This window comes from Streptacidiphilus sp. EB129 (genome assembly GCF_041262645.1).
In the GTDB taxonomy this organism is placed as follows: domain Bacteria; phylum Actinomycetota; class Actinomycetes; order Streptomycetales; family Streptomycetaceae; genus Streptacidiphilus.
Genome location: NZ_JBGCCS010000005.1, coordinates 230,385 through 345,727, shown reverse-complemented (window position 1 = coordinate 345,727; position 115,343 = coordinate 230,385). Strand labels below are relative to the sequence as shown.

The 115,343-nt window shown below is 72.2% G+C and carries 100 protein-coding genes and 5 tRNA genes (2 of these 105 cut by a window edge); 21 read left to right on the top strand and 84 right to left on the bottom strand.

The features are described from left to right. The 18 genes from ABH925_RS09345 to proS all read right to left on the bottom strand — a co-directional run. Positions 1–528: the 5' portion of a TetR/AcrR family transcriptional regulator gene (locus tag ABH925_RS09345; RefSeq protein ID WP_370146826.1), read on the bottom strand. Its footprint begins 57 nt before the window's first position; only the first 528 of its 585 coding nucleotides appear in the window; the start codon lies at positions 526–528; the stop codon falls past the left edge of the window. A 43-nt stretch (positions 529–571) separates the two neighbouring features. Beyond that, complete coding sequence (whiG, locus tag ABH925_RS09340; RefSeq protein ID WP_370146825.1) at positions 572–1,372, bottom strand: RNA polymerase sigma factor WhiG; 801 nt, start codon at positions 1,370–1,372, stop codon at positions 572–574. Between the two features lie 650 nt (positions 1,373–2,022). Continuing rightward, on the bottom strand, positions 2,023–3,162 hold the full coding sequence (gene dprA, locus ABH925_RS09335) for a DNA-processing protein DprA (protein ID WP_370146776.1): 1,140 nt from the start codon (positions 3,160–3,162) through the stop codon (positions 2,023–2,025). Between the two features lie 55 nt (positions 3,163–3,217). Further along, complete coding sequence (locus ABH925_RS09330) at positions 3,218–4,798, bottom strand: YifB family Mg chelatase-like AAA ATPase (protein ID WP_370146775.1); 1,581 nt, start codon at positions 4,796–4,798, stop codon at positions 3,218–3,220. A gap of 1 nt (position 4,799) precedes the next feature. Further along, the gene (locus ABH925_RS09325; protein WP_370146774.1) at positions 4,800–5,171 is read right to left on the bottom strand and encodes a YraN family protein; all 372 of its coding nucleotides are present in this window, start codon (positions 5,169–5,171) and stop codon (positions 4,800–4,802) included. Positions 5,172–5,343: 172 nt separating this feature from the next. Continuing rightward, complete coding sequence (locus ABH925_RS09320; protein ID WP_370146773.1) at positions 5,344–5,670, bottom strand: DUF2469 domain-containing protein; 327 nt, start codon at positions 5,668–5,670, stop codon at positions 5,344–5,346. A 13-nt stretch (positions 5,671–5,683) separates the two neighbouring features. Next, positions 5,684–6,214 (bottom strand): NUDIX hydrolase, encoded by a 531-nt coding sequence (locus ABH925_RS09315; RefSeq protein WP_370146772.1) that lies wholly within the window; start codon positions 6,212–6,214, stop codon positions 5,684–5,686. Further along, positions 6,211–6,924, bottom strand: a complete 714-nt coding sequence (lepB, locus tag ABH925_RS09310) for a signal peptidase I (protein ID WP_370146770.1) — start codon at positions 6,922–6,924, stop codon at positions 6,211–6,213. Before lepB (ABH925_RS09310) ends, ABH925_RS09315 begins: the two co-directional genes overlap by 4 nt. Positions 6,925–7,030: 106 nt before the next feature. Next, positions 7,031–8,074, bottom strand: coding sequence for a signal peptidase I (lepB, locus tag ABH925_RS09305; protein ID WP_370146769.1), 1,044 nt, complete (start codon positions 8,072–8,074; stop codon positions 7,031–7,033). Positions 8,075–8,084: 10 nt separating this feature from the next. Then, the gene (gene lepB, locus ABH925_RS09300) at positions 8,085–9,044 is read right to left on the bottom strand and encodes a signal peptidase I (protein ID WP_370146768.1); all 960 of its coding nucleotides are present in this window, start codon (positions 9,042–9,044) and stop codon (positions 8,085–8,087) included. Beyond that, entirely contained in the window at positions 9,028–9,831 is an 804-nt protein-coding gene (lepB, locus tag ABH925_RS09295; RefSeq protein WP_370146767.1) for a signal peptidase I, read from the bottom strand. Before lepB (ABH925_RS09295) ends, lepB (ABH925_RS09300) begins: the two co-directional genes overlap by 17 nt. 37 nt (positions 9,832–9,868) lie before the next feature. Next, positions 9,869–10,219, bottom strand: a complete 351-nt coding sequence (gene rplS, locus ABH925_RS09290; RefSeq protein ID WP_370146766.1) for a 50S ribosomal protein L19 — start codon at positions 10,217–10,219, stop codon at positions 9,869–9,871. A gap of 161 nt (positions 10,220–10,380) precedes the next feature. Further along, the gene (gene trmD / locus ABH925_RS09285) at positions 10,381–11,205 is read right to left on the bottom strand and encodes a tRNA (guanosine(37)-N1)-methyltransferase TrmD (RefSeq protein WP_370146765.1); all 825 of its coding nucleotides are present in this window, start codon (positions 11,203–11,205) and stop codon (positions 10,381–10,383) included. Positions 11,206–11,210: 5 nt separating this feature from the next. Beyond that, positions 11,211–11,786 carry a ribosome maturation factor RimM gene (rimM, locus tag ABH925_RS09280; protein WP_370146763.1) on the bottom strand — a complete coding sequence of 192 codons (576 nt, stop codon included), beginning with the start codon at positions 11,784–11,786 and terminating at the stop codon, positions 11,211–11,213. Positions 11,787–11,903: 117 nt separating this feature from the next. Then, positions 11,904–12,143 (bottom strand): RNA-binding protein, encoded by a 240-nt coding sequence (locus ABH925_RS09275; RefSeq protein WP_030263860.1) that lies wholly within the window; start codon positions 12,141–12,143, stop codon positions 11,904–11,906. 2 nt (positions 12,144–12,145) lie between these two features. After that, on the bottom strand, positions 12,146–12,586 hold the full coding sequence (gene rpsP / locus ABH925_RS09270; RefSeq protein WP_034090133.1) for a 30S ribosomal protein S16: 441 nt from the start codon (positions 12,584–12,586) through the stop codon (positions 12,146–12,148). 374 nt (positions 12,587–12,960) lie between these two features. Further along, on the bottom strand, positions 12,961–13,572 hold the full coding sequence (locus tag ABH925_RS09265) for a hypothetical protein (protein ID WP_370146761.1): 612 nt from the start codon (positions 13,570–13,572) through the stop codon (positions 12,961–12,963). Between the two features lie 268 nt (positions 13,573–13,840). Then, a complete protein-coding gene (gene proS, locus ABH925_RS09260; RefSeq protein WP_370146759.1) occupies positions 13,841–15,253 on the bottom strand; it encodes a proline--tRNA ligase in 1,413 nt (470 codons plus the stop codon). Between the two features lie 200 nt (positions 15,254–15,453). Here proS and ABH925_RS09255 point away from each other — a divergent pair, with 200 nt between their 5' ends. After that, on the top strand, positions 15,454–16,356 hold the full coding sequence (locus ABH925_RS09255; RefSeq protein ID WP_370146758.1) for a class I SAM-dependent methyltransferase: 903 nt from the start codon (positions 15,454–15,456) through the stop codon (positions 16,354–16,356). A 243-nt stretch (positions 16,357–16,599) separates the two neighbouring features. Next, entirely contained in the window at positions 16,600–18,927 is a 2,328-nt protein-coding gene (locus ABH925_RS09250; RefSeq protein ID WP_370146757.1) for a PQQ-binding-like beta-propeller repeat protein, read from the top strand. On the opposite strand, the gene ABH925_RS09245 is transcribed toward ABH925_RS09250, so the two are convergent. Both ABH925_RS09245 and ffh read right to left on the bottom strand, forming a co-directional pair. Beyond that, positions 18,906–19,490, bottom strand: coding sequence for a GNAT family N-acetyltransferase (locus tag ABH925_RS09245; RefSeq protein ID WP_370146756.1), 585 nt, complete (start codon positions 19,488–19,490; stop codon positions 18,906–18,908). The genes ABH925_RS09250 and ABH925_RS09245 overlap by 22 nt on opposite strands. Positions 19,491–19,554: 64 nt before the next feature. Continuing rightward, complete coding sequence (gene ffh / locus ABH925_RS09240) at positions 19,555–21,105, bottom strand: signal recognition particle protein (RefSeq protein ID WP_370146755.1); 1,551 nt, start codon at positions 21,103–21,105, stop codon at positions 19,555–19,557. Between the two features lie 172 nt (positions 21,106–21,277). Here ffh and ABH925_RS09235 point away from each other — a divergent pair, with 172 nt between their 5' ends. After that, on the top strand, positions 21,278–21,754 hold the full coding sequence (locus tag ABH925_RS09235; protein WP_370146754.1) for a hypothetical protein: 477 nt from the start codon (positions 21,278–21,280) through the stop codon (positions 21,752–21,754). Between the two features lie 28 nt (positions 21,755–21,782). Here the strand turns inward: ABH925_RS09235 and ABH925_RS09230 are convergent, their stop codons facing one another. The 8 genes from ABH925_RS09230 to ABH925_RS09195 form a co-directional block, all read right to left on the bottom strand. After that, the gene (locus ABH925_RS09230; RefSeq protein ID WP_370146824.1) at positions 21,783–24,227 is read right to left on the bottom strand and encodes a [protein-PII] uridylyltransferase; all 2,445 of its coding nucleotides are present in this window, start codon (positions 24,225–24,227) and stop codon (positions 21,783–21,785) included. A gap of 171 nt (positions 24,228–24,398) precedes the next feature. Continuing rightward, on the bottom strand, positions 24,399–24,737 hold the full coding sequence (locus tag ABH925_RS09225) for a P-II family nitrogen regulator (protein ID WP_370146752.1): 339 nt from the start codon (positions 24,735–24,737) through the stop codon (positions 24,399–24,401). Continuing rightward, complete coding sequence (locus ABH925_RS09220; RefSeq protein ID WP_370146751.1) at positions 24,734–26,089, bottom strand: ammonium transporter; 1,356 nt, start codon at positions 26,087–26,089, stop codon at positions 24,734–24,736. Before ABH925_RS09220 ends, ABH925_RS09225 begins: the two co-directional genes overlap by 4 nt. Positions 26,090–26,440: 351 nt before the next feature. Continuing rightward, positions 26,441–27,901, bottom strand: a complete 1,461-nt coding sequence (locus ABH925_RS09215; RefSeq protein WP_370146750.1) for a hypothetical protein — start codon at positions 27,899–27,901, stop codon at positions 26,441–26,443. Positions 27,902–28,855: 954 nt separating this feature from the next. After that, positions 28,856–30,082 (bottom strand): signal recognition particle-docking protein FtsY, encoded by a 1,227-nt coding sequence (ftsY, locus tag ABH925_RS09210; RefSeq protein WP_370146749.1) that lies wholly within the window; start codon positions 30,080–30,082, stop codon positions 28,856–28,858. Between the two features lie 91 nt (positions 30,083–30,173). Next, on the bottom strand, positions 30,174–34,025 hold the full coding sequence (locus tag ABH925_RS09205) for a chromosome segregation SMC family protein (protein ID WP_370146748.1): 3,852 nt from the start codon (positions 34,023–34,025) through the stop codon (positions 30,174–30,176). A gap of 315 nt (positions 34,026–34,340) precedes the next feature. Next, positions 34,341–34,544 carry a hypothetical protein gene (locus tag ABH925_RS09200; RefSeq protein ID WP_370146747.1) on the bottom strand — a complete coding sequence of 68 codons (204 nt, stop codon included), beginning with the start codon at positions 34,542–34,544 and terminating at the stop codon, positions 34,341–34,343. Between the two features lie 372 nt (positions 34,545–34,916). Beyond that, a complete protein-coding gene (locus ABH925_RS09195) occupies positions 34,917–35,195 on the bottom strand; it encodes an acylphosphatase (RefSeq protein WP_370146746.1) in 279 nt (92 codons plus the stop codon). A gap of 135 nt (positions 35,196–35,330) precedes the next feature. Between ABH925_RS09195 and ABH925_RS09190 the strand changes: the two genes are divergently transcribed. From ABH925_RS09190 to ABH925_RS09180, 3 genes are all read left to right on the top strand, one after another. Further along, positions 35,331–36,203, top strand: a complete 873-nt coding sequence (locus tag ABH925_RS09190; RefSeq protein WP_370146742.1) for a CAP domain-containing protein — start codon at positions 35,331–35,333, stop codon at positions 36,201–36,203. 164 nt (positions 36,204–36,367) lie between these two features. Then, positions 36,368–36,820, top strand: a complete 453-nt coding sequence (locus ABH925_RS09185; protein WP_370146739.1) for a hypothetical protein — start codon at positions 36,368–36,370, stop codon at positions 36,818–36,820. A gap of 30 nt (positions 36,821–36,850) precedes the next feature. Continuing rightward, positions 36,851–39,013 (top strand): bifunctional polysaccharide deacetylase/glycosyltransferase family 2 protein, encoded by a 2,163-nt coding sequence (locus tag ABH925_RS09180; RefSeq protein WP_370146737.1) that lies wholly within the window; start codon positions 36,851–36,853, stop codon positions 39,011–39,013. A gap of 114 nt (positions 39,014–39,127) precedes the next feature. On the opposite strand, the gene mutM is transcribed toward ABH925_RS09180, so the two are convergent. The 10 genes from mutM to ABH925_RS09130 all read right to left on the bottom strand — a co-directional run bounded on the left by mutM (position 39,128) and on the right by ABH925_RS09130 (position 48,776). Beyond that, positions 39,128–39,994: a bifunctional DNA-formamidopyrimidine glycosylase/DNA-(apurinic or apyrimidinic site) lyase gene (gene mutM, locus ABH925_RS09175; RefSeq protein WP_370146732.1), complete on the bottom strand. Its 867-nt coding sequence runs from the start codon at positions 39,992–39,994 to the stop codon at positions 39,128–39,130. Beyond that, the gene (gene rnc / locus ABH925_RS09170; protein ID WP_370146822.1) at positions 39,987–40,766 is read right to left on the bottom strand and encodes a ribonuclease III; all 780 of its coding nucleotides are present in this window, start codon (positions 40,764–40,766) and stop codon (positions 39,987–39,989) included. The genes mutM and rnc overlap by 8 nt, the downstream gene beginning before the upstream one ends. 19 nt (positions 40,767–40,785) lie before the next feature. Continuing rightward, positions 40,786–40,959 carry a 50S ribosomal protein L32 gene (gene rpmF / locus ABH925_RS09165; RefSeq protein ID WP_030263933.1) on the bottom strand — a complete coding sequence of 58 codons (174 nt, stop codon included), beginning with the start codon at positions 40,957–40,959 and terminating at the stop codon, positions 40,786–40,788. A 2-nt stretch (positions 40,960–40,961) separates the two neighbouring features. Then, positions 40,962–41,624 carry a DUF177 domain-containing protein gene (locus tag ABH925_RS09160; protein WP_370146731.1) on the bottom strand — a complete coding sequence of 221 codons (663 nt, stop codon included), beginning with the start codon at positions 41,622–41,624 and terminating at the stop codon, positions 40,962–40,964. Positions 41,625–41,782: 158 nt separating this feature from the next. Further along, positions 41,783–42,997, bottom strand: coding sequence for an ATP synthase F0 subunit B (locus ABH925_RS09155; RefSeq protein ID WP_370146728.1), 1,215 nt, complete (start codon positions 42,995–42,997; stop codon positions 41,783–41,785). 82 nt (positions 42,998–43,079) lie between these two features. Beyond that, positions 43,080–43,610, bottom strand: a complete 531-nt coding sequence (coaD, locus tag ABH925_RS09150; protein ID WP_370146726.1) for a pantetheine-phosphate adenylyltransferase — start codon at positions 43,608–43,610, stop codon at positions 43,080–43,082. 3 nt (positions 43,611–43,613) lie between these two features. Next, positions 43,614–44,198, bottom strand: coding sequence for a 16S rRNA (guanine(966)-N(2))-methyltransferase RsmD (rsmD, locus tag ABH925_RS09145; protein ID WP_370146725.1), 585 nt, complete (start codon positions 44,196–44,198; stop codon positions 43,614–43,616). Between the two features lie 84 nt (positions 44,199–44,282). Then, on the bottom strand, positions 44,283–44,801 hold the full coding sequence (locus tag ABH925_RS09140; protein WP_370146723.1) for a hypothetical protein: 519 nt from the start codon (positions 44,799–44,801) through the stop codon (positions 44,283–44,285). Between the two features lie 94 nt (positions 44,802–44,895). Further along, on the bottom strand, positions 44,896–47,061 hold the full coding sequence (recG, locus tag ABH925_RS09135) for an ATP-dependent DNA helicase RecG (protein ID WP_370146721.1): 2,166 nt from the start codon (positions 47,059–47,061) through the stop codon (positions 44,896–44,898). A gap of 74 nt (positions 47,062–47,135) precedes the next feature. Next, entirely contained in the window at positions 47,136–48,776 is a 1,641-nt protein-coding gene (locus tag ABH925_RS09130) for a DAK2 domain-containing protein (RefSeq protein WP_370146720.1), read from the bottom strand. Positions 48,777–49,056: 280 nt separating this feature from the next. Between ABH925_RS09130 and rpmB the strand changes: the two genes are divergently transcribed. Beyond that, complete coding sequence (gene rpmB, locus ABH925_RS09125) at positions 49,057–49,242, top strand: 50S ribosomal protein L28 (protein ID WP_035846000.1); 186 nt, start codon at positions 49,057–49,059, stop codon at positions 49,240–49,242. A gap of 102 nt (positions 49,243–49,344) precedes the next feature. On the opposite strand, the gene thiD is transcribed toward rpmB, so the two are convergent. The 3 genes from thiD to ABH925_RS09110 all read right to left on the bottom strand — a co-directional run bounded on the left by thiD (position 49,345) and on the right by ABH925_RS09110 (position 52,294). Beyond that, positions 49,345–50,163, bottom strand: a complete 819-nt coding sequence (thiD, locus tag ABH925_RS09120) for a bifunctional hydroxymethylpyrimidine kinase/phosphomethylpyrimidine kinase (protein WP_370146718.1) — start codon at positions 50,161–50,163, stop codon at positions 49,345–49,347. 55 nt (positions 50,164–50,218) lie between these two features. Further along, positions 50,219–51,244: an ATP-dependent 6-phosphofructokinase gene (locus ABH925_RS09115; protein WP_370146717.1), complete on the bottom strand. Its 1,026-nt coding sequence runs from the start codon at positions 51,242–51,244 to the stop codon at positions 50,219–50,221. Between the two features lie 87 nt (positions 51,245–51,331). Next, positions 51,332–52,294 carry a thiamine-phosphate kinase gene (locus tag ABH925_RS09110; RefSeq protein ID WP_370146716.1) on the bottom strand — a complete coding sequence of 321 codons (963 nt, stop codon included), beginning with the start codon at positions 52,292–52,294 and terminating at the stop codon, positions 51,332–51,334. A gap of 304 nt (positions 52,295–52,598) precedes the next feature. Between ABH925_RS09110 and ABH925_RS09105 the strand changes: the two genes are divergently transcribed. Beyond that, positions 52,599–52,832: an Lrp/AsnC family transcriptional regulator gene (locus ABH925_RS09105; protein ID WP_370146715.1), complete on the top strand. Its 234-nt coding sequence runs from the start codon at positions 52,599–52,601 to the stop codon at positions 52,830–52,832. 19 nt (positions 52,833–52,851) lie between these two features. Further along, on the top strand, positions 52,852–53,397 hold the full coding sequence (locus ABH925_RS09100; protein ID WP_370146714.1) for a DUF3515 family protein: 546 nt from the start codon (positions 52,852–52,854) through the stop codon (positions 53,395–53,397). A gap of 105 nt (positions 53,398–53,502) precedes the next feature. On the opposite strand, the gene ABH925_RS09095 is transcribed toward ABH925_RS09100, so the two are convergent. Genes ABH925_RS09095 through ABH925_RS09085 form a run of 3 tightly spaced genes read right to left on the bottom strand, consistent with a single transcriptional unit; the run spans position 53,503 to position 56,524 of the window. Further along, a complete protein-coding gene (locus tag ABH925_RS09095; protein ID WP_370146713.1) occupies positions 53,503–54,684 on the bottom strand; it encodes a D-alanine--D-alanine ligase family protein in 1,182 nt (393 codons plus the stop codon). A 59-nt stretch (positions 54,685–54,743) separates the two neighbouring features. Continuing rightward, positions 54,744–55,748 (bottom strand): NAD(P)H-dependent glycerol-3-phosphate dehydrogenase, encoded by a 1,005-nt coding sequence (locus ABH925_RS09090; RefSeq protein ID WP_370146711.1) that lies wholly within the window; start codon positions 55,746–55,748, stop codon positions 54,744–54,746. After that, positions 55,745–56,524: a lysophospholipid acyltransferase family protein gene (locus tag ABH925_RS09085; protein ID WP_370146709.1), complete on the bottom strand. Its 780-nt coding sequence runs from the start codon at positions 56,522–56,524 to the stop codon at positions 55,745–55,747. The genes ABH925_RS09090 and ABH925_RS09085 overlap by 4 nt, the downstream gene beginning before the upstream one ends. A 109-nt stretch (positions 56,525–56,633) precedes the next feature. On the opposite strand from ABH925_RS09085, the gene cofC reads away from it, so the two are divergent. Both cofC and ABH925_RS09075 read left to right on the top strand, forming a co-directional pair. Then, positions 56,634–57,299 carry a 2-phospho-L-lactate guanylyltransferase gene (cofC, locus tag ABH925_RS09080; protein WP_370146707.1) on the top strand — a complete coding sequence of 222 codons (666 nt, stop codon included), beginning with the start codon at positions 56,634–56,636 and terminating at the stop codon, positions 57,297–57,299. Positions 57,300–57,332: 33 nt separating this feature from the next. After that, complete coding sequence (locus ABH925_RS09075; protein WP_370146706.1) at positions 57,333–57,536, top strand: hypothetical protein; 204 nt, start codon at positions 57,333–57,335, stop codon at positions 57,534–57,536. Positions 57,537–57,639: 103 nt separating this feature from the next. On the opposite strand, the gene ABH925_RS09070 is transcribed toward ABH925_RS09075, so the two are convergent. From ABH925_RS09070 to leuC, 4 genes are all read right to left on the bottom strand, one after another. After that, positions 57,640–58,395: an HU family DNA-binding protein gene (locus ABH925_RS09070; RefSeq protein ID WP_370146705.1), complete on the bottom strand. Its 756-nt coding sequence runs from the start codon at positions 58,393–58,395 to the stop codon at positions 57,640–57,642. 131 nt (positions 58,396–58,526) lie between these two features. Further along, positions 58,527–58,805, bottom strand: coding sequence for a hypothetical protein (locus ABH925_RS09065; protein ID WP_370146704.1), 279 nt, complete (start codon positions 58,803–58,805; stop codon positions 58,527–58,529). Between the two features lie 146 nt (positions 58,806–58,951). Beyond that, positions 58,952–59,548, bottom strand: coding sequence for a 3-isopropylmalate dehydratase small subunit (leuD, locus tag ABH925_RS09060; protein WP_370146703.1), 597 nt, complete (start codon positions 59,546–59,548; stop codon positions 58,952–58,954). A 5-nt stretch (positions 59,549–59,553) separates the two neighbouring features. Further along, positions 59,554–60,993 carry a 3-isopropylmalate dehydratase large subunit gene (gene leuC / locus ABH925_RS09055; protein WP_370146702.1) on the bottom strand — a complete coding sequence of 480 codons (1,440 nt, stop codon included), beginning with the start codon at positions 60,991–60,993 and terminating at the stop codon, positions 59,554–59,556. Positions 60,994–61,150: 157 nt separating this feature from the next. Here leuC and ndgR point away from each other — a divergent pair, with 157 nt between their 5' ends. Continuing rightward, the gene (gene ndgR, locus ABH925_RS09050) at positions 61,151–61,864 is read left to right on the top strand and encodes an IclR family transcriptional regulator NdgR (RefSeq protein WP_030263993.1); all 714 of its coding nucleotides are present in this window, start codon (positions 61,151–61,153) and stop codon (positions 61,862–61,864) included. Between the two features lie 117 nt (positions 61,865–61,981). Here ndgR and ABH925_RS09045 read toward each other — a convergent pair whose 3' ends face one another. From ABH925_RS09045 to ABH925_RS08990, 12 genes are all read right to left on the bottom strand, one after another. Continuing rightward, the gene (locus ABH925_RS09045; RefSeq protein ID WP_370146701.1) at positions 61,982–63,211 is read right to left on the bottom strand and encodes a glycosyltransferase family 39 protein; all 1,230 of its coding nucleotides are present in this window, start codon (positions 63,209–63,211) and stop codon (positions 61,982–61,984) included. Positions 63,212–63,290: 79 nt separating this feature from the next. Next, positions 63,291–65,018 carry a hypothetical protein gene (locus ABH925_RS09040; RefSeq protein ID WP_370146699.1) on the bottom strand — a complete coding sequence of 576 codons (1,728 nt, stop codon included), beginning with the start codon at positions 65,016–65,018 and terminating at the stop codon, positions 63,291–63,293. Beyond that, on the bottom strand, positions 65,015–65,767 hold the full coding sequence (locus ABH925_RS09035) for an ABC transporter ATP-binding protein (RefSeq protein WP_370146696.1): 753 nt from the start codon (positions 65,765–65,767) through the stop codon (positions 65,015–65,017). The genes ABH925_RS09040 and ABH925_RS09035 overlap by 4 nt, the downstream gene beginning before the upstream one ends. A gap of 74 nt (positions 65,768–65,841) precedes the next feature. After that, positions 65,842–65,913, bottom strand: a tRNA-Gln gene (locus ABH925_RS09030). Positions 65,914–66,054: 141 nt separating this feature from the next. Next, positions 66,055–66,127: transfer RNA gene (locus tag ABH925_RS09025), tRNA-Glu, on the bottom strand. 65 nt (positions 66,128–66,192) lie between these two features. Next, a tRNA-Glu gene (locus tag ABH925_RS09020) sits at positions 66,193–66,268 on the bottom strand. 22 nt (positions 66,269–66,290) lie between these two features. After that, positions 66,291–66,363 (bottom strand) — tRNA-Glu (locus tag ABH925_RS09015). Positions 66,364–66,374: 11 nt separating this feature from the next. Further along, positions 66,375–66,446 (bottom strand) — tRNA-Gln (locus ABH925_RS09010). Positions 66,447–66,522: 76 nt separating this feature from the next. Continuing rightward, entirely contained in the window at positions 66,523–67,260 is a 738-nt protein-coding gene (locus tag ABH925_RS09005) for an HAD family hydrolase (RefSeq protein WP_370146693.1), read from the bottom strand. A 5-nt stretch (positions 67,261–67,265) separates the two neighbouring features. Beyond that, positions 67,266–68,777 carry a glutamate--tRNA ligase gene (gene gltX / locus ABH925_RS09000; RefSeq protein ID WP_370146691.1) on the bottom strand — a complete coding sequence of 504 codons (1,512 nt, stop codon included), beginning with the start codon at positions 68,775–68,777 and terminating at the stop codon, positions 67,266–67,268. Then, complete coding sequence (locus ABH925_RS08995; protein ID WP_370146689.1) at positions 68,770–69,552, bottom strand: fumarylacetoacetate hydrolase family protein; 783 nt, start codon at positions 69,550–69,552, stop codon at positions 68,770–68,772. Before ABH925_RS08995 ends, gltX begins: the two co-directional genes overlap by 8 nt. A gap of 158 nt (positions 69,553–69,710) precedes the next feature. Beyond that, positions 69,711–69,899, bottom strand: a complete 189-nt coding sequence (locus tag ABH925_RS08990) for a hypothetical protein (RefSeq protein ID WP_370146687.1) — start codon at positions 69,897–69,899, stop codon at positions 69,711–69,713. A gap of 554 nt (positions 69,900–70,453) precedes the next feature. Between ABH925_RS08990 and ABH925_RS08985 the strand changes: the two genes are divergently transcribed. The 8 genes from ABH925_RS08985 to ABH925_RS08950 all read left to right on the top strand — a co-directional run bounded on the left by ABH925_RS08985 (position 70,454) and on the right by ABH925_RS08950 (position 81,208). Then, positions 70,454–74,344, top strand: coding sequence for a nitrate- and nitrite sensing domain-containing protein (locus ABH925_RS08985; RefSeq protein ID WP_370146686.1), 3,891 nt, complete (start codon positions 70,454–70,456; stop codon positions 74,342–74,344). 5 nt (positions 74,345–74,349) lie between these two features. After that, positions 74,350–74,772 (top strand): roadblock/LC7 domain-containing protein, encoded by a 423-nt coding sequence (locus tag ABH925_RS08980; protein ID WP_370146685.1) that lies wholly within the window; start codon positions 74,350–74,352, stop codon positions 74,770–74,772. Between the two features lie 106 nt (positions 74,773–74,878). Further along, complete coding sequence (locus ABH925_RS08975) at positions 74,879–75,274, top strand: DUF742 domain-containing protein (protein ID WP_370146684.1); 396 nt, start codon at positions 74,879–74,881, stop codon at positions 75,272–75,274. Then, positions 75,255–75,863, top strand: coding sequence for an ATP/GTP-binding protein (locus ABH925_RS08970; RefSeq protein WP_370146681.1), 609 nt, complete (start codon positions 75,255–75,257; stop codon positions 75,861–75,863). Before ABH925_RS08975 ends, ABH925_RS08970 begins: the two co-directional genes overlap by 20 nt. A 279-nt stretch (positions 75,864–76,142) precedes the next feature. Further along, positions 76,143–79,466 carry a nitrate- and nitrite sensing domain-containing protein gene (locus ABH925_RS08965; RefSeq protein ID WP_370146680.1) on the top strand — a complete coding sequence of 1,108 codons (3,324 nt, stop codon included), beginning with the start codon at positions 76,143–76,145 and terminating at the stop codon, positions 79,464–79,466. 11 nt (positions 79,467–79,477) lie between these two features. After that, the gene (locus tag ABH925_RS08960; protein ID WP_370084116.1) at positions 79,478–79,891 is read left to right on the top strand and encodes a roadblock/LC7 domain-containing protein; all 414 of its coding nucleotides are present in this window, start codon (positions 79,478–79,480) and stop codon (positions 79,889–79,891) included. Between the two features lie 107 nt (positions 79,892–79,998). Then, positions 79,999–80,631 (top strand): DUF742 domain-containing protein, encoded by a 633-nt coding sequence (locus ABH925_RS08955; RefSeq protein WP_370146678.1) that lies wholly within the window; start codon positions 79,999–80,001, stop codon positions 80,629–80,631. Continuing rightward, complete coding sequence (locus tag ABH925_RS08950) at positions 80,612–81,208, top strand: ATP/GTP-binding protein (protein ID WP_370146677.1); 597 nt, start codon at positions 80,612–80,614, stop codon at positions 81,206–81,208. The genes ABH925_RS08955 and ABH925_RS08950 overlap by 20 nt, the downstream gene beginning before the upstream one ends. 106 nt (positions 81,209–81,314) lie before the next feature. Here ABH925_RS08950 and cimA read toward each other — a convergent pair whose 3' ends face one another. The 21 genes from cimA to ABH925_RS08845 form a co-directional block, all read right to left on the bottom strand. Continuing rightward, positions 81,315–82,904 carry a citramalate synthase gene (gene cimA / locus ABH925_RS08945; RefSeq protein WP_370146675.1) on the bottom strand — a complete coding sequence of 530 codons (1,590 nt, stop codon included), beginning with the start codon at positions 82,902–82,904 and terminating at the stop codon, positions 81,315–81,317. A gap of 496 nt (positions 82,905–83,400) precedes the next feature. After that, a complete protein-coding gene (locus ABH925_RS08940) occupies positions 83,401–84,507 on the bottom strand; it encodes a branched-chain amino acid aminotransferase (RefSeq protein WP_370146673.1) in 1,107 nt (368 codons plus the stop codon). 237 nt (positions 84,508–84,744) lie between these two features. Further along, positions 84,745–85,791 carry a 3-isopropylmalate dehydrogenase gene (locus ABH925_RS08935; RefSeq protein ID WP_370146671.1) on the bottom strand — a complete coding sequence of 349 codons (1,047 nt, stop codon included), beginning with the start codon at positions 85,789–85,791 and terminating at the stop codon, positions 84,745–84,747. Positions 85,792–85,908: 117 nt separating this feature from the next. Continuing rightward, the gene (locus tag ABH925_RS08930) at positions 85,909–86,034 is read right to left on the bottom strand and encodes a hypothetical protein (RefSeq protein WP_370146668.1); all 126 of its coding nucleotides are present in this window, start codon (positions 86,032–86,034) and stop codon (positions 85,909–85,911) included. Between the two features lie 289 nt (positions 86,035–86,323). Then, positions 86,324–87,928, bottom strand: a complete 1,605-nt coding sequence (gene serA / locus ABH925_RS08925) for a phosphoglycerate dehydrogenase (protein WP_370146667.1) — start codon at positions 87,926–87,928, stop codon at positions 86,324–86,326. A 260-nt stretch (positions 87,929–88,188) separates the two neighbouring features. Then, entirely contained in the window at positions 88,189–89,187 is a 999-nt protein-coding gene (ilvC, locus tag ABH925_RS08920; protein ID WP_370146664.1) for a ketol-acid reductoisomerase, read from the bottom strand. Positions 89,188–89,313: 126 nt separating this feature from the next. Continuing rightward, the gene (ilvN, locus tag ABH925_RS08915) at positions 89,314–89,838 is read right to left on the bottom strand and encodes an acetolactate synthase small subunit (RefSeq protein ID WP_370146663.1); all 525 of its coding nucleotides are present in this window, start codon (positions 89,836–89,838) and stop codon (positions 89,314–89,316) included. Between the two features lie 38 nt (positions 89,839–89,876). Next, positions 89,877–91,706, bottom strand: a complete 1,830-nt coding sequence (locus ABH925_RS08910; RefSeq protein ID WP_370146658.1) for an acetolactate synthase large subunit — start codon at positions 91,704–91,706, stop codon at positions 89,877–89,879. Between the two features lie 275 nt (positions 91,707–91,981). Beyond that, complete coding sequence (locus ABH925_RS08905; RefSeq protein ID WP_370146820.1) at positions 91,982–94,966, bottom strand: putative bifunctional diguanylate cyclase/phosphodiesterase; 2,985 nt, start codon at positions 94,964–94,966, stop codon at positions 91,982–91,984. A gap of 433 nt (positions 94,967–95,399) precedes the next feature. Next, complete coding sequence (locus ABH925_RS08900; RefSeq protein WP_370146657.1) at positions 95,400–96,290, bottom strand: 2-hydroxyacid dehydrogenase; 891 nt, start codon at positions 96,288–96,290, stop codon at positions 95,400–95,402. Between the two features lie 286 nt (positions 96,291–96,576). After that, positions 96,577–99,618: a helix-turn-helix transcriptional regulator gene (locus ABH925_RS08895; RefSeq protein WP_370146655.1), complete on the bottom strand. Its 3,042-nt coding sequence runs from the start codon at positions 99,616–99,618 to the stop codon at positions 96,577–96,579. A 27-nt stretch (positions 99,619–99,645) separates the two neighbouring features. Beyond that, positions 99,646–99,855 (bottom strand): hypothetical protein, encoded by a 210-nt coding sequence (locus ABH925_RS08890; protein ID WP_370146654.1) that lies wholly within the window; start codon positions 99,853–99,855, stop codon positions 99,646–99,648. A 197-nt stretch (positions 99,856–100,052) separates the two neighbouring features. Continuing rightward, positions 100,053–100,862, bottom strand: coding sequence for a DUF4232 domain-containing protein (locus tag ABH925_RS08885; RefSeq protein ID WP_370146652.1), 810 nt, complete (start codon positions 100,860–100,862; stop codon positions 100,053–100,055). Between the two features lie 240 nt (positions 100,863–101,102). After that, a complete protein-coding gene (gatB, locus tag ABH925_RS08880; RefSeq protein ID WP_370146650.1) occupies positions 101,103–102,602 on the bottom strand; it encodes an Asp-tRNA(Asn)/Glu-tRNA(Gln) amidotransferase subunit GatB in 1,500 nt (499 codons plus the stop codon). 32 nt (positions 102,603–102,634) lie between these two features. Continuing rightward, positions 102,635–102,904 carry a hypothetical protein gene (locus ABH925_RS08875; protein WP_370146649.1) on the bottom strand — a complete coding sequence of 90 codons (270 nt, stop codon included), beginning with the start codon at positions 102,902–102,904 and terminating at the stop codon, positions 102,635–102,637. Continuing rightward, positions 102,901–104,421: an Asp-tRNA(Asn)/Glu-tRNA(Gln) amidotransferase subunit GatA gene (gatA, locus tag ABH925_RS08870; protein ID WP_370146647.1), complete on the bottom strand. Its 1,521-nt coding sequence runs from the start codon at positions 104,419–104,421 to the stop codon at positions 102,901–102,903. The genes ABH925_RS08875 and gatA overlap by 4 nt, the downstream gene beginning before the upstream one ends. Before the next feature lie 7 nt (positions 104,422–104,428). Then, entirely contained in the window at positions 104,429–104,725 is a 297-nt protein-coding gene (gene gatC / locus ABH925_RS08865) for an Asp-tRNA(Asn)/Glu-tRNA(Gln) amidotransferase subunit GatC (protein WP_370146646.1), read from the bottom strand. A 175-nt stretch (positions 104,726–104,900) separates the two neighbouring features. Continuing rightward, positions 104,901–106,445 carry a putative bifunctional diguanylate cyclase/phosphodiesterase gene (locus ABH925_RS08860; RefSeq protein ID WP_370146645.1) on the bottom strand — a complete coding sequence of 515 codons (1,545 nt, stop codon included), beginning with the start codon at positions 106,443–106,445 and terminating at the stop codon, positions 104,901–104,903. A gap of 186 nt (positions 106,446–106,631) precedes the next feature. After that, positions 106,632–108,878, bottom strand: coding sequence for an NAD-dependent DNA ligase LigA (ligA, locus tag ABH925_RS08855; protein ID WP_370146644.1), 2,247 nt, complete (start codon positions 108,876–108,878; stop codon positions 106,632–106,634). An 18-nt stretch (positions 108,879–108,896) separates the two neighbouring features. After that, positions 108,897–109,910 (bottom strand): methionine synthase, encoded by a 1,014-nt coding sequence (locus tag ABH925_RS08850; protein ID WP_370146643.1) that lies wholly within the window; start codon positions 109,908–109,910, stop codon positions 108,897–108,899. Between the two features lie 80 nt (positions 109,911–109,990). After that, positions 109,991–110,680, bottom strand: a complete 690-nt coding sequence (locus ABH925_RS08845) for an SDR family oxidoreductase (protein ID WP_370146642.1) — start codon at positions 110,678–110,680, stop codon at positions 109,991–109,993. Between the two features lie 112 nt (positions 110,681–110,792). Between ABH925_RS08845 and ABH925_RS08840 the strand changes: the two genes are divergently transcribed. Beyond that, complete coding sequence (locus tag ABH925_RS08840; RefSeq protein ID WP_370146641.1) at positions 110,793–112,859, top strand: NAD-binding protein; 2,067 nt, start codon at positions 110,793–110,795, stop codon at positions 112,857–112,859. Here the strand turns inward: ABH925_RS08840 and ABH925_RS08835 are convergent. The 3 genes from ABH925_RS08835 to ABH925_RS08825 all read right to left on the bottom strand — a co-directional run. Beyond that, a complete protein-coding gene (locus ABH925_RS08835) occupies positions 112,835–113,368 on the bottom strand; it encodes a TIGR00730 family Rossman fold protein (RefSeq protein ID WP_370146640.1) in 534 nt (177 codons plus the stop codon). The two genes, ABH925_RS08840 and ABH925_RS08835, sit on opposite strands and share 25 nt — an antisense overlap. 94 nt (positions 113,369–113,462) lie before the next feature. Further along, positions 113,463–114,614 (bottom strand): tRNA 2-thiouridine(34) synthase MnmA, encoded by a 1,152-nt coding sequence (mnmA, locus tag ABH925_RS08830; RefSeq protein ID WP_370146638.1) that lies wholly within the window; start codon positions 114,612–114,614, stop codon positions 113,463–113,465. Positions 114,615–114,693: 79 nt separating this feature from the next. Beyond that, positions 114,694–115,343: the 3' portion of a cysteine desulfurase family protein gene (locus ABH925_RS08825; RefSeq protein ID WP_370146637.1), read on the bottom strand. 526 nt of this gene lie beyond the right edge of the window; only the last 650 of its 1,176 coding nucleotides appear in the window; its start codon lies off the right edge, out of view; the stop codon is at positions 114,694–114,696.

The window sequence follows — 115,343 nt, the reverse complement described above, 5'->3', positions numbered from 1 at the left end:
GACCGCGGCATCGACGATGGCCTCAGGCTCCTCGGCCGCGCCCAGTTCCAGGCGCTTGACCGCGGCCTGGACGATGCCCTGCAGCAGCGTGGCGGTCAGCCCCGGCTGCGGGTGGCCGAGTTCGGCCAGCGCGCTGACGACCAGTCCGACGAACTGGCCGTGCGCGGCCCGGATCCGCTCACGGGCGGAGTCGTCCAGCTCCCCTGCCGAGATCGTCGCCAGGGCACGGTGCCGGGAGTCGCCGGCCAGAGCCAGCTGCACCCTGACGTACGCCTCCACCCGTCCCTGCGGCGAGTCCGCCAGGGCGACCGCGCCGGCGACCTCGGCGGCCCAGGAGGGGAAGTCGACGGCACACAGTTCCTCCACCACCGCGGCGCGGGAACGGAAGTACTCGTACACCGAGGAGCGGGCCAGACCGGTGCGGCTCGCCAGGGCCGGGAAGGTCAGCGCCTCCATACCGCCTTCGGCGAGCAGCGCTCGGGCTGCCTCCAGGAGGGCGTCACGCTGCAGCTGACGGTGCTCGGCCAGGGTGGCAGCTCGGATTCGTGGCACGGGGAACAGCTTACGGGGGTCACCTGGCGTCGGAGAGCTTCGCCCGGAGCTGGATCACGGCCTTGGTGTGGATCTGGCTCACCCTGCTCTCGGTCACTCCGAGAACCTGTCCGATCTCGGCGAGCGTGAGGCCCTCGTAGTAGTACAGGCTGACCACGGTCTTCTCACGGTCGGGGAGGGTGTTGATGGCCCGGGCCAGCAGTCGCCTCAGCTCTCGGCTCTCGGCGACCTCCACCGGATTGTCGGCGGCGGTGTCCTCAAGGGTGTCGACCAGCCTGACCCCGTCGGCTGCTTCGCCGCCGGGGTGCAGCAGTTCGTCCAGGGCGACGACGTTGGCGAGGGAGAGCTGACTGAAGATCGCGTGCAGGTCCTCGATGGCGACCCCCATCTCGGCGGCCACCTCGGGATCGTTGGGGGTCCGACGCAGGCTCACCTCCAGCGTGGCGTATGCGCGTTCGACGGCCTTGGCCTTCTGCCGCACCGACCGCGGGATCCAGTCCAGAGCGCGGAGTTCGTCGATGATGGCACCACGGATCCGGCTGATGGCATAGGTCTCGAACTTGATCGCCCGCTCGGGGTCGAACTTCTCGATGGCGTCGATCAGCCCGAACACCCCGGAGGAGACGAAGTCGGCCTGCTCGACGTTGGCCGGGAGGCCCACCCCGACGCGGCCGGCGACATATTTCACCAGCGGCGAGTAGTGCAGGATCAGTTGCTCGCGCAGCCTCGGGTCCCCGCTGGACTTGTAGCCGCGCCACAGGTCGTCCAGCGGACGGCGCGGGGCCGGGGTGACGGCGGCCGCCCCGCGCTGCGGCGCCACGCCGGCGGAACAGACGGGAGCGGCGTAGCCCGGTGCGAAGGCGGGCGCGGTGACGGTGCCGTCGACCGGCGCGCGGCCGGGCGCGGGGGCCGGGCCGGGGACCGGTACGAGGTTCCGGTTGTCGGCGGGCCCGAGGTCGCGTCCGGCCACAGGTGCGAAGCCGGGGGCAGGGGCGGGCGCGAGGCCGAGCCCTGGGACGACGGCGCGCGCGGGGGCGGAGGCAGAGGCGGGCGCGGAGGCGGGGACGACGGCGCGCGCGGAGGCGGGGGCGGGCACAGGGGCGCCTGCGAGGTCCGGCACCGCCGGGGGTGTGGGCTCGGGAGGGAGGCCCGGCGCGGCGGGGGGCGCTGACCGGGCGCCGGGGGCCGGCGTTCGGGCGGACGGGACGGCGCCGGGGTTACTCCAGGTCTCGCCCTGGGTGGCCGCGCCTCGGGCAGGCGCGGAGCGGAGGCGCCTGGCGTCGGAGGCGCGGGGTTCGTCCCCGGGGAAGCCTGAGTACCTGAACATGCGTCGTCGTGTGCCGTTCTGCTGATCCACCTACTGCGTTCGGTCGAGCGGTTGTGAGCGTAGCGTGACCGAGTGCTCTCTGAGAGCTATGCACAACGGGCGCTCGCTCGATCAGGTGGGTCCACGCGGGGGCGCGCCCGGCCTCATGCGAGCCGCCAGTGCGCACCCGTCCGCGCCACCAGCCCGAGCGAGCCCAGCTCGTAGAGGCGTTGCAGCACCGTGTCGGCGGCCAGTCCCGAGCCCCGGACCAGCCGTTCCACCGGCGCGCCCTGCGCACCGGCCGGAACGGCTTCGAGGACCCGCAGCGCGTCCGCGCTCAGCTGGTCCCGTGCGAGGATCGGCCCCCGGCGCGTCGGGGCGAGATCAGTACCGATGTCGCCGACCTGTTCGATGATCTCGGCGGCCTCGGTGACCAGGGTCGCACCGGAGCGCAGCAGGGCGTGCACGCCCGTCGAGAGCTCGCTGGTGATCGGTCCGGGGATGCCCATGACCATCCGGTTCAGGTCCAGGGCGCGCCGGGCCGTGCTCAGCGCACCGCTGCGGCGCGCGGCCTCGACCACGACGGTGCCCCGGGTGAGAGCCGCGATGACCCGGTTGCGGAGCAGAAAGCGCGGTTTGGTCGGATGCGCCCCCAACGGCAGTTCGCTGACCAGCAGGCCCTGTTCGGCGATGCGTGCCAGCAAGGCGCTGTGCCCGCGCGGGTAGATCTCGTCGACGCCGCAGGCCAGCACCGCCATGGTGATCCCGGTGGCCGCCAGCGCCCCGCGATGCGCTGCGGCGTCGATGCCGTAGGCGCCCCCGGAGACCACGACCCAGGCGGCGTCGGCGAGCTCTGCGGCCAGCGCAGAGGCAGTGTGGGTGCCGTAGGCGGTGCAGGCACGAGCCCCGACCATGGCCACCGAACGCAGCGCGAGCAGCCGCAGCGAGACGCCCCCGCGCACCCACAGCGCCACCGGCCGGATCGGGCCGAGGTCGTCGAGCTGACTGGGCCAGTCCGCGTCGCCGGGGCAGACCAGGCGGGCACCGAGGCTCCGGGCCCGGTCGAGGTCGACGGCGGGGCGGGCCACGGCCGCCCGGGCGCGGTAGCCCTCGGCGTTGCGGGCGAGCGGCGCGGGCAGGTGGCGGCCGAGACTGAGCCGGTCCAGGGCCTCGATCGGGCCGTGCTCGGCCAGCAGCAGCCCTGCCGGCTCGTCTCCGGGCTCGATGATGCGGCTCAGCGCGGCCCGGGCGAGTCGCTCGGTGTCCGGAACGGTGCGCAGGTCCGCGAGGGTGTCGGTGAGCAAGCGGCCAGCCTCCTGGTGTCGGTCGCGGCGGTCGGTCGACGGGTACGGCGGCCGGTCAGAGGCCGCTGCGCAGGGCCAGGGCGGTGCGGACCTCGTCGCGGCCCGGGCGGTCCAGGCCGCCGAGGTCCGCGGCCGTCCAGGCCACCCGCAGCACCCGGTCCAGACCTCGCGCGGTGAGCAGGCCGCGCTCCATCTCGCGTTCGGCGTCGGAGCAGGCTCCGGGTTCCAGCCGCCAGCGGGTGCGCAGGGCGTGGCCGGGCACCTCCCCGTTGGTCCGCCACGGCGTGTCCCTGAGCCTGGCCGCGGCACGGTCCCGGGCGGCCAGCACCCGGGCGGCGACGGTCGCGGTGCTCTCGGCAGTGGTGTCGCGGTCCATCAGCTCCATCCGGGTCACCGCCTCCACCTGGACCCGCAGGTCGACCCGGTCCAGCAGCGGCCCGGAGAGCCTCGCCTGGTAGCGGGTGACCATGGTCGGACTGCACTCGCACCCCTCCCCGCGCCGGGACCAGCGCCCGCAGGGGCAGGGGTTGGCGGCCAGCAGCAGCAGGAACCTGGCGGGCAGCCGGAGTGATCCGGCCGAGCGGGCGATCACCACCTCGCCGCTCTCCAGCGGCTGGCGCAGGGCGTCCAGCACCCGGACCGGGAACTCGGGGGCCTCGTCCAGGAAGAGCACGCCGCGGTGGGCCAGCGACACCGCGCCCGGGCGCGGCAGGCCGCTCCCGCCGCCGACGATGGCGGGCATGGTGGTGGAGTGGTGCGGGGCGCAGTAGGGGGCGCGCTGCACCAGCGGGCGACCGGCGGGCAGCAGTCCGGCGACCGAGTGCACCGCGGTCACCTCCAGTGCTTCCTCCGGGGTGAGCGGTGGCAGGATCCCCGGCAGCCGCTCAGCCAGCATGGTCTTCCCGGCTCCCGGCGGGCCCTTCAGGAAGAGGTGGTGGCCTCCTGCGGCGGCGATCTCCAGCGCCCTGCGGGCCTCGTACTGGCCCGCCACGTCCGCGAGATCGCCGCAGCCGGCCTCGCCGACCGCCCGCCCCCGGACCCCGAGGCCGGGCAGCGAGAGACCGGCGAGGGCGCGGCCCGGCAGCGCGGGCTCCTCACTCTCCGGCTCCTCCTCGGGCGGGGCCTCGCCGCCGAGCAGGGCGAGGAGCTCGCGCAGCGACCGCACGCCGCTCACCACCATGCCCGGCACCAGCGCAGCCTCGGCAGCGGTCTCCCGGGGCACCACGACCTGCTGGTACCCGGCGTCCGAGGCGGCCAGGACGGCCGGCAGCACCCCGCGCACCGGCCGGACCCGGCCGTCCAGGCCGAGCTCGCCGATCAGCAGCAGCCGGGCGATGACGGCGGGATCGAGACGGTCGGCGGCGGCCAGCACGGCGCAGGCGATGGCCAGGTCGAAACCGCTGCCGCTCTTGGGCACCGAGGCGGGCGACAGACCGACGGTGAGCTTGCGCTGCGGCCACTTCTCGCCGGAGTTCACCACTGCCGCGCGCACCCGGTCCCTGGCCTCACTGAGGGCCTTGTCGGGCAGGCCGACGATGGTGAAGGCCGAGACGCCGGGTTCCAGGTCTGCCTGGACCTCCACCACCACGCCGTCGACGCCGACCAGCGCCACCGAGCCGGTATGGGCGAAGGCCATCTCAGCCCACCGCCCCTGGCAGGTGGTGGATCCTGGCCGCGCCCCGGCGGCCGTGCACGACGCAGAGCACGTCGATCCGCACCCCGCCGGGCGGCGGCGGGGCCTGCCAGCGCTCCGCCAGCCAGCGCTCGGCGAGTCGGACCAGCTGCTCGGCCTTGACCGGGTCGACCGCTTCCGCCGGGCTCTGGAAGCCGTGCTCGGAACGGGTCTTCACCTCGCAGACGGCGAGGGTGTCGCCGTCCAGGGCGACGATGTCCAGCTCACCGGCTCGGCAGCGCCAGTTGCGATCCAGCACGGTCAGCCCGGCGGCGGCCAGATGGCGGGCGGCGGCGTCCTCGCCGTAGCGGCCGAGGGCCTGTGTGCGTGCGGTCATCACGATCACCTCCGGGCAGCAATCTGCCGGGTACTGAGGGGCCGGACCAGCGGTCTGCGGCGGCCTGTGCACAGATCCGGGGGTGGGCAAAAAACCGCCGCCCGGAAGGGTGATCCGGGCGGCGGAATGTTGACGACGTCGACCGTCGTTCAGCGGCGGCTGTTCGGTACGGTCAGGGCCCGAAGCCGGGTTCGTCGGAGGGCAGCTCCAGATCGCTCTTGGCGAGCTCCTCCACATTGACGTCCTTGAAGGTCAGCACTCTGACCTTGCGAACGAATCGAGCCGGTCGGTACATGTCCCAGACCCAGGCGTCCGCCATCGACACCTCGAAGAACACCTCGCCCTGGACCGAGTGCACCTGCAGCTCGTAGTCGTTGGTGAGGTAGAAGCGGCGTTCGGTCTCGATCACGAACTTGAACAGCCCGACGACGTCGCGGTACTCCCGGTAGAGCTTGAGCTCCATCTCGGTCTCGTACTTTTCGAGGTCCTCGGCACTCATCCCCACGTTCCCCTCAGCTGTGCGTATGTTCGTCCATTGTGGACCACGGGGCAGTGCTGAGGAGCCTGACCGGGCGGTCCGGTGCCCCGTGGGCCTCCGGGTCCGCCAGCAGCGCGGCCAGCAGCGGGGCCAGGCCCTCCGGGTAGACCGTGTCCGGGGTGCCGGTCAGCGCGTCCACCGTCCACCAGCGCAGTTCGTCGACGGTGCGCTGCTCCAGCTCGGTCTGACCGGAGGCGTCCAGCGCGGTGGTACCGGTCCTGGCCAGGTAATACCACTCGTCCTGGTCGAAGCTGCGCCCGTCGAACGTGAACGCACTGGAGCGGCGGGCGACCAGCGGGCCGAGGGCGACATCCTTGATGCCGGTCTCCTCGGCCACCTCGCGCAGCGCCGCGTCGGTGAGGCTCTCCCCCGGCTCCACGCCCCCGCCCGGGGTGAACCACCAGTGCCGCCCCGGCACCAGCGGGTCGAAACCGTGCAGCAGCAGGATCCGGTCGGCCGGGTCGAGCAGCAGCACCCGGGCGGCCCGTCGCTTGGGCTCCGTCATCCGCGACTCCCTCGCCGTCTGGTCAGCAGTCCACCGACGGTACCCGCTGCCGCCGTCAGCAGCACCAGCGCGCCACCGCCGAGGGTGGCCGCGACGGCGAGGGCCAGCGGGCCGTGCGCGGTGGCGTCCTGTCCGGGCAGGGCGTCGAAGGCGGCGGTGCGCTGGATCGTACGGGCCGACCCGAGCGGCCAGACCGTGCCCTCGACCCTGCCCACCACGCCGGAGGCGGCCACGGTGCCGTCGTCGACGCCCAGGTGGGTCCGCGAGTCCAGCGACACCGCGCGGTTGTCGCCCAGCAGGAACAACCGCCCGGCCGGGACGGTGGCGCTGAACTTCGTGCTGCCCAGGCTGCTGCCGAGGCCGGTCGCCAGATAGGGCTCGGTCACCGGGACGCCGTTGACGGTGAGCCTGCCGGTCGCGTCGCAGCAGGCGACCCGGTCGCCGCCGAGGCCGACCACCCGCTTCACCTCGGGCACGTTGCCCCAGAGCGGATCGCGGAACACGACCACGTCACCGCGCCCGATGTCCTGCGGCTTCACCGGGTGCGCCAGGATGGTGTCACCCGGCTGCACGGTCGGGACCATCGAGGCGGTCGGCACGGAGTAGGGGCGGTACTGCACCGCCAGCAGCACGAAGCCGCCGATCAGTCCCAGCAGTCCGACGGCTATGCCGACCCCCTGCAGCACCCGTCCCAGTCCACGTACCGACATGTGCCCGCTCCCAAGCTCAGGTGTCCTGGCAGCGGAGAGGCCGCAGGACGTCCCAGCAGATTACTGGTCGGTACTGCGGCCTTCGCAAGGGTTGCCGGATGCCGGTTCAGTCGCGGTTCTTCGCACCGCCCCGCTCGGAGCGGTCCGCACGGCGGATGCGGTACCGGCGCTGCAGGTAGGTGAGCGGCACGGCGCCGATCAGTCCGGCCACCGCGGGATCGTTCACCAGCAGCGCGCCCACCGGGCCCGCCGCCTGCGTGTTGATACCCGCCTGGCTGAAGGTGGACGGGATCGGCAGGGTGGCCCAGTGCGAGAGCGGCCAGGCCACCACGATGGCGCGGCCGACCACGAACTTGTCCGCCACCGCGCCGCCGCCCGGCTCGTCCATGTGGTACCGGGAGTCGAGCGAGTCGTTGCGGTGGTCGCCCATCACCCAGATGGAGTCGGCGGGCACCTTGAAGGGGCCGAAGTTCTTGTCCCCGCACGGGGTGGCCCCCGGGTAGATGTACGGCTCGACCAGGGCCTTGCCGTTGACGATCACCGGGCCGGTGCCACTGCAGCTGATGGTGTCGCCACCGACCGCGATGACCCGCTTGATCAGGTCCTTCTCGTTGGCGGCGGGCATCAGCCCGATCCAGCTGAAGACGTCCTGCACGCCCCGGACGAAGGAGTTGCTGCTCTGCTGCTGCGGAGCCTCGTCGGAGAGCCAGTTGCCCGGGTCGTGGAAGACCACGACCTGCCCGCGCGACGGCTTGTCACCGAAGGTCGGGGTCAGCTTGTCCACCAGCACCCGGTCACCGATCTGCAGGGTGTTCTCCATCGACCCCGAGGGGATGGAGAAGGCCTGGACCAGGAAGGTCTTGATCACCAGTGCCAGCACCAGCGCCACCACGATCAGAATCGGCAGCTCCTTCCAGAAGGAGCGTTGCTTCTTCTGCTTCCGCCCCTTTCCGGAACCGTCCGACTCCTCGTCGTCCTCCCCCGCGAGCACCTCGTCGGTACTGTCCCGCTGGGGGTCCGCGGCATGGTCCGCCGTCGGATCGTTGCCGGCCTGCCCGGGCTCTCTCTCGTCCACGGGCTCCACGGTACGGCCCGTAGAGCCGTCGGGCTCTCCGACACCGGATTGGCCACCGAGCACCAGATCCCCCACATCGTCTCCTTCAGCTGCTGTGCGGCCAGCGGCCCGCACGCGTTCGTTGTGTCGTCCGGCGCCGACGGATCCACGTTGCGGACGCGGTCGCAGTCGCAGCCACACCCATAACGAGCGGAGGTTCCCCAGGAACCGGCCCGGGGCCTGCCCCGGACGATACTTGACGAACTCTTTGATCTGCGCGCACCGGGCCGCCGGTGTCGGCCGCCGTCGCGTCGATCGACTGCACCGGCAGCGTGCGCCAGTGGGACAACGGCCAGATCACCGCGACCGCCCGGCCGACCACGTCCTTCTCCGGGACGAAGCCACCGGTGGCACTGTTCAGGTGGAACCGGGAGTCCGCCGAGATGTCACGGTGGTCGCCCATCACCCACAGATCACCCGGCGGCACGGTGACCTTGAAGCTGATCCGGGACGGCGGGTTCCCCGGGTAGATGTACGGCTCGGTCAGCGGCTTGCCGTTGACGGTCACCCGGCCCTGGCTGTCGCAGCAGGCCACCACGTCGCCGGGGACGCCGATCACCCGTTTGATCAGGTCCCGGTCGGACGGCAGCAGGCCGACGAAGGTGAAGGCGCCCTTGATCGCGCCCAGCACCGCCCCGTCCTGCGGGACCGGGTCGTCCTTGAGCCAGTTGTCCGGGTCGTTGAAGACCACCACCTCGCCGCGCTGCGGCTGCTCGCCGAACCAGGGCGACAGCTTGTCCACGGCCACCCGGTCGCCGATGGCGATGGTGTTCTCCATCGACCCCGAGGGGATCGAGAACACCTGGACCAGGAAGGTCTGCAGCAGCAGGGTGATGCCCAGGGCGACCACGATGATCAGCGGGATCTCCCGCAGCAGCGACCGCTGACGGCGCCGGCCGGCGCGTCTGGCGGCGCGGCGGCGCTCCGCCCGCCCCCGGTCCGCGCGGGTGCCCCCCTCGCCGCCGGGCCGGGCCTCCGGCCTCCGGGTCCTACCCCTGGTGCCCATGGCCGCCACCGCCCTTCGCCGCCAGCTCGGCCGCGAGCACGGCGAAGGCGGCCGGGCGGTCCACCGAACGCCAGTGGCCGACCGGGAAGACCACCCACTCCACCCGTCCGGTCACCTTGTCGACCGGGACGTAGCCGCCGCCGGGGTCGCCGAGGTGGGCGCGGGAGTCGAGCGAGTCGGAACGGTGGTCGCCCAGGACGAAGAGCCGTCCCGACGGGACCTTGATCGAGAACGGCACCGCGGAAGGGACGTCACCGGGGTAGAGGTACCCGCTCTCGTCCACCGGCACGCCGTCCACCGAGATCCGGCCGCCGCTGTCGCAACAGGTGACGGTGTCCCCGGCGACGCCGATCACCCGTTTGACGAAATCGTCCACGGAGGCGTCGACCGGCTTCGCCGCACCGTCGTCGACGAAGGACCCGCGCCCGTCGAAGACGATCACGTCGCCGCGCTGCGGAGTGCCGCCGAAACGGTACGCCAGCAGGTTCACCACGACCCGGTCGCCGATCTGCAGCGTGCCCTCCATGGAGCCGCTGGGAATGCCGTACGGCCGGGCCACGAAGCCGGCCACCAGGCTCAGCACCAGCGCGCAGACCCCGCCCAGCAGCAATACGTCCCGGAGCAGCCCGCCGCGCCCCGGCCGGCCCGGCCGCAGCCGGCGCAGCGCCGCGCGCAGCAGCCGGGCGAACGGCACCCCGGACACGGCAGAGGACCGCGGGTCCGCAGGCCGTCCCTCGTCGGGGTCGGCCGCGGACTCGCGGTCCTCGGGTGCTGTGTGGGTCTCCATCGCCGCAGCAGCCTAAGGCACTGCGGTGAGAGAGGACTCAGCGGTCGCGCTTCTCCTTGATCTTCGCGGCCTTGCCGCGCAGGTCACGGAGGTAGTACAGCTTGGCGCGACGGACGGCGCCACGGGTCACGACCTCGATCTTCTCGACGATCGGGGTGTGCACCGGGAAGGTGCGCTCCACGCCGACGTTGAAGCTGACCTTGCGGACCGTGAAGGTCTCGCGGATGCCGTCGCCCTGGCGGCGGATGACGACGCCCTTGAACTGCTGGACACGGGAGCGGTTGCCCTCGATGACGCGGACGTGCACGTTGACGGTGTCACCGGCGCGGAACGCGGGGATGTCGGTACGCAGCGAGGCCGCGTCGACAGCACTGAGCAGGTTGCTCATGGTTGTCTCCATCGTGAGCGCCACGGGCCACCCACGGAACGTCGTGAGAAATGGATTGCGCTGTGTGCCGCTCGGTTGGCGATGTCTCCCCCGTGGCAGGGGCACCGGGCCGGCCGTCCGGGTCGGGACCCGGTCAGCGGCCGAGGACAGGCAGCAATCGCCTATTGTTCCACATCGACCGGCGTGTGCAGAAATCGTCCGGCTTCCTCGTCCCACCACACGCCCAGGGCGCCCAGCGCGGCCAGGTCGTGCTTGTCCATGCCGTCACGGTCCCAGCGTTCGACCAGATCGGGGCGGTTGGCCAGGGTACGGGCGAAGGCCTGGTCCCGGCGCCAGCGGGCGATCTTCCCGTGGTTGCCGCTGACCAGGACCTCGGGCACGCCGCGGCCGCGCCAGTCGGCGGGCTTGGTGTAGACCGGGCCCTCCAGCAGGTCGGCCATCCGGCCCGGCGCGAAGGAGTCGTCCCGGTGCGACTCGGCGTTGCCGAGCACCCCGGGCAGCAGCCGGGCCACCGCCTCGACGATCACCAGCACCGCGACCTCGCCGCCGGCCAGCACGTAGTCGCCGATGGAGACCTCGACCACCGGCATCCGCTCGGCGGCCTCCTCGATGACCCGCCGGTCGATGCCCTCGTAGCGGGCCGGGGCGAAGGCCAGCCAGGGGCGTCCGGCCAGTTCCTGGGCCAGCTCCTGGGTGAACAGCCGTCCGCTGGGGGTGGGCACCACCAGCGTGGGCACCGCACCGTCCCCGGGCCCGGCGGAGGCCACCACCTGGTCCAGCGCGGCGGCCCAGGGCTCGGGCTTCATCACCATGCCCGGGCCGCCCCCGTACGGGGAGTCGTCCACGGTGCGGTGCACGTCGGTGGTGTGCTCGCGCAGTTCGTGCAGCCGCACGTCGAGCTGGCCGCGGGCGCGGGCCTTGCCGACGAGGGAGACGTTCAGCGGCTCCAGGTACTCGGGAAAGATCGTGACGACATCGATGCGCACCGCCGTCACTCCGCGACGTCGGCGGCGTTGTCGGCAGCGGCCACGTCGTCGGCGGAGTCGATGACGGCGGCCTCCGGGTCGATCAGGCCCGGCGGCGGGGTGAGTACGACCCGCTGCAGCTTCAGGTCGACCTCGGGGACGATCTCGGTGACGAACGGGACCAGCACCTCGCCCCCGTCCGGACGGGTCACCGTGAGCAGGTCCTGCGAGGGCAGGTGCGCGATGCCGGTGAGCTCGCCGACCGGGCTGCCGTCGGCCAGGACCACGGCCAGGCCGATGAGCTGGTGGTCGTAGAACTCCTCCGGATCCTCCGGGGTCTCCTCGGGGTCGACCTCGGCGATCAGCATGGTGCCGCGCAGCGCCTCGGCGCCGGTGCGGTCACCGACGCCCTCGAAGCGGAGCAGCAGCCTGCCGCTGTGGAACCGCCCCTCGGCGATGGTCAGCGGGCCCGCCGAGGCGGGGTCGGTGGCCAGCACGGCGCCCGGGGCGAGCCGCAGTTCCGGCTCGTCGGTGCGTACCTCCACCGAGACCTGGCCCTTGATGCCGTGGGCGCGACCGATCCGGGCGACGACGAGCTGCACGGTGATGCTCTCCTACAGAGTGGGAAGACCCGGGGAGTGGAGACCCAGGGGGTGAAGAAAAGCCTCGGGGCCGGTCAGGACGCTAGTCCTGACCGGCCCCGAGTGGTGCCTCATGGCTTATCGCACGCCGTCCACGTCGACCAGGTCGACCCGGACGCTGCGACCGCCGAGGGCGGTGACCACGGTGCGCAGAGCGCGCGCGGTGCGGCCGCCCCGGCCGATGACCTTGCCGAGGTCCTCGGGGTGCACGCGCACCTCAAGGATGCGGCCCCGGCGCAGCTCTCGCGAACGCACCTGGACCTCGTCCGGGTTCTCGACGATGCCCTTCACCAGGTGCTCGAGGGCTTCCTCGAGCATGATCAGGCCTCGGTGGCCGGAGCGTCGGACTCGGCCGCGGCCTCGTCCTTCTTGTCCGACTTCTTGGCCTTCGGGGTGATGGCCACACCGGTGGTGGAGTCCTCGAAGCCGGCGACGGCCTTCGCGAACAGGTGCGAGAAGTCCGTGACCTTGGGCTCGGCGACCTTGAGCGGCGCCGGGGCCGGGAGGCCCTTGAACTGCTGCCAGTCACCGGTGAGCTTGAGAATGGCGAGCACGGCCTCGGTCGGCTGGGCGCCGACGCTCAGCCAGTACTGGGCGCGCTCGTTGTCGACCTTGATGATCGAGGGGTCGTAGGTCGGCTGGTAGATGCCGATCTCCTCGATCGCGCGACCGTCACGCTTGGTGCGGGCGTCGGCGACGACGATGCGGTAGTGCGGGGAGCGAATCTTGCCGAGACGCTTCAGCTTGATCTTGACTGCCACGGGAGTGGTTCTCCTGGATTTGACGTGGGTGAGCAGCCGCGCATTCCACGTGGGGTTGCGGCTGCAGGCTGCTCGACGGACACGTCAGCCGGAGGAGAGAGGGGTCCTGCTCGGCTGCCGAGTACTCAGCTGTCCATTGTGCCATAGCCCGGGCAGGGGGAATTCCACCCGGTGACAGCCCTGCGCACCGGACGGCGGCGCTCTCTCGCTGCGGCGTCCGGGTAGGGCGGGTGCCCGGGCATGGCACAACCGGGCATGGCAAAGCTGACCTGCCGACCCCCGCGCCGGCAGCCCGAGCCCGCGGCCTTCAGGCACCGCGGTCCTTCAGCGCCGCAGCCTTCGGCCTCCGCGGGGCGGCGGCCCCGCGGCGGCGATCAGCTGCGGGAAGCCGCCGGGCCGTCGGCGATGCGGAAGGGCTGCCCGCAGGCGCCGCAGACGATGGCCGCCTGCGAGAGCACCGAGGGCACCACCCGGACGTTGCGCCCGCAGTCGCAGACCGCCTTGACCCGGACGCCGCCCCCGGAGGAGCCGTGTCGGGTCGCCGGGCCGCGGAAGCTGCCCGAGCGGTCGCCGGCGGCACCACTGGTCGCGGCCGCGTGCGCGCCCAGGGCGCGCTGCAGTCGCTCGATGGTGTCGCCGTAGCGTTCGCGGGTCTCCGGCCGCATGGTGACCAGCGAGAATCCGCTGCTCGGGTGCGGGTCGGCGGTGTGGTCCAGGCCGAGCTCGTCGGCGAGGGCCAGGAATCGGCGGTTGTGGTAGCGACCTGCTCGTGAGGTGTCACGGATGCCGCGCGCGGCGGCGAGACCGTGGGCTGCCTCGTGCAGCAGTCGCTCGAAGCCCAACTCGGTGCCGCAGGCCGAGGAGGACTCCCCGATCAGCGATTCCGGTGCCGCGAGATTGGGCAGGTCGGAGTGGTGGCGCTGGATGTCGCCCCAGGCGAGGGCCAGCTCGGCTGCAAGGACCAGTGGTTGTTGTGTCGTGCTCACGCTACGCCAACGACGGAGAGTTCCGCAGTGTTCCGACAAGTCGGCGCTTTCGTTGAGCGCTGAACATGCGAGCGCCCCCGGAAGGGTTCCCTCCGGGGGCTGAGATTTTCCTGACTCGTCGTCATCTTGCTGATCAGGCAAGGGTCTTCGAATACGAAGCAGGGAAGGCAAGAACCGGCCCACCGCTTCCGGGAGGCAGCGGTGAACCGGTTCTGCTACGTAGATCGTCTAGTCGGTTTCACGAGCCGACGAGAGGAATGACGTAGTCCTAGTACGCACGCGCGACGATGGCGACGTTGCCCTCCTGGTCGTCCGTCGCCGGGACCGAACCGTCGGCGGCGACGATGCAGCGCACCGAGACGCCCTGCTCGGCCAGCTTGCGCTCGCCCTCGGGGCCCAGCTCGGCCCAGGAGATCCGGCCCCAGCCGGTGGCCGCCGCCTCGACCGCCTCGTTGAGGTCGGCCACGTCCACGGTGCGGGCCTCGCGGCGCTCTCGGGACTGGCGCAGCAGCAGCGCCTGGTCCTCCTCCAGGATGCCGGGGACCAGCGACGCCAGGGCGTCCACCGAGACCGGCTCCTTGCCGCCCGGGATCCTTCGGGCCAGCATCGCGGTGCCGTTCTCCAGGTCGCGCGGGCCCACCTCGATGCGCAGCGGGACGCCCTTGAGCTCCCAGTCCACGGCGCGGCGGCCGAACGGGGTGTCGGTGCGGTCGTCCACGACCACGCGTACACCCGCCGCCTCCAGCGCGGCACCGATCTCGCGGACCTTGGTCACCACGGCGTCGTCACCCTTGATCGCGAGCACCACGACCTGGGTGGCCGCCAGCCGCGGCGGCACCCGCAGGCCGTTGTCGTCGCCGTGCGACATGATCAGGCCGCCGACCATGCGGGTGGACACGCCCCAGGAGGTCTGCCAGACGTACTCGCGCTCGGAGCCGTTGGAGAGGTACTGGGTGTTGAAGGCCTTGGCGAAGTTCTGGCCCAGCTCGTGGCTGGTGCCCATCTGCAGCGCCTTGCCGTCGCCCATCATCGCCTCAAGGGTGAGGGTGTTGATGGCGCCGGCGAAGCGCTCCTTGGCGGTCTTCCGGCCCAGCACCACGTCGATGCCGAGGATGTTGGTCATGAAGTCGCCGTAGACCTGGGTGTGGATCCGCGAGGCGTAGTCGCGGGCGTCCTCGTAGCTGGCGTGGGCGGTGTGCCCCTCCTGCCAGAGGAACTCGGTGGTGCGCAGGAAGATGCGCGGACGCAGCTCCCAGCGGACCACGTTGGCCCACTGGTTGATCAGCAGCGGCAGGTCGCGGTGGCTCTGCACCCACTTGGAGAAGTACTCGTTGATGATCGTCTCGGAGGTCGGCCGGACCACGATCGGCTCGTCCAGTTCCTTGCCGCCGCCGTGGGTGACCACGGCCAGCTCGGGAGCGAAGCCCTCCACGTGCTCGGCCTCGCGGGTGAGGTAGGACTGCGGGATGAACATCGGGAAGTAGGCGTTCTGCGCGCCTGCCTTCTTGATGCGGGCGTCCATCTCCTGCTGCATCCGCTCCCACAGCGCGTAGCCGTACGGTCGGATGACCATGGTGCCGCGCACCGGACCGTTGTCGGCCAGTTCGGCCTTGTTGATCAGATCCTGGTACCAGCGCGGAAAATCGTCCGCCTGGGGGGTGAGAACGGGAGCCTTTGCCATGCGCTGATGGTACGGGGCGCATGGGTGCGACCCGTAATCAATACCTCCGCGCTCTGGACTCGGGGGCGCGGGCGGAGTTGTCTGGAGGCGGAGGCGCCCCCGTTGCTCCCGCACGATCCGGTGGGGCCTCCGTGTTCGTGGTGACAGCGCGGGGTGTCCCTCACGCCCCGCGGCAGGCCCGGATCGAAGGAGCCGACGTGATGGCTTCCACGGCAACGGCGAACGGCGTGCTGACGCACGGACCGGCGTCGTCGTCCGGTACGACGGAGCGTGCGCGGGCGCGCCAACGGGCGCGGGACTGGGCGGAAATCCAGGAACGCATGCTGGTCCCGCTCTACCAGGCGGTGTACGACCGGCTTGAGGTCGGCCCGGCCACCAGCGTGCTGGGGCTCGGCTGCCGCTCCGGGCTGGCCCTGCTGCTGGCCATGGGCCGGGGCGCGGAGGTGGTCGGCCTCGAACCGGAGGCGGAGCTCCGCTCGCTGGCCCAGGACCGGTCGCTGCGGGTGCTCGGTGACATCTACCGGGAGCTGGGCCCCGGGGGGAGCGCGGGGGCGCAGCCGGCGGCGCATTCGCTGGTCACCGCTTTCGAACATCTCACCTGTACGGCGGATCCGCAGGCCCTGGTACGGGACGCGGCGGGGCTCACGGTGCCCGGGGGGCATGTCGCGCTGGCGACCTGGGGACCGCCGGAGCGCTGCGAGAGCGCGACGGTGCTGCAGGTCGCGCGGCGGCTGGCGGACCCGCTGCGGCGCGCGCCGTACGCGCCGTTCGCGCTGAGCGCGCCCGGCGCGGTGGAGCGCATGGTGGCGCGGGCCGGCCTGCGACTGGGCGGCGGCGGACTGGCGCTCTGCCCGTTCGCCTATCCGGACCTGGACACCGCGGTGCGCGGGCTGCTGTCCACCGGGGTGTTCGACGCCGCCGCCGAGTACTCCGGCGCGCGGCAGGTGGAGAAGGAGGTCACCGAAGCCTTGCACCCGTACCTGCGCAGGGACGGCTCGGTGCGGATGCGCAACGTCTTCCGCTACACCCTCGCCGAACGGCCGCACGGAACGCACAGGCCGCAGAATCCCCACGGCCGGCGCGGCGTTCCGGGGACGGCGTAGGCGTCACGCCCGTCGGGAGTCTCCGGCTCCGACTGCCGTATCCGCGGAAGCGTCCAGCCGGGTCCAGCCAGTCACTTTGGCGTCATTGCGGACAATACGGATGTCATTCCTGTGTCCCCTTCGCGCGTCTACACTGTCGGCCGTTGCCGAAGAGCGGCACGTGACAGGCGGTACGGGGGACGGGGACAGGCCATGGAGCCTCTTGAGCGTGACGATCCATCATCGATAGGTCCATACCGGCTCGTGGCGCGGCTGGGCGCGGGTGGGATGGGCCGGGTCTACCTGGCCCGCTCGGCGGGCGGGCGCACCGTGGCGGTCAAGGTGGTGCGGGCGGAGCTGGCCGGCGACCCGGACTTCCGGGCCCGGTTCCGGCGCGAGGTCTCCGCCGCGCAGTCGGTGGACGGCGCCTACACCGCACCGGTGGTCGACGCCGACCGCGACTCGGACAGCCCCTGGCTGGCCACCGCGTATGTGCTCGGCCCCTCGCTGACCGACGCGGTGGTCGAGTACGGGCCGCTGCCGGAGGCCACCGTACGGGCGCTGGGGGCGGTGCTGGCCGAGGCGCTCGGCGCGATCCACGGCACCGGCCTGATCCACCGCGACCTCAAGCCCTCCAATGTGCTGCTGGCCGCGGACGGCCCCCGGGTGATCGACTTCGGCATCGCCCGCGCCCTCGACGGCGGCAACCTGACCAGCACCGGTGTGATCGTCGGCTCCCCCGGCTTCATGTCCCCGGAGCAGGCCTCGGGTCGCCCGGTCGGCCCGCCCGGGGACGTCTTCTCGCTGGGCTCGGTACTGGCCTTCGCCGCGACCGGCTACGGACCGTTCGGGCAGGACTCGGCCGCGTCCATGCTCTACCGGGTGGTGCACGACGCCCCCGAACTCGGCGCACTTCCGGAGGGGCTGCGGGAGGCGGTCGGCGCCTGCCTGGCCAAGGACCCGGCGGACCGGCCCACCCCGGCGCAGTTGGTCGCCATGCTGGCACCGGACGGCACCGAGGAACTGCTGCGCGGCGGCTGGCTGCCGACGGCGGTGGCGAGCGGGATCGCGCAGCACGCGGCCCGGGTGATGGAGCTGGAGACCCCCGCGCCACGACCCACCCCGGTCGACCCCAGGACCGGCGCGGCCGGCGCGGCCGCCCCGGCATCCGGCGCGCAGGGTGCCCCGGCAGGCCAGAGCACCCCCGCCGGCCAGGGGATGCCGGCCGAGGGGACGGTGACACTCGGCCAGGGCGACGCCCCGGGCGGCCCGGAGCACGGCACGGTGCTGCTCGGCGGCGGCACCGCGGCGACGCCCGCCGGCCCGCCCACCGTCGTCACGGCCGCGGCCGGCGCGACCGGCGGCGCTGACGCGCCGTCACGGCGCAGGCTGCTGTTCGGCGCCCTGGGCGCGCTCGGCGTCGCCGTGGTCGGCGGCGGTACCGCCCTGGCCCTGTCGTCCCACTCGTCCGCCACCACCCACAAGAACGCCGGGCCCACCTCCAACGGCTCCGCCTCCCCCTCCGCTTCGCCCAGCTCCTTCCCGACCCGTGCGGCCGGTGTGCCGCCGCAGCCGCTGTGGACCTTCCCCGGCAGCAGCCTGCAGATGGCACCGGCGCTGGCCGGGCACGGCAAGGTCTTCGTCTTCAGCGACGGCCCCACCACCGCACTGGACTCCGCCACCGGGAAGGTGGCCTGGACCGGACCGCAGCTGAATCCCCGCTACCCCTTCCCGGCCGGCACGCTGGCCGGCGGCGTCCTGGTCGGGCTGACCGGACCCAACCAGACGCTGACCGGTCTGGACCCGTCGTCGGGCGGGCAGCTCTGGACCCTGCAGAGCGCCGGAGGTTACGGCTTCGGCCTGCTGCTCGCGACCGACGACAGCAGCGCCTACCTGATCGGCATGGACCTGCAGAACACCGCCACCACCTATGTTCTTGCGATCGACCTCAAAACCAGGGCGCTGCGCTGGGCGCAGCCCCGGAACGCGTCGGCCGACTACGAGGTGGCCGGCCTGGTCTCCGGCGGCTACCTCGTCTACACCAACGACCAGAACAACGTGGTGGTCCGGAGCACCGGCGACGGGCGCCAGCTGTGGTCCCAGAACTTCGGCAGCAAGGACGGCACCCAGACCCAGGTCCAGCCGCTGATCATGGGCAGCACCCTGTACGTGGACGGCCCGACCCTGCTCGGCTTCGACCTGGCGCACGGCACTCAGGTGTTCGCCTCCAAGGGGCCCAAGACGGTGCCGTACTACTACCTGCCCGCCGCCGGCGAAGGTGGCACCGTGTATGTGCAGGACATGGGCGACAACGGCCATCTGATCGCCCTGGACGGCACGTCCGGAGCGGTCAGGTGGGAGACCGAGCTGTCCCTCGGCATCGTCCCCACCCCGGTGGTGACGATCGGCGCCACTGTCTTTGTCGGGCAGGGCGTGGAGCCGACCGGCCTGTACGCCGTCGAGCAGTCGGGCGGCCACCAGCTGTGGAACTTCCAGGACGGCCAGACCGACAAGGACTGGTACCTGTCCACCGACGGCACGCTGCTGTTCGCGGTGCACGGCGAGAAGCTCTACGGCCTGCCGCCGGTCTGACCCGACCCCGCGCCACCCGACGCCGCGGCACCCGGGCCGGCCTGGTCCAGGCCGGCCCACTCCTCCGCGGTCAGCGCGAAGCGCTCGTGGTCGCGCCAGGCGCCCTGGAGGAACAGCATGCGCGGGGTGTACCCCTCGTGACGGAAACCGAGCCGCTCGGCCATCCCGATCGAGGGGCCGTTCTCCGGCTGGACGTTGATCTCCAGCCGGTGCAGGCCGAGCCCGCCCTCGACCTCGCCGGTGAAGCAGCGGTCGACCACCAGCCGCATGCCCTCGGTCATCCGGCCGGTGCCGTTGTAGGGGAGGTAGGAGTTGTAGCCCAGCGAGCCGTTGCAGAACCGGCCTCTGACGATGTTGGCGACATTGCAGCTGCCGACCAGGCCGCCGTCCTCGACGTCGAAGATCAGGAAGCTGCGCAGGGTCTCGCCCTGACGGCGTACCAGGTCGACCAGCCCGTCCGGTTCCACCGGGTTCCAGCGGCCCACGTGTTCGGCGGAGCGGCGCACGGCGGCGGCGTAGACGGAGGCGTCGGACAGTCGGGGGGCTCGGATCTCCACTCGCATCGGAACATCATCGCGTATCCGACGACGCCCTGACCGCAGGATCGGGAGCTCCGCGCCCCACCCGTCACAACAGGTCCTTGAACTCCTTGGGGAGCTCGAAGTTCTCCGGCAGCTTCGCCGCGCCGGGACCGAACGCGGCGCCGTCGACCGGGCCCGTCGTCTTGCGCTCCAGCGCGGCCTTCTGCTCGGCGGCGCGCTTCAGCGGGTTGCCGGACTGCTTCTTGCCCTTGGCCTGCTTCTGCTGCTTGGCCTTGCGGGACCCGCCACCGCCCATGCCGGGCATGCCCGGCATCCCGGGGATGCCCTTGCCGCCGGCCATCGCCGACATCATCTTCCGGGCCTCGAAGAACCGCTCGACCAGACTGCTGACCTCGGAGACGTGCACGCCCGAGCCCTTGGCGATCCGGGCCCGGCGCGAGCCGTTGATCAGCTTCGGGTCGTCCCGCTCGGCCTGCGTCATCGACTTGATGATCGCGCCGACCCGGGCCACGTCACGGTCGTCGATGTTGTTGATCTGGTCGCGCATCTGGCCCATGCCCGGGAGCATCCCGAGCAGCTTGGACAGCGAGCCCATCTTGGAGACCTGCTCCAGCTGGGACAGGAAGTCGCCGAGGCCGAACTCCTTGCCGCCCTTGCTGGCCAGCTTGGACGCCATCTTGGCGGCCTCGTCCTGACTGAAGGTCTTCTCGGCCTGCTCGATCAGGCTGAGCACGTCACCCATGCCGAGGATGCGCGAGGCCATCCGGTCGGGGTGGAAGGCGTCGAAGTCGGTCAGCTTCTCGCCGTTGGAGGCGAACATGATCTGACGGCCGGTGAGGTGGGCCACCGACAGCGCGGCGCCGCCTCGGGCGTCGCCGTCCAGCTTGGAGAGCACCACACCGGTGAAGTCGACGCCTTCGAGGAAGGCCTGCGCGGTGGTGACCGCGTCCTGGCCGATCATGGCGTCGACGACGAAGAGGACCTCGTCCGGGTTGACGGCGGCGCGGATGTCCGCGGCCTGCTGCATCAGCTCGGCGTCGATGCCGAGGCGACCGGCGGTGTCGACGATGACCACGTCGTACTGCTTGGTCTTGGCGAACTCGATGGAGTCCCTGGCGACCTTGACCGGGTCGCCGACGCCGTTGCCCGGCTCGGGTGCGAAGAAGGCGACCCCGGCGCGCTCGGCGACCACACCGAGCTGGGTGACCGCGTTGGGGCGCTGCAGGTCGCAGGCGACCAGCAGCGGGGTGTGCTTCTGCTCCTTGAGCCAGTGGCCGAGCTTTCCGGCGAGGGTGGTCTTACCGGCACCCTGCAGACCCGCCAGCATGATCACGGTCGGGCCGGTCTTGGCGTAGCGCAGCCGGCGGGTCTCACCGCCGAGGATGTTGACCAGCTCGTCATTGACGATCTTGATGACCTGCTGGGCCGGGTTCAGCGCCTGGGACACCTCGATGCCCAGCGCCCGATCCTTGACCTGCTTGATGAACGCGCGCACCGCCGGCAGCGCGACGTCCGCCTCCAGCAGGGCGATGCGGATCTCGCGACAGGTGGCGTCGATGTCCGCCTCGGACAGGCGGCCCTTGCCACGGAGGTTCTTGAACGTCGCTGCGAGGCGGTCGGAAAGGGTATCGAACACGTCGGTCGCGGGTCCTCGTGGCTCGGGAACGGATGGAGTAGTCGCCCCCCAGGGTATCCGGCCGCGCGTAGTACGGTCTCCACCCGTCCCCCGATGGTGCGCTCAGCTGACAAGTGGGAGGCCGCGCGCGTGGCGTACGACGCCTGGAGGGTGTGATGCGCACCATGGGTCCATGTCGCTTGTCGCCGCACTGATCCAGCGCCGCCGCCAGCCACTGCTGCGCCGCGCCGTCCAGGAGGTCCTCGCCCTGTACGGGGTGGAGGTGCCCGCCGCAGCCGAGATCGGGCCCGGGCTGCGGGTGTTCCACCGGGGCTTCGGCACCGTGCTGCACCCGTGGACCAGGCTCGGCGCGGACGTCACCCTCTACAACGGGGTGACCATCGGCCGGGCCGACCCGTGGGTGCCGCAGGAGCAGAGCCTGATGGAAGGGGTGGTGGTGGAGGACGGCGCGGTGCTGTGCTCCGGCGCGAAGGTGCTGTGCAAGGAGGGCGTGCTGACCGTCGGACGCGGGACGGTGGTCGGCGCCAACGCGGTGCTGACCCGCTCCACCGGGCCCTACGAGGTCTGGGCCGGGGCGCCCGCCCGCAAGATCGGCGTACGGGCACCGCTGGCCGCCCGGCGCGGCGCCGAGGAGCCTGCGGCGCTGTAGCCGTGCGACCGGCCGTCGGGACGGGCCGTCAGGACAGGGCGCGCTCCACGATCCGGGCCACCTCGGTGGCGCGGGTGGGCGGCAGCGGCAGCTCGTCGGGTCCGGTGAGGTAGAAGGCGTCCACCGCGTCCGCACCCAGCGTGGAGATCCTCGCCGTGCGGACCCGGACGCCGGTGTCCTCCAGCGCGCGGCCGATGCGGTGCAGCAGGCCGGGGGCGTCGTGGGCCCTGACCTCCAGCACGGTCGCCTTGGCCGATCCGCCCGGGGCCACGGTGACCCGAGGCGGCGGGGCGGCGATGCCCCGGCGGCGCGGGGTCGCGGCGTCGCGTTCGGCGAGCCTGCGGGTGACGTCCATCCCGCCGTCCAGGGCGCGGCGGATGTCGGCGCGCAGCCGCGCCGCCTCCGGGACCTCGCCGTACTCCGCGGCCACCTGCCAGGTCAGGGCCAGGACCGGCCCCGCCCCGATCGGGTCGAGCTCCCGGATCGCGGCCGACCGCACCGTCAGCCGGTGCAGCGCCAGCACCCCGGCCACGGTGGGCAGCACCCCGGGCCGGTCCGGCAGGGCCAGCGTCAGGGTCACCCCCATCGGCTCCGTGGACGGCTCGACCGGGCGCTCCGCCTCGGCGTGCACCGAGAGCACCGGTCCCCCGGTACGGGCCGCCTCGACGGCGAGCCGCTCCTCCTCGGCGGTGGCCTCCGCCGGGGCCTCGGCCGGCCCGGCCGCCCCGGCCAGCGCCGCCGCGGCCCGCGCGCACAGGTCGGCGACCAGGGTGGCCCGCCAACTGCTCCAGGCCGCGGGCCCGGTGGCCAGCGCGTCGGCCTCGGTCAGCGCCTGCAGCAGCTCCAGCACACCGGTGCTGCGGACCACGGAGGTGATCGCGGAGACCGTCGCCGGATCGTCCAGGTCGCGCCGGGTGGCGGTCTCCACCAGCAGCAGGTGGTGCCGGACCAGCAGCGCCAGGACCTCCACGTCCGGCTTGGGGAAGCCGAGCCGGACCGCGACGTCGCGGGTGATCACCTCGCCCGCCTCGGAGTGGTCGCCCGGCCAGCCCTTGCCGATGTCGTGCAGCAGCGCCGCGACCAGCAGCAGGTCGGGACGGGCCACCCGGCGGGTGAGCGCGGCGGCCCGGACGGCGGTCTCCACCAGGTGCCGGTCCACGGTCCAGCGGTGCACGGCGTTGCGCTGCGGGCGGCAGCGGACCCGCTCCCAGTCCGGCAGCAGCCGGGCGATCAGCCCCTCGGACTCCAGCGCCTCCCAGACCGGGACGGCGCTCTCGCCCGCGCCGAGCAGGGTGATCAGCTGTTCCCTGGCCTCGTCCGGCCAGGGCAGCGGCAGCGGACGGGCCTCGGTGGCGAGTCGCCGTACCGTCGACGGCGCCAGCGTGAGGTCGGCCTGGGCGGCGGCCGCCGCCGCGCGCAGCGGCAGCACCGGGTCGGTGCCGGGCCGGGCCGCGTGTGCCAGCACGGCCTCACCGTCCTGCTCGACCACGCCCTCGGCGAGCGGACGGCGTTCGGCCGCGCCCCGGGCGGCCGGGCTGGAGCCGAAGCCGAAGCGGACCGTGCGGCGGACCCGGCCCGCGCCGCTGCGCGCCCGCAGCACCCGTTCGACCTCGCGCCAGGTGACGTCGGAGGCGTAGGCCACGATGCGGGCGGCCTCGTAGACCTGGCGCAGCAGGATGTCGGCGTCCAGCACCCCGAGTTCGCGGGCGACCTGGTCCTGCTCCTGCAGGCTGAGGCGGTCCGTGGCCCGTCCGGTGACCAGGTGCAGGGTGTCCCGGACGTCGCGGAGCCGGGCGCCCGCCTCGGCCAGGCCGGTGCGCGGCGCGTCGGCGATCCAGGAGGCGGCGACGGCGTCCAGGGCGGTGAGGTCGCGCAGGCCGCCGCGTGCCTCCTTCAGGTCGGGTTCCAGCAGGAACGCGAGTTCGCCCTGGCGCTCGGCCCGGTCGCGGCAGAGCGCGTGCAGTTCCGGCAGCCGGCGCGGCGCGTCGGCGCGCCAGTCGGCGAGCACCGCGGAGCGCAGCGTCGCGGTGAGTGCCGGGTCGCCGGCCAGATGGCGGGCGTCGAGCAGGCCGAGCTGCACCTTGAGGTCCTCGGCGGCCATCCTGCGGGCGGTGGGCAGGTCGCGGACCGAGTGGTCCAGGGCGATGCCGTTGTCCCAGACCGGGTACCAGATCTGCTCGGCCAGGGCGGGCACGGCCCGGCCCCGGCCGCCGCCGTCGTGCAGCAGCAGCAGATCGAGGTCGCTGCGCGGGGACAGTTCACCGCGGCCGTAGCCGCCGACCGCGACCAGGGCGACCCCGGGGGTCCCGTCGGCGGCGGTGGCGAAGAGTCCGGCGAGCCAGCGGTCGGTGAGTTCGGACAGCGCGGCGCGACGGGCGGCACCGACCCGGCCGTCCTCGCGCAGCAGGCGCAGCCGCTGGGCGGCGTAGGCGTCGCCCTCCGGTACGGGGGCGCCGGGTTCCTGCTCCGCCATTGCCTGCTGCCGATCCGTCAAGGGGACTCCCGTTGCTGGTGCGGTGCGCTGATGCAACAAAGGCCGGAAGGGCCCAGGGCCCTCCGGCGGGTGGTACGCGGTGGCGGGGGGTACGGGACTCCGTGGTCCCCTACCCCCCGCCACCGTTGGTCGGTACTGCTCTGGACCGCTCTACAGCGCGTCGGGTCCGCGCTCCCCGGTGCGCACCCGGACGGCGGTCTCCACCGGGACGCTCCAGACCTTGCCGTCACCGATCTTGCCAGTGCGGGCGGCCTTCACCAGGACATCGATGAGGCCCTCCGTGTCGTCGTCCTCGACCAGCACCTCTATCCGGACCTTCGGCACCAGGTCGACGGTGTACTCCGCGCCCCGGTAGACCTCGGTGTGGCCGCGCTGCCTGCCGTACCCGCTGGCCTCGGTGACGGTCAGTCCGTGGACGCCGAAGGCCTGCAGGGCCTCCTTGACGTCGTCCAGACGATGGGGCTTGATCACTGCGGTGATGAGCTTCATGCCTCAACCTTCGTTCCCGCGTCGGCCGCCACGGCCTCCGTGCCTGTCGCCTCATCCTTGGCCACCACCGTGGCCGGCGCCAGCGCCCTGGACAGGGCCGCGCCGACCGCGCTGAAGTCGTAGGCGGACTCGGCGTGCTCGGCCATGTCGATGCCGGCGACCTCGACGTCCTCGCTGACCCGGAAGCCCATCGTCCTGTCGATGACCTTCCCGATGATGTAGGCGAGGACGAAGGAGTACACCCCGACCACCGCGACGCCCAGGGCCTGCCGGCCGAGCTGGGTGAAGCCGCCGCCGTAGAACAGGCCGGCGTAGTTGGAGCCGGCGTGGCCGGTGGAGAGCAGGCCGATCAGCAGGGCGCCGGAGGCACCGCCGACGGCGTGCACGCCGACCACGTCCAGCGAGTCGTCGAAGCCGAAGCGGTACTTCAGGCTGATCGCCCAGGCGCAGAGCGCGCCGCAGACCAGGCCGAGGCCGATCGAGCCGAGCGGGCTGATGAAGGCACAGGCCGGGGTGATCGCGACCAGGCCGGTGACCGCGCCGGACGCCGCGCCCAGGGTGGTGAAGGAGCCGTGCTTGATCTTCTCGAAGGCGAGCCAGCCGATCATGGCGGCGCCGGTGGCGATCTGGGTGTTCATGAAGGCCAGACCGGCCAGGCCGTTGGCGGCCAGGGCGGAGCCGGCGTTGAAGCCGAACCAGCCGAACCACAGCAGGCCGGAGCCCAGCATCACCAGCGGCAGGCTGTGCGGGCGCATCGGGTCGCGCTTGAAGCCGATCCGCTTGCCGAGCACCAGGCACAGCGCCAGGCCGGCCATACCGGCGTTGAGGTGGACCGCCGTGCCGCCGGCGAAGTCCAGCACGTGCAGCCGGTCGCCGAGCCAGCCGCCGTGTCCGTTGTCGAACATGAACACCCAGTGCGCGACCGGGAAGTAGACGATGGTGACCCAGAGCGTGAGGAACAGCGCCCAGGCGGAGAACTTGGCCCGGTCCGCGATGGCCCCGCTGATCAGCGCCGGGGTGATCACCGCGAACATCAGCTGGAAGGCCGCGAAGGCGAACACCGGGATGGTGCCGCTGAGCTGGTTCATGCCGATGTTGCGCATGCCGAGCATCGAGAAGTCGCCGATGAGCCCGTGGAAGGAGTCCGGCCCGAAGCTGAGCGTGTATCCGTACAGCACCCACAGCACCGTGACGATGCCGAGTGCGATGAAACTCATGATCAGCATGTTGAGGGTGCTCTTGACTCTGACCATGCCGCCGTAGAAGAAGGCGAGGCCCGGTGTCATCAACATGACGAGTGCTGCGCTTATCAGGACAAAAGCGGTGTCTCCGCCGCTGAAGCCGCTAGGCATCGGCGTCTCCTCGAGTGTTGAGCCGCTTCGTTCTCCGGGTATCCGTCCCGTGCCCCCCGGAGGCGTCGGCTGATGATGAGGAGATTGACGGAGGGCGGTTTCGACCGATGCGTGAGCATGTTTCGCGGCAGTGACGAAGCTGACAGCAGTGTTACGTCACGGTGAACGTGCGAACCCGGACGCACACGGACGGCTACTCTGTCGCCCCGCACATGACACGGCACATGACACAGCGGACCCGACCACGCCAGCGGGCAGCCCGCGCACATGACCGACCGCGGAAACCGGAGCCGCAGACCTGGCGTGGGGGAGCCGAGTGTGGACGGTTTCCGCGGTCGGAGATCGCGGGGGCTAGACGGCCTGGGGGCGGGTGTACTCGGGGAGTTCGGTGTCGATCCGCTCGCGCAGCCGGACCACCTCGGCCACGTCGCGGAACTCACCGAGGGCCGCCTCGGTGGTCTTGCGCAGCCGGGTGTTGACCCGCTCGGAGCGGATCCGCACGGCGATGTCCACGGCCTGCTGCGCCGACGCGGCCGCGGCCTCCGGCTCGTTCTGCAGCAGGTGCACGCTGGACATGCCGATCAGGTTGAGGGCGTAGGAGCGCTGATGGCCCTGGTCCTCGGAGAAGAGCTCCACGGCCCGCTCCATCACCGGCTGCGACTGCAGCGCGTACACCTGGCTGCGCCCGGTGGTGTAGCTGAGGTCGCGGTAGGAGTGCGCGTTCTCGGCGTTGAGCTCGGCCTCGGAGAAGAAGGTCAGCCAGTCCGGCACCGAGTCGGCCGAGGTGATGTCCCGGAAGGAGTCCTCGGCGAGCCGGGCGGCCCGGTAGCACTTGTTGACCTCGCCCAGGTTGGAGTAGGCGCGGGCCTCCATGGCGTGCAGCAGCGCCTGCTGGCGCGGGCTCGCGCTGTCGCGGCTGCCGTACTGGGCCAGGTGGATCAGTTCCAGGGCGTCGTTGCTGCGGTTGAGGTGGATCATCTGCCGGCACATGTCGGTGAGGATCAGCGCGCCGAAGGGCCGGTCGCCGGCCTCCTTGGCCGCGTGCAGCGCCAGCACGTAGTACTTCTGCGCGCTGGGGTGCATGCCGATGTCGTAGGACATCCAGCCGGCCAGGTGCGCCAGCTGCGCGGTGGTCTGGAACAGCCGCCGGGTGACGTCCGGGGTGTAGGACTCCTGGAGCAGGTCGCAGACCTCGTGCAACTGGCCGACCACGGCCTTGCGACGCAGACCGCCACCGTTCTGGGCGTCCCACTGCCGGAACATCACCACGGTGGATTCGAGCAGCGCCAGTTCGGGCGGCGAGATGCGGCCGGTGGGGGTGCGGCCACCGCGGGCGGCGGTGAGCGCGGCCGTGGGCAGACTGCTGGTGGGGCTGGGGGCGAGCCAGCGCTGCATCGGTTCTATCAGGGCGGAGCCCGCGGTGAGCGCGAGCGAGGTGCCGAGGAAGCCCCGGCGGTTGAGCATCAGGTCGCTGCGCGAGTAGTCGGAGATCAGCTGGACGGTCTGGCTGCCGTTCCAGGGGAGGTCCACGCCGGAGCCCTGGACCAGGTTGGGCACCGCCTTCAGGCCGAGGTCCTCGATCGCGACCAGCGAGCCGAAACGTTCGGAGAAGAGATCTGAAAGGATCTTCGGAATCGGTTCCCGCGGGCTCTCGCCGTCGAGCCAGCGACGGACCCGGGAGGTGTCGGTGCTGATATGGCTCGCACCGATCTGTCGGGCGCGCCTGTTGACCTGCCGCGCCAATTCGCCTTTTGACCAACCGCTTCTGACGAACCACGTCGTCAGCTGCTCATTGGGTTGTTTCTCGCCCACCGGAACGCCCCCATCCCGGGCTCACCCGCTGCCACGCCCGTCTCGTCCCGTCAACCAGGACGACCGAGCTTGTATGAAGAACAGATGATCCATCAGAGATGTTCACTGCCACGGTGGTTGCCGCTGGCATACCCACGAGGCGGTCGAATCACCTGCCTGCGAAGCGAACGTAGCGCGGTTTCCACCACCCGGGGTACTTCCCCCACAGAAACGCCACCTTTCGCCACCCCTGCGAGTGAACTCCGGTCGGGCGTCGCGCGCTTCACTGGATCTCAGAGGCTGACCTCTGCAATGACCCTGGCACCATTCGCACCTGCTCGGCAATGCGATCCGCGGATCAGGTCCCAGAAGAGGGCGCACAATGCACCACCGCGCGCCCCGGCACACCCCATGGCGTAACCATCGGTACTCGACTCTGGTTGGTGGTGAGTGGACTTGGACATCCTGTTCGGCAATCCGATCTTCAGCGGTCGGCCGCTCGGCCCGCGTGGGCGCGCCCGCGCCTCGCGGTGCCAGACGGCGGCCGAGTACACCCAGCGCTGGGGCTGGTCGATCGCCCTGGTCGACCCCGCGGCCCCGGCCCTGGGCGACGGCGACGACTCCGGAGACCGCGACGAACTACCGGCCGGCAGCGGTCCCGCGGAGATCCGCGGAGCGTGGCTGCACCGGCCGGACGCCGAGCTGCGCCTGCTGACCGGGCGCGGCTTCGACGTGCTGGACGTGCCCGAGCAGGCCGGGTACCGGGCGCTGGTGCGGCTGGAGCGGATGGGCATCCGCCCCGGTCCGGTGCTGGCGACCGGCGCGGGGCGGGCGCTGTTCCTGGTCGCGCCGGACGCGGCGGAGTCGCTGCCGGAGCTGCTCTACAAGACCGGCTGGGACGACGCCGCGCTGGACCTGGCCTGCCACGGTCCCGGAGCGTCCGTCCCCGCGCCCTGGTGCGTACCTGTTCCGAGGTCAGCCGATGAGGGCGTCCACAAAGGCGGCCGGATCGAACGGGGCCAGGTCGTCAGGACCCTCGCCGAGGCCGATCAGCTTGACCGGCACGCCGAGCTGGCGCTGCACCGCGATCACGATGCCGCCCTTCGCGGTTCCGTCCAGCTTGGTCAGCACGATGCCGGTGATGTCGACCACCTCGGCGAAGACCTTCGCCTGCACCAGGCCGTTCTGACCGGTGGTGGCGTCCAGCACCAGCAGCACCTCGTCCACCGGGCCGTGCTTCTCGACGACCCGCTTGACCTTGCCGAGCTCGTCCATCAGACCGGTCTTGGTGTGCAGCCGCCCGGCGGTGTCCACCAGGACGGTGTCCGCGCCCTCGGCGATCCCCTGCTTGACCGCGTCGAAGGCCACCGACGCCGGGTCGCCGGCCTCCGGACCCCGCACCGTGCGGGCACCCACCCGCTCGCCCCAGGTCTGCAGCTGGTCGGCGGCGGCGGCGCGGAAGGTGTCCGCCGCGCCGAGCAGCACGGTACGGCCGTCGGCGACCAGAACCCGGGCGAGCTTGCCGCTGGTCGTGGTCTTCCCCACACCGTTGACGCCGACCACCAGGACCACGGCCGGGCGGGCCGGCTCCTCCTCGGTGTGCCGGGCGGTGTGCAGGGTGCGGTCCAGGCTGGGGTCGATCAGCGTGAGCAGCTCCTCGCGGAGCAGGGTGCGCAGCTCGTCCGGGGTACGGGTGCCGAGCACCTTGACCCGGGTCCGCAGCCGCTCCACCAGCTCCTGGGTCGGCGCGACGCCGACGTCGGCGGTGAGCAGGACCTCCTCGATCTCCTCCCAGGTGTCCTCGTCCAGACGGTCCCGGGAGAGCAGCGCGAGCAGCCCCTTGCCCATGGAGTTCTGCGAGCGGGACAGCCGCGAACGCAGCCGGACCAGGCGTCCGGCGGTGGGCTCGGGCACCTCCAGCACAGCGGCCTCGGGTGCGGGGGCCTCGGGTGCGGGGGCCTCGACCGGCTCGGCCGGCGCCGCTGTCGCGGTGGCAGGCTCGGCCACCACCTCGGGGAGCGGGACCTCCTCGATGGTCCGGGAGGGGACCTCCCGTGGCGGTGCGGCCTCCTCGCCGATCTGTGGTTCCGCCGGCCGGGACGGAGCGGGCAGTTGCTTGCGCCGTCTGCCGCTGACGACGAGGCCGGTGGCTGCTCCGACGAGCACCACCGCGATGACTACGGCAAGGATCACGTATTCCATAACCGCTCCAGTATCGCCGAGCCGCGGCCCGTTGCGGGGGAGCACGGGCATCAGCGCCCGAACAGCACGTATTTTCCAGGTTTGATCTGGTTTACGATGCCCCGTGGTCGACAGGACTGCCGGCGGGGGCCGCGACCGGCTGGGCCGGGACCCGGCGCGGCGGCCGGCGCGGCTCGTCGCGCAGTCGCTGGCTGATGACCTGGGAGATGCCGTCGCCGCGCATCGACACCCCGTACAGCGCGTCGGCGCACTCCATGGTGAGCTTCTGATGGGTGATCACGATCAGCTGGGAACTGTCGCGCAGCTCCTCCATGATGGCGATCAGCCGGCGCAGGTTGGTCTCGTCCAGCGCCGCCTCCACCTCGTCCATGACATAGAACGGGCTGGGGCGGGCCTTGAAGATGGACACCAGCAGGGCCACCGCCGTCAGTGAGCGCTCGCCACCGGAGAGCAGCGACAGCCGCTTGACCTTCTTGCCCGGCGGACGGGCCTCCACGTCGATGCCGGTGGTGAGCATGTTCTCCGGGTCGGTCAGGGTCAGCCGCCCCTCGCCGCCGGGGAACAGCCGGGAGAACACGCCCTCGAACTCGCGCGCGGTGTCGTGGTACGCGGCGGTGAAGACCTGCTCCACCCGCTCGTCGACCTCCTTCACCACGGTGAGCAGGTCGCGCCGGGTGTTCTTGAGGTCCTCCAGTTGCTCGCTCAGGAACTGGTGCCGCTCCTCCAGCGCGGCGAACTCCTCCAGCGCCAGCGGATTGACCTTCCCCAGCTGGGCGTACGCCTTCTCGGCGGCGCGCAGCCGCTTCTCCTGCTCGGCGCGGTCGAAGGGGCGCGGCCGGGCCTGCGCGGCCTCGCCCTGCACGGGTTCGCTCTGCAGGGGTTCGCGCGGCACCGGCCCGGACAGCTCGGGCCTGGGATCGGCGGCCGGGTCCGCGTCGGCGTCCGGCGCCTGCGAGGTCGCGTCGGGTGCAGGCACGGGCGTCGGCGGGACCAGCTGGTCCGGCCCGTACTCGGCGAGCAGCGCGTCGGCCTCCACGCCGTGCTCCTCCAGCGCCTTGGCCTCCAACTGCTCGATCCGCAGCCGCTTCTCGGCCCGCAGCACCTCGTCGCGGTGCACCGAGTCGGTGAGCTTGTCCAGCTCCGCCTTGAGTTCACGGCTGCGGACCCGGCCCTGGCCCAGCTCGGTCTCCCGGGACGCGCGCTCCTGCTCGGCCGCCGCCTTCTCCGATGCGGCCGATCCGAGGGACGCCAGCACGTAGGCCAGCAGCTGCCGGCAGCCGTCCACGACGGCGGCGGCGACCTCCGCCTCGTGCCGCAGCCGCTGCTGCCGCGCGGCGGCGCGCGCCCTGGCCTCGCGTTCGGCCCGCGCACCCCGGTCCAACGAGTCGGCCCGCCCGGCGAGCCCGCGCACCCGCTCCTCGTGGGTACGCACGGACAAACGGGCGTCCATCTCGCCCTGCCGGGCGCGGCTCGACTCCTCGCCGAGCCGGTCCCGTTCCCCGGTGTCCGGCTCCTCCTCGGCCGGGAGCTCCTCGGCGACCAGCAGCCGCTCGGCGAGTTCGGCGAGTTCCAGTTCGGCCTGCTCCCGGGCGTCCTCCGCGGTCGCGGCGGCCGTCGCGAGTCGTTCGGCCTCCCCGGTCGCACCGCGGGCCTGGCCGCCGAGGCGGCCGAGCTGCTGGGCAACGGCGGACTTCTCCCTGTCCGCGGCGCGGCGGCGCGCGGCCAGCGCCTCCACCTCGGCGGCGAGTTCCTTGCGCCGGGCGGTGGCCTGCTCCAGCGCGGAGGCGAGGCTCTCCCGGTCGGCGGCCAGCAGTTCCAGTGCGGCGGCGGCCTCGTCGACGGCGGCCTGGGTCTCCAGCAGGCTGGGCACGGCAGCGGACCCGCCGTAGCCGAAGCCGCTGCCGAGCAGGTCGCCCTCGACCGTCACCGCGGTCAGCCCGGGCCGGGCCGCGACCAGGGCCTCGGCCTCGGCCAGGCCGTCCACCAGCACGTAGCCGCGCAGCAGCGCGGCGACGGCGCCGTGCCACTCGGGCCCGGCGGTGACCACGGACAGCAGATCCACGCCGCCCTCGAGACACGCGGACCCGTCCGCCCCTTCCGCCCCTTCCGCCCCGCCCGGCCCTACCGCCCTGCCCGCCCCGCACGGCCCTTCCGCCCTGCCCGGTCCTTCCGCCCCGTTGGCCCCGTTGGCCCCGTTGGCGCTGTCCGGCCCGGCCGCCTGCGGACGGCCCGCGATGAGCAGTCCGGCCCGGCCCGCGTCGTCCTTGCGCAGCAGCTGCAGCGCCTCGACCGCGGTGCGGAGGTCGGCGACCGCGACCGCGTCGGCCGCGTGGCCGAGGGCGGCGGCCACCGCGGCCTCCGCGCCCGGGCGGACGGTGAGGAACCCGGCGGCGGAGCCGAGGATCCCGCCCACCCGGTCGCCCGCGCCGAGCAGCGCGCCGCTGCCGTCCTTGCGGCGCAGCCCCAGCGCCAGCGCGTCCCGACGGGCCGTCAGACCGGCTCGCTCGCGTTCCACCGCGGCCAGTTCCTCGCGGGCGCGCGACTGCGACTCCTCCGCCTCGGCCAGTGCCCCGCGCAGCGCCCGGAGTTCCGCCTCGGCCGCCTCGTCCCCCGCGTCCAGCCCGTCCACCTGCGCCTTGAGCTGCTCGTACTCGGCGGCGGCGGCCTCGGCGCGGTCCCGCGCGGCGTCCCGCGCCTCGGCCAGCCTGCCGATCTCCGCGCGGGCGCCGACCGCGCGCGACCGCGCGGCGGCGACCCTGCCCTGCAACCGGGCCAGGCCCTCGCGCTGGTCCGCCAGCGCCCGCGCGGCCGCGCGCAGCCGCTGCTCCTCCTGGGCGAGCATCCGCTCCAGTTCGGCCCGGCGCTCCACCGACTCGGCCAGCGCGTACTGCGCCTGCTCCAGCGCCTCGGCCAGCTCCGCCTCCTCGGCGCGGATCCGGGCGGCCTCGCGCTCCATGTCCTCGGGGTCACGCCCGCGCCGCTCCTCGGTCTGCGGGTTCCGCGCGTGCCGGACCCTGGCCTCGGCCAGCCCGGAGGTCCCGCGCACCCGCTCGGCCAGCGAGGAGAGCTCGAACCAGGTCTGCTGCGCCTGCCCGACCCGCGGACCGAGCTGGGCGACCTGCGCCTCCAGCACCGCCTCGCGCTGCTGGCAGGCCGCCAGCTCCTGCTCCACTCCGGAACGGCGCAGCCGCAGCGCCGTCTCGTCGGCGACCTCCTCCGCCACCGCCCGACGCAGCGTCACCAGGTCGTCGGCGAGCAGCCGCAGCCGCGCGTCGCGCAGCTCGGCCTGGATGGTGGCGGCACGGCGCGCGATCTGGGCCTGCCGGCCCAGCGGTTTGAGCTGCCGGCGCAGCTCGTTGACCAGATCCTGGACCCGGGTCAGGTTGGCCTGCATGGCGTCCAGCTTCCGCAGCGCCTTCTCCTTGCGCTTGCGGTGCTTGAGCACGCCCGCGGCCTCCTCGATGAAGGCGCGCCGGCCCATCGGATCGGCGTGCAGCACCGAGTCCAGCTGGCCCTGGCCGACGATGACGTGCATCTCACGGCCGATGCCCGAGTCGGACAGCAGCTCCTGGATGTCGAGCAGCCGGCAGGTGGTGCCGTTGATGGCGTACTCGCTGCCGCCGTTGCGGAACATGGTCCGGGAGATGGTGACTTCGCTGTACTCGATCGGCAGTGCGCCGTCGGTGTTGTCGATGGTCAGCGCCACCTCGGCCCGGCCCAGCGGGGTCCGGCCCACCGTGCCGGCGAAGATGACGTCCTCCATCTTGCCGCCGCGCAGGGACTTGGCGCCCTGCTCCCCCATCACCCAGGACAGCGCGTCGACCACGTTGGACTTGCCCGAGCCGTTGGGGCCGACCACGCAGGTGATGCCCGGCTCGAAACGCAGCGTGGTCGAGGAGGCGAAGGACTTGAACCCGCGCAGCGTGAGGCTCTTCAGATGCACGCCTCCACCTTCCGCCGACAGCCGCACTCAGACCGGAACTCTATCCGGCGGCACTGTCGGCGCCGGGTGACGACACCGCGAGATCACCGCGACCGCGCCACGAGCGGCGACACGAGGGGTGACCGGCCCTGCGCACCTGGTTTCACCTGCGCGGGCAGCGGGCATCGCAGGGGTACGGGGACCGGGTTTCGCGGGAAAACGACGAAGGGACGCCACGGTGGGCGTCCCTTGCACTATCTCCCGTGCTTGAGAACTCAAGTACCACTCAGGTGCGCGAGTTCTCGTGGTTCTGCTCTCCTGGGCCCTGCGGAAGGTTCAGGAGTAGGCGGGAACCGGCTGGGCTACGTCGATGCTGCGGAGCAGCTGCTCGTGGTCCGCGACGGCCGCCAGCGCGTCGTTCTCAGCCTGCATCCGCATGAGCTCGGATTCCAGGTCCTGGACTCGCTGCTGGAGACGTCGCATCTCGGAGAGCACGCGCGGGTCGGGGCCGCCGACGTAACCGAGAAGCGCCTTTGCCATGATGGATGGTCCTCCACGCTGAGTGACCGACCGATGAAGGTGGGGTCGTGGTTGTGGTACGCATTCGGAGCGCAGCCCTCGCAAGGCTCTACAGGGCCGAAAGCCTTGGGCTGTACGTGCGAGTGCGCGGGCTTCCAGCGTCTCACCAAACGCGAAAAGGGTCAACACGATCACAGCGTGCTACGGCGACCGCGTCGCTCTGGCAGCGGAATGTCCACGCTGCGCGTCGCACTGTCACCGTTACGCCCTCGTCGCACCGAGCGTGACCTCTGGTGCTCGGGCGATCACTGCTCGCTGCGGAGTTAACCACGGACCGGCGCCATGCGCAACCACATGACTGCGGCACGGCGCCTCCGGCACATGCGAGCCCGATCAGCGGATCGCGAAGCCGTCGTAGCCGCCGACCGGGCTCCCCCATATCTCGGTGACGCCGTCGACCCGTCCGGGCGTGTCGCCGCTCCGCAGCAGGTCGAGCAGTTGATCGCACTGCTCCCTGCGGCCCTCGGCGACCACCTGGACCCGCCCGTCGCCGAGATTGGAGGCGTAGCCGAGCAGGCCGATCTCCAGCGCCCGGGAGCGGGTCCACCAGCGGAAGCCGACCTGCTGCACCGCGCCCCGTACCCACGCGGTCATCCGGACGTCCTGGCTCATGACGACGAGTCTCCCACCACCGCGTCGCCCCACTTCCGCCCACGCACCCCACCCGATGCCCTACGCTCCCCTGCTATCACCCGTACGGGTGAGTGAACCGTCCGGTCGGGGGGCCAGGGAGGGATCGCACCAACCATGCCCCGCCATGCACGCAGCACCGCGACGAACGGCGCCGGCGACCCGGCGACACCCCCACCCTCACATCGGCGCAGGTCAGCCCCACGCCGTCGGCGCCGCACCTCCCGCACCGCACTGGTGGTGTGCGGGACCGCGCTGGCGGCCGGCGCGGGCGGCGTGTTCAGCGGCGTACTGCCGCTGCCGCCGGGAGTACCGACCAGCGTCGTGGTCGCCGGCGACCCGGCCAGCCCGCATCCGGTCGCCACCACCACCGTCGCGCCCGGCCCGTCGGGCAGGCAGTCCACCCGGCCCCCGTCCGGCACCGGCGACCGCAGCAGCACCCGGCCCACGCTCTCCCCCTCCGCCACCGCACGGGCGAGCGTCTTCCCGTCCGCCGCGCCGTCGGCGAGCGGAACCGCGACGGCCACGCCGACCGCGACGGCGAGCGCCTCGCCGTCCACGTCCTCGTCCTCCACCGCCGCCCCGGGCGGGACCATCAGCGCGGCCGACGTCGCCGCCGACCAGAGCCAGATCCTCAGCCTGGTCAACGTGCAGCGGGCGCAGAACGGCTGCGGCCCGCTCACCGCCTCCGGACCGCTGAACACGCTGGCCCAGGACTTCAGCGGAGAGATGGCGACCCGCGGATTCTTCGACCACACCGATCCGGACGGTAAGACCCCGTGGGATCGGGCGAAGGCGCTGGGCATCACCGGCCTGGGCGGCGAGAACATCGCCATGGGCCAGCAGACCCCGCAGGACGTGATGACCGCCTGGATGAACAGCCCTGGCCACAGGGCCAACATCCTGAACTGCGGGTACCACTCGCTCGGCGTGGGCGCGTTCGCCACGGCCGGCGGCGGCCCGTGGTGGACCCAGGACTTCGGCTTCTGAAGCCTCACTTCAGGTAAGAGTCATCCGTGAATTCTTTCATAGAGAATCGAGCGGATACGACCGATTTGCCCGCGGCCCGGGCGCCCGGCGTTCCCTCCCCGTTCACCGCGTCACCCGGTTCCGCGCCCGCAGGCGAGCGCGCCGGCTTGTAGTGTCCGCCGTCTATGCACAGCACACACGACGACCAGGACGATAAACACACACCGACCATCACTCTGCGGCGGATGGTCCAGCGACCGGTGTTCGTCGACAACTCCGGTCGGCGTCCATGGCGGGCCCGTTGGGTCGGCCGACTGCTGGTGGTTCCGGCCGTCGGCTATGTCGTGCTGCTGGTGAGCACCGCGCTCGGCGGCCCCTCGGTGCAGGCACCGTTCCTGCCGCTGCCGCAGGCCCCCAAGCCCCCGGCCGTCGCCCCGCCGGCCGTGGCCGTCTCCGGGGACGCCCGGCCCTCGCCCAGCCACAAGCCGGCCTCCGGACGGCACACCTTCCGGGCCCGTCCGTCCACCGGCGGCTCTCCGCACGCGAGCACCGGACCGACGCCCACCGCGTCGAAGCGGACGCCCCCGGGAACCGGGAGCACCCACCACCCCGTCAGCACTCACAGTCCCGCCCACTGACCGCAGCACCATCCCCGGAGCCTGTCACCCATGACCGCGAGTCACGGCCGCCGCCGATCCGACCGCCGCGCCGGCCGCGCACCCGTCCGCGCCATCCAGCCACGCACACACTGGCTGCTCCTGGCGACGCTGCTGCTGACCCTGGTACTGGGGCTGGCCATGCAGGGCTACACCCAGCACATGTTCAACACCCGGGCGGACCAGGCGCCCTCCACCCAGGGGCCGAGCGAGAACGTGCCGACCCAGGTGGTCAACGGCGGCCCGGTGATCGACAGTGCCGCCGTCCCCGCCCGTACGGCGGCCCCGGCCGACCACACCATCGCGCTGACCTTCGACGACGGCCCCGACCCGCGCTGGACGCCGCAGATCCTGTCGACGCTGGAGGCGAACCACGTCCACGCCACCTTCTTCGTGGTCGGCACCCTGGTCACCGCGCACCCCGAGCTGATCCGGCGGATGGTCGCCGACGGCGACCAGATCGGCATCCACACCTTCATCCACCCCAACCTCGGCACCATCGCGCCCTGGCACCAGCGGCTTGAGCTGCGCGAGACCCAGCTGGCCGTGGCCGGCGCGGCGAACGTCACCACCACGCTGATGCGCCCGCCGTACTCCTCGGTCAACGACTCGCTGGACGACGACGACTGGGGCGCGATCAGCAACGCCGGCCGGCAGGGCTTCCTCACCGTGCTGATCAACCAGGACAGCGAGGACTGGACCCGTCCCGGCGTGCCCGCGATCCTGCGCAACTCGCTCCCCGAGGGCACCGGCGGCGAGGTGCTGCTGATGCACGACGCGGGCGGCGACCGCTCGGAGACCGTCACCGCGCTGCCGCTGCTGATCCATCAGCTCCAGGACAGGGGCTTCCACTTCGCCACCGTCGGCGAGGCCACCGGCATCGCCGACCCGATGACCGCGTCCACCGGCGCGCAGCACTGGCAGGGCGTGGGCCTGCTCGCGGCGCTCGACGGCTCCGCCTGGGTACTGCAGGCGCTCACCTGGCTGCTGTACGCGGCGGGCGGGCTGAGCCTGCTGCGGGCCGTCGCCCTGGTGTACTCGGCCCGGCGGCACAAGCGGATGCGGAACGGCAACTGGGGCGACCCGGTGACCGCGCCGGTCACCGTGGTGGTCCCGGCCTACAACGAGTCCGCCGGGATCGAGGCGGCGGTGCGGTCACTGCTCGCCTCGGACCACCCGGTGGAGGTGGTGGTGGTCGACGACGGCTCCACCGACGGCACCGCCGACCTGGTCGAGTCGCTGCGGCTGCCGGGGGTCCGGGTGATCCGGCAGGCGAACGCCGGCAAGCCGGCCGCGCTCAACACCGGGATCAGGGCCGCCTCCAACGAACTGATCGTGATGGTGGACGGCGACACGGTGTTCCAGCCGGACGCGATCCGGCTGCTGGTCCAGCCCTTCGCCGACCCCTCGGTGGGCGCCGTCTCCGGCAACGCCAAGGTCATCAACCGCCGCGGCCTGATCGGGCGCTGGCAGCACATCGAGTACGTGGTCGGGTTCAACCTGGACCGGCGGCTGTTCGACCTGGCCGAGTGCATGCCCACGGTCCCCGGCGCGATCGGCGGCTTCCGCCGCTCCGCGCTGCTGCGGGCCGGCGGGGTCAGCGACCAGACCCTGGCCGAGGACACCGACCTGACCATGACGCTGTGCCGGCACGGCTGGCGCGTGGTCTACGAGGAGCGGGCCATCGCCTGGACCGAGGCCCCGGCCTCGCTGGGCGCGCTGTGGAAGCAGCGGTACCGCTGGTGCTACGGGACGCTGCAGGCGATGTGGAAGCACCGCGGCGCCTTCGTCCAGAACGGGCAGGCCGGCAAGCTCGGCCGTCGCGGCCTGGTCCACATGCTGCTGTTCCAGGTGCTGCTGACGCTGCTCGCCCCGGTGGTGGACGTGCTCACCCTGTACGGGGTGGTCTTCGTCGACCCGGTCTACAGCCTGTCGGTCTGGGCGGCGTTCGTGCTGCTGCAGCTGGCGCTCGGCTGGTACGCCTTCCGGCTGGACGGCGAGAAGCCGGGACCGCTGTGGAGCCTGCCGCTGCAGCAGTTCGTCTACCGCCAGCTGATGTACCTGGTGGTGATCCAGTCGCTGTTCACCGCGCTGGCCGGGGCCCGGCTGGGCTGGCAGCGGATGGAGCGCTACGGCAGCCTCCAGGTCCCCGGCCCACCCGCACCCGGGCAGTGACCGGCGCGCCCCGGATCGGCCGGTCCATCGGACCCGCCGATCCGGGGCGGGGCTGAGTCGACTCGCGAGGGCGGAACAGGCACCGCGGTGACGACACGGGTGCGGCGGAACGCGTCAGCGCGGGCGGGGCAGTCGCTGGCAGCGCGGGCAGTAGTAGCTGGAGCGGTTCATCCAGGCGGCCCGGCGCATCGGCGTCCCGCAGCGGTTGCAGGGCTCGTCCTCGCGGCCGTAGGCGTCCAGCGTGCGGGAGAAGTAGCCCGACTCGCCGTTCACGTTGACGTAGAGGCTGTCGAAGCTGGTGCCGCCGACGGCCAGGGCCGCCGCCATGACGTCACGGGCCGAGCTGAGCAGCAGCGCCGCCTGGGCCCGGGAGAGGCTGTCCGCGGGGCGCTCGTAGTGCAGCTTGGAGCGCCACAGCGCCTCGTCCGCGTAGATGTTGCCGACGCCGCTGATCAGGGTCTGGTCCAGCAGGGCGCGCTTGACGCCGCTACTGCGGCGGCGCAGCGCGGCGAGGAAGGCGGTGTCGTCGAAGCGCGGATCCATCGGGTCGCGGGCGATGTGCGCCAGCGACAGGGGGGCCGCCTCCGGGTCGCTGGGATCGGCGTCCTCGACCGCGAGGCCGCCGAAGGTGCGCTGGTCGACGAAGCGCAGCTCGGTGCCCAGGTCGTCGGCGAAGCGCAGCCGGACCCGCAGGTGCGTCTCCGGTGGCGCGTCCTCGGGCTGGACCAGCAGCTGGCCGCTCATGCCGAGATGGCCGAGGAGTGAGCTGCCGGTGCCGGGCATCGGCAGCCACAGGTACTTGCCCCGGCGCTGGGCCGGGCCGAGCAGACGTCCGGCGAGCTGCGCGCGAAAATCGTCGCCGCCCGCCGCGTGCCGGCGCACGGCACGGGGGTGCAGCACCGTGACGGTGCTGACGGTTCGTCCGCTGACCCAGCGTTCGAGGCCGCGACGGACGACCTCGACCTCCGGCAGCTCAGGCACCGGTGGACGGGTCCACGGGTGTGGTGGAGGTCTGCGGCTCGGCCGGCTCCGGCTCGGTGAGGCCGTGCTTCTCCCGGATGGCGTGCCAGGCGTTCTGCGCGGCCTTCTGCTCCGCTTCCTTCTTGGAGCGGCCGGTGCCGGTGCCGTAGTCCTCGCCGGCGACGCGCGCGGCGGCGATGAAGGTCTTCTCGTGGTCCGGGCCGGACTCGGTGACCACGTACTCGGGGACACCGATGCCCACCGAGGCGGTGAGCTCCTGCAGGCTGGTCTTCCAGTCGAGACCGGCGCCGAGGTTCGAGGACTCCTCGATCAGCGGGTCGAACAGGCGGTGCACCAGCTCGTCGGCTGCGGCGAGGCCCTGGTCGAGGTAGACGGCGCCGATGATCGCCTCAAGGGTGTCGGCGAGGATGGAGGACTTGTCGCGTCCCCCGGTTCCCTCTTCACCGCGCCCGAGGCTGATGAACGTGCCGAGCTCCAGGCCGCGCGCCACCTGGGCGAGGGCACGGGAGTTGACCACCGCGGCGCGCAGCTTCGCGAGCTGGCCCTCGGGCAGGTCGGGGTGGATCCGGTACAGGGTGTCCGTCACCACCAGGCCCAGCACCGAGTCGCCGAGGAACTCCAGGCGCTCGTTGGTGGGCAGGCCACCGTTCTCGTACGCGTACGAGCGGTGGGTGAGCGCACGTACCAGAAGGGCGGGCTCAAGCGTGTACCTGAGCCGCCCTTCCAGGACGGCGTACGCGGTGTCGGCGTGTTGCGACGCAGACGCTGACATCGTGTTGGTCACCAGCCGATCAGACCGACAGGACCTGACGGCGGTTGTACGTGCCACAGCTCGGGCACGCGATGTGGCCCAGCTTGGGCTCGTGGCAGCGGTCGCAAGCCACCAGGGCGGGGACCGCAGCCTTCCACTGCGAACGGCGGTGGCGCGTGTTGCTGCGCGACATCTTCCGCTTCGGAACAGCCACGGCTACTTCTCCTGGTTCTCGGCAGCACCCTCACGGGTACCGCTGTCTTCGCTTCCGGCCTCAGATCCGAGAGCCGAGAGTCCCTGCAGAGCCGCCCACCGGGGGTCGACGGCGTCATGGTGGTGGTCCGGGTCGTCCGTGAGCCTAGCTCCGCATTCGGAGCAGAGGCCCAGGCAGTCTTCCTGGCACACCGGCTGCAGCGGCAGTGCGAGCACCACCGCGTCACGCAGCACCGGCTCAAGGTCGAACAGGTCGCCCTCGAGTCGGGAAGCTTCGTCGTCCTCGTCGTCGTCGTTCTTGGTCGACGGACCGAAGCGGTCCATGTCGGCCTCGGGGTAGTAGTACAGCTCCTGGAAGTCCGCTTCGAGCTCCTGCTCGATCGGCTCCAGGCAGCGTACGCACTCGCCCTTGAGCTCGGCCTCGACCGTACCCGTGACGAGTACGCCCTCGACCACCGACTCCAGACGGAGGTCCAGCTCGACAGCGCTGCCTTCGGGGACGCCGATCACCTCGATGCCGAGACCCGTCGGCGCCGGGAGGGAACGGGAAACCTTGCGCATCGACCCAGGCCGCCGTCCCAGCTCATGTGTGTCAAACACAAGCGGATTGCGGTGGTCGAGGCGGTTCAGGGTTTCCTGCTCTCTACGGCGCTCGTCGTGGTCCACGACTGCGGTGATCTGCTCGTCGGCGCCGAAGGTGCGGGACATTCGGGGCACCCGACAATCCCCGGCGCTGAACAGGCCGGAGAGGTCAGAGTACCGGACGAGTGGACCGCGACCCAACTCGCCGGCCGACCGGGGTCGGCCGGCGGCCCGCGGACGGCCTACTGGTGGCCGCCGCCGCCCAGCTCGCGAAGCTTGCTGACGTCGATGAAGCCGGTGTCGAAGAAGCTGGTCTCGTCCAGGCCCTGATGGTGCTGCTGCGGGGCCTGCTGGTGCGGGCTCTGCTGGTGCGGGATGGGGATCGGCTGGCCGTAGGCGTCGTAGGACTGCTGCGGCTGCTGCTGCTGGTAGCCGTAGGGGTCGTAGGACTGCTGCGGCGGCTGCTGCTGGTAGCCGTACGGGTCGTAGCCCTGCTGCTGGCCGCCCTGCTGGTAGGCGTCCTGGTAGACGCCCTGCTGCGGCTGCTGGTACGGGTAGCCGTTGGGGTCGAGCTCGACCGGCTGCCAGTACTCCGGCTGCTGCGGGTAGCCCTGCCCGTCGCCCTGCGGATAGTGCTGCTGGTCACCCTGGGGATAGTGCTGCTGCTCGCCCTGCCCGCCGTGCTGCTGGTTCCCCTGCGCGAACGACTGCTGCGCCTGCTCCTCCGGGGCCAGCAGGCCGGCCTGGGCCAGCTCGGCGGCGACCGCCGCCTGGCGCTCGCTGCCCTGCTTGACGCCGGTGGCCTCGTCCGCCGCGGCCAGGTAGGCGCCCAGCTCGTCGATGGGCCGCTTGCCGAGCAGCTTGTCCCGGCCCCGGCCGACCGCGTCCAGGGTCTTGCTGAGCGCGGTCTCCAGCGCGGCGAGCTTCACGTCGACGTACTCGTCGACCTCGGGGCTGGGCGAGCGGTAGGCGTCCTGGGCGAACTCCTCGCCGTCCTCACCCTCGACCGGCGCGCCGCCGGCCCGCAGCTTCGCCCGGCCGCGGCCGATGGCGCCGAGCGTCTTGGTGAGCACCACCTCGAAGTTGGCGAGCTTGCTGTCGACGTAGTCGTCGGCCTCGCGGCGCTCCTCCTCGGACTCGCCCTTGGCCTCGCCGAGGATCCGGTCCGCCTCCGCCTGCGCGTGCATGGCGATCTCGGTCCCCGAGATCAGCCGGGCCCGCTCCCCCTGCGCCTCCTGGATGATCTGGTCCGCCTGCCGGCGGGCCTGCTCGACGACCTGGTCACCCTGCTCGACGGTCTGCTGGGCCTGCGCGAGCTCGCTCGGCAGGGCATCCCTCAGCTCCGTCAGCATGGCGATCAACTCGGCCTTGTTCACCACGATCGACGCCGACATCGGCATCGATCGCGCGTTCTCGACGGTCGCGGTGATCTCGTCGAGCTTCTGCTGCACGTCCACCTGAGCTCACGTCTTCCACAGGAGGCTGGACTTGGGGGTACGCACTCTACTGCGCTCCTCTGTCAGCCACGGTCGGCGTCGGTCACCGGCGCTCGGCGATCCGGGCGATCAGGCGGCGGTGCACCAGCTCGGGGACGAGGTGCGAGACGTCGCCGCCGTAGCCGGCGACCTCCTTCACCAGCGAGGAGGAGAGGAAGCTGTAGGTGGGGCTGGTCGGCACGAAGAGCGTCTCCACCCCGGAGAGGCCGATGTTCATCTGGGCCATCTGCAGCTCGTAGTCGAAGTCGCTGACCGCCCGCAGGCCCTTGACGATCGCCGGGATGTCCCTGGCCCGGCAGTAGTCCACCAGCAGCCCGTGGTGGGCCTCCACCACCACGTTGCCGTAGGGGGCGGACACCTCCTCGATCATCTGGATCCGCTCCTCGACCGTGAACAGGCCCTGCTTGGACTTGTTGATCAGGACCGCGATGTGGACCACGTCGTAGAGCCGTGAGGCGCGCTCGATGATGTCGAGGTGCCCGTTGGTGATCGGGTCGAAGGACCCCGGACAGACGGCCCGGCGGACCCGCCTGGACGTCTCCGACTTCGGCTGGGGGTTCTGCTGCACGGCCATCCCTCACTCGCTCCCGACTTCGCTGGCGGCGGCGCGACCGTACCAGAGCGTGGCCTCGCCGTAACGGCGCTCCCGCAGCGCCGAGAAGCCCTCGGGCCAGACGAAGTCCCCGCCCCTGGTGCTCCGCTCCACGGTGACCATGGTGTCGTCCGCGAGCCAGCCCCCTGTGCGGAGTGTGATCAGGATCTCGCCCAGTTCGGCGTCGCCGAGGGCGTACGGCGGGTCCAGGAAGAGCATGTCGAAGGGCCGTCCCGGAGCCGCCCCGGCGACGACCGCCTCGACCCTGCCCGAGCGCACCTCGGCCCCCGGCAGGCCGAGGGTGCGGATGTTGGCCAGGATGGCCTTCACCGCCCCCTGGTCCGCCTCCACCAGCAGTGCCTGTGCGGCCCCGCGCGACAGCGACTCCAGGCCCACCGCGCCGGACCCGGCGTACAGGTCCAGCACCCGCGCCCCGGCCAGCGAGCCGCGCAGCGACTCCCAGGTCGAGAACATCCCCTCGCGAGCGCGGTCGGAGGTGGGACGGGTGCCCTCGCCGGGCGGTACGGCCAGTCGGCGGCCACGGGCGGATCCGGCGATCACGCGGGTCATGGTGTATTCGGTCCTTGCGCTGTGAGCGGTACTACGCGGTCGTCCTCCACGCTATCGGCAGCCGGGGAGGACGACCGCACGTGCTCAGGCCTCGGCCACCGGCTCAGCGGCTCCCAGCAGCGTCGGCGAGGCGTAGCGGGACCAGGACAGGCAGCCGTCGGGCGGGCAGTACTCGGGACGGCGCGGGTCGTGCCCGAGTTCGCGCAGCTTGGTCCGGACGGAGTCGGGCGTACGGCCGAACCGGGCCGCGATCCGGGCGACGGTCTCGTTGGCATGGAAGCGCCGGACCAGCTCCTCCTCGTGCTGCGGCACCCAGGGGGCGCCGTGTCCGGGGTAGAGCTCGCGCAGCACGTCACGGTCGGGGATGGGCTCGGAGACGTCGGCGACGATGGCCAGCGCCCGCAGCGCCCGGTTCAGTGCGATGCGCAGCGAGGCGACGTCCTCGACCGGCAGCCGGAGCCGGCCGGAGGCGATGGGGTCGGCGGAGTGTCCCTCGCGCCAGCCGGTGAGGGAGAGGACGACCTCGCGGTCGTCCTCACTGGTGAGTTCCACGCGGAAGACCTTGTCCCCGAGCGGCAGCTCGTTGAGGTGACGGAATGCCATGGCTGTGCCCCCTGTGTTCGGGCGAAACGCCGCTGGTGAAGCGGCGTCCTGAACACTTCTATTGTCGCGCGCGGCACTGACAATCGACGGCCCGTCAGCCCTTCTCCAAGTAGTCGGCGCGCTCCTCGTCGAGCAGGCTGCGCAGCGCACCCGCCAGGGCCTGATGCTCCGTCAGCTCGGGGTCGGCGGCGACCAGCAGGACCGCCTCCTCGCGGGCGGCGGCGATCACCTCCTCGTCCTGCAGCACCGACAGCACCCGCAGCGAGGAGCGCACCCCGGACTGGGCCTGGCCCAGCACATCGCCCTCGCGGCGCTGTTCCAGGTCGATCCGGGAGAGCTCGAAGCCGTCCAGCGTGGCGGCCACCGCGTCCAGCCGCTGCCGCGCGGCGGAGGCCGCCGGCATGTCGCTGACCAGCAGGCACAGACCGGGCGCGGAGCCCCGGCCGACCCGGCCGCGGAGCTGGTGCAGCTGGGAGACGCCGAAGCGGTCCGCGTCCATGATCACCATCACGGTGGCGTTGGGGACGTTCACGCCGACCTCGATGACCGTGGTCGCCACCAGCACGTCCACCGCGCCGGCGGTGAAGCGGCGCATCACGTCGTCCTTGGCGTCCGGCGCCATCCGCCCGTGCAGCACCTCGACCCGCAGGCCGGCCAGCGCGCCCCCGGTGAGCTCGGCGGCGATGTCCAGGACCGCCAGCGGCGGGCGGCGGTCGTCCTCGCCGGACGGCTTGGCCTTCTTGTCCTCCTCGTCGCCGATCCGCGGGCAGACCACATAGGCCTGGTGGCCCTTGGCCACCTCCTCGCGGACCCGCTCCCAGGCCCGGGTCAGGAAGTTGGGGCGCTCCAGGGCCGGGACGACATGGGTGGAGATCGGCGAGCGCCCGGCCGGGAGCTGGTCCAGCACCGAGGTCTCCAGGTCGCCGAAGACGGTCATCGCCACGGTGCGCGGGATCGGCGTGGCCGTCATCACCAGCAGGTGCGGCGGCCGGTCGGCCTTGGCCCGCAGCGCGTCCCGCTGTTCCACCCCGAAGCGGTGCTGCTCGTCCACCACGACCAGACCCAGGTCGCGGAACTGGACCTTGTCCTCGATCAGCGCGTGGGTGCCGATCACGATCCCGGCGTCGCCGCTGATCAGGTCGAGCAGTGCCTGCCGCCGGGCCGGGACCCCCATCGACCCGGTGAGCAGCGCCACCTTGGTGCCCTGCTCGGCACCGCCGAGCATGCCCCCCTCGGCCAGGTCGCCCATCATCTCCACGATGGAGCGGTGGTGCTGCTGTGCCAGCACCTCGGTGGGCGCCAGCATCGCGGCCTGGCCGCCGGTGTCCACCACGGCGAGCATGGCGCGCAGGCCGACCATGGTCTTGCCGGAGCCGACCTCGCCCTGCAGCAGCCGGTGCATCGGATGCTCCCGGGCCAGGTCGCCGAAGATCTCCGCCGACACCTTCTGCTGGCCCTCGGTCAGGGTGAAGGGCAGCCGGGCGTCGAAGGCGTCCAGCAGGCCGCCGGCGCCGGGCACGCGGGCCACCGCGGGCTGCGCGGAGTCCGTGGCGCGGCGGCGGGCCAGCGCCACCTGCAGCACGAAGGCCTCGTCCCACTTCAGCCGGGACCGTGCGGCGATCTCGTCCGCATGGGTGCGCGGGCGGTGGATCTGCTCCAGGGCCTCCCGCAGCGGCATCAGCTGCCGTTCGGTACGCAGCCGTTCGGGCAGCGGATCCTGGACGTCCGCCCAGTCCAGGCCGCCGAGCAGGGCGTCGACGGCCTTGGAGATCTTCCAGGAGGGCATCTGCGCGGACGCCGGGTAGACCGGGATCAGCCGTCCGGCGAACTCCTCGGCCAGGCCTGCGCTGTCCTCGTCCATCAGCTGGTAGTCCGGGTTGGCGAGCTGCCGGACCCGGTTGAACACCCCGACCTTGCCCGCGAACAGGCCCTGCCGCCCGGGCCGCAGCTCGTGCACCCGGTGCGCCTGGTTGAAGAAGGCCAGGGTCAGCCGGCCCCGGCCGTCGGTGACCACGACCTGCAGCCGGTTGCCCTTGCGGCCCTTGAACGGGATCACCTCGGCCTTCTCGATCCGGGCCATGACGGTGACGTGCTCGTCCAGCTCCAGTTCGTCGAGGCTGGTGAGCTCACCGCGCTCGGCGTAGCGGCGCGGGTAGTGGTGCAGCAGATCGCCGTTGGTGTGCAGGCCGAGGCTGTCGGCGAGCACCTTGGCGCTGTTGCCGGCGATCAGTTTCCGCAGCGGCTCGTCGACCGTGGACATCCCTGTCGTCTCCTTCTCCCCCGGTCCGCACTGACAGCTCTACCAGCTCTACCGCACCGCACTGACAACGCAGCTCACTCCACTCCGATGAGCAGCGGCGACATCGGCTGGCCGCCCCGGTAGACCAGGGTGTCGACGACCGGATGGGCCCGGCGGACGTGGGCCACCAGCTGGTCGGCGAGCGCGTCGGGCACACCCTCGCCGAGGATCAGGGTGACCATCTCGCCGCCGGCGGCCAGCATCCGGTCCAGGACTATGCCGGCGGTCTCCGCCGTCTCCGTACCGATCACCGCGACGTCGCCGTCGATCAGCCCGAGCACGTCACCCGCCTGGCAGACCCCGGCCATGGTCCAGGACTCGCCCTCGGCGACCGCGAGTTCGGCGTAGCGGGTGGCCCCGGCGGCGGAGGTCATCGTGACCACGTCCTCGTCGAAGCGCCGGGCGGGCTCGTGCACGGCCAGCGCCGCGAGCCCCTGCACCGGGGAGCGGGTCGGGATGACCGCGACCCGGACGCCCTCGCCGCGCAGTTGCTCGGCCGCGGCTCCGGCCGCCGCCCGCAGTTCGCCGTCGTTCAGCAGCAGCACCACCTCGCGGGCGCGGGCCCGGCGCACCGCCTCGGCCAGCTCGGTGCTGGACGGCGGCCGGTCCGGGTCGGCCAGCAGGACCGTCGCGCCGCAGTCGGCGCAGAGCCTGGCCAGTCCCTCGCCGTGCACCACGCAGACCACGCCGCGCGGTTCGGCGGGGGCGTCGTCGTCCGCGGCGGCCGGGGCGGCCGAGGCGAAGTGGGTGATCCTGATCCGGTACGGCCGGCCGGCCTCGATGCCGGCCTCCACGGCCGCGCCGGGGTCGTCCACATGCACGTGCACGTTCCACAGGCCCTCGCCGCCGACCACGACCAGCGAGTCGCCGAGCGCGCCCAGGGCCTGCCGCAGCGCGGGCAGCGCGTGGTCCGGGGCGTCCAGCAGGTAGATGACCTCGTACGCCGGGCCGCCGTCGACCAGCAGGTGCTCGCCGGAGGGCACCGGAGCGGCGGCGCGGGTGCCGGCCAGGGCGAGCGGGCCCATCGGGGTGTGCCCGGTGATCGCGTCGGCCAGCGCGCCCAGCACGGTGACCAGGCCGCGACCCCCCGCGTCCACGACTCCGGCCCGGGCCAGCACCTCCAGTTGCAGCGGGGTACGGGCCAGCGCCGAGCGCGAGGCCTCGTAGGCGGCCTCGGCGACGGCGGCCAGGGCGGCGCGCGGGTCCAGCCGTTCGACCGCCTCGGCCGCCTCCGCCGCCGCCGCGGCCACGGTCAGCACTGTTCCCTCGACCGGCTCGGCCACCGCCTCGTAGCCCGCGTCGGCGGCCCGGCGCAGCGCCCGGCACAGGGCGGGGCCGTCGGCGGGGCCGGTCCCGAGCGCGGCGGCGATGCCGCGCAGCAGCTGGGCCAGGATCACCCCGGAGTTGCCCCGGGCCCCCAGCAGCGCCCCGTGTGCCATGGCCCGCAGCGCCTGCGGCAGCGAGGGCGCGGCCGCGGCGACGCCCTCGCCGGCGCTGAACAGTCCGTCGACCTCCTCGGTGGCGGACTCGACGGTCAGGTAGAGGTTGGTGCCGGTGTCGCCGTCCGGGACCGGGTAGACGTTGAGTGCGTCGATCTCCTCGCGGGCCTGCCCCAGGGCGGCCAGCGAGAGACGGCACCAGGTGCGCACGGCGGGAGCGTCGAGGGTGTCCAGCACCTGGAGTTCTCCTTGGGTACGCGGCGTTGCGATCGGGCTCCAGGGCAGGTTATCCGCACCGGAGCGGGCTGCCCCGGTTCGGCCGGATGCGGAGCTATCGGGGTCGCCATGGTAGTTTCGTTGTACGGAGTGAGCCGATGTATGCTGCTCCGGTTGCCCGGATCCCTCCGGGCCGCCCCTCGGTAGCAGCGCAGTGGCCTTCACAGCTCTGTCGCTACCACGGCCAAGCGCCACCGGGGTTGTCAACGTAAGTGCATCTGAAGTCTTTGGAGTGACTCCCGTGGCTGCCAACTGCGACGTCTGCGGCAAGGGGCCGGGCTTCGGCAACAACATCTCCCACTCGCACCGCCGTACCCGTCGTCGTTGGAACCCCAACATTCAGACGGTGCGCGCTGTGATCGGGCGTACGCCGAAGCGGCTCAACGTCTGCACCTCGTGCATCAAGGCCGGCAAGGTGTCGCGCTGACGCGGCCACCGAGCTCCGGCTTCCTGAAGGCCGATCCACCTCCTGGTGGATCGGCCTTCAGCTTTTCCTGCACGCCCTTGTGACCGTCCCGCCCGGCCGCGGCTAGCCGCGCCAGCGCCAGCCGTGGTCGACCGGGCCGATGCCCTGGCCCAGGGCGAAGCCACCGGCGATGGCCCCGGTGATGTACTCCTTGGCCGCCGCGACCGCCTCCGGCACCGGCAGGCCCAGCGCGAGTTCCGAGGCGATGGCGCTGGCCAGAGTGCAGCCGGTGCCGTGGGTGTGCCGGTTGTCGAAGCGCTCGGCCCGGAACCAGTGCTCGGCGCCGTCCGGCCCGCGCAGCAGGTCGGCGGCCTCGCCCTCCAGGTGTCCGCCCTTGATCAGGGCCCAGGCCGGGCCGAGGTCCTGCAGCGCCCTGGCGGCGTCGGGCATCTCGGCCTCACGGGTCACGCTGATCCCGGTGAGCTGCGCCACCTCGTGCAGGTTGGGCGTGGCGACGGTGGCCAGCGGCAGCAGCCGGTCCCGCAGCACCGACACCGCCGAGGTCGCCAGCAGCGCGTCACCGTGCTTGGAGACGCCCACCGGGTCGACCACCACCGGCGCGTCCAGCTCCGCCAGCAGGTCGGCGACGGTGGCCACCAGCTCGGCGGAGGCCAGCATCCCGGTCTTCACGGCCTGCACACCGATGTCGTCGACCACGCTGCGGAACTGGGCCCGTACCGCCTCCGCCGGGAGCTCCCAGTAGCCCTGCACCCCGACCGAGTTCTGCGCGGTGACGGCGGCGATCACGCTCATGCCGTGCACGCCCAGCGCCAGCATGGTCTTGAGGTCGGCCTGGATGCCGGCGCCGCCGCCGGAGTCGGAGCCGGCGACGGTCAGCACCCGGGGCGGGGCGGAGAGTGCGGAGGTGAATGGGGTCGACATGGCTCCCAACCTACCCATCGCCCCGGCCGTCCGGCCTCGCGGGCCGACCTGCGGACTACAGCACCGCCTCGGCCTCGGTCCAGCGGGCCTCGGGGACCGTCTTCAGCCGGCTCACCGCGTCCACGATGGGGACCAGCCGGATGTCGGTGCCCCGCAGCGCGGTCATATGGCCGTAGGCGCCCTTGTGGACGGCCTCGACGGCGTGCCAGCCGAAGCGGGTGGCCAGCACCCTGTCCTGGGCGGTCGGCGTCCCGCCGCGCTGGACGTGGCCGAGGATGACCGGCTTGGACTCCTTCCCCAGCCACTGGGCCACCTCGCCGGCCAGCCGGGTGCCGATCCCGCCGAAGCGCTGGTGGCCGTAGGCGTCGGTGTCCCCGTGCTCGAAGCGCATGGTGCCGGGCGCCGGCCGGGCGCCCTCCGCGACGGCGACGATGGCGAACTTCTTGCCCCGGTCGAAGCGCTCCTCGACCATCCGGCAGACCTCCTCGACGTCGAAGGGCCGCTCCGGGATCAGGATGCCGTGGGCTCCCCCGGCCATGCCCGCGTGCAGGGTGATCCAGCCGGTGTGGCGGCCCATCAGCTCGACCACCATCACCCGCTGGTGCGACTCGGCGGTGGTCTTCAGCCGGTCGATGGCCTCGGTGGCGACGTGCACGGCGGTGTCGTGGCCGAAGGTGACGTCGGTGGCGTCGATGTCGTTGTCGATGGTCTTCGGCACCGCCACCACCGGCAGCCCCGCGTCGCCGAACAGCTGCGCGGCGGTGAGCGTGCCCTCGCCGCCGATGGCGACCAGGGCGTCGATGCGGAGCGCCGCACGCAGCCGTCCGGCCCGCTCCACGCCCTCCCTGAGCCGGTCCCTGGCGACCCGGGCGGAGCCGAGGATCGTCCCGCCCCGGGTGAGGATGCCGTGCACGTCCTCCAGGCCCAGCGGACGGCCCCGGCCCTCGATCAGGCCGAGGAACCCGTCCTGGACGCCGACCACCGTGTCGCCGTGGTCGGCCACCGCCCGGTGCACCACCGAGCGGATCACCGCGTTCAGCCCCGGACAGTCGCCACCGCTGGTGAGCACACCGATTCGCATGGGCCTCAGCCTATGCAAGAAATGCGGTATACCCCGGTATGTCGTACTCGATTGCAGCAGTGCGCGGACGGCCTCCGGCCGGGCGGCCTACGCGAAGTGGTCCCAGCCGCCCGCACGGTCCCAGCGGGCCCCGTCCACGGTGACCGTGCCGGTACGGGACAGGCCCGCGGGGCGGGTGACCTCGCCGACCACCCGCCAGCGCGAGGGCAGGTGGGTGTCCGGGGGGAAGGTCGCCGCCAGGGCGTGGTCCTCGCCGCCGGAGAGCACCCAGGTGAGCGGGTCCACGCCGACCGCCTGGCCGATGTCCGCCATCTGCGCCGGGATGTCGAAGTCGGCCGCGCGCAGGTCGATGTGCACCGCGCTGGCCTCGGCCACATGGCCCAGGTCGGCCACCAGGCCGTCGCTGACGTCGATCATCGAGGTCGCGCCGAGCTGCGCCGCGGCGGGTCCCGCGTGGTACGGGGGCTCCGGACGGCGGTGCGCCTCGACGAAGGCGCGCGGGGAGCGGAAGCCGCGGGAGAGCACGGTGAAGCCGGCCGCCGACCAGCCGAGCCAGCCGGTGACCGCGACCAGGTCCCCCGGGCGCGCGCCCGAGCGGGTCACCGCCGGGCGGCCCTGGAGGTCGCCCAGGGCGGTGATGGCGATGGTGATGGTGTCCCCGCGCACCACGTCGCCGCCGACCACCGCGGCCCCGGCGACCTGGCACTCGTCCCTGATGCCGTCCATCAGCTCCAGCGGCCAGGTGGCCGGCAGTTCGGCCGGGGCGACCAGGCCCAGCAGCAGCGCGGTCGGGGTGGCGCCCATCGCCGCCACGTCGGCCAGGTTCTGCGCCGCCGACTTGCGGCCGACGTCGTAGGCGGTGGACCAGTCGCGGCGGAAGTGTCGCCCTTCCAGCAGGACGTCCGTGGTGGCGACCACCCTGCCGTCCGGGGCGGAGACCACGGCGGCGTCGTCGCCGGGGCCCAGCTCCACGGCGGCGGTCCGTGGCAGCCGGGAGGTGAGCTCCCGGATCAGTCCGAACTCGCCGAGCTCGCCGACGGTGCCCTGCATGTGTGTCCTCTCGCCTCACCGGCTGCCTACCGGAGCCGTCGGGTGTCCCCGCGCGCAGCGTACGCCCTCCGATGCACGCGCATACCTCCCCGTGTCGGCACACGCCGCGATAGCGTGGACCTCCCCCGAGGCAGCCCGGTGAACGGATGCGTCGCCCGGGGGTTCAGGAACCGCCTGCCGGGGAAACACAGCCCTCGCACGATCTCCGTACCCAGCACCACGTACGTGAAGCACGGCGTCCGCGAACATCGCGTACGAGCACAGCGCACGAGCACAGCGCACCGAGCCGCAGGGAGGTCCCACCGTGGTACAGGCATACATCCTCATCCAGACCGAGGTCGGAAAGGCAACCGCCGTCGCGAGCGTCATTTCCGAGATCCCCGGGGTCCTCCAGGCAGAGGACGTCACCGGGCCCTATGACGTCATCGTCCGCGCCGAAGCGGAGACCGTCGATGACCTGGGACGTCTGGTGGTCGCACAGATCCAGCAGGTCGAGGGCATCACCCGAACCCTGACCTGCCCGGTGGTGCACCTGTAGGGCGGTCTAGCATCGCGTGGTGAGCACAAAGTCCACGCGACGCGTCGTCGCGCCCGCGACCGCCCTGGTGTCGGCGCTGCTGGTGACGTCGCTGCTGCTGTCGGGATGCTCCGGCGACGGCAGCGGCAGCGTGCGGGTCGCGGCGCCCGCTCCCACCGGCAGCGCCGCCGCGCAGTGCGCGGCGCTGCAGCAGGCCCTGCCCCGGACGCTGCAGGGCAGGGCTCGCCGGGAGGTCACCCCGGCCACCGGCACCACCGCCGCCTGGGGCGACCCGGCGATCACGCTGCGCTGCGGGGTGGGCCTGCCCGGGGTGATGGATCCCAACTCGTCCGGCTACGACCCGCTCGGCCAGAACTCGGCGGCGCTGGACGTCAACGGCCTGTGCTGGGTCTCCGAACAGACCTCCGGCGGCGGCTACCGCTTCACCACGGTGAAGCAGCAGGCCTTCGTCGAGGTGGACGTCCCCGGGGCGTACCACGGCCAGGAGTCACCGCTCTCGGCCCTGACCGGGCCGGTCCTGAAGACCGACCCGGCCGACGTGTCGCGCCGCTTCGACTGCTCCTGACACCTGGGGGCGCGAGGAACTGCGCTGCCAACCATGCACCTCCGTAGAGGGCTGGCAGCGCGCGCAGTTGATCAAGCAGAGCCCCGCGACCCCGTTGTGCTCGCTCTAGCGCAGTCCGGTTGAGCGCTGGAGCGCTGCCTGGATCAGACGGTCGATCAGCTCCGGGTAGGGGATCCCGGTGGCCTCCCACATCCGCGGAAACGCGGAGATCGGGGTGAACCCGGGCATGGTGTTGATCTCGTTGACCACGAACGAGCCGTCCTCCAGCAGGAAGACGTCCACCCGGGCCAGGCCCTCGCAGGCCAGCGCCTCGAACACCTCGACGGCGAGGACCCGCAGCCGCGCGGTCTCGTCCCCGGTGAGCGCGGCGGGGATCCGCACCTCGCTGGAGTCGATGTACTTGGCCTCGAAGTCGTAGAAGTCGTAGCCCGCGCCGACCAGCACCTCGGCCGGCAGGCTGGCCCTCGGGCCGTCCTCGAACTCCAGGACGCCGCACTCCAGTTCACGGCCGACCAGACCGGCCTCGACGATCACCTTGGGGTCGTGCCGGCGGGCCTCGTCGATGGCCGCGGCAAGGTCCGCCGGGTCGGTGACCCGGGTGATGCCGATGCTGGACCCGGCCCGGCACGGCTTCACGAACACCGGGAAGCCCAGTTCGGCGATCCGCGCCAGCACGGCCGGACGGGCCGCCTCGTCGGCCCACTCGCGCGGCCGGACCACGGTGTACGGGCCGACCGGCAGGCCGAAGGAGGTGAGCACCCGCTTGGTGTACTCCTTGTCCATGCCGACCGCGCTGGACAGCACGCCGGAGCCGACGTACGGCACCCCGGAGAGCTCCAGCAGGCCCTGGACGGTGCCGTCCTCGCCCCAGGGGCCGTGCAGCAGCGGCAGGACGACGTCGACCTCGCCCAGCGCCTTGGGCACCGCGCCGGGCTCGGTGTAGACCACCTCACCGCGCTGCACCGGGTTGACCGGCAGGGTGACCTGGCCCTCGGCGGACTCGGCGATCTGCTCGACGCTGGGGAGCCTCCCGTCGGTGATCGCCATCCGGGCCGGCTCGTCGGCGGTGAGCGCCCAGCGGCCGTCGGTGGTGATGCCGATCGGCAGCACCTCGTAGGCCGAGCGGTCGATCGCGCGCAGGACGCTTCCGGCGGTGGACACGGAGATGGCGTGCTCGGAGCTGCGTCCGCCGAAGAGGATCGCGACGCGCGGCTTGCGCGCAGCGCCCGAGGCGGCAGCGGGGCCGGGGGAGACTGCGGACTCTGGGGATGTTGGCTGAGTGCTCATATCCCGATGGAGACTACCGTTCGGTCCGTTCGGTTGCCGATCGGGCGGGGCCGATCCGCTCAGCGGCGTTCCGGTTTCGCCGAGCGGGACATCAGTTCCTTCACCGCGACCTGCGGCGGCTTGCCCCCGTGCACGATGTCCACGACCGTCTCGGTGATCGGCATGTCGACACCGTGCCGACGCGCCAGATCCAGCACCGACTCGCAGGACTTGACGCCCTCCGCGGTCTGCTTGGTGGCCGCGATGGTCTCCTGCAGGGTCATCCCCCGGCCCAGGTTGGTGCCGAAGGTGTGGTTCCGCGACAGCGGCGAGGAGCAGGTGGCGACCAGGTCGCCCATCCCGGCCAGGCCCGCGAAGGTGTACGGGTCCGCGCCCATGGCCAGCCCGAGCCGGGTGGTCTCGGCGAGTCCGCGGGTTATCAGCGACGCCTTGGTGTTGTCGCCCAGGCCCATGCCGTCGGCGATCCCGACCGCGAGGCCGATCACGTTCTTCACCGCGCCGCCCAGCTCGCAGCCGACCACGTCGGCGTTGGTGTACGGGCGGTAGTAGCCGGTGTGGCAGGCCGCCTGCAGCCGCTTGGCGACCTGCTCGTCCTGGCAGGCCACGACCCCGGCGGCGGGCTGGCGGCGGACGATCTCCCCGGCCAGGTTGGGTCCTGACACCACGGCGATCCGCTCCGGACCGGCGCCGACGACCTCGGCGATGACCTCGCTCATCAGCTTGGCGGTGCCGAGCTCGACCCCCTTCATCAGGCTGACCAGCACCGTCCCCGGGTCGATCACCCCGGCCCAGGCGGTCAGGTTGGCGCGCAGCGTCTGCGAGGGCACCGTCAGCACCGCGAACTCGGCGCCGGCGGCGGCCTCGGCCGGGTCGTTGGTCGCGGTCACCCCGGGCGGCAGCTCCAGGTCCGGGAAGTAGTCCGGGTTGGAACGGGTGCGGTTGATCGCGTCGACCAGCTCGGGACGGCGGTGCCACAGCGACACCTCGCAGCCGGCGTCGGCCAGGATCATGGCGAAGGCGGTGCCCCAGGACCCGGCTCCAAAGACGGCACAACGGGTCGTCACCGACCGGCCTCCCTCTCCTTGCGCTGTTCGGCAGCGGCGCGCTGCACGTCGAAGCGTACGGGAGGGGCCTTCTCCCCACGCAACTCCTCCAGCAGCGCGGTGATGGCGTCCATGATGACCTCGGTGGCCTCCCGCAGCACCGCCGCGGTCAGCGGCTTGCCCTCGAACGCGCTGAGGTCGACCGGCGGTCCGGCCAGCACGTGCACGGTGTGCCGGGGGAAGGGCTGGAACCTGCGGTCGCCCCGGCCGCCCTTGGCGTAGCGGGGAATGATCTCGTGTGCCCCCCACTGGGCCACCGGGATCACCGGCGCGCCGGTCATCAGCGCGACCCGGGCGGCGCCGGTCTTCGCGGTCATCGGCCAGAAGTCGGGATCGCGGGTGAGCGTGCCCTCGGGGTAGAAGGCGACGCACTCGCCCCGGTTGACGGCGTCCACGGCGGCCCGGAACGCGTTGGACGCGTCGGCGGAGCCCCGGTACACCGGAATCTGGCCCGCTCCGTGCAGGATCCGGCCGATGACCGGCACCTTGAACACCCCGGCCTTGCCCAGGAACCGGGCCGGACGGCCGGAGTCGTACTGGTAGTGGCCGTAGACCAGCGGGTCCAGGTAGGAGTTGTGGTTGACCGCGGTGATGAACCCGCCCGTGGCCGGGAAGTTCTCCATTCCACGCCAGTCGCGCCTGGTCAGCAGGAAGAGCGGAGGCTTTCCGATGGCGGCCGCGAGGCGGTACCAGAAACCGTACTTGCGGCGCGCCGCCCTGGTGCTGCTGCCGGGCACGTGCACTCCTCCTCAGCCGAATCCCTGCGGAATTCCTCGTCTTCCGGACCGCACAAGTGTCCCCCGGCCCTCTTCGGGCTGTCGAGGCACCCCTCCCCGAACCGGCAGAATGCGGTCCGTGGCCCCCTCGTCTGCGACCGTACCGCCCGCGTTCACCCTGCTGCTGCCGCTGAAACCGCCCGCGCTCGCCAAGAGCAGACTGGCCGCGGCGGTCGGTCCGCTGCGGCCCGAACTGGCGCTGGCCTTCGCGCTGGACACGGTCGCCGCGGCGCTGCGGACGCCGGGCGTGGCGCGGGTCCTGGTGGTGACGCGGGATCAGCGGGCCGGTGCCGCGCTGGCGGCCGCCGGGGCGCTGGTACTGGCCGACGAGCCGGAGGGCGGGCTGAACGCCGCGCTGGCGCACGGGGCCGCGGTGGCCAGGGCCCGGCACCGGGCCGACTGGGTGGCCGCCATCTCCGCCGACCTGCCGGCACTGCGGCCGGCCGAACTCCAGCTGGTGCTGCGGGCCGCCGCCGCACGGCCCAGGGCCTTCCTGGCGGACACCCAGCGGGTCGGCACCACGCTGCTCTCCGCCGCACCGGGCAACGCGCTCGACCCGCGCTTCGAGGGCGAGTCACGGCTGCGCCACGCGGCCTCCGGCGCGTACGAGCTGACGCTGCGCGAGGTCCCCTCGGTGCGCCGGGACGTGGACACCCCGGACGACCTCCGTGCCGCGCTGGCCCTCGGCGCCGGCCCGCACACCTCGGCACTGGCGGCCGCCGCCCTCAGCACCTGAGTGCCAGCCGGGCGGCGGGCTAAGCTGCTGGGCATGCAGGCCACCGCGTTCACCTACTCGCCCGAGACCCGTGCGGGCTCCGTGCTGCTCGACGACGGCACCCCGCTGCCCTTCGACGCCGCCGCGTTCGACGCCGGCGGCCTGCGGCTGCTGCGGCCCGGCCAGCGGGTCAGGATCGAGACCGAGGGCCAGGGGGCGGACCGCCGCGTGGTCCTGGTGACCCTGCAGACCTTCTAGCGCCGGGCGGCTTTCCCGGAACGACGTACGGGCCGGGCCCGGGGATCCCGGGTCCGGCCCGCATGCCAGCGCCCTGCGGTGGAACGGTCCTGCACCGGCTCGACTACGACTTGGCCACGCGCTTCGCGGGGGCCTTCTTCGCCGTGGTCTTCTTGGCCGCCGTGGCGGTGCCGGTGGCGGCGGTGGCCTTCTTGGCGGCGGTCTTCTTCGCCGCCGCCGTCGCCGTGGTGGCCTTCTTGGCCGCCGGACGGGTCGCCGCTGCGGTGACCGTCTTCTTGGCCGGGGACTTGACCGCCGCGGAGGTCTTCTTCGCGGTGGCGGCCTTCTTGGCCGGGGCGGTCTTGGCGGCGGTGGTCTTCTTGGCAGCCGTGGTCTTGACCGCGGTCGCCTTCACCGCGGCGGTCTTCTTGACCGCCGCCGCCTTCTTCACCGTCGCCGTGGCCTTCTTGGCGGTGGTCTTCTTGGCCGCCGCGGCCGCCTTCTTCGCCGCCGGGGAGCCGGCCGGGGCCACCATCCCGCTCTTGCCCGGGGTCAGCGAGCCCTTGGGGGCCTTCTTGACCGACGGGCCGGTCTTCGGAAGCTTCTTGGAGCCGCTGACCAGGTCCTTGAAGCCCTGACCGGGACGGAACCGCGGCACCGCGGTCTTCTTGACCTTGACCCGCTCACCCGTCTGCGGGTTGCGGGCGAACCGCGCGGAGCGGTCCACCTTCTCGAACGTGCCGAACCCCGTGACGGAGACCCGGTCTCCCGCGGTCACCGCACGGACGATGGTGTCGAGCACAGCATCCACTGCTTCTGCGGCGGCGCGACGGCCACCCAGCTGCTCGGCCACCGCTTCAACAAGCTGCGCCTTGTTCACGTCTTCCCCTTCGAAAACCGAGGCCCGGATGATTCTGTTTCGATCCGGACTTTTCGCACGTTAGGCGCGTATATACGCCATTTCAAATACCAAACGAGCGAATCACCCTTGTGTCGCAATGGATTCGGCTTTCAGGGCTTTGGTGCCAACGGGAGCGACCCGCTGTCCAGCTCGTCCGTGAATCGGGCCAACCTCCTTGCGGCCTCCGGGAGATCGCGCTTCGCCGCTTCGGTCACCAAGAGCAACGAACGGGTCAGCGCGGCCCGCGTTGGCTCCGACACGTCGAGTGCTCGCACCCGGGCGTGCGCCTCCTTCAGCCGCGCCGCGACCAGCGCGTAGAGCTCGACCAGGTCCGCCTCCACCGGCTCGCCCGGATCGGGTTCGCTGACGGGTCGGTCGGTCGGGCTCATGTACTGATTGTGCCATCTGCGGTGAGTTGCGCCGCCCGGAGCCCCAGTTCGACCTTACACAGAGTCACCAGGCCCACGACAACGGCCCCCTGATCCGGTCTCGGGACCGGATCAGGGGGCCGTGCGGCCGGGCAGTCGAAGCCGCGTCAGCCGACAGGCGTGGTACGGGGCTTGAAGCTGGGACGGGTCGCCTCGTAGGCGGCGATCTCGTCCTCCTGCCGCAGCGTGATGCTGATGTCGTCCAGGCCGTTCAGCAACCGCCAACGGACGTTCTCGTCCAGCTCGAACGGCGCATTGACGCCCTCGGCGCGGACCTCGCGGGCCTCCAGGTCCACGGTGATCTCGGCGCTGGGGTCGGCCTCGACCAGGGCCCACAGCCGCTCCACGGTCTCCTGCGGCAGGATGACCGTCAGCAGCCCGTTCTTGAGCGAGTTGCCCCGGAAGATGTCGGCGAAGCGGGACGAGATCACGGCCTGGAAACCGTAGTTCTGCAGCGCCCAGACGGCGTGCTCACGGGACGAGCCGGTGCCGAACTCGGGGCCGGTGACCAGCACCGAAGCGCCCGCGTACTGCGGCTGGTTGAGCACGAAGGCGTCATCCTTGCGCCAGGCCTCGAACAGGCCGTCCTCAAAACCGCTGCGGGTGACCTTCTTCAGCCAGTGCGCCGGGATGATCTGGTCGGTGTCCACGTTGCTGCGGCGCAGCGGGACCGCACGGCCGGTGTGGGTGGTGAACTTCTCCATGATGCTCAGACCTCCACGGTGCTGTGCTGGCTGGAAGCGTGGTCGTCGGACAGGTCGGCCGGCGAGGCCAGCCGGCCCAGCACGGCGGTGGCGGCCGCCACCTGCGGGGAGACCAGGTGGGTGCGTCCGCCCTTGCCCTGCCGTCCCTCGAAGTTGCGGTTGGAGGTGGAGGCGCAGCGCTCGCCCGGGGCCAGCTGGTCCGGGTTCATGCCCAGGCACATCGAGCAGCCCGCGTGCCGCCACTCGGCACCGGCGGCGGTGAACACCTGGTCCAGGCCCTCCTCGATCGCCTGCAGCGCGACCCGGACCGAGCCCGGGACGACCAGCATCCGCACGCCGTCGGCGACCTTGCGGCCCTCGACGATCGCGGCGGCGGCGCGCAGGTCCTCGATCCGGCCGTTGGTGCAGGAGCCGACGAACACCGCGTCGACCCGGACCTCGCGCAGCGGGGTGCCGGCGGTCAGGCCCATGTAGCGCAGCGCGTTCTCGGCGGCGATGCGCTCCTGCGGGTCCTCGAACGCGGCCGGGTCGGGGACGTCGCTGCTCAGCGGGGCGCCCTGGCCGGGGTTGGTGCCCCAGGTCACGAACGGGCTGAGCTCGGAGGCGTCGATGAACACCTCGGCGTCGAACACCGCGTCCCCGTCGGTGGCCAGGGTCTTCCAGTACGCCACCGCGGCGTCCCAGTCATCGCCGCTCGGGGCGTGGTCGCGGCCCTCCAGGTAGGCGAAGGTGGTCTCGTCCGGGGCGATCATCCCGGCCCGGGCCCCGGCCTCGATGGACATGTTGCAGACGGTCATCCGGGCCTCCATGGACAGACCCCGGATCGCCGAGCCGCGGTACTCCAGGACGTACCCCTGGCCGCCGCCGGTGCCGATCCTGGCGATCACGGCCAGGATCAGGTCCTTGGCGGTGACTCCGTCGGGCAGCTCGCCCTCGACCGTGATAGCCATGGTCTTGAATGGGGCCAGCGGCAGCGTCTGGGTCGCCAGCACATGCTCGACCTGGCTGGTGCCGATGCCGAACGCCAGCGCGCCGAAGGCGCCGTGGGTGGAGGTGTGCGAGTCACCGCAGACGACCGTGGTGCCCGGCTGGGTCAGCCCCAGCTGCGGGCCGACGACGTGGACGACGCCCTGCTCGACGTCGCCCAGCGAGTGCAGCCGGACGCCGAACTCGGCGCAGTTGGCGCGCAGCGTCTCCAGCTGCACCCGGGAGACCGGGTCCGCGATCGGCTTGTCGATGTCCAGCGTGGGGGTGTTGTGGTCCTCGGTGGCGATGGTCAGATCGGTACGGCGGACCGGGCGCCCGGCCAGCCGCAGCCCGTCGAAGGCCTGCGGGCTGGTCACCTCGTGCAGCAGGTGCAGATCGATGAAGAGGAGGTCCGGCTCGCCCTCGGCGCGCCTGACGACATGGTCGTCCCAGACCTTCTCCGCGAGTGTGCGTCCCATCACAATCCCTCCGACCGGCTGCGCGTCGGTCTACGTGTCGATTCGGCCGCCCGGCACCGCCGTCTCCGGCTGCTTCCAGGGGCTGCTGATCCCAGAGTGGCGCAGATCCCAGAAGATTGAACTTGCGTCTCGTCATCTGAGACTGCAATATCAGGGCATGGACAACTCTAGTGGCGTCGGCGTTCTCGACAAGGCTGCTCTGGTGCTGAGCGCGCTGGAGTCAGGCCCCGCAACCCTGGCCGGCCTGGTGGCCGCCACCGGACTGGCGCGGCCCACCGCGCACCGACTGGCCGTGGCACTCGAACACCACCGCCTGGTCACCCGTGACATGCAGGGCAGATTCATCCTCGGCCCACGACTCTCCGAGCTCTCCGCGGCGGCCGGCGAGGACCGGCTGCTGGCGACGGCCGGGCCGGTGCTCACCCACCTGCGCGACGTCACCGGCGAGAGCGCGCAGCTCTACCGCCGTCAGGGCGATCTGCGCATCTGCGTGGCGGCGGCGGAGCGGCTCTCCGGCCTGCGGGACACCGTGCCGGTCGGCAGCACCCTGCCGATGAAGGCCGGCTCGGCCGCGCAGGTGCTGCTCGCCTGGGAGGAGCCGGAGCGGCTGCACCGCGGCCTGCAGGGCGCCCGCTTCACCGCGACCGCCCTGTCCGGCGTCCGCCGCCGCGGCTGGGCCCAGTCGATCGGCGAGCGCGAGCCCGGCGTCGCCTCGGTCTCCGCGCCGGTCCGCGGCCCGTCCAACCGGGTGGTCGCCGCCGTCTCGGTCTCCGGACCGATCGAGCGGCTCTCGCGCCACCCCGGCCGGCTGCACGCCCAGGCCATCATCGAGGCCGCCGGCCGCCTCACCGAGGCGCTGCGCCGCGCCTGACCGGGCCGGAAGCGCTCGACAACGGCCGGGAGCCGCCGCGGGACGTCCCGCGGCGGCTCCCGGCCGTGCTGGCGCACCGGCGGCGGACCGGACCGGCCCCTCGGGCCGCAGCCGGCGTTACGGCTGGGTGGCCAGGTAGAGCACGTCGATGCCGTAGACACCGGAGACCAGGGCCGAGGCCCCCAGCACCACCCACAGGGTCCACCAGGACCGGCTCCGGGCCAGTGCCGCCGCCAGCGGGAACAGCAGCGGGAAGGCGGGGAGCAGGAAGCGGGCCAACGGGGGGTAGGGCGAGCCGTTGCCGAGCGAGATGACCAGCAGGCAGGCGCTGTAGACCATCAGCGCGACCGGCTGCCGGTGCACCAGCGTGATCGCGAAGAGCACCAGGTAACCGATCACGGTCAGCGCCTCGACCACGTTGGACAGCGACTCGGCCTGGCCGCTCAGCAGCACCTGGTTGAACCAGTGCAGGGTGGAGACCCCGCCGTCGAAGCTGGAGTTCCACGCCTTCTGGATGTGCAGGTAGCCGGTCAGCGAGCCCTGGGTCCAGCCCACGTAGAGCATGTAGCCGCCCCAGCCCAGCGGCGAGGCCAGCCCGGCCAGCAGCGGCCGGGACCAGTGCACGTCGGTGACCCTGCCGCGCCGGATCCGGTAGAGCTCCACCAGCGCGGCCACGGCCACCGCGGCGGTCACCGCCATCGCGCTCGGCCGGGTCAGCCCGGTGAGCACGCACAGGGCCCCGGCCCAGATCCAGTTCCGGGCCAGCACCGCGTACAGGGTCCAGGCGGCGAAGGCGGTGAACAGCGCCTCGGAGTAGGCCGCGTTCTCCAGGATCGCCAGCGGCAGCACCCCCCAGAGCACGGCGGCGATGACACCGGCGCGCCGTCCGTGCACCAGATCGGCGACGGCGTAGACGCCCCAGGCCGCGGCCAGTCCGGCCAGGCAGGACACCAGCACCAGCGCGGTGCCGGGGGTGAGGCCCAGGATCCGGTTCAGTGGATCGGCGAGCCAGGGGAACAGTGGGAAGAAGGCCCGCGGGGAGTAGGGGATGCCGTAGTTGCCGATGAAACCGTCGCCGACCGAGTACCCGGTCTGCACGATGCGGACGTACCAGCCCGCGTCCCAGAAGCTGCCCAGCCGGTTCAGCATGGTGGTCTGGTGCGCCGACCCGTACAGCGCGGCGATCAGCAGGCCGACCAGGCGGACCGCGGCGTAGGCCAGCAGCGCGGGCGCGGCGACCCGCAGCGACGGCCGGGTGCGGACACGCGGGCCGGTGGCTGCCGAAGAGACCGGGGTGCTGTTCAGTGTGGGTATTCGACCCTCGGACGTGGCGGCATCTACTGTCACACGATGGAAGAATAGGCCATCCTCCGGTGCGCGCACGAGCGCCGGCGCCGAGCCGGGCGGACCGCCGAAGCCGGACCCGCTAGTCCTTGGGACGGTGCCGGCCGGACAGCGTCAGCGCCCGCTGGTAGGCCCAGTACAGCAGCACCGCGGTCAGCAGCAGGCACCAGCAGACCGCGAGAGCCGCCCCGGATCCCAGGGCGAAGGCAAGCGCCGGGACCAGGATGACCGGGCCGGCCGCGTACCAGGCCAGGAAGAGGAACGGGCCCATGCCGCCGCCCCCGCCGGGGGTGTACATCAGTTCCTGGCGGGACGGCCCGCGGCAGGCGTTGACCATCGCCGCCGCCGTCATCGGCAGCGCCGCCAGCGGCGCGCACCACACCGCGGCACCCGCGCCGAGCAGCGTCGCGAGAGCCGCGCCGACCACCCCGAACAGCACCGAGGCCAGCGCCGGGACCACGGCATGACGCAGCATCAGCTGCCCGTACGGGTACGGCGACCAGCCGGCCCGGCGGGGGTCGTCGGCCTCGACCCGGGCGGGCTCGGCGAGCTGTGCCGCGGCCAGGTAGCCGAGGGCCGCCGCGAGCGCGGTGAGCAGCACCCGGTCCGCACCGCCGGCCTTCGCGGCGGGGTCGGCGAGCAGCAGCGCGGGCGCGGCGAACAGCACCGCGCGGCCGAACCGCGACGGCGCGCGGAGCAGCGCGGTCAGGTCCCGCCACGGCACGGCCAGCCAGGCCACGGTGGGCGGCGGGATCCGCAGCGTGATCCGCCGGGAGCGCTGCCCCGCCTGGGCCAGCACCAGCCGGGCGGAGCGCAGTTCGGCGGTGCGCAGCGCGGCGGCGACCCCGGCCGCGGCGCGGGCCCGCTGGCGCAGCACGGTGAGCGGGATCCCGGCGGCGGCCCGGTGGGCCAGCGCCACCGCCGCCACGGTGAGCAGCAGCAGCGGCAGCAGCGCCAGCCGGCCGCCGGCCACGGCCGCCGAGGTGGGGCTGAGCCCGACCAGCGCGGGCCAGCCCCAGGGGCCGGACCACATCTCGGCCCGCTCCAGCAGGGTGTTCCGGTGGCCCAGACCGGCGGCCACGCTCTGCACGGCGAGCAGCAGCACCAGTACCGCGAGCACCGGGGTGAGCCGGCGCACCCAGCGTGCCGCCCCGGCGAAGCGCTCCACGGCGACGGCGGCCGAGGTCGCCAGCAGCGGTACGCAGACCCCGCCGACCAGCGCCCAGCCGAAGGCGGGCAGGAAGCCGGTGCGGTCCATCAGTCCGATCGCCACACCTGCCGCCGCGGCCGCCAGCACCCCGGGGACCAGCGCTATCGCGCAGGACACCCAGAACCAGGGCCGCAGCACCCGGGCCGGACGTACGGGTTGGGCCAGCAGCCAGTCGACGGTGGCGCGCGGGGCCACCACCGGGCCGCGCCACAGCGCGTCCCTGGCGACCACCAGGATCAGTCCCAGGCCGAGCGCGGTCACCCCGGACGGCAGCGCGGCCAGCAGCTGCCGGTCGTGGCCGCTGTAGTCCGCGCCCAGCGAGGCATGCGTGAACAGGCCGAGCGAGAACATCCCGCCCCAGGCGAAGACCACCATCACACCGCAGTACACGGCGTAGCCGATCTGCCCGGCCCGGGAACGGCGGTGCGGTGCGCGCAGGGCGCGCAGCAGCGCCAGGGTGTCGCCGGTCCAGTCCTCGACCGGGCCGCCGGCGTCGGGGCGGTCGGCGTCCTGGCTCTGAGCGTCCTGGCTGTCGGCGTCCTGGCTGTCGCCGTCGGGCCCGTCCGCGGTGGCGCCGCCGGAGGCCGCCGTCACGCTCACCGGGTGCGCCCGGGGGCGGCCACGGTGACCGGGAAGGCGGTCGGCAGCACGTCCTGCGGTGCGCCCTGGGCCAGCAGTACGCCGTCCTCCAGCAGCACCACCCGGTCCGCCACCGACATCGCCAGGTCCGGGTGGTGGGTGGCCAGCAGCACCGCGACGCCGTCGGCGAGTTCGGCCCTGAGCAGGTCGGCCAGCTTCTGCCGGGCGCCGGGGTCGAGCCGCTGCTCGGGCTCGTCCAGGATCAGCAGGTCGCGCGGCCGGACCAGGGCGCAGGCCAGCAGCAGCGACTGGAGCTGGCCCGAGGAGAGCGAGTCGGGCAGTGCGTCGGCGTGCTCGGCCAGGCCGCGGTCGTCGAGCGAGCGGTCGACCCAGTGCAGCGGGTCCTCCACGCCGTGGGCGACCGCGACCAGGGCCAGGTGCTCACGCACCGTCAGATCGGGATAGCAGGCGGAGAGGTCCCCGACCACGGCGACCCGGGCGCGGACCGCGGGGTCGTTCTCGTCCATCGGCGTTCCGTCCAGCCGGACGCTGCCGCTGGTGGGGGTGTCCCGGCCGGCCGCCAGCCGCAGCATGGTCGACTTGCCGGAGCCGTTGTGGCCGACCAGCGCGACGCACTCGCCGGCGGCCAGGTCGAGGTCAATCGGCTGCAGCGCCATCCGGCCGCCGTAGCGGCGGCTGACCTGCTTCAGCGCCAGCAGGGGCGGCCGTGCCGCCCGGTTTCCCCTGGTTGTTGCTGCGCCCTTAGCCATGCCCGCTGCCGGCCTCTCACGATCACAATGTGCGCCGAAACGACAAAAGGCCCTTGCGGGCCTCTGTACTAGCGCTGGGGTACCAGGACTCGAACCTAGACTAACTGAACCAGAATCAGCCGTGCTGCCAATTACACCATACCCCAAGGGGATTCAACCGGTCACCCAGGTGAACACTCCGGGGAGAACACTACCTGATCAGAGCGCGTTTCCCTACCGGGGATGCGGCAGCGGGGTGAGAGACGACCGAAGGCCCCCGGCGCGGAGCCGGGGGCCTTCGGTTCACGTACCCCCGACCGGATTCGAACCGGCGCTACTGCCGTGAGAGGGCAGCGTGCTAGGCCGCTACACAACGGGGGCAAGCTTTGGTGATCCCGCTTCTTCGCCTCGGAGAATTGTCGTTCCGATGGTGAGGGTGAAGGATCTGGTACCCCCGACCGGATTCGAACCGGCGCTACTGCCGTGAGAGGGCAGCGTGCTAGGCCGCTACACAACGGGGGCGTGTCCAACTTGTGTTACTGCGTACCCCCGACCGGATTCGAACCGGCGCTACTGCCGTGAGAGGGCAGCGTGCTAGGCCGCTACACAACGGGGGCTTGATCTTACGCTGGGGTACCAGGACTCGAACCTAGACTAAATGAACCAGAATCACTCGTGCTGCCAATTACACCATACCCCATCGGCTGTCCAGGTGATCTTGGTGAGAGTTTCTGGTTCTCTCCCCGTCCCTCCCGGGCGGCGCAACAAGAAGAACATTACCCGATGGGAGGCACCGCTCCAAAATCGATAACCTCCAGCACTCCTGGCAGCTCAGCGAGGGTGCTGATGCGGTGCACCCCCGGGGGCGGCGGCTGGGTGCCCCGCGCGGCACGGTCCAGCCAGACGCCGTGCAGGCCGGCGTCCCTGGCGCCGAGGGCGTCGACGTCCAGCTTGTCGCCGACGTAGACGACCTGCTCCGGGGGCAGGCCGAGGGCGGCGCAGCCGGCCAGGAAGGCCCCGGCGGCGGGCTTGGCGCAGCCGATGTCGTCGGAACAGACCAGCGCGGAGAAACGGCGCCGCAGGCCCAGCCGCTTGAGCTTGCGGTGCTGGTGCCGGGTGCTGGAGTTGGACAGCAGCCCGTGCGCGTAGCGGTCGGACAGCGCGTCCAGGGCCGGCACCACATCGGGGAACAGCCGCCAGTACGACTCGTAGCAGCGGACGTAGCGCCGGAACCAGACGTCGGCGGCGCGCCGTCCCGGCACCGGCCGGTCCAGCCGGCCCAGGAAGCTGCGGACCCGGACCCGGCGCTGCTCCTGGAAGCTCAGTTCGCCGGACAGGAACCGGGCGTAGGCCGCCTCCATGTCCTCCGTCCACAGACCGAGGGCCTGCTCCGGCGAGTCGAACTCGCCGAGCAGGCCCTCGGTGGTGAGGTGCAGCAGGACTCCGGCGCGTTCCGCTCCCGAGTAGTCGAAGATCGTGTCGTCGATGTCCCAGAGCACGCCCGATATCCCCATGGGGATCAGTCTTTCACCAGTTCCAGCGCCGCGCCCAGACGGCGCAGGGTCTCCTCGCGGCCGAGCAGTTCCATCGACTCGAACAGCGGCGGCGACACCCGGCGGCCGGTGACCGCGACCCGCAGCGGGGTGAAGGCGAACTTGGGCTTGATGCCGAGGCCGTCGACCAGGGCCTCGCGCAGGGTGGCCTGGATGTCGTCGGGGTCGAAGCCCTCCAGCGCGGTCAGCGCCGTGATGCTGGCCTCCAGCACCGGGCGGGCGTCGGCGGTGAGCACCTTCTCCGCGTCGGCCGGGTCGAGGGTGAAGTCCTCGGGCGCGACGAAGAGGAAGCCGAGCATGGCGACGACCTCGCCGAGCACCACCATCCGCTCCTGGGTCAGCGGCGCGGCGGCGATCAGCAGGTCGAGCTGCGCGTCACCGGGGCCCTCGGCCGGGAACAGCCCGGCCGCGGTGAGGTACGGGACCAGCCGGCGGACGAACTCGGCGGGCGCCAGCGCACGCAGGTGCTCGGCGTTGATGTGCTCGGCCTTCTTCAGGTCGAAGCGCGCCGGGTTGGCGTTCACCCGGTCGATGTCGAAGGCGGCGACCAGCTCGTCCATGGAGAACAGGTCCCGGTCGTCGGTCAGCGACCAGCCCAGCAGGGCAAGGTAGTTGAGCAGACCCTCGGGCAGGAAGCCGCGCTCGCGGTAGAGGTTGAGCGAGGCCTGCGGGTCGCGCTTGGACAGCTTCTTGTTGCCCTCGCCCATGACATAGGGGAGGTGGCCGAAGCGCGGGGTGAGCCCGGCTCCGACACCGATCTCGGCCAGCGCGCCGTAGAGCGCGATCTGGCGCGGGGTGGAGGAGAGCAGGTCCTCGCCGCGCAGCACGTGGGTGATCCCCATCAGCGCGTCGTCCACCGGGTTGACCAGGGTGTAGAGCGGGGCGCCGTTGGCCCGGACGATGCCGTAGTCCGGCACGTTGTCCGGGGTGAAGGTCAGCTCGCCGCGCACCAGGTCGGTGAAGGTGATCGCGTGGTCGGGCATCCGGAAGCGGACGATCGGGGTGCGCCCCTCCGCCGTGTACCCGGCGACCTGCTCGGCGCTCAGGTCCCGGCAGTGGCCGTCGTAGCCGGACGGGAGTCCGGCCGCGCGGGCGGCGTCACGACGGGCGTCGAGCTCCTCGGTGGAGCAGTAGCAGTGGTACGCGTGGCCGGTGTCGAGCAGCCTGGCGGCGACGTCGGCGTAGATGTCCATCCGCTGCGACTGCCGGTACGGCGCGTGCGGGCCGCCGACCTCCGGGCCCTCGTCCCAGTCGAAGCCCAGCCAGCGCATGGCCTCCAGCAGCTGGTTGTAGGAGTCCTCGGAGTCGCGGGCCGCGTCGGTGTCCTCGATCCGGAAGACCAGCGTGCCGCCGTGGTGGCGGGCGAAGGCCCAGTTGAAGAGGGCGGTGCGGACCAGGCCGACGTGCGGGTTCCCGGTCGGGGAGGGACAGAAGCGGACCCGGACGGTCGGGTCGAGCTCGCTGGTGGAGTTAGCCACGCTTGATCACCCTGTTGGTGAGAGTGCCGATGCCTTCGATGGAGACGGCGACCTCGTCGCCGACGTTCAGGGGTCCGACACCCGCGGGGGTGCCGGTGAGGATGACGTCGCCCGGGAGCAGCGTCATGGCCTCGGAGATGTGCACGATCAGGTCGGCGACCGAGCGCACCATCTGCGAGGTGCGCCCGGCCTGCCGCAGTTCGCCGTTGACGGTGCAGGTGACCGCGAGGTCGGCCGGGTCCAGCTCGGTCTCGATCCAGGGGCCGAGCGGGCAGGAGGTGTCGAAGCCCTTGGCCCGGGCCCACTGGCCCTCGCGCTGCTGCACGTCGCGCGCGGTCACGTCGTTGGCGCAGGTGTAGCCGAAGATCACCTCGGACACCCGGTCGTGCGGGACCTCCCGGCACATCCGGCCGATCACCACGGCCAGCTCGGCCTCGTACTGGACGTCGGAGGAGAACGGCGGGTAGGCGATGTTCTCGGTGGGGCCGATCACCGCGGTGGAGGGCTTGAAGAAGGTGAGCGGGACCTCGGGGATCTCGTGGCCCAGTTCGGCGGCGTGCGCGGCGTAGTTGCGGCCGACCGCCACGATCTTGTTCGGCAGCATCGGCGGCAGCAGCCGGACCTCGCCGACGGGCAGGGTCTGACCGGTGGGCTGGAGCTCGCCGAACGGATGGCCGGTCAGGACGTGCAGGGTGAGCGTCTCCGGCTGGGCGGCGTCGCCCTCGACAACGCCGAAGGAAACGGTCCCCTCGCTGGAAAACCTGGCGATACGCACGGTGGCTGCTGTCCCCTCGGACTCGCGGATGGATCCCCGCCAGCCTATCGGCAGGGACGCCGAAGGCCCTGCCGATAACGCCGTGGGCGCCATCTGGGCAGGGCCTTCGTGGTCCGGGCCTTCGTGGTCCGGCCGGTGCGGTCCGGAGCCGCCGCGGGTCAGACCGTCGCGGGGACCGGGGCGACCATGAGGTTGGTGCGTCGCGGGTTGGCGGTCTGCAGCGGCAGCTCGATCTGCTGCTGGGCGGACGCGCGCAGCGCGGGCGCGCCGTCTGCGGGCAGGGAGGCGAGAGTCGTCCGGCGCGGGTTGGCGGTCGGACGGAAGCTCATCGTCGTCTTGGTGGACACGCGGACTACCTCACTGTGGGCGGAACGGGGACGGGGTCGGACTGTCCAGAAACTGCAAAACTGCACCAACAGGATCTCATTCCACACCGGACCCGCTGCGCACTACCCGATCACCTGTGAGTTTCCTCACTTTTGGCGCAGGAAGTTCCGACAGTTACGACATTGTGCCCTGGTCCGACAAAGCGACAACCGGAGCAGACCGGACAAATTTGTCACTCGGCGTCACCTCGCCACACAGGCTATCGAACATCCACTGTCCGAAAGGTGCTGTTTCCCCGGGGGGTGGTCGCACGCACCGTCAGTGACCGGATGCGCTCCGTAGCCGTTGCAACTACCCTGTGTCGCCCCTTGTTGCTGGTCCGGCACTGTGCTGGAATGCCACGGACCGCCGAAGGACACCCCTTCACTGCGCTACTGCCAGCGCCGGGGCCCACTCCACGGCGGCACAAGGGCACTTCCAGGGTCCGCACCAACGGATCCGCGCCCGCCCGAAACTCGACACCGTCCTGTCCGCGTTCTCGCGGGGGACGCCTGGTCCAGAGGTTGCGACGCTAGTGCAGGGACGTATCAAGAGGGGTGGCGGCGGCCCGGGCGACTCGGCGGACCGCGGAAAGACCAACCGCCAGCAGCCGGCACCGACCGCTCCCCCCAGCGCGGACGCGGGCCGGGGCACCGACGCGACGACGGGCGGCCGCCAGTCGACGGCCGACGCCGCCAAGGCCCGAATAGGACGGCTCACGCCGACCCGGGTCACCGGCATGCGCCGGTACGCCCTCAGCAACTGGCGTATCCGTACCCGACTCACCGCCCTGCTGGTGCTCCCGGTGATCGCGGCCATCGTGCTCGGTGGCTTCCGTATCCAGCAGTCGCTGCAGACCCAGCAGCAGCTCGCGAACGTGTCCCAGCTCGGTCTGGTGGCCGCCTCGGCCACCGACCTGGCCACCGCGCTCGAGGACGAGCGCGACACCATGGCCGGGCTGATCACCGACAACCCGAACGACCCCACCCAGGACCCGGTCGTCGCGGCGCAGAAGCTCACGGACACGAGGAAGACGGGCTTCACCAACCTGGTCGACTCGATCGACCGCAGCAGCCTGCCCGGCAACGGCGTCGACATCCTGACCATCGAGCAGAGCCTCGACGACCGCCTCGCCATCCGCACCCACGCGTTCCGCAACGGAGCCGACGCCGGGTCGCTGCAGACGGTCCAGGCCTACGACGGACTGATCACCCCGCTGCTGACGCTGAGCCAGGACCTGGCCCTGGCCTCGTCCAACTCGCAGCTGATCCAGACCACCCGTGCGCTGCAGGAGTTCTCCAAGTGGAAGGAGGACATGTCCATCATTCGCGCGACGGTCAGCGCCGGACTTGCCTCCAGGCCGCAGAACCTGACCGCGGGCGACAAGGCCTACGCGCTGGCGGCGTTCAACGACGCCACCGCGCGCCAGACCGCCTTCACCGACCTGTACGGCTCGCTGCCGGCGAAGTACCTGATCGGCAGCTGGACCAGCAACACCAACATCCAGCGGACCTACGCGTTCACCAACAGCCTGCTGAACTCGCCGGACCCCGGATTCAGCTCCTTCCAGCAGAGCGAGATCCCGGCCTTCCGTGACTGGGACGGTGAGGCCACCACCCAGATCAACGCGATGCGCCTCGACGAGAGCACCCTGGTCTCCGCGCTGAACACGCAGACCAACACGCTGCGCAGCCAGGCCCAGAGCGACGCCATCATCAACGCCGTGCTGATCGCACTGGTCCTGCTGGTCGCCGTGGCCGGCGCCGCCCTGGTGGCGCGCTCCATGGTGCGCACCCTGAACAAGCTGCAGATGGCCGCCGAGGACGTCGCCGAGCACCGGCTGCCCGACCTGGTCCGCACGCTCTCCGAGTCGGACCCGCAGGACGTGGACACCTCGGTCGCGCCGATCGGGATCAACACCACCGACGAGATCGGCCACGTGGCCCGCGCGTTCGACCAGGTCCACGCGCAGGCGGTGCGCCTGGCCGCCGAGCAGGCCCTGCTGCGAGGCAACATCAACGCGATGTTCACCAACCTCTCGCGCCGCTCCCAGGGCCTGATCCAGCGCCAGCTGTCGATGATCTCCGAGCTGGAGAGCCGCGAGGCCGACCCGGACCAGCTGGCCAGCCTCTTCAAGCTGGACCACCTCGCCACCCGTATGCGCCGTAACGGTGAGAACCTCCTGGTCCTCGCCGGTGAGGACCCGGGCCGACGCTGGACCCGCCCGGTGCCGCTGGTCGACGTGCTCCGCGCCGCCGCCTCCGAGGTGGAGCAGTACGAGCGCATCGAACTGGCCTCGGTGCCCACCGCCGACGTGGCCGGACGAGTCGTCAACGACCTCGTCCACCTGCTCGCCGAGCTGCTGGAGAACGCCACCTCGTTCTCCAGCCCGCAGACCCGGGTCCGGGTCACCGGTCACGCGCTGCCGGACGGCCGGGTGCTGGTCGAGATCCACGACACCGGCATCGGCCTCTCCCCCGACGACCTCGCCGAGATCAACGAGCGACTGGCGAACCCGCCGGTGGTGGACGTCTCCGTCTCCCGCCGCATGGGCCTCTTCGTGGTCGGTCGACTCTCGCTGCGTCACGGCATCCGGATCCAGCTGCGCCCCAGCGACTCCGGCGGCACCACCGCGCTGGTCATGCTGCCGGTGGACGTCACCAACGCGGCCGAGCGCCGCGGCGGTGCCGCTCCGCAGGGCGGCCCGCAGCGCGGCGGCCAGGGCGGACCGCAGGTCCGCGGCCCGGAGCAGCGCAACGCGATGCCCCAGGCCCCCGGTCGCACCCCGCTGAACGGCGGCCCGACCGGCGGTCCCTCGGCCCGCCCCTCGCTGCCCCCGCAGCCGGCGCCCGCCCCGCAGGGCCCGCAGCCGTCCCAGTCCTCGCCGTCCGCGCAGTCCTCGCAGCAGCCCGGCCTGCCGCGCCGCGGCGGCAGCCCGTCGCTGCCGCCGGCCGGCACCGACCCGTTCGGCGACCCGCAGCCGCCGCAGCAGCGGCCGCGCCGCGAGCAGCCGCAGAACGCGGCCCAGAACGCCCCGCAGGACCCGGCCGCAGGCTTCGGTGCGGACGGCGGTCGCGGCCAGAACCCGCTGCCGGTCCGCGGCCAGAGCCAGGACCCGCAGGGCTTCGCCCCCGGCGGCCGCGGCGACCAGGGCCGTGGCTTCGGCTCCGACACCGGCCAGACACCGGGCTTCAGCCCGGACAGCGGCCAGACCCCGGGCTTCGGCCCGGACGCCGGGCGCGGGCCGGGCCGTGGCGCCGGACCGGACTTCGGTCCCGGCACGGGCGGGCCGCAGCGCTCGCCGCGTCCGCAGCAGCCGACCCCGCCGCCGGCCGCGCCGATGGAGGAGCACGCGCTCTGGGCCGAGCAGCCCCAGCACGGTTCCCCCGCCGGGCGTCCGCAGCCGGTGGACACCCCGGACGGCACCCTGCAGTTCGCCCGTCCGCACTTCGACGACGAGTCGCAGCCCCGTCCGGCAACACCGCAGCCGCTGCCGCCGCGTCCGGTCGCTCCCCAGCAGCTGACCGGCCAGCACGGCCAGCAGCCCACCGGGCAGCTGCCGACCGGCCCGCAGGCCGGCGGACAGCCGTACGCCGGCCAGCAGTTCCCGGGGCAGCAGGGCCCCGGCCAGCAGTTCTCCGGGCAGCAGCCGCAGGCCCCCACGCCCGCGCTGCCGGTCCTGGCGCAGAACCCGATGGCGCAGAACCCGATGGCGCAGACGGCGATGTCCCAGGCCGCGGACGCGGCGAACCACCCGCTGACCCGGGCGCTTCCGCCGTCCGAGTCCGGTTCGGGCAGCTCGCCGATCTTCGAGGCCATGGAGTCCAACTGGTTCCGCAGTGGCCGCGCCGACCGCATGCGCGCGGTTCAGGTCTACGGCGACGGGCAGAACGCCCAGAACCCGCAGGCCGCCGCGCCCGCCCCGGCGCAGCCCGCCGCGCCGGTGGCACCGCAGCGCCCGCTGCCGGTGCAGGCGCAGTCCGCGGACCCGTTCGCCGCCTCCGGACCGGTCGCCCCGGCGCAGCCGCAGGCTCCGTTCGGTACCCCGCCGCGCCGGCAGCAGCCGGAGCGCGGGTTCGGTGAGGGCGCGCCCTCCGGCGCCACCGCGGCCTCGGTGCCGTGGCGGGCCTCCGCCAACGACGAGGTCTGGCGGCGCGCGGAGCAGGTGCGCGAGCCCAGCGCCGGCGGCGTGCTGCCGTCCGGTCTGCCGCGACGGGTGCCCCAGGCCAACCTGGTGCCCGGTCAGGCGGAGTCCGCCCCGGCGGACGGCCCCCAGGTCTCCCGCTCCCCCGAGGAGGTCCGCGGCCGGCTCACCAACCTGCGCCGTGGCATCCAGCAGGGTCGCCAGGCAGGAACGGGCAACCCGAACCAGGCCGGCCCGAATCAGGGCAACGGCCCGTACGGCACCAACCCCCAGGAGCGCTGAGCCAGATGAGCCAGATGTCCCAGGCTGCACATAATCTGAACTGGTTGATCACCAGCTTCGTGGACAACACCCCCGGGGTGTCGCACACGGTGGTGGTGTCCGCCGACGGTCTCCTGCTGGCCATGTCCGAGGGCTTCCCCCGCGACCGCGCCGACCAGCTCGCCGCCGTCGCCTCCGGTCTCACCTCGCTCACCCAGGGCGCCTCGCGGATCTTCGAAGGCGGCCGGGTCACCCAGACCGTCGTCGAGATGGAGCGCGGCTTCCTCTTCATCATGGCCGTCTCCGACGGCTCCTCCCTCGCCGTCCTGTCCTCCCCGGACAGCGACATCGGCCTGGTCGGCTATGAGATGGCCCTCCTGGTCGACCGTGCCGGGGACGTCCTGACGCCGGCGCTGCGCGCCGAGCTCCAGGGCAGCCTGCTGCACTGACCGTTCGCACCACCCCGCTGTTCCAGCACCGACGATTGACGGCCCCTCACTTCAATCACCCAGCCGCGGAGAGGCACGACGGACCGCTGCAGCACAAGGAGGACAGATGACCCCGCCCCAAGGCTCCGGTCCGTACGGCAGTAGTGGGTACAGCGGCGCGCAGCAGCCGCTGGTGCGCCCCTACGCGATGACCGGTGGCCGGACCCGTCCGCGCTACCAACTGGCGATCGAGGCGCTGATCTCCACCACCTCACAGGCCGACCGGGCCGGGACGCTGCTCCCGGAGCACTCCCGGATCGTCCAGCTCTGCCGTGAGGTCAAGTCCGTCGCCGAGGTCTCGGCGCTGGTGCCCATGCCGCTCGGCGTGGCCCGGATCCTCGTCGCCGACCTGGCCGAAGCCGGCCTGGTCGCCATCCACCAACCGGCAGCCGCCTCCGAGTCCGGCGGCACTCCGGACGTCACACTGCTCGAAAGGGTGCTCAGTGGACTACGCAAGCTCTAGGCCCGCGGCGCCCTACGGGGCTGCGCCTCCCACCGCGACCCGCGCCACCACCTCGGCGAAGATCGTCGTGGCGGGTGGCTTCGGCGTCGGCAAGACCACCCTGGTCGGCGCCGTCTCCGAGATCAACCCGCTGCGCACCGAGGCCGTGATGACCTCGGCCTCGGCCGGCATCGACGACCTGACGCACGTCAGCGGGAAGACCACCACCACGGTCGCCATGGACTTCGGGCGTATCACCCTGGACGAGGACCTGATCCTCTACCTCTTCGGCACCCCCGGCCAGGACCGCTTCTGGTTCATGTGGGACGACCTGGTCCGCGGCGCCATCGGCGCCGTCGTCCTGGTCGACACCCGCCGCCTCGCCGACTGCTTCCCCGCCATCGACTACTTCGAGAACAGCGGCCTGCCCTTCGTCGTCGCCCTCAACGCCTTCGACGGAAGCCAGACGCACAACCCCGAAGAAGTCCGCGAAGCACTCCAACTCGGCCCCGACACCCCCGTCATCACCACCGACGCCCGCCGCCGCGACAGCGCCAAGTCCGCACTCATCACCCTCGTCGAACACGCCCTCCTCGCCCGGCTCCGGTGAACGCGCGGTAACGGGGCGTCTTCCGGAACCGGCGGTTGCATAACGGTTGGACACGCAATTCCTTCACCGGAGTCACGTGAGGTGAGCACATGCACACGCAGTGCCCACCAAAGCAGGCGCATTCGCCACAGCTGGGGCCTTATGTCCCTTTTATTGTCAGGACGCGGGTCCTCCGCAGGTGTTTGGCCCGTACACCGCGTACGTGCTGAAATTCCAGCGATCCGCGCAGATCTGTAGCACGTTCAGAAATGGCCGCCCCGGCCGAGAGGTTGTTGTCGAGTGAGGCAGAAGCAGGCAGACCCCAGCGCCAGTACTGCGCCCGATGTCCGGCCGGTCGGCCGGTTCTCCCTGCGCAACCGTCGCCTGCCCACCAAGCTGGTGGTCACGCTGCTGATCCCGGTGGTGCTCGCGCTCACCTTCGGCGCGCTCCGGGTGCAGAGCTCCTACACCACCTGGCAGTCGGCCTCGGACGCCGAGAAGACCGCCCGCCTGGTCGGTGCCGCGACCGACGTCACGCAGAGCCTGGACCAGGAGCGCGACCTCTCCGTCGAGCCGCTGGTGACCGGCCAGGGCGTCACACCGGCGGTCCAGGCGCTGCGGACCGCCACCGACGCGAGCATCGCCGCCTTCAACACGCTGGCCGCGAGCGCGCCGAACACCGGACACCTGCAGGCGCGGCTGAAGCTCGCCACCCAGCAGCTGGCCAACCTCAAGCAGCTGCGCAACGCCACCTACGACGCCCCCGGCGTGGTGACCGAGGAGGGCTACTCCAGCCTGCTCTCCGCGATGCAGGCACTGGACAACGAGCTCGGCTACGCCGGCGGCGGCAGCAACGGCGCCGGCGCCAACATCACCTCCGACGCCCGTTCGATCTACGCGATCACGCTGGCCAAGGACGCGGTGTCGGTCAACCGCTCCATCGGGATGCACCTGCTGCTGCAGAAGAACGTCCCGATGACCTCCTCCGGCCGGCAGACCCAGGTGGTCCGTGTCTTCGGCTACCTGTTCCTGCAGAACGTCGCCCAGGAGGAGTTCACCAGCGCCGCCGACCCGGCCATCGTGCAGGAGCTGCAGGCCGCGCTGGCCACGGCCACCCAGCAGGGGCAGGCGGCGGTACAGCAGGCCGCCGCCCAGGCCAAGGCCGCCGGGCAGTCGTTCACCCCGCCGCCGGACATCCCGACGATGGTCAACGACATCAGCGCGGAGATGACGCCGAAGCAGCTGGAAGCCGCCGGGGTCACCCCGGCGAACTGGATGGCCGCCAACACCCTTGAGTTCAACGCCATCCGCGCCGTCGAGAAGAACCTGACCGCGCAGGCGGTCCAGCACTCGGCGGACGCCGCGAACTCCGCCCGCACCGGCATGATCCTCGATGCCGCGATCACCCTGGCCGCGCTGCTGCTCGCCGCGCTGGTCACCACCGTGGTCGCCCGCTCGATGATCCAGGGCATGCGGACGCTGCGCGACTCCGCCCAGGAGATCGCCTCCACCCGGCTGCCCGACCTGGTCCAGCGGCTCTCCAAGACCGACCCGGACCGGGTGGACACCACCGTGCGTCCCATCCCGATCGACGGCAGGGACGAGATCGGTGAGGTGGCCCGGGCCTTCGACGACGTCCACCGCGAGGCCATCCGGCTCGCCTCCGAGCAGGCCATGCTGCGGGGCAACGTCAACGCGATCTTCACCAACCTCTCCCGCCGCAGCCAGGGCCTGATCGAGCGCCAGCTCGGCCTGATCACCGAGCTGGAGAACAACGAGGCGGACCCGGACCAGCTGGAGAACCTGTTCAAGCTGGACCACCTGGCCACCCGTATGCGCCGCAACGGCGAGAACCTGCTGGTCCTCGCCGGCGAGTCGGCCGGCCGCGAGTGGAACGACCCGATCCCGCTGGTGGACGTGCTGCGCGCGGCCGCCTCCGAGGTGGAGCAGTACGAGCGCATCGAGCTCAGCGGCATCCCGGAGACCGACGTGGTCGGCCCGGCGGTCACCGACATCGTGCACCTGCTCGCCGAGCTGCTGGAGAACGCCACCACCTTCTCCAGCCCGCAGACCCGGGTCCGGGTCACCGCCACCCGCCTTCCGGACCACCGGGTTCTGATCGAGATCCACGACAAGGGCATCGGCCTCACCGCCGAGGACTTCGCCGGGATCAACAACAAGCTCGCCGACCCGCCCACGGTGGACGCCTCGGTGTCCCGGCAGATGGGTCTGTTCGTGGTCGGCCGGCTGGCCGAGAAGCACGGCATCCGGGTCCAGCTGCGGCCCTCCGGCGAGTCGGCCGGCACCACCTCGCTGGTGATGGTCCCGGACCACCTCACCCAGCTGCCGCGGCCCGCCGAGCCCGAGGAGCAGTTCACCGTCTCGCGGATCTACGGCGAGCCCGAGCCCGGCGCCTTCGGCGGCCCCGACGGCGCCCGCAGCGCCAGCGAGCTGGGCTTCGACGACAGCCGCTACGACCGGCAGCTGACCGGCCAGGAGCCGGCCGCCGCGGCCGGTCTGGGCCGGTCCCCCCGGCTGGAGCAGCGCCGCGGCCCGGTGGCCCCGGCGCTGGAGACCGGCCCGCAGGCCGTCCCCGCCGCGCCGGAGCCCCAGCAGCCCGCGGCGCAGGCCTACAACGCCGGGGCCTACGCCCCGGAGCCGTACACCGAGCAGCCCGCAGCGCAGGCCTACCACGCCGAGGGCTATCCGGAGACCGGCTACCAGCAGGCCCCGCCGACCCCCGACTACGGTGCCGACTTCGACCGCAACTTCGGTCTCCCCTACGCCGCCGCCGCTGAATACCAGACAGGCAGCCAGACAGGCGGCCAGGCGGGCGGCCAGGGCGGCGCCCAGGCCCCCGGCCGGCCGGCCGGCGCCGGGCGGGACTTCGACGGGTTCGACGGCTTCAACTCGTCCACCCCGTCCTACCCGGCCCCCGACGCCTCGTACGAGGCCGGGCGCTACACCGCCGCGCACTTCGAGTCCGCCGACCCCGGCTACGGCCGGCCGCAGGACCCGTACCAGCCCGAGCAGCAGTACGGCCACCCGTACTACGCGGAGGAGCCGCAGTCCGCGGCACCGGTGGCCGAGCAGCCGGTGGCCTTCCAGCCGCACACCCCGCCGGCGCTCCCGCAGCGTCCGACCCCCGTGCCCTCCCCCGGCGCGAACGGGTCCGGCGGCAGCGGCTCCGGCAGCGCGCTGCCGCAGCGCCGTCCGGGCCAGGCCCTGGGCGGACGCGCCATCGGCGACCGCGCGGCCGGCGAGCGCCCCAACTGGTTCACCGGTGCCCGCGAGGACGAGGGCGAGCAGGCCCCGGCCTTCCCGCCCGCCACACCCTTCGCGGCTCCCCCGGCCTCCGGACCCCTCGTCGGCGACACCACCGCCGCCGGGCTTCCCCGACGGATCCCGCGGCAGAACCTGCTGCCGGGTAACGTTCAGGAAGTCGGTGGCACCCAACAGACTGCCGCCGCACCCCAGTTGTCCCGTTCCCCGGAGGAGGTCCGCGGCCGGCTCACCAATCTGCGCCGCGGCATCCAGCAGGGACACAGCGTCGGCGACACCCCCTCCCCCGACCAGCACGGCAGCACCGATCTCTTCGGCGGCCCGAACCATCCGGAGCGTTAGCAGTGAGTCAGATGTCCCAGGCGGCACAGAACCTGAACTGGTTGATCACCAACTTCGTGGACAACACCCCCGGGGTGTCGCACACGGTGGTGGTGTCCGCCGACGGTCTCCTGCTGGCCATGTCCGAGGGCTTCCCCCGCGACCGCGCCGACCAGCTCGCCGCCGTCGCCTCCGGTCTCACCTCGCTCACCCAGGGCGCCTCGCGGATCTTCGAAGGCGGCCGGGTCACCCAGACCGTCGTCGAGATGGAACGCGGTTTCCTCTTCATCATGGCCGTCTCCGACGGCTCCTCCCTCGCCGTCCTGGCCTCCCCGGACAGTGACATCGGATTGGTCGGGTACGAGATGGCGCTCCTGGTCGACCGCGCCGGTACGGTGCTCACCCCGGCACTGCGCGCGGAACTCCAGGGCAGCCTGCTGCACTGACCGTTCGCACCACCGACCGCTCCACCGCACGGCCTGTTCGTCCGCTCCACCCGCTCGTCAGCTTCACCCCGCAGTTCGCCCCGTACGTTCCACTGTGAGGAGGAACCGTGACACCGCCCGAGGACCAGAACGGCCAGTACGGAGCCGGCTATCCCGGTACAGGTCATGACGCGTTCGGCGGTCCCGGCGGCGGTTACGCCTCTGGGTACCCCGCCTATCCCGGTCAGGACCAGCAGGACCCGCAGCGGAACGGCTACGGGGAGCCCCTGTACCAGGAGTCCGGCTACCCGGCCCGTCCCGGTTCCCACCTCGGCGCGACGACCGGTTCCGGCTACTCCAGCCGCCCCTCCTACGCGGACGACTGGAAGCACCAGCCGCCCCAGGAGCCGGAGCCGGACGAGGAGCCGCTGATCCGTCCGTACGCCATGACCGGCGGCCGGACCCGCCCGCGCTACCAGCTCGCCATCGAGGCCCTGGTGTCCACCACCGCGGCCCCGGAGCGGATCGGCTCGCTGCTGCCCGAGCACCAGCGGATCTGCAATCTCTGCCGCGACATCAAGTCCGTGGCCGAGATCTCGGCGCTGCTCTCCATGCCGCTCGGCGTGGCCCGCATTCTCGTCGCCGACCTGGCCGAGTCCGGCCTGGTCGCGATCCACCAGCCCGCCGCCGGAGGCGAATCCGGTGGCACGCCAGACGTGACACTGCTCGAAAGGGTGCTCAGTGGACTTCGCAAGCTCTAGGCCCGCTCCACCGGCCGCCACGGGAGCCCGCACGACCACCTCGGCGAAGATCGTCGTGGCGGGTGGCTTCGGCGTCGGCAAGACCACCCTGGTCGGCGCCGTCTCCGAGATCAACCCGCTGCGCACCGAGGCCGTGATGACCTCGGCGTCGGCCGGCATCGACGACATCAGCCACGTCGCCGACAAGACCACCACCACGGTCGCCATGGACTTCGGGCGTATCACCCTGGACGAGGACCTGATCCTCTACCTCTTCGGCACCCCCGGCCAGGACCGCTTCTGGTTCATGTGGGACGACCTGGTCCGCGGCGCCATCGGCGCCGTCGTCCTGGTCGACACCCGCCGCCTCGCCGACTGCTTCCCCGCCATCGACTACTTCGAGAACAGCGGCCTGCCCTTCGTCGTCGCCCTCAACGCCTTCGACGGAAGCCAGTCCCACAACCCCGAAGAAGTCCGCGAAGCACTCCAACTCGGCCCCGACACCCCCGTCATCACCACCGACGCCCGCCGCCGCGACAGCGCCAAGTCCGCACTCATCACCCTCGTCGAACACGCCCTCCTCGCCCGGCTCCGCTGAGCCGCTCTGCCGATCCAGGCTCTGCTGATCCAGGCTCTGCCGATCCACGAGGTGCAGTCGTCAAAGGGGCCGCCGCGCAGTGCGCAGCGGCCCCTTGACTGTCCCCTCAGGGCTCCAGGCCGGCCCGGATCAGGCCGAAGGTGAACGCGTCGTCAAGTGCCTGCCAGGACGCGCCGATGACGTTCTCGGCCACCCCGACGGTGGACCACTCGTCCTTGCCGTCGCTGGTGGTGATCAGGACCCGGGTCTGCGACGAGGTGCCGTGCTGGCCCTCCAGGATGCGCACCTTGTAGTCGACCAGCTCCAGGGCGGCCAACTGCGGGTAGAACCGCTCCAGCGCCACCCGCAGCGCCATGTCCAGGGCGTGCACCGGGCCGTTGCCCTCGCCGGTGGCGATGATGCGCTCGCCCCTGGCCCGCAGCTTCACCGTCGCCTCGTTGGCCTGGCTCCCGTCCGCGAGCTGCTCGCCGATGGTGCGCCAGGACTCCAGCTCGAAGAAGCGGTCCCGGCTGCCGCGGATCTCGTCGCGCAGCAGCAGCTCGAACGAGGCGTCCGCGGCCTCGTAGGTGTAGCCGAGGTTCTCCCGCCGCTTGACGGTGGCGACCACCCGGCCGACCGCGTCCCGGTCCCCGGCCAGGTCGTAGCCGAGTTCCTTGGCCTTCAGCTCCACCGAGGCCCGGCCGGCCATGTCCGAGACCAGCATCCGCATGCTGTTGCCGACCAGCGCCGGGTCGGTGTGCTGGTACAGGTCCGGGTCGACCTTGATCGCGGAGGCGTGCAGCCCGGCCTTGTGCGCGAAGGCGGAGACCCCGACGTACGGCTGGTGGGTGGACGGCGTCAGGTTGACCACCTCGGCGATGGCGTGCGAGATCCGGGTCATCTCGCGCAACGCGCCCTCCGGCAGCACCCGGCGGTCGTGCTTGAGCTCCAGCGCGGCGGTGACCGGGAACAGGTTGGCGTTGCCGACCCGCTCGCCGTAGCCGTTGGCGGTGCACTGCACATGGGTCGCGCCCGCGTCCACCGCCGCCAGGGTGTTGGCGACCGCGCAGCCGGTGTCGTCCTGGGCGTGGATGCCGAGCCGGGCACCCGTCCTGGCCAGCACCTCGGCGACGATGGCGTGCACCCCGGCCGGGAGCATCCCGCCGTTGGTGTCGCAGAGCACCACCACATCGGCCCCGGCCTCGGCGGCCGCGCGGACCACGGACAGCGCGTACTCGGGGTTGGCCTTGTAGCCGTCGAAGAAGTGCTCGCAGTCGACGAACACCCGGCGCCCCTGGGCCCGCAGGTGGCCGACGCTGTCGGCGACCATGGCCAGGTTCTCCTCCAGGGTGGTGCGCAGCGCCAGTTCGACGTGCCGGTCGTGCGACTTGGCCACCAGGGTGATCACCGGGGCCCCGGAGGCGAGCAGCGCCGCCAGCTGGGGATCGGTGGCCGCCTCGCCGCCGGCCCTGCGGGTCGCGCCGAAGGCGACCAGTCGGGCGGTGCGCAGCTCCAGCTCGACGGCGGCGCGGGCGAAGAACTCGGTGTCGCGGGGGTTGGCGCCGGGCCACCCGCCCTCGATGAAGCCGACGCCGAAGTCGTCCAGATGGCGGGCGATGGTGAGTTTGTCGGCGACGGTGAGGTTGATGCCCTCGCGCTGCGCACCGTCGCGCAGGGTCGTGTCGAAGACGTGGAAGTCGTCGCTGAGGGTCGTCATGGCCTGGGGTCTCCTGTCCGGGGGCTGGTTGGCCCCCCAGCAGGGTCTGCCTACTGGGGGATCCGACTCCACTGTCCACCTTTGCCGGGCGCGGCTCGGATGTCGGGGCGATCCTTGTGGGAACACGCCGGACAACGAAAAAGACCCCTCGCGGATGCGAGAGGTCTGCGCGCGGGTCTGAGGACACGGTGTCCGTTCCGCGTACGGGTCGATCGTGCGGAGCGGTCACTGAGGACCGGCGCGCCTGCTGCCAATAATGCGCTGGAGCGAGGACACGCTTGCAGTGTGGCACAGTCGCGCCATCCGGGACGGTCAGTCTCAGCATGCGGAACCCGATACTGCCTGGGGGCGCGCGGGGAACCCTGTGCAGATGAGCAACCCCCTTACTACCTGGGGGCGCGGGGAACTGCGCGACCAGCCCTCTACGGAGGTGCAGGGTTGGCAGCGCAATTCCTCGCGCCCCTCAGGGGCTGCCCGCGTGCGGGAGAAGCACAGGTCAGACGATGGGGTGCATCCAGCCGTGGGTGTCCTCGCGGCGGCCGCTCTGCAGCGCGAGCAGCGTCTCGCGGAGCCGGAGGGTGACCGGGCCGGGGTTGCCGTCGCCGACGGCCCACCCGCCGCGCGCGGCCTTGACCGACCCGACCGGGGTGATCACCGCGGCGGTGCCGCAGGCGAAGACCTCGGTCAGGGTGCCGGCCGCGGAACCCTCGCGCCACTCGTCGGTGGAGATCTTCCGCTCCTCCGTGCCGTAGCCGAGGTCGGCGGCGATGGAGAGCAGCGAGTCCCGGGTGATCCCGGGCAGCAGCGAGCCGGACAGCTCCGGGGTGACGATGCGGGCGTCCTCGCCCTCGCCGAAGACGAAGTAGAGGTTCATCCCGCCCATCTCCTCGATCCAGCGGCGCTCGATCGCGTCCAGCCAGACCACCTGGTCACAGCCCTGCGCGGCCGCCTGGGCCTGGGCCACGAGCGAGGCGGCGTAGTTGCCGCCGCACTTCGCGGCGCCGGTGCCACCGGGCGCGGCGCGGACGTACTCCTCGGAGAGCCAGACCGAGACCGGCTTGATGCCGCCGGGGAAGTAGGCGCCGGCCGGGGAGGCGATCAGCACGAACAGGTACTCGTTGGCCGGGCGGACACCCAGGCCGACCTCGGTCGCGATCATGAACGGACGCAGGTAGAGGCTGGCCTCACCGGTCTCGGGGACCCACGCCTGGTCCTGCTGGACCAGCGCCTCCACCGCGGCGACGAAGGTCTCCTGCGGCAGCTCGGCCATGGCCAGACGACGGGCGGAGGCCTGGAAGCGCTCGGCGTTGGCGTACGGGCGGAAGGTCTGGATCCGGCCGTCGGCGGTGCGGTAGGCCTTGAGGCCCTCGAAGATCGACTGGCCGTAGTGCAGGATCGCCGTGGCCGGGTCCAGCTCCAGCGGGCCGTAGGGGGTGAGCTGGGCGTCGTGCCAGCCGCGGCCCTCGGTCCAGCGGATGGTCACCATGTTGTCGGTGAAGAAGCGGCCGAATCCGGGGTTGGCCAGCCGGGCCTCGCGCTCGGCGGCGGAGAGCGGGTGGGCCGAGGGCTTGAGCTCGATCTCGATGGGCTCGTTGGGAGTCATGGCGGATACGTCCTTCACCGTGTCGTCATGGCGGCCCGCCCGAACGGTCGTGGGGGCCCAAGGTCGATGGTCGCACCTTCCCGGGTCACTCGAACAGCCGCCGAGGTCGAGGCGCGCCAAAGCGGCCCGGAAGGTGCGAACCGGTGTTGCCGGGGTCACAGACTTGCTGACCAGCCGGATCTCGGCTCGCTCTCCTCCGGACCGCTCGTGGGGTCCGTCAGCAGGTGGGCCGGCTGGTCAGCCGGCTACTCGGGCGGCGAGGGCGTCGCCGACCTGCTCGGTGGTACGCGGTGCGGTGAGTGCGACGCGCTCGGCGAGGTCCGCCGACACGGCGGCCTCGATCCGGACGGCCTCCTGCTCCAGGCCCAGGTGGCGCAGCAGCATCGCGACCGACAGCACGGTGGCGGTGGGGTCCGCCTTGCCCTGTCCGGCGATGTCCGGGGCCGAGCCGTGGACCGGCTCGAACATCGACGGGAACGCGCCGCTCGGGTTGATGTTCCCGCTGGCGGCGAGGCCGATCCCGCCGGTGACGGCGGCGGCCAGGTCGGTGAGGATGTCACCGAAGAGGTTGTCGGTGACGATGACGTCGAAGCGCTCCGGCTGGGTGACGAAGAAGATCGTCGCCGCGTCGACGTGCAGGTAGTCGGTGCTGACCTCGGGGTACTCGGCCGCGACCTGGTTGAAGATCCGGGTCCACAGGTGGCCGGCGTGCACCAGCACGTTGTTCTTGTGGACCAGGGTCAGCTTCCGGCGCGGCCGGGCCTGGGCCCGGGCGAAGGCGTCGCGGACCACCCGCTCGATCCCGAACGCGGTGTTCAGGCTGACCTCGGTGGCGACCTCCTGCGGCGTGCCGGTGCGCAGGCTGCCTCCGTTGCCGACGTACGGCCCCTCGGTGCCCTCGCGGACCACGACGAAGTCGATCTCCGGCTGTCCCGCCAGCGGGGAGCTGACGCCCGGGAAGAGCTTCCCGGGACGCAGGTTCACATGGTGGTCGAAGGCGAACCGCAGCTTGAGCAGAAGCCCGCGCTCCAGCACGCCGGACGGGACCGACGGGTCGCCGATGGCGCCGAGCAGGATGGCGTCGTTCTGCTTCAGCTCATCGAGGACGCTGTCCGGCAGGATCTCGCCGGTGACGTGGTAGCGACGGGCGCCGAGGTCGTACTCGGTGGTCTCCACCTTGGTGTCGGCGGGGAGCACGGCGGCGAGGACCTTGAGCCCCTCGGCGACGACTTCCTGGCCGATGCCGTCACCGGGGATCACTGCGAGGCGGAGAGTGCGAGACATGATCGGGACCTTACTCCTGGTTCCAGCAGGTGGGCATCAGGAGTCCGTCATATGGACGTCGTCCAGGTCGTCGGCCGGCCGGCCGCCGCCGCGCAGGGGCCCTGGCTGCGGTTGGGGCTAACTGTGGTCGTGACCGGTGACGCCGCCGTTGTCGCGGCGGTCCAGCGCACGCTGGAGGGCGGCGGCCGCCTTGGCGCGGTCGGTGGTCTGGGGGCGGGGGGTCTGCGGGCGCAGCTGGTCCATGAGGGGGACTCCGTTCACGCGGGGGGTGTGAGGAGGGGGCCGCGCAGGGATCACCCGCGTAGAGGGCCGGTCGGAGCTGGCCGAGGATACGGCAGATCGTCCGATCTACTTCACGGTACGCCAGGGTTCTGGAACTGTCTGCAGAAGTACTTGGATTTCCTACTATCTGAGACGGCACCCACCCGGACACGGCAGCGCCCCGCCCGTCCGGAGGACGTGCGGGGCGCTGGGATTGACCGGGCGTCAGGTGCCGGGGCGATCCGGAACTGAGACGCAGACCACGGAAAGGTCAGGAGTTGAGGTTCACCGAACGGGCGAACTTGGCGCCGATCTCGACGGCGATCTCGGCCAGCAGCGTCTGCGGGATCTCGCTGTCCACAGTGAGCGACACCAGGGCGTCGCCGGCCTCGTCGTCGCGGGAGACCTGCATACCGGCGATGTTGATGCCGGCGTCGCCGAGCACCCGGCCGAGCGTGCCGACCACGCCGGGGCGGTCGTCGTAGCGGAAGAAGCCCATGTGGTCGGTGAGGACCAGGTCGACGTCGAAGGTGTCCACGCCGACGATCTTCTGGATCCGCTTGGGACCGGTCAGCGTGCCGGAGACGGCGACCTCGCGGCCGTCGGTCAGGGTGCCCCGGACGGTGATGACGTTGCGGTACTCCGGGCTCTCGCTGGTCGTGGTCAGCCGGACCTCGAGGCCGCGCTCCTGGGCGAACAGCGGCGCGTTGACGTAGGAGACGGTCTCGGCCACGACGTCCTCGAAGACGCCCTTCAGGGCCGACAGCTCCAGCACCTTCACGTCGTGCTGGGTGATCTCGCCGCGCACCTCGACGTCCAGGCGCACCGCGACCTCGCCGGCCAGCGCGGTGAAGATCCGGCCCAGCTTCTCGGCCAGCGGCAGGCCGGGACGGACGTCCTCGGCGATGACGCCGCCCTGGACGTTGACCGCGTCCGGGACCAGCTCGCCGGCGAGGGCGAGACGGACCGACTTGGCCACCGAGATTCCGGCCTTCTCCTGCGCCTCGTCGGTGGAGGCACCCAGGTGCGGGGTGGAGACCACGTTGTCGAAACCGAACAGCGGGGAGTCGGTGCAGGGCTCCTTGGCATAGACGTCGAGCCCGGCGCCGGCCACCCGGCCCTCCTTGAGGGCGGCCGCGAGTGCCTCCTCGTCCACGATGCCGCCGCGGGCGGCGTTGACGATCCGGACGGTCGGCTTGACCTTGTGCAGCGCCTCGTCACCGATCAGGCCGACGGTCTCCGGCGTCTTCGGCAGGTGCACCGTGATGAAGTCGGAGACCTCCAGCAGCTCGTCCAGCGACATCAGCTTGACGCCCATCTGGGCGGCGCGTGCGGCCTGGATGTAGGGGTCGTAGGCGACGATCTTCATCCCGAAGGCGGACATCCGCTGGGCCACCAGGACGCCGATCCGGCCCAGACCGACCACGCCGAGGGTCTTCTCGGCCAGCTCGACGCCGGTGTACTTGCTGCGGGCCCACTTCCCGGCCTTGAGCGCGGTGTTGGCGGCCGGGATGTGCCGGGCGGTGGAGATCAGCAGACCACAGGCCAGTTCGGCGGCGGTGACGATGTTGGAGGTCGGGGCGTTGACGACCATCACGCCGGCCTTGGTGGCGGCGGGTACGTCCACGTTGTCCAGGCCGACGCCGGCGCGGGCGACGACCTTCAGCTTCCTGGCGGCGGCGATGGCCTCCGCGTCGACCTTGGTGGCGGAGCGGATCAGGATCGCGTCCACGTCGGCGATGGCGGGCAGCAGCTCGGCCCGGTTGGCGCCGTCGCAGTGGCGGATCTCGAAGTCGGGCCCGAGCGCGTCCACGGTCGCGGGGGAGAGTTCTTCCGCGATGAGGACGACAGGCTTCTGAGGAGTAGCAGCGCTCACGACAGTGGTCCTTACTGTCCGGGGCTCCCCTGCCGCATGGATGGGAGTGGCACCCAGACGGACGGCATGGTGGAGGGGTGGCATGCCGCGTTGGAGACGCACGACGCTGTGGGCCTGACGCGCAATCGGAGTCTAGCGAGGGACGAGGTCTGGCCTCGCGCCCGTGCGGAGGAATCACCCGCACGGGACCGTACGAACCGTACAAAGGCGCGGGGACGCCCTGTCGACGGACGTCCCCGCGAGCGAGCTGGGGTGCGGGCTTACGCCTCCTCGTCCACCCAGCTCATCAGCTTGCGGAGCTTCTTGCCGGTGGTCTCCAGCAGGTGCTCGCTGTCGGCCTTCTTGTACTCGTTGTACTTGGGCAGGCCGGCCTTGTACTCGGCGATCCAGGTGTTGGCGAAGGTGCCGTCCTGGATCTCGGCCAGGACCTGCTTCATCGCGGCCTTGGTGTCGGCGGTGATGATGCGGGGGCCGGTGACGTAGTCGCCCCACTCGGCGGTCTCGGAGACCGACCAGCGCATCTTCTCCAGGCCGCCCTCGTACATCAGGTCGACGATCAGCTTGAGCTCGTGCAGGCACTCGAAGTAGGCGATCTCCGGCTGGTACCCGGCCTCGACCAGGGTCTCGAAACCGGCCTTGACCAGCGCGGACGCGCCACCGCAGAGGACCGCCTGCTCGCCGAAGAGGTCGGTCTCGGTCTCCTCGGTGAAGGTGGTCTTGATGACGCCGGCGCGGGTGCCGCCGATGCCCTTGGCGTAGGAGAGCGCCAGCTCCAGGCCCTTGCCGGTGGCGTCCTGCTCGACCGCCACGATGCAGGGCACGCCGCGGCCCTCCTCGTACTGGCGGCGGACCAGGTGGCCCGGGCCCTTCGGGGCGACCATGCACACGTCGACGTCGGCCGGGGGCGTGATGAAGCCGAAGCGGATGTTCAGGCCGTGGCCGAAGAACAGCGCGTTGCCGGCCTTCAGGTTGGGCTCGACGACCTCCTTGTAGACGTCGCCCTGGATGGGGTCCGGCACCAGGATCATGATGACGTCGGCCTCGGCGGCCGCCTCGGCCGGCGTGACCACGCGCAGGCCCTGCTCCTCGGCCTTGGCCCGGGACCTGGACTCGGGCAGCAGACCGACGCGGACGTCGACGCCGGAGTCGCGCAGCGAGAGCGCGTGGGCGTGGCCCTGGCTGCCATAGCCGAGGATCGCCACCTTGCGGCCCTGGATGATGGACAGATCAGCGTCGTCGTCGTAGAACAGCTCGGCCATCGCTGGCTTCTCCTTGCGTGTGTCTGTGGTTGGGCACCACCGTACGCCGGTCGGCGACGCACGGGTTTTGTTCTCGAATAGTGAGATAACCGTCTCAGGTGCTGCTCTGATCAGGCACTGCTGTGATCAGGCACTGCGTTCGAGCGCACGCAGCGAGCGGTCGGTGATGGAGCGGGCGCCGCGGCCCACCGCGACCATCCCCGACTGCACCAGCTCCTTGATGCCGTACGGCTCCAGCATCTTCAGCATCGCCTCCAGCTTGTCCGAGCCGCCGGTGGCCTCGATGATGACGGCGTCCGGGGAGACGTCCACGGTCTTGGCGCGGAACAGCTGGACGATCTCGGTGATCTGGGAGCGGGTCTCGCTGTCCGCGCGCACCTTGACCAGGACCAGCTCGCGGCGGACCGCCGCGGCCGGGTCCAGCTCGACGATCTTTATGACGTTGACCAGCTTGTTGAGCTGCTTGGTGACCTGCTCCAGCGGCAGGTCCTCCACGTTGACGACGATGGTCATCCGGGAGATGTCCGGGTGCTCGGTCGGTCCGACGGCGAGCGAGTCGATGTTGAAACCCCGGCGGGAGAACAGCGCGGCGATGCGGGCGAGCACGCCGGGCTTGTTCTCGACCAGGACGGAGAGGGTGTGCTTGGACATGGGTTCTCTATCCCTGTAGTTCGAAGGGTCCGGGGTGGTCAGTCGAGCTGGTCGCCGAAGTCGGGGCGGACGTCGCGGGCGGCGAGGATCTCGTCGTTGCTGGTACCGGCGGCGACCATGGGCCAGACCATGGCGTCCTGGTGGACGATGAAGTCGATCACCACCGGGGCGTCGTTCAGCGCCATCGCCTGCTGGATCACCGCGTCCAGGTCCTCCGGACGCTCGCAGCGCAGCCCGTAGCAGCCCATCGCCTCGGACAGCTTGACGAAGTCCGGGATCCGGGTGCCCTGGGCGGGCTGGGCGATGCCGTCGTGGTCCGGGCCCGCGTGCAGCACCGTGTTGGAGTAGCGCTGGTCGTAGAAGAGCGTCTGCCACTGCCGCACCATGCCCAGCGACCCGTTGTTGATCACCGCGACCTTGATCGGGATGTTGTTCAGCGCGCAGGTGACCAGCTCCTGGTTGGTCATCTGGAAGCAGCCGTCACCGTCGATCGCCCACACCTGGGTGTCCGGCAGACCGGCCTTGGCGCCCATCGCCGCCGGGACCGCGTACCCCATCGTCCCCGCGCCGCCGGAGTTCAGCCAGGTGGCCGGCTTGTCGAAGGTCAGGAACTGGGAGGCCCACATCTGGTGCTGGCCCACCCCGGCCGCGTAGACCGCGTCGGTCCCCACCAGCTGACCGATCCGCTCGATCACCTGCTGCGGGCTCAGCATCCCCTCCGGGGCGGCCTCGTAGCCCAGCGGGTAGGTCTTGCGCCAGGTGTTGAGCTGCTCCCACCACTCGTCGTAACGCGGGGTGACCCCGGCGGTGAACTCGGCCTGCACCGCCTGGATCAGATCCGCCAGGATCTCCCGGGCGTCACCGACGATCGGCACGTCCGCGGTGCGGTTCTTGCCGATCTCGGCCGGGTCGATGTCCGCGTGCACGATCCTGGCGTGCGGGGCGAAGGTGTCCAGCCGCCCGGTGACCCGGTCGTCGAAACGGGTGCCCACCGCGAACAGCAGGTCCGCCTTCTGCAGCGCGGTGACCGCCGCGACACTGCCGTGCATACCGGGCATGCCCAGGTGCTGCTCGTGGGTGTCCGGGAACGCGCCCAGCGCCATCAGCGTGGTCACCACCGGCACCCCGGTCAGCTCGGCCAGGATCCGCAGCTCCGCGGTCGCGCCGGCCTTGAGCACCCCGCCGCCCACGTAGAGCACCGGACGCCGGGCCGAGGTCAGCAGCCGGGCCGCCTCGCGGATCTGCTTGGCGTGCGGCTTGGTGACCGGGCGGTAACCGGGCAGCTGGTGCTCGACCGGCCAGCGGAACACCGTCTTCGCCTGCAGCGCGTCCTTGGCGATGTCCACCAGGACCGGGCCCGGACGGCCGGTCGCCGCGATGTGGAACGCCTCCGAGATCACCCGGGGGATCTCCGCCGGATCGGTGACCAGGTAGTTGTGCTTGGTGATCGGCATGGTGATACCGCAGATGTCCGCCTCCTGGAAGGCGTCCGTGCCGATCGCCTTGCTGGCCACCTGGCCGGTGATCGCCACGATCGGCACCGAGTCCATGTAGGCGTCGGCGATCGGCGTCACCAGGTTGGTCGCGCCCGGACCCGAGGTCGCCATGCAGACCCCGACCTTGCCGGTGGCCTGCGCGTACCCGGTCGCCGCGTGGCCCGCGCCCTGCTCGTGGCGCACCAGGATGTGCCGGACCTTCACCGAGTCCATCAACGGGTCGTACGCCGGCAGGATCGCACCGCCGGGGATTCCGAAGACCGTCTCCGCGCCGACCGCTTCGAGCGAGCGGATGAGCGACTGGGCCCCGGTCATGGGCTCGGCGACGGGGGTCTCACCGCGTTGCGGGGCTGCGGGTGCCTGCTCAGTCATGCTGATTCCTTCTCGGAGGGTTACTGCTGCTTCAAGAGGCGCAGCACGGCGCTTGCTTGTTGAGGGTCACGGTCAAGAGTCACAGCACAAGAGTCGCAGCTCGGGTGCTCTTTGGCTGGTGCAGTGGCAACAAAAAACCCCTCGTGCCCGGGGGCATGCGAGGGGTGGCGCGTCAGCTTTGTGTGATTCCGGGATCCGGATCAGCCGACGCGCCCGCCAAGTACGAGAATTCGGGTGCTCATGGCCCCGACCTTCCTCCGGCACCCCTGGGGGTGTCAAGCCGGAGGAATGGACGTCTCATCATACGGACCAAGCGCAAGATGGCTGCTCTGCGCCGAGCTCAGCGGACGTCCGGCCTGGTCAGGGCCGGGGCGCGGCCGGGCCGCCCGATGGTGGTACGGCTCGTGCGGATGCTGGTCGTGCGGATGCGGATCGCTGCGCGGCTCGGCCCTGGACTCACCCGAAGGGTGTACCAGCCGGGGCAGGTCGGCCGTGGCCGGCCGTGGCACCGGGAACCGGGGGCCACGCAGCACCGCGTCCAGCTGCTGCTGCTCCAGGCCGCCGGAGAACAGCCGGCCCCGGCCTCGCTGGCAGCCGAGCTCGCGCAGCAGCAGCGCCTGCGCGGGGTGGTCCACGCCGTCCGCGACGGTGGTCAGACCCAGCTCCCGGCCGAGCCGCAGCAGGGACGTGGTCAGCGTGCGCAGGAAGGCGGACTCGACCAGCCCGTCCACCAGGCTGCCCTCCACGGTGACCTGGTCCACCGGGATGCGCCGCAGCGCGCTCAGCGGTGCGGCCGGGCCGCCCAGTCCGTCCAGGGCCAGGCCGATGCCCAGCCGGCGCAGCGCGGTGAGCCGCCGGACCAGCTCCTCGACCTGGCCGGCCCGGCCGTCGCCGCCGTCCAGGTCGGCGATCTCCAGGAGTAACAGGCCGGCCGGCAGTCCGGTGCGCTTCAGCAGCGTCTCGATGCTGTCGCAGAGCCCCGGCGCCCCGGCCCTGCGGGCCGAGAGCCGGACCACGACCGGGACCGGGGCGACCGCGGCGCCCAGCCGCTCCCGCCGCTCGGCCGCCTGCAGCAGCGACTGCTCCACCGTCCAGCGGGCGAACCGGGCGGCCCGCTCGCCGCCCTCGGCCGCGCGCAGGAACTCGGCCGGGGTGAACAGCAGGCCGTGCGCGGAGCGCCAGCGGGCCTGTGCGGTCAGGGCGACCACGGCGCCGGTCTCCAGTTCCACCACCGGCTGGTGCAGCAGCGCGAACTGCCCCTCGCGAACCGCGACCCGCAGCCGCTGCTCCAGTTCGGTACGGCGGCGCAGGTCGCTGCGCAACTGTGGGTCGTAGACCGACACCCGGCCCTTGCCGTTCTTCTTGGCCTGGTACATCGCCAGGTCGGCGTTGCGCAGCAGCTTCGCCGGGGTGACCCCCGGCTCGGCGAAGGCGATGCCGATGCTGGCCGCGACGGCCAGCTCCTCGCCGCCGATCCAGTACGGCGCGGACAGGGCGCCGCGCAGCCGCTCGGCGACCTCGTGCGCCTGCTGCTCGGCCAGCTCCGGGGAGAGGCCGGTGAGCAGTACCGCGAACTCGTCGCCGCCGAGGCGGGCGACGGTGTCGCCGGTGCGGACGGTGTCCTGGAGCCGGCGGGCGGCCTGCACCAGCAGCTCGTCACCGACCTGGTGGCCGGCGGTGTCGTTGACCGCCTTGAAGCCGTCCAGGTCCAGGAAGAGCACCACCACACCGGGCGGGGGGCCGCCGTCCCCGGCCACGCCGGCGCCCTCGGTCCGACCGGCCGTAGCGGGCCCGGCGGCGGCAGCGGCACCGCCGACGGCACCCAGCGCGGCGCGGCTGCGGTCCAGGAACAGGGCCCGGTTGGGCAGGTCGGTGAGCGCGTCGTGGAAGGCGTTGTGCTCCAGCTGGGCCTGCAGCCGGACCCGTTCGGAGACGTCCCGGCAGTTGAAGATCAGGCCGTCCCGGTAGCGGTTGACGGTGGACTCCACGTCCAGCCACTCCCCCGCCCCGGAGCGGATCCGGCACTCGATCCGGGCGGTGGACCCGTCGTCGGGCCCCTGCGCGAGATAACGCTGCACCTCCCACAGGACGTGGCCGAGGTCCTCCGGATGGACCAGGTCGGTCAGCCGCTTGCCGGCCAGGTCCTCGGCGGAGCGTCCGTACACCCCGGTGGCGGCCGGGCTGACGTAGCGCAGGATGCCGTCCGGATCGGCGATCATGATGACGTCGCTGGAGCCCTGCACCAGTGAGCGGAAGTGGTTCTCCTGGTGCGAGAGGCGCTGGGCCAGGGCCAGGTTGTCCAGCAGCATGATGCCCTGACGCAGGATCAGCGCGAACACCACGGTGCAGGTGACCAGCAGCACGAAGCGGTCCAACTCGCGCTGCCCGAAGGCGTTGTAGAGCAGCCCCACGGTGCACACCGCGGCGGCCGCGTACGGGGTCAGCGCGCTGAAGGTGGAGGCGACCCGGGGCCGGACCGCGCGGACCACGGCGCCTGCCGGGCCGCCCGCCGGGCCGTGGCCGACGGCGGGACGGGCCCAGGGCGCCCAGGCCAGCAGCATGCTGCCGGTGAACCAGCCGGCGTCCAGGAGCTGGCCGGAGTGGTAGGTGTCCTTGAGCGCCTGGGTGGTGAACAGGGCGTCGCAGAGCACGGTCAGCGCCAGCGCCACCATCGCCGTGTGCACCGCGGCGCGGTTGCTGTCCCGGCTGCGGAAGCGCAGCCCCAGCACCATGCTGACCAGCAGGATGTCCAGCACCGGGTAGGCCAGCGCCATGGTCAGCCGCAGCGGGCTGCCCGCGTCGCCGTGCGCGGCGCGGGCCAGGGCCAGGCTCCAGCCGAGGGTCAGCAGTGATCCGGCGATCAGCCAGCCGTCCAGGGCCAGGCAGATCCAGCCGGCCGCGCTGCGGGGCCGGCTGGCCAGCAGCAGCAGGCCCGTGATCGCGGACGGCGCGAACAGCAGGAAGGCGAAGTCCGCGAAGGAGGTCGTCGGCACCGGGACCCGGAGCACCACCTCGTACCAGCCCCAGGTGCCGTTGCCGAGCGCCACCATCAGCGAGGAGACGCCGAAGCAGAGCCAGGCCGGGCGGTTGCGGTGGGCGCCGGGGCTGCACCCGTAGCCGAGGCAGGACAGCGACGCGGTCAGCGCGGCCGCCGCGAGGCCGAAGTCGCCCATGAAGTCGGCCATCTCCTGCGAGCCCCAGCCGATGGCGGAGCCGACGAGATAGCCGAGGCAGATCAGGACGATCAGCAGGCGCGGCAGCCGCGCCGACCGGCCGGGCGGCCCCTCGTCCTCGTACGGTTCGGGCGGCGGCTGGGCACCGCCGCTGAGACGACCGGCCAGCTCCGCGGGCACATCGGCGAACGCGGACACGGGCGCGCTGAATCGATGGACTGGATCGGGCTCGACCCAGGGTGGGCCGGGCAACACGGTCTCGGTACTGATCACCGGCAACTCCCCCTCCGGCCCCGGATGCGGGCGGAGCAGCGACGCGGATCGCTCCGTACCGGCTCGCCCGGTCGGGACCTTACACCACTCTCGTCACTCTGCGACATCCACACTCAACTCAGAGTAATGGAGGGGATCGGCGTCCTCGCACGGGATTCGGACGGAAAGGGCCGGGAGCCAACCGAATGGGCGGGCGTGCGGCCCAGCGCGCGGGGCACGGCGGCGCGCGGGGTGGCGCGGGGTGGCGTCAGGTGGCGAGCAGGGTGGCGCGCAGCAGCCGCAGTGCGCGGGGCAGGAAGGCCGAGCTGGGACCGCCGACATGAGGGGTGATCAGGACGTTGGGCGCGCGCCACAGCGGATGGTCGGCCGGGAGCGGTTCCGGGTCGGTGACGTCGAGGGCGGCCCGCAACCGGCCCGATTCGAGCTCGGCCAGCAGGGCCTTGGTGTCCACCACCGGGCCGCGGGCGACGTTGACGAGCAGGGCGCCGTCCCTGAGCCGGGAGAGGAAGCCGGCGTCCGCGAGATGGCGGGTTTCCGCGGTGAGCGGGACCAGCAGCAGCACCACGTCGGCGGCCGGCAGCAGCTCCGGGAGATCGGCCAGGGCGTGCACCGGACCGTGCGGCGCGGTCCTGGCGCTGCGCGCCACCCGGACCACCTCGCACTCGAAGGGCCGCAGCCGCTCCTCCACCGCCGCCCCGATCGACCCGTAGCCGACGATCAGCACCGTGCGGTCGGCCAGCGCGGGCTGGAAGGACTGGTCCCAGTGGCCCACCGCCTGGTTGCGGACGAACTGCGGCACGCCGCGGAGCGAGGCCAGCACCAGCGTCACCGCCAGCTCCGCGGTGCTGGCGTCATGCAGGCCGCGGGCGTTGTTCAGCCCGACGCCGGGCGGCAGGTGGGGAACCACGTCGTCGACCCCGGCGGTCAGCGTCTGCACGGTCCGCAGCGCCGGCATCCGGGCCAGCAGCGGGACGGCGGCGGCATGCCGCAGGTAGGGCAGACAGAAGAACTCGACGCCGTCGAGCAGCTGCTGGGACGGCGGCGGGGTGCTGCCGTCCCAGACGGCGACCTCCGCGACCAGCGCGGGCGGCAGCCCGCCGATCTCGTCGGGCGGGTACGGCAGCAGATAACGGGCCATGCCCGCGACACTAGGCCATCGCACCGCGCCCAACCACGCCGACTCCGCCGCGCCGCGCCACCCCGGGCGGGCAGCTCCGCGGCGGCGCGGCACCCGCCGAGGCTCGGCACCCCGACGAGCGCGGCACACCGCCCGCGAGCCACCCGCCGCTGTGTGGCGACTCCGCCGAGCCGCAGCACCCCGGGCGGGCAGCTCCCCGGCGAGGGCGGGCCGGCCCGGTCGGCAGAGCGCTCCACCCGGACGCGGTCCCGACCCCCGCGCGGGGCCGCACCCGGGTGGAGCCGTATCAGTGGACGCCCAGCCCGGACTCCTCCGGCACCAGGTGCAGCCGGTGCGCCATGGCGGCGGCCTCGCCGCGGCTGGTGACCTCCAGCTTCGCCAGGATGTTGGAGACGTGCACGCTGGCCGTCTTCGGCGAGATGTAGAGCTCCTCGGCGATCTGACGGTTGGTACGCCCGAGCGCGACCAGCCGGAGCACGTCCTGCTCACGGGCGGTCAGGCTGAACGGGATCGCGGACGCCGCCCCGGCCAGCGCCGCGACCGGCTCCCCGGCCGGGTGCAGCCGGGCCCGGTCCGCCAGCCGGGCGGCGGCCCGGCCGAGCCGGACGTCGCCGTGCCGGGCGGCCTCCGCCGACGCGCGCCGCAGCAGCGCCGCCGCGGTCTGCCGGTCGCCGCGCTGCGCCTCCGCCTCGGCGGCCCGCAGCAGTGCCAGGTCCAGCGGGTAGGGCAGCCCGACCGGCTCCAGCGCCGCGATCGCGCGGTGGTACGCCTCCGCGTCCAGCTCGCCCTCGGCACGGGCGAGTTCGGCGTCCATCAGCAGCGCCCAGCCGCGCACCAGTGGCCAGTGCCGGTGGAAGCCGGTCACCGCGACACGGACCCGGTCGAGCACCTCGGCGCGCCCGGCGTCCATGGCCGGCAGGCCGCGCGCGTCCGCCTCGGCGGCGACGCCGTGCAGCAGCAGCGGCCAGCAGTAGCGGGACTTGCCCTCGGGGAAGCCGAAGTCCAGCACCTTCACCAGCTCGGCCCTGGCGTCCTCGAAGCGGCCCTCGGCGGCGGCGGTCCTGACCGCCAGCTCGGACATCGGCAGCCAGGTCTGGGCCCGGTCCAGGTTGAGCGTCTCCTGCGACCCGCGCAGGTGCGCGACCGCGGCCGGCAGGTCGTCACGGAGCAGCGCCAGGTTGCCGCGCAGCCGGTCCAGGAAGCTGCGGTCGCTGTCCGAGCCCAGGTCGGGCGAGGCGGTGTCGAGCAGCTCGGACGCCTCGTCCAGCTCGCCCAGGGAGAGCAGCGACTCGATCAGGTTGCCGCGCAGCGTCGGACCGGCTGCCCCCAGCAGGCCGCTCCTGCGGGCCATCTCGCAGCCGGCCCGGGCGGCGGCCGCCGCGTCGGCCGAGCGGCCCAGCCCCTCGTAGACGTCGGAGAGGTTGACGTAGGCCCGGGACATCAGGTCCGGTTCGCCCAGCTCGACCGCGCGCCGGAGCACGTCGGTGAGCTCGTCCAGGCCCTGCTGGTCGCGGCCCAGGATCACCAGCAGCGTGCCCAGCGTGCAGCGGGCATGCAGTTCCACGGTCTCCGCGCCGACCTGACGGGCGATCTGCACGGCGTGCTCGGAGAGCGCGATGTCCTCGTTCTCGGGCCAGTCGACCATGTCGCAGGCGGCGAGCCGGGCGAACACCTCCGCCTGCACCGCGCTGGGCGGTCGGTTCTCCACCAGCCGGCGCGCGTTGGCCAGTTCCTTGCGGCCGCCGTCGCGGCTGTAGGACAGGCTGACCCGGGAGCGCTGCGCCCAGAACCAGGCCGCCCTGGTCGGATCGATGGTCTCGTCGATCTGCCGCAGCGCCTGCTTGCACAGGCTGAGGCAGCGCTCCCGCTCACCGCAGAGCCTGGCGGCGACGGCGGCCTCGGCGATCACGTCGACATGGCGCAGGGTGCTGCAGCAGGCGTCGTCGGGGTCGTAGTCGCAGCTGCACGGCGGATACGACTCGGCGTAGTCCACCGGGCGGAGCTCGGCCAGGGTCTCGGCGGGGACCCGCTCCCACAGTTCCAGGGCGCGTTCCAGCATCTGCAGCTGCTCGGCGAAGGCGTTGCGGCGGCGCGCCTCGCGCGAGGCGTCCAGTGCGGCGGGCAGGGCGCGGGCGGCGTCCCCGGCGCTGTACCAGTAGTTGGCCAGCCGGGTGATCCGCTCGTCGGCGGGCACCAGGTGCGGCTGCTCGCTGAGGACGGTGGCGTAGCGGCGCTTGATCCGGCTGCTCTCACCCGGCAGCAGGTCGTCGGCGACGGCCTCGCGGACCAGGGCGTGCCGGAAGCAGTAGCCGTCGCCGTTGGCGGTCGGCCGCAGGATGTTGGCGTCGACGACCGTGCGCAGGGACCCGATCAGCTCGTCCTCGGGCATCGCCAGCACCGCCTGGAGCAGGCCGTACTGCACGGCGGAGCCGCCCTGGGCGAGGGTGCGCAGCACCGACTGCACCTGCTCGGGCAGGGCCTCGACGCGGACCAGCAGCAGATCCCGCAGCGAGTCGGTCAGGCCGGTGCCGCAGCCGTCCTGGTAGCTGGCGGCGAGCTCCTCGACGAAGAACGGGATGCCCTCGGAGCGCCGGTAGATCCGGGCCACCAGCGAGCGGTCCGGGGCGCTGTGCAGGATGCCGGTGAGCTGCGCGGCGACCTCGGTCTCGGCCAGCCGGGGCAGTTCCAGTCGCTGAACGGTGCGCAGCCGCTCCAGTTCGGCCAGGAACGGGCGCAGCGGGTGGCGGCGGTGCAGGTCGTCGCTGCGGTAGCTGGCGATGATGACGACCCGTGAGTCGCGCAGCGTGCGCAGCAGGTAGAGCAGCAGCTCGCGGGTGGAGCGGTCGGACCAGTGCAGGTCCTCCAGCGTCAGCACCAGGGTCCGGGCGGCGGACAGCCGCTGGAACAGCTGCGCGGTGGCCTCGAACAGCCGGGCCCGGCCGAACTCGTCGTGCGCCTCCGGGACGCACTGGCCCAGCTCGGGCAGCAGTTGCGAGAGCCGCCCGTCGCTCCCGGCCGCGGCCAGCTCGACCTCGGCGCCGAGCTGGTGGTGCAGCGACCGCAGGGCGGCGACGATCGGCCCGTACGGAAGCCCGTCCGCGCCGATCTCGACACAGCCGCCCAGCGCGGCCACAGCCCCCCGAGCCGTGGCCGCGACGATGAACTCCTCCAGCAGCCGGGTCTTGCCGACCCCGGCGTCCCCCGCGATGAGCAGTGCCTGCGGCTGCCCGTCCCCCGCCCGCTTCAGCGCCGCCGTGAGCTCGGCCAGTTCAGCCGAGCGACCGACGAACACCGGACTTACCGATATCCGCTCCACAGCAGTGAGCATCGCACACGCCTCCGACAGCCCGGAGGATCAGCAGCCGCTGGGGACCGAGGCCCGCCGGAACCGGCGTACCCCCCGGAGGTGCGAGTGGTCCGCACCCCCCTTCTGTCGCCGGGCTTCTGCCCGCTCGCTCTTGGCCGCCCGCTCCGCCTCCGCGACGAGCCGGAAGTGCTCGGCCGCGCGCCGCAGCTCGATCTCGCGGAACTTGGCGGACTGGTACTGGATGTCGATGCCGGACATGTGCTGCTCCCCTGGTGTCCTGATCCGCACGGTGTCTCCGTGCTTCCTGCTGAGATCAAGATTCCTCCCCCAGGGGGGTGCCGGGCATCGGGCGAGTGCCGGATCTTCCCCCGGACCGGGGCCTTAGGCGCGGTGCACCTACGTCTTAGGGCCGGCCGGCCGGGTGACTGGGCACAGTTGCTCTGGGCACAGTTGCTCTAGGCATAGTTGCCGGAGACGGCCACCTGCGCGGTCGCGGTACCGAGGCTGGTGTAGTACAGGCTCACCCGGGGGTCCTTGACCTCGGGGTTGCCGGAGTTGGCGGGCTGCGCCCGGACCGGGTCGTTCTGGATCACGGCGTTGGCCCAGGAGTCGTCGGCACGGACGGCCAGGGTGTCGTAGGACCGGCTGGTGCCCGCGCTGCTGTGGCCGGGGTTGAGGTCCACCACCGAGTACTGCGTCTGCCCGGCGTAGAGCGGGTCGTACGGCGCACCGCCGAGGCCGCCGGGGGCCTTGGCCGTGAGGGAGCCCGGCATCGTGCCGTCACCGCTGGTGGCCGCGCTGGCGTTCGCGCCGATGGAGACGTCCGGGTAGTAGCTCATACCGCAGGCGCTGCCGCCGTGGTTGGTGACGGTGATGACCCGGCGGGTGGTGCCCACGCTCGCCTGGTACCGCACCGCGACGGTGACCTGGTCGCTGGTGCAGGGGTGCTTGTAGGCGTAGGAGTCACTGCTGCCGTTGCCACCGGCGGAGCCGCCGCTCCCGCCGGCCGAGCCGCCGTTGGAGCCGCTGCCGGAACCGCCGTTGGAGCCGCCGTTGGAGATCGGCGCCGCCGTCTGGGCTCCGCCGCCGGATCCGGAGCCCCCGGTCGAAGCCGTGGAGGCGCCGCCGGATGCCCCGGAGGTCACCGCCGACGACGGAGCGGAGCCGGACGCGCTCGTGGCGGCGCCCCCGCTGCACGCGGTGGCGAGGACCGCGGTGGCGGCGGCGAGGAGTGCGAGCGGCAGAGTACGGTGACGAACTGTCATGGTGGGTCCCCCCCAGGAGATGTCGACGGCGTGTCCGTGACGTGCAGTGACACGACTCGGGGGGCTGTCGCGGTTTCCTGTTGTCCGTAACACCTGCCGTTACGTTTCTGCACAGAGTTCGGGGTTGACATGACGATGCCCCACCCGGCCAGGAACGGGGTGGGGCATCGTGCTCCGGTGACGTTACGTCATCGCGGTGACCCTCAGGCAAGCCACTCCAGGCTGTGCCTGTTGATCCTCTCAGGCAAGCCGTTCGAGGATGAGCTCCTTGACGCGGGCCGCATCGGCCTGGCCACGGGTGGCCTTCATGACCGCGCCGACCAGCGCACCGGCCGCCGCGACCTTGCCGTCGCGGATCTTCGCGGCGACGTCCGGGTTGGCCGCGATGGCCTCGTCCACGGCCGCACCGAGCGCCGAGTCGTCGGAGACCACGGCCAGGCCGCGCTTGGCGACGACCTCGTCGGGGTCGCCCTCGCCGTCCAGCACGGCCTCGATGACCTGACGGGCCAGCTTGTCGTTCAGCGATCCGGCCGCGACCAGCGCGCACACCCGGGCGACCTGCGCCGGGGTGATCGGCAGGGCGCTCAGCTCGGTGCCGGACTCGTTGGCGCGGCGCGCCAGCTCGCCCATCCACCACTTGCGGGCCTGGTCGGCGGGGGCGCCGGCGGCGATGCTCTCCAGGATCGGGTCGATCGCACCGGCGTTGAGCACCGACTGCATCTCCAGGTCGGAGATGCCCCACTCGGCCTGCAGCCGCTCCCGGCGCACCCGCGGCATCTCCGGCAGCCCGGCGCGCAGCTCGGCGACCCACCCGCGGGAGGGGGCGACCGGGACCAGGTCCGGCTCGGGGAAGTAGCGGTAGTCCTCGGCGTTGTCCTTGATCCGCCCGGCGGTGGTGCTGCCGTCCTCCTCGTGGAAGTGGCGGGTCTCCTGGATGATGGTGCCGCCGGCGTTGAGCACCGCGGCGTGCCGCTGGATCTCGAAGCGCGCCGCCCGCTCGACCGAGCGCAGCGAGTTGACGTTCTTGGTCTCCGAGCGGGTGCCGAACTCCTCGCGCCCGTGCGGCCGCAGCGACAGGTTGACGTCGCAGCGCATCTGGCCCTTGTCCATCCGGGCCTCGGACACGCCCAGGGCCTTGATGACCTCGCGCAGCTCGGCCACATAGGCCTTGGCGACCTCGGGGGCGCGGGTGCCCGCGCCCTCGATCGGCTTGGTGACGATCTCGATCAGCGGGATGCCGGCCCGGTTGTAGTCCAGGAGCGAGTGCGAGGCGCCGTGGATGCGGCCGGTGGCGCCGCCGATGTGGGAGGACTTGCCGGTGTCCTCCTCCATGTGGGCGCGCTCGATCTCGACCCGGAAGACCTCGCCGTCCTCCAGCGTGACGTCCAGGTAGCCGTTGAAGGCGATCGGCTCGTCGTACTGGGAGGTCTGGAAGTTCTTCGGCATGTCCGGGTAGAAGTAGTTCTTCCGGGCGAACCGGCACCACTCGGCGATCTCGCAGTTCAGCGCGAGGCCGATCTTGACGGCGGACTCCACGCCGATCGCGTTGACCACCGGCAGCGACCCGGGCAGGCCCAGGCAGGTCGGGCAGACCTGCGAGTTGGGCTCGGCGCCGAGCTCGGTCGAGCAGCCGCAGAACATCTTGGTGGCGGTGCCCAGCTCGACATGGACCTCCAGGCCCATGACCGGGTCGTAGGCGGCCAGTGCCTCGTCGTAGGGCACCAGGTCGATGACGCTCACTGCGTCCCCTCTTCACTCACGTTCACGGATGGTCAGCCTGCCAGGATGTCGTCGTCGCCCAGCCGGCGCAGCTCGCGGATGAGCAGCAGGGTGCCGGTGGCCAGGGCGAGGGCGCCCACGGCGGCGTTGACCAGCTTGAGGGTGTCACCCTCGCGGCGGGCCTTGCGGATGTCCTTGACGACGCCGAACGCGCTGTAGGCGCTGCCGGCCATACCGAACAGAATGCCCGGCTTACTGTGCTTGAGGCCCTTGAGCTGACTGGCCTTGCCGGTCGTGCCGGTCTTCTCGATGGTGGCTGTCACAGCGCCGGTGCCTCCTCCAGCAGGGGGTGTCCCCACTTGTCGTTGAGTGCCGCCTCGACCGCCGCGCCTACCCGGTACAGCCGGTCGTCGGCCAGGGCGGGAGCGATGATCTGCAGGCCGACCGGGAGATTGTCCTCCGGGGCGAGACCGCAGGGGAGCGACATGGCCGAGTTGCCGGCCAGGTTCGACGGAATGGTGCACAGGTCCGCCAGGTACATCGCGATCGGGTCGTCGGCCCGCTCGCCGATCGGGAACGCGGTGGTCGGGGTGGTCGGCGAGACCAGCACGTCGACGCCCTCGAAGGCCGAGGCGAAGTCCCGGGTGATCAGGGTGCGGACCTTCTGCGCCGAGCCGTAGTAGGCGTCGTAGTAGCCCGAGGACAGCGCGTAGGTGCCGAGGATGATCCGGCGCTTCACCTCGGGGCCGAAACCGGCCTCGCGGGTCAGCGCGGTGACCTCCTCCGCCGAACGGCTGCCGTCGTCGCCGACCCGCAGGCCGTAGCGCATGGCGTCGAAGCGGGCCAGGTTGGAGCTCGCCTCGGACGGCGCGATCAGGTAGTACGCGGGCAGCGCGTAGGTGAAGGACGGGCAGGAGACCTCGACCACCTCGGCGCCGAGGGCGCGGAGGATGTCCACCGACTCGTGGAACCGCTGCATCACCCCGGCCTGGTAGCCCTCGCCGGCGAACTCCTTCACCACGCCGACGCGGACGCCCTTGAGGTCGCCCTTCGCGCCCTCGCGGGCGGCGGCGACCAGCGGCAGCACGGGGGTGTCGATGGAGGTCGAGTCCAGCGGGTCGTGCCCGGCGATGGCCTCGTGCAGCAGCGCCGCGTCCAGCACGGTACGGGCGCAGGGGCCGCCCTGGTCCAGCGAGGACGAGAAGGCGATCAGGCCGTAGCGGGAGACCGTGCCGTAGGTCGGCTTGACGCCGACCGTGCCGGTGACCGCGCCCGGCTGGCGGATCGAGCCGCCGGTGTCGGTGCCGATGGCCAGCGGCGCCTGGTAGGCGGCCAGCGCGGCCGCGGAACCGCCGCCGGAGCCGCCGGGGATCCGGGAGAGGTCCCAGGGGTTGCCGGTGGGCCCGAAGGCGGAGTTCTCGGTGGAGGACCCCATGGCGAACTCGTCCATGTTGGTCTTGCCGAGGATCACGATGCCGGCGTCCTTGAGACGGCGCGTCAGGGTGGCGTCGTACGGCGGCACCCAGCCTTCCAGGATCTTCGACCCGGCCGTGGTGGGCACGCCCTTGGTGGTGAACACGTCCTTGAGCGCCAGCGGGACGCCGGCCAGCGGGCCGAGCTCCTCGCCGGCGGCACGCCTGGCGTCCACGGCGCGGGCGGCCTGCAGCGCACCCTCGGTGTCGACGTGCAGGAAGGCGTGCACCTTCTCGTCGACGGCGCCGATGCGGTCCAGGTGCGCCTGGGCGACCTCGACGGCGGAGACCTCGCCGGCGGCGATGGCCGCGGCCGTCTCGGCGGCGGTGCTCCGGATGATGTCGGAAGCGGGAATCAGGTCAGTCATGGGTGGTTCAGTCCTCCCCGAGGATCTGCGGCACGCGGAAGCGCTGCTCCTCCGCGGCGGGTGCGCCGGCGAGGGCCTCGGCGGGCGTGAGCGAGGGGCGGACCACGTCCGGGCGCATGACGTTGGTCAGCGGCAGCGGATGCGAGGTCGGCGGGACGTCATCGGCGGCGATCTCGCTGACGCGGGCGACCGCGTCCACGATCGCGTTGAGCTGCTCGGCGAAGTGGTCAAGCTCTTCGCTCTTGAGCTCCAGCCGCGACAGCCGGGCGAGGTGGGCGACCTCCTCGCGCGTAATGCCAGGCATGCAGCGATCCCCTTCGGGGTGAGTTCTGGGTTACCGACCCCAGTCTATTGACAGCGGGTCCCCGCCCATCCTACGGAGCACCCAAGCCTCAGGAGCAACCACATACAGGGGCGCGAGGAACTGCGCGACGAACCACGCACCAAGCCGCACGTCCCAAGCAGCCGTACCCCACCACTCACGTGGGCTCCGCAGGCAACGGCGCAACCGCGTTGCGAACCCGCAACCAAGCCGTCGCCTGCTCCGCAGGAAGCGCCGCGGAGACCAGCCACCCCTGCACCGCGTCGCAGCCCATCGCGTGCAGCCGCTCCCAGGTCTCGTCGTCCTCGACGCCCTCCGCGACCACGGTCAGGCCCAGCGAGTGCGCCAGCTGCACCGAGCAGCGCACCACCGCGGCGTCGTGGTCGTCGGCGACCATCCGGCTGACGAAGGAGCGGTCGATCTTGAGCTCGCCCACCGGCAGTTTCCGCAGCCGGACCAGCGAGGAGTAGCCGGTGCCGAAGTCGTCCAGCGACATGCCGACCCCGTGCCGGCGCAGTTCCTCCAGCGTGTCGGCGGCCAGCTGGCCGTCCTCCAGCAGCAGTCGCTCGGTGATCTCCAGCTGCAGCGCCCCCGCCGGGACCCCGTGCCGGAGCAGCCGGTCCGCGATGGACTGGGCGAAGCCCGGCCGGAGTACGTCCCGGGGCGAGACGTTGACGGCGACCTGGACGGTCATCCCCTCGGCGCGCCAGCTCGCCAGCTGGCTGACCGCCGCCTCCAGCACGTAGTCGGTGAGCCGGGGCATCAGGCCGCTGGACTCGGCGAGGCCGATGAACTCCTCCGGGCTGACCGGGCCGTGCCCGGCCCGGTCCCAGCGCGCCAGCGCCTCCAGGCCGACGACATGGCCGTCGAAGGCGACCTTGGGCTGGTAGTGGATGACGACCTGGTCGGCGTCGATGGCCCGGCGCAGATCGCCGAGCAGACCGAGCCGCTGGGGCGTGTCGGCGTCCTGCTCGGGCCGGTAGGACTCGACCCCGCTGCGGCTGCGCTGGGCGTGGGCCATCGCCACGTCGGCCCGGCTCAGCAGCGTCTCGGCGTCGGTGGCGTCGTCGGGGGTGACCGCGACCCCGGCGCTGGACTCCAGCACCAGCTGCAGCCCGTCCAGCAGGATCGGCGCGGCCAGGTCGGCGACCAGGCTGCGGGCGGTCTGCACCGGGCCGGCGCCGGCGTCCGGGAGCAGCACGCCGAACTCGTCGCCGCTGAGCCGGGCGGCCAGCCCGCCCAGGGGACGCACGGATCGCCGCAGCCGCTCGCCGACCTGCACCAGCAGCCGGTCGCCGGTGGCGTGGCCGAGGGTGTCGTTCAGGGAGCGGAAGCGGTCCAGGTCGAGCAGGATCAGCGCGACCGCGTGGCCGGGGCCGGCCGGGGCGCGGCCGATCGCCTCACGGGCGGCGGCCAGCAGCGAGTCGCGGTTGGCCAGGCCGGTGAGCGGGTCCAGGGCCTGGTTCCGGGCCCGGTCCCGGGCGATCCGCCAGGCGGCGAAGAGCACCGCCAGCGGCACGGCGAACAGCGGCAGCAGTTGGGGCGCCTGCCGGGTGGTGAGCAGGACGAGCGGGAGGAGCGGGGCCGCGCCGACCGCCAGCACGCCGACGAACAACGCCACGCCCGCCCACCGGCCGGTTCTGACCGTGCGTTCGGGCCCGGCCAGCCGGGCGGCGCGGCCCAGCCACGTCGTGCGCTCCATGAATGTTCCTCTGGTTCCCCGTTCGCCCGCCGAGGGAGCGGGTTGTGCACCAGGGTAAAGCGGGGGCTTCTGGAGGGGCAGGGAATTGGACAGGCCGTGACCGACCGGTGTCGTTACCGGCCGGTCGGCACTACGCTGTGCCCTTCTGGGCCGATTTGCCTTCATGTTAAGTGACTTGACCAGCTGTCAGTCCTCGGGGGCGGTCTCCTGCGGCAGCGCGGCGGCACGGGCCGCCTCCGCACCCTCGCTGAGCAGCACTCCGAAGCCGTCGTCGTCCAGCACCGACAGCTTCAGCTGCATGGCCTTGTCGTACTTGGAGCCGGGGTTGTCGCCGACCACGACGAAGTCGGTCTTCTTCGACACCGAGCCGGTGACCTTGGCCCCGAGGGCCTGCAGCGCGTCCTTGGCGCCGTCACGGGTGTGCGAGGCGAGGGTGCCGGTGACCACCACGGTGAGCCCGTCCAGCAGCCGCGGGCCGACCTCCTCGCCGCCCTCCTCGACGAACCGGACGCCGGCCGCGCGCCACTTCTCGATGATCTCCCGGTGCCAGTCCTCGGCGAACCACTGGATGATGGCGGCGGCGATGCCGGGCCCGACGCCCTCGGTGGCGGCCAGTTCCTCCTCACTGGCCGCGGCGATCCGGTCCAGGTCACGGAACTCCCGCGCCAGCGCCTGCGCGGCGACCGGACCGACGCGACGGATCGACAGACCGTTGATGAAGCGCCACAGCTGGCTCTCCCTGGCGGCCTGGAGGTTGTCCAGCATCAGAACGGCGGTCTTCTTGGGCTCGCCCTTGAGGTTGGCGAAAAAGGACACAACCTTCTGCTCGCCGGTGGTCTCGTCGATCTTGGGCAGGCCGGTCTTGGGGTCGCGGACCAGAGCCCTGATCGGAAGGAGCTGTTCCATCGACAGGTTGAAGATGTCACCCTCGTTCGTCAACGGCGGCGTCGACGGCTCCAGGGGCTGGGTGAGCGCGACTGCCGCGACATAGCCGAAGTTGTCGACGTCCAGCGCCTCCCGGCCGCAGAGGTAGGCGATCCGCTCCCGGATCTGCGCCGGACAGTAGCGGGCGTTGGGGCAGCGCAGGTCGATGTCGCCCTCCGCCATCGGGCGCAGCTCGCTGCCGCACTCATGGCAGTGGGTCGGCATGACGAACGCGCGTTCGCTGCCGTCGCGCAGGTCCTCGACCGGACCGAGGATCTCCGGGATGATCTCGCCGGCCTTGCGCAGCACCACGGTGTCGCCGATCAGCACCCCCTTGCTCTTGACGACCTCCTGGTTGTGCAGGGTGGCGTACTGGACCATCGACCCGGCGATCAGCACCGGCTCGGCGAGCACCGCGAAGGGAGTGGCCCGGCCGGTACGCCCGATGCCGACCTGGATCCGCTCCAGCCTGCCGACGGCCTCCTCGGGCGGGTACTTCCAGGCGATGGCCCAGCGTGGCGACTTGGACGTTGCCCCGAGCCGCCCCTGCAGGGCGATCTCGTCGACCTTGACGACCACGCCGTCGATCTCGTGCTCCACCGAGTGCCGGTTCTCGCCGAAGTCGGCGATGAACTGCTTCACCTCGGCAAGCGTCCCGACCACCTTGTTGTGCCGGGCCGTGGGCAGTCCCCAGGCGTGCAGCAGTTCGTAGGCGTGAGACTGGCAGTCGATGTCGAAGCCCTCGCGGGCGCCGATACCGTGCACCAGCATCCGCAGTGGCCGGGCTGCCGTGGCCTGCGGATCCTTCATCCGCAGGGACCCGGCGGCGGTGTTCCGGGGGTTGGAGTAGAGCTTCTCCAGCGCCAGCGGGCGCTTGCCCTCCGCGAGCAGGCGGACGTTCTCCTCCGTCCGGCGCTCGTTCTCAGCCACGAGGCCGGCGTTGAACTGCTCGAAATCGGCCGTGGACATGTAGACCTCGCCGCGGACCTCCACCAGCGCGGGCGGACCGTCCCCGGCGAGCTGCTCCGGGATCTCGGCGATCGTGCGGGCGTTGGCGGTGATGTCCTCGCCGACACGGCCGGTGCCACGGGTGGCGGCACGCACCAGCCGCCCGTGCTCGTACGTCAGGTTGATGGCCAGCCCGTCGATCTTGAGCTCGCAGAGGTAGTGGAACGGCTGGCCGGCGAGGTCACGCTCGACCCGCTCACCCCACGCGTCCAACTCCTCGTCGTTGAAGGCGTTGTCGAGGCTGAGCAGCCGCTCCAGGTGGGTGACCTTGGCGAAGTCCTCGGAGAGGGCGCCACCGACCTTCTGGGTCGGGGAGTCCTGGGTCCGCAGCTCCGGGCGGCGCTGCTCGATGGCCTCCAGTTCCCGCATCAGCGCGTCGAACTCGGCGTCGCTGATACTGGCGGCGTCATGGGCGTAGTACCGGGTGCGGTGGTCCTCAAGCTCCTGCGCCAACTGCGCGTGCCTTGCCCGATCCACGTCCGACACGCCACTCTCCTCCATCGACGACCCCCTCCTCGGTTACTCCGGATTGTCCGCCAGGCTCCGGGCGGCGGTCACGGTGTGTGACAGCGCACGCCGCGCGTAGGACGGAGAGGCCCCCGCCAGGCCGCAGCTGGGCGTCACCACCACGCGTTGTGCCAGCAAGGCGGGGTCGAGACCCAGCCTTCGCCACAGTGTTCTGACACCGCTGACACTACCGGCCGGGTCTGACAATCCCTGGTCGGCGGAGGGCACGACACCCGCGAGGAGCACCGTCCCCGCCTCCAGCATCTCGCCGAGGACGTCGTCGTCACGCTCCGTCAGCAGGGCGAAGTCCACCGACACCCCGACCGCGCCGGCCCGCCGCAGCAGCTCCAGCGGCACGTCGGAGGCGCAGCAGTGCACCAGCACCGGGACGTCCAGCGAACGCATCAGGGTCCGCAGGGTCTCCTCGGCGACCTGGCGGTCCACCGACCGCAGCCGCTGCCAGCCGCTCGCGGTCTTCACCTGCCCGGCCAGCACCGCCGGCAGCGAGGGCTCGTCCAGTTGCAGCAGCAGCTGTGCCCCGGGGATCCGCCGGCGCAGCTCCGCGAGGTGCAGCCGCAGGCCCTCGGCCAGCGAGGCGGTGATGTCGCGGACCGCGCCAGGGTCGGCCAGGGCCTTCTCGCCGCGGTGCAGTTCCACGCTCGCGGCCAGCGTCCACGGGCCGACGGCCTGGACCTTGAGCGGTCCGGTCCAGCCCTGGGTGAACTCCTCCAGCGCGTCCAGGTCCTCGCCGAGCCACGACCTGGCCCGGCGGGTGTCCCGGCCCGGGTGGTCGCCGAAGCGCCAGCCGGAGGGCTCGACCCGGGCGAACAGCTCGACCAGCAGGCCGAGGCTGCGCCCGATCATGTCCGCGCCCGGCCCGCGCGCGGGCAGCTCGGGCAGGTGCGGCAGCGCGTCCAGGGATCCGACGACGGTCTTCGCGGCCTCGCGGGCGTCGGTGCCCGGCATCGACCCGACCCCGGTCGCCGCCGGACCGGTCAACTGCGGAAACGTGCTCTCAGCGCTCACCCGGGCAGCGTACGGGACGGTGCCCGGCCCGCCCTACCGGCGCCGCCGGTCGGTGCCGCCCGGCGGGCGCGGCCCGCCGCTCAACGGCCGGGGCGGACCGTGATCTCGGTGAGGTCCGCGTCCCGGGGCAGGTCGAGGGCGGTGAGGATGGCGGTGGCGACCGACTCCGGGGCGATGAAGGCGTCCGCGTCGTACGGGAGGCCCTCCTGGGCGCGGACCTTCTGCTGCATGGGGGTGGCCGTCCGGCCCGGGTAGACGGTGGTGACCCGGACGCTGTTGGCCTGCTCCTCGGCGCGCAGCGAGTCGGCGACCGCACGCAGTCCGAACTTGGACGCCGCGTAGACCCCCCATTCGGCGTGGGCGGCCAGCCCCGCACCGGAGTTGACGAAGACGACATGGCCGCGCGAGACCCGCAGCGTGGGCAGGAAGAGCCGGGTCAGCTCGGCCGGGGCGACCAGGTTGACCGCCAGGGTCTCGTTCCAGACCTTGGTGCCGAGGTCGCCGATCCCGCCCAGTTCCACCATGCCGGCGATGTGCAGCAGCGAGTTCAGCCGCACCGGCTGGGTCTGCTGGCCCAGCGCCCAGGACAGCCGGTCCGGGACGGCCAGGTCGCCGATCAGCGTCTGACAGCCGGGGAACCGCCGGCGCAGCAGCTCCGCGCGCTGGGCGTTGCGCGCCAGCAGCCAGATGTCGTCGCCGCGTTCCTGCAGCCGGGCGGCGACCGCCGCGCCGATGCCGGACCCTGCCCCAGTGATCAAGTGCGTACCCATGCGTTCATTGGTATCACGGCCGCGACAGCCGACGATCCGTCACTATGGGGGCGAGGAAGATCCACGGAGCGGCGTGGCGCTGGGTGACGCCGCCGACCGACGGGGGCAGCGCGTGACCGAGCAACTCGCCGCGGCAGTGCCGGACGGTGTGACGGAGCCGACCGGGCCACCGCCCGCGCAGGTCGGGCACATGATCGTCTGTGGCGGGGACGCCCTGACCCACCGGGTGGCGCTGGACCTGATCCACCTCTACCGCGAACGGGTCACCCTGGTCATCCCCGACCCGGACCAGGGCCACGGGCCCCAGCTCGCCGCGCTGGCCACCGCGGACGGCACGGTGACCGTGATCGCCGGACGCAGCCCCGACGAGCCGACCCTGCTCGCCGCCGGGATCACCGACGCCACCGCACTCGCGCTGACCATCGACCACGACCCGACGGTCACCCAGGCCGCGCTGCTGGCCCGCGGGCTCAACCCCCGGCTGCGGCTGGTGATCCGGATCTTCAACAACGCGCTCGGGGTGCGCCTGGAGCGGCTGCTGGACCGGACCGCGTCGGCGAACGGGGGCTCGACCGCGGTGCTCTCCGCCTCGGAGACGGCCACCCCGGCGCTGGTCTCCGCCGCGGTCACCGGCCGCAACCAGGTCATCCCGGTGAACGGCGGCACCCTGTCGGTGGTGGAACAGCCCGTCGAGGAGGGCGCTGCCGAGGCGGCCGCGCTGGCCCGGGGCGGCGCGGTGCCGCTGGCCCTGCTGGCGCCGCGCAGCAACGACCTGCTCGGCTCGGGCACCACTCCGCTGCACCCGCTGCTGCCGTCGCAGACCCGCACCGCCGGGGTACGGGCGCAGAGCACCCGCGCCGTGCTCTGGCTGCGGCACGACCCCAGCGAGCCGGACCCGCCCGCGCCCCGGTTCCGCCGTCCGGCCTGGGGCGCGCTGTTCTCCCGGCGGTTGCGGCTGGCCGGTCTCGGGCTGGCCGCCCTGGTCGCGGTGCTGACCCTGGCGACCTGGCTGTCGACCGACAACTCGCTGCCGCTCTCGCTCTACCTGGTGCTGATGGACGTCGCGGCGATGGGCAACCCGGCACTGGGGCAGCCGCTGGCACGACAGTTGCTGCAGTTGCTGGCCGCCTTCACCGGCATGCTGATCATGCCGCTGGTGCTGGCCCTGGTGCTGGAGAACCTGGGCGCGCTGCGCACCATCGGGCCGCTCAACCGCCCGCTGCGGACCACCTCCGACCACATAGTGATCATCGGGCTGGGCAAGGTCGGCACCAGGGTGCTGGAGCGGCTGGTCGACCTGCGGGTCCCCGTGGTCGCGGTGGAACGCGACCCGGAGGCGGCAGGGGTGTCGCTGGCCCGCAAGCGCAACGTCCCCGTGGTGATCGGGGACATCTCCCAGCCCGAGGTCTACCGCGCCGCGCGGATCGGTCGCAGCTCCACGCTGATGGCGCTGACCAGCAACGACAGCGTCAACCTGGAGGCGGTGCTGTACGCCCGCGAGCGGCGCCCGGACCTGCGGGTGGTGCTCCGGCTGTTCGACGACGCCTTCGCCACCACCGTGTACCAGGCGCTGCGGGCCTCGTATCCGCAGGCCCCGACCCGCAGCCGGAGCGTGTCCTACCTGGCGGCGCCGGCCTTCGCCGCCGCCATGATGGGCCGTCAGGTACTGGCCGCGATTCCGGTCGAGCGGCAGATGCTGCTGGTCGCCACGGTGAACGTGCGCGGCCGGGAGGAGCTGGAGGGCCGGACCGTGGCCCGGGCGTTCCGGCCCGGCGGCTGGCGGGTGGTCGGACTGCTGTCCGGCTCCGGCCGGCTGACCTGGGGCCCGGCCGAGAGCCGGGTCCTGCAGGGCGAGGACCGGGTGATCGTGGTCGCCACCCGCGAGGGCCTGGGCCTGCTGCTGCAGCGGTCCCAGGCGGAGGAGTCCGCGTTCGCCAGGGCCTGGGCGGCGGCGGAGCGCCGGAACGCCGAACCCGCCCCGGCGGGTTCCCCTCAACCCGTGCCGCAGGGCCAGGCCGGGCCCGGCCCGGTACCGGCCGGGTCCCCGAGCGGGGCGCCCGCCGGGCCACTGGGCGGGCTCGCCGGGACGGAGCAGACCCCGGTCCCCCTGCCCCGGCTCCCCCGCGCCGAGCCGTCCCCGCCGTACCAGAACGATCAGGCGGAGGGTCCCTCCAGGTAGTCGAGCACCTCGGCCGCGTCCGCCGCGAAGCGGGCCAGCTCGTCCAGCGGACGCGGCAGAAAGCCCTCGGCCTCCATCCGGCGCAGCTGGGTGCGCATGCCGTCGTAGAAGCCCTCGGTGTCCAGCAGCACGATCGGCTTGTCGTGCAGGCCGTGCTTCTTCAGCTCCAGCACCTCGGTCGCCTCGTCCAGCGTGCCCAGGCCGCCGACCAGCACCACCACCGCGTCCGCGCGGGCCAGCAGTGCGGCCTTGCGCTCGGCCAGGTCGCGGGTGGTCACCAGCTCGTCGGCGCCCTGGTAGGTCTTGTGCGAAAGCAGCTCCACAGAGATGCCGACCAGCCGGGCTCCGGCCGCCTTGGCCTCGTCCGCGATCACGCCCATCAGCCCGGCGTGGGAGCCGCCCCAGACCAGGGTGTGGCCGCGCTCGCCGAGCAGCCGGGCGAACTCGCGGGCCGGCTTGGTGTAGCGCTCGTCCAGGACGAAGGCGGAGCAGAAGACGGTGATGTTCACAGGGCCCCCGGGGGTCGATGGCGCGGGACCCGCGCCGATGGTCCGACCGGTCGCAGCCGGTCAGGTGCGGCGGTCGGTCAGGTGCGGCGGTCGGTCAGGTACTGGAGAAAGCGGCGCGCTCCGTGGTGGCGATGGTCGCCGAGCCCACCACCCGGGTGCCGTCGTAGAGCACCACGGCCTGGCCCGGCGCGATCCCCCGCACCGGCTCGGCCAGCACCACCCTCAGCTCGCCGTCCACCAGCTCGGCGGTCGCGGCCACCGGCTCGCCGTGGGCGCGCAACTGCGCGGTGTACGCACCGGCGGTGAACGGCGCCTCGCCGCACCAGCGCGGAGCGGTCCCGGTCAGCGCGGACACGTCCAGCGCCTCGACCGGGCCGACGGTGACCCGGTTGTCGACCGGGGAGATGTCCAGGACGTAGCGGGGCTTGCCGTCGGCGGCCGGCCGGCCGATCCGCAGTCCCTTGCGCTGGCCGATGGTGAAGCCGTACGCGCCGGTGTGGTCGCCCAGCTTGGTGCCGTCCACGTCGACGATCTCGCCGGGGGCGGTGCCCAGGCGCTGCTCCAGGAAGCCCTGGGTGTCGCCGTCGGCGATGAAGCAGATGTCATGGCTGTCCGGCTTCTTCGCCACGGCCAGGCCGCGCCGCTCCGCCTCGGCCCGGACCAGCTCCTTGGGCGTGTCCCCGAGCGGGAACAGCGCGTGCGCCAGCTGGTCGGCGTCCAGCACGCCGAGGACGTAGGACTGGTCCTTGGCCGGGTCCACCGCGCGGTGCAGCTCGCGCAGGCCGTCCTCGGTGGTGACGATCTGCGCGTAGTGACCGGTGCAGACGGCGTCGAAGCCCAGCGCGACGGCCTTGTCCAGCAGCGCAGCGAACTTGATCTTCTCGTTGCAGCGCAGGCACGGGTTGGGGGTACGGCCCGCCGCGTACTCCGCGACGAAGTCGTCGACCACGTCCTCGCGGAAGCGCTCGGCGAGGTCCCAGACGTAGAACGGGATCCCGATCACGTCGGCCGCGCGGCGCGCGTCGCGCGAGTCCTCCAGCGTGCAGCAGCCGCGGGCGCCGGTACGGAAGGACTGCGGGTTGCCGGACAGCGCCAGGTGCACCCCGGTGACGTCGTGCCCCGCCTCGGCGGCCCGGGCGGCGGCGACGGCGGAGTCCACCCCGCCGGACATCGCGGCGAGCACGCGCAGGCGTCCCCCGCCGAGCGCGGACGCGGAATCGTCAGGGGCCCCAGGAAAGTCATTCATGATGTAACCAGGGTACGTTCCGCAGGCAACTGCCTTGTCCGCGCTCGTGCCGTAAGACTGGACACACCGCCGGGGCGGTTCAGCGGACCGGGGCTCCGGCCATCCGGGCGCGTTCGACGACCGGGCCGATCACCGCGGCCAGCGCCTCGACGTCGGCGCGGGTGGAGGTGTGGCCCAGCGAGAACCGCAGCGAGGCGCGGGCCAACGCCGGTTCGGCGCCCATCGCGAGCAGCACATGGCTGGGCTGCGGAACCCCCGCCGAACAGGCGGAGCCGGTCGAGCACTCCACCCCGCGCGCGTCCAGCAGCATCAGCAGGGCGTCACCCTCGCAGCCGGGGAAGGAGAAGTGGGCGCTGGCGGGCAGCCGCCCACCCGGTGCGGGGTCGCCGTTGAGCACCGCGTCCGGTACGGCGTCGAACACCGCCGCGACCAGCTCGTCGCGGAGCAGCGCGGTGGTGGCGGCGTGCTCGGGGCGGCGCGCGGCGGCGATCTCCGCCGCCGCGGCGAAGCCGGCCGCGCCGGGAACGTCCAGGGTGCCGGAACGGACGTCCCGCTCCTGCCCGCCGCCGTGCAGCAGCGGGATCGGCGTCATCGTGCGGCCGAGCAGCAGCGCGCCGATGCCGTACGGTCCGCCGATCTTGTGCCCGGTGACGGTCAGCGCGTCCAGCCCGGAGTCGGCGAAGGAGACCGGCAGCTGACCGAACGCCTGCACCGCGTCGGCGTGCATGG

Bases quoted from the DNA above. Each gene is read 5' to 3' on its own strand.
- ABH925_RS09330 (WP_370146775.1), bottom strand. From the start codon at position 4,798: ATGGCCTTCGCCCATACCGGCTCGGTGGCGCTGGTCGGCGTCGACGGC.
- ABH925_RS09325 (WP_370146774.1), bottom strand. From the start codon at position 5,171: ATGACCGCACGCACACAGGCCCTCGGCCGCTACGGCGAGGACGCCGCC.
- ABH925_RS09320 (WP_370146773.1), bottom strand. From the start codon at position 5,670: ATGAGTGCCGAGGACCTCGAAAAGTACGAGACCGAGATGGAGCTCAAG.
- ABH925_RS09315 (WP_370146772.1), bottom strand. From the start codon at position 6,214: ATGACGGAGCCCAAGCGACGGGCCGCCCGGGTGCTGCTGCTCGACCCG.
- lepB (WP_370146770.1), bottom strand. From the start codon at position 6,924: ATGTCGGTACGTGGACTGGGACGGGTGCTGCAGGGGGTCGGCATAGCC.
- lepB (WP_370146768.1), bottom strand. From the start codon at position 9,044: ATGGGCACCAGGGGTAGGACCCGGAGGCCGGAGGCCCGGCCCGGCGGC.
- lepB (WP_370146767.1), bottom strand. From the start codon at position 9,831: ATGGAGACCCACACAGCACCCGAGGACCGCGAGTCCGCGGCCGACCCC.
- rplS (WP_370146766.1), bottom strand. From the start codon at position 10,219: ATGAGCAACCTGCTCAGTGCTGTCGACGCGGCCTCGCTGCGTACCGAC.
- ABH925_RS09275 (WP_030263860.1), bottom strand. From the start codon at position 12,143: ATGCTCGAGGAAGCCCTCGAGCACCTGGTGAAGGGCATCGTCGAGAAC.
- proS (WP_370146759.1), bottom strand. From the start codon at position 15,253: ATGGCAAAGGCTCCCGTTCTCACCCCCCAGGCGGACGATTTTCCGCGC.
- ABH925_RS09255 (WP_370146758.1), top strand. From the start codon at position 15,454: ATGGCTTCCACGGCAACGGCGAACGGCGTGCTGACGCACGGACCGGCG.
- ABH925_RS09245 (WP_370146756.1), bottom strand. From the start codon at position 19,490: ATGCGAGTGGAGATCCGAGCCCCCCGACTGTCCGACGCCTCCGTCTAC.
- ABH925_RS09235 (WP_370146754.1), top strand. From the start codon at position 21,278: ATGTCGCTTGTCGCCGCACTGATCCAGCGCCGCCGCCAGCCACTGCTG.
- ABH925_RS09230 (WP_370146824.1), bottom strand. From the start codon at position 24,227: ATGGCGGAGCAGGAACCCGGCGCCCCCGTACCGGAGGGCGACGCCTAC.
- ABH925_RS09225 (WP_370146752.1), bottom strand. From the start codon at position 24,737: ATGAAGCTCATCACCGCAGTGATCAAGCCCCATCGTCTGGACGACGTC.
- ABH925_RS09220 (WP_370146751.1), bottom strand. From the start codon at position 26,089: ATGCCTAGCGGCTTCAGCGGCGGAGACACCGCTTTTGTCCTGATAAGC.
- ftsY (WP_370146749.1), bottom strand. From the start codon at position 30,082: ATGGAATACGTGATCCTTGCCGTAGTCATCGCGGTGGTGCTCGTCGGA.
- ABH925_RS09200 (WP_370146747.1), bottom strand. From the start codon at position 34,544: ATGGCAAAGGCGCTTCTCGGTTACGTCGGCGGCCCCGACCCGCGCGTG.
- ABH925_RS09195 (WP_370146746.1), bottom strand. From the start codon at position 35,195: ATGAGCCAGGACGTCCGGATGACCGCGTGGGTACGGGGCGCGGTGCAG.
- ABH925_RS09190 (WP_370146742.1), top strand. From the start codon at position 35,331: ATGCCCCGCCATGCACGCAGCACCGCGACGAACGGCGCCGGCGACCCG.
- ABH925_RS09185 (WP_370146739.1), top strand. From the start codon at position 36,368: ATGCACAGCACACACGACGACCAGGACGATAAACACACACCGACCATC.
- ABH925_RS09180 (WP_370146737.1), top strand. From the start codon at position 36,851: ATGACCGCGAGTCACGGCCGCCGCCGATCCGACCGCCGCGCCGGCCGC.
- rnc (WP_370146822.1), bottom strand. From the start codon at position 40,766: ATGTCAGCGTCTGCGTCGCAACACGCCGACACCGCGTACGCCGTCCTG.
- coaD (WP_370146726.1), bottom strand. From the start codon at position 43,610: ATGGCCGTGCAGCAGAACCCCCAGCCGAAGTCGGAGACGTCCAGGCGG.
- rsmD (WP_370146725.1), bottom strand. From the start codon at position 44,198: ATGACCCGCGTGATCGCCGGATCCGCCCGTGGCCGCCGACTGGCCGTA.
- ABH925_RS09140 (WP_370146723.1), bottom strand. From the start codon at position 44,801: ATGGCATTCCGTCACCTCAACGAGCTGCCGCTCGGGGACAAGGTCTTC.
- recG (WP_370146721.1), bottom strand. From the start codon at position 47,061: ATGTCCACGGTCGACGAGCCGCTGCGGAAACTGATCGCCGGCAACAGC.
- thiD (WP_370146718.1), bottom strand. From the start codon at position 50,163: ATGTCGACCCCATTCACCTCCGCACTCTCCGCCCCGCCCCGGGTGCTG.
- ABH925_RS09115 (WP_370146717.1), bottom strand. From the start codon at position 51,244: ATGCGAATCGGTGTGCTCACCAGCGGTGGCGACTGTCCGGGGCTGAAC.
- ABH925_RS09110 (WP_370146716.1), bottom strand. From the start codon at position 52,294: ATGCAGGGCACCGTCGGCGAGCTCGGCGAGTTCGGACTGATCCGGGAG.
- ABH925_RS09095 (WP_370146713.1), bottom strand. From the start codon at position 54,684: ATGAGCACTCAGCCAACATCCCCAGAGTCCGCAGTCTCCCCCGGCCCC.
- cofC (WP_370146707.1), top strand. From the start codon at position 56,634: ATGCGGTCCGTGGCCCCCTCGTCTGCGACCGTACCGCCCGCGTTCACC.
- ABH925_RS09075 (WP_370146706.1), top strand. From the start codon at position 57,333: ATGCAGGCCACCGCGTTCACCTACTCGCCCGAGACCCGTGCGGGCTCC.
- ABH925_RS09065 (WP_370146704.1), bottom strand. From the start codon at position 58,805: ATGAGCCCGACCGACCGACCCGTCAGCGAACCCGATCCGGGCGAGCCG.
- leuD (WP_370146703.1), bottom strand. From the start codon at position 59,548: ATGGAGAAGTTCACCACCCACACCGGCCGTGCGGTCCCGCTGCGCCGC.
- leuC (WP_370146702.1), bottom strand. From the start codon at position 60,993: ATGGGACGCACACTCGCGGAGAAGGTCTGGGACGACCATGTCGTCAGG.
- ndgR (WP_030263993.1), top strand. From the start codon at position 61,151: ATGGACAACTCTAGTGGCGTCGGCGTTCTCGACAAGGCTGCTCTGGTG.
- ABH925_RS09035 (WP_370146696.1), bottom strand. From the start codon at position 65,767: ATGGCTAAGGGCGCAGCAACAACCAGGGGAAACCGGGCGGCACGGCCG.
- ABH925_RS09005 (WP_370146693.1), bottom strand. From the start codon at position 67,260: ATGGGGATATCGGGCGTGCTCTGGGACATCGACGACACGATCTTCGAC.
- ABH925_RS08980 (WP_370146685.1), top strand. From the start codon at position 74,350: ATGAGCCAGATGTCCCAGGCTGCACATAATCTGAACTGGTTGATCACC.
- ABH925_RS08975 (WP_370146684.1), top strand. From the start codon at position 74,879: ATGACCCCGCCCCAAGGCTCCGGTCCGTACGGCAGTAGTGGGTACAGC.
- ABH925_RS08960 (WP_370084116.1), top strand. From the start codon at position 79,478: ATGTCCCAGGCGGCACAGAACCTGAACTGGTTGATCACCAACTTCGTG.
- cimA (WP_370146675.1), bottom strand. From the start codon at position 82,904: ATGACGACCCTCAGCGACGACTTCCACGTCTTCGACACGACCCTGCGC.
- ABH925_RS08940 (WP_370146673.1), bottom strand. From the start codon at position 84,507: ATGACTCCCAACGAGCCCATCGAGATCGAGCTCAAGCCCTCGGCCCAC.
- ABH925_RS08935 (WP_370146671.1), bottom strand. From the start codon at position 85,791: ATGTCTCGCACTCTCCGCCTCGCAGTGATCCCCGGTGACGGCATCGGC.
- ABH925_RS08930 (WP_370146668.1), bottom strand. From the start codon at position 86,034: ATGGACCAGCTGCGCCCGCAGACCCCCCGCCCCCAGACCACCGACCGC.
- ilvC (WP_370146664.1), bottom strand. From the start codon at position 89,187: ATGGCCGAGCTGTTCTACGACGACGACGCTGATCTGTCCATCATCCAG.
- ilvN (WP_370146663.1), bottom strand. From the start codon at position 89,838: ATGTCCAAGCACACCCTCTCCGTCCTGGTCGAGAACAAGCCCGGCGTG.
- ABH925_RS08910 (WP_370146658.1), bottom strand. From the start codon at position 91,706: ATGACTGAGCAGGCACCCGCAGCCCCGCAACGCGGTGAGACCCCCGTC.
- ABH925_RS08900 (WP_370146657.1), bottom strand. From the start codon at position 96,290: ATGGCCCGTTATCTGCTGCCGTACCCGCCCGACGAGATCGGCGGGCTG.
- ABH925_RS08895 (WP_370146655.1), bottom strand. From the start codon at position 99,618: ATGCTCACTGCTGTGGAGCGGATATCGGTAAGTCCGGTGTTCGTCGGT.
- ABH925_RS08890 (WP_370146654.1), bottom strand. From the start codon at position 99,855: ATGTCCGGCATCGACATCCAGTACCAGTCCGCCAAGTTCCGCGAGATC.
- ABH925_RS08885 (WP_370146652.1), bottom strand. From the start codon at position 100,862: ATGACAGTTCGTCACCGTACTCTGCCGCTCGCACTCCTCGCCGCCGCC.
- gatA (WP_370146647.1), bottom strand. From the start codon at position 104,421: ATGACTGACCTGATTCCCGCTTCCGACATCATCCGGAGCACCGCCGCC.
- gatC (WP_370146646.1), bottom strand. From the start codon at position 104,725: ATGCCTGGCATTACGCGCGAGGAGGTCGCCCACCTCGCCCGGCTGTCG.
- ABH925_RS08860 (WP_370146645.1), bottom strand. From the start codon at position 106,445: ATGGAGCGCACGACGTGGCTGGGCCGCGCCGCCCGGCTGGCCGGGCCC.
- ligA (WP_370146644.1), bottom strand. From the start codon at position 108,878: ATGGAGGAGAGTGGCGTGTCGGACGTGGATCGGGCAAGGCACGCGCAG.
- ABH925_RS08845 (WP_370146642.1), bottom strand. From the start codon at position 110,680: ATGGGTACGCACTTGATCACTGGGGCAGGGTCCGGCATCGGCGCGGCG.
- mnmA (WP_370146638.1), bottom strand. From the start codon at position 114,614: ATGAATGACTTTCCTGGGGCCCCTGACGATTCCGCGTCCGCGCTCGGC.